The organism is Sporomusa intestinalis (genome assembly GCF_055383785.1).
The window spans coordinates 688507-777500 of record NZ_AP042390.1; the positions used below are offsets into that span (position 1 = coordinate 688507).

General features: G+C 51.5%; 73 protein-coding genes, 3 tRNA genes and 1 riboswitch (2 of these 77 only partly in view). Of the genes, 60 read left to right on the forward strand and 16 right to left on the reverse strand.

All coding sequences use genetic code 11. The features are described from left to right. Positions 1–564, reverse strand: partial view of a TonB-dependent receptor plug domain-containing protein gene (locus ACZ481_RS03300; RefSeq protein ID WP_464768758.1) — the 5' end (the start) only. It extends 1365 nt beyond the left edge of the window; 564 of the gene's 1929 nt are visible here — the first part of the coding sequence; it begins with the start codon at positions 562–564; its stop codon lies off the left edge, out of view. Between the two features lie 885 nt (positions 565–1449). On the opposite strand from ACZ481_RS03300, the gene ACZ481_RS03305 reads away from it, so the two are divergent. From ACZ481_RS03305 to ACZ481_RS03315, 3 genes are all read left to right on the forward strand, one after another. Then, positions 1450–2961, forward strand: a complete 1512-nt coding sequence (locus ACZ481_RS03305; RefSeq protein ID WP_464768759.1) for a methylenetetrahydrofolate reductase C-terminal domain-containing protein — start codon at positions 1450–1452, stop codon at positions 2959–2961. Between the two features lie 146 nt (positions 2962–3107). Further along, the gene (locus ACZ481_RS03310; protein ID WP_464768760.1) at positions 3108–5336 is read left to right on the forward strand and encodes a vitamin B12-dependent ribonucleotide reductase; all 2229 of its coding nucleotides are present in this window, start codon (positions 3108–3110) and stop codon (positions 5334–5336) included. Positions 5337–5506: 170 nt separating this feature from the next. After that, positions 5507–7510: a molybdopterin-dependent oxidoreductase gene (locus tag ACZ481_RS03315; protein WP_464768761.1), complete on the forward strand. Its 2004-nt coding sequence runs from the start codon at positions 5507–5509 to the stop codon at positions 7508–7510. A 37-nt stretch (positions 7511–7547) separates the two neighbouring features. Here the strand turns inward: ACZ481_RS03315 and ACZ481_RS03320 are convergent, their stop codons facing one another. Continuing rightward, positions 7548–8510 (reverse strand): ABC transporter substrate-binding protein, encoded by a 963-nt coding sequence (locus ACZ481_RS03320; RefSeq protein ID WP_464768762.1) that lies wholly within the window; start codon positions 8508–8510, stop codon positions 7548–7550. Positions 8511–8882: 372 nt separating this feature from the next. On the opposite strand from ACZ481_RS03320, the gene ACZ481_RS03325 reads away from it, so the two are divergent. The 11 genes from ACZ481_RS03325 (at position 8883) to ACZ481_RS03375 (ending at position 19128) form a co-directional block, all read left to right on the forward strand. Continuing rightward, a complete protein-coding gene (locus ACZ481_RS03325) occupies positions 8883–9071 on the forward strand; it encodes a Com family DNA-binding transcriptional regulator (RefSeq protein WP_464768763.1) in 189 nt (62 codons plus the stop codon). 148 nt (positions 9072–9219) lie between these two features. Further along, positions 9220–9900 carry an energy transducer TonB family protein gene (locus ACZ481_RS03330; protein ID WP_464768764.1) on the forward strand — a complete coding sequence of 227 codons (681 nt, stop codon included), beginning with the start codon at positions 9220–9222 and terminating at the stop codon, positions 9898–9900. 37 nt (positions 9901–9937) lie between these two features. Next, positions 9938–10915, forward strand: coding sequence for an ABC transporter substrate-binding protein (locus ACZ481_RS03335; protein WP_464768765.1), 978 nt, complete (start codon positions 9938–9940; stop codon positions 10913–10915). Then, positions 10912–11916 carry a FecCD family ABC transporter permease gene (locus ACZ481_RS03340; RefSeq protein WP_464768766.1) on the forward strand — a complete coding sequence of 335 codons (1005 nt, stop codon included), beginning with the start codon at positions 10912–10914 and terminating at the stop codon, positions 11914–11916. The genes ACZ481_RS03335 and ACZ481_RS03340 overlap by 4 nt, the downstream gene beginning before the upstream one ends. Next, a complete protein-coding gene (locus ACZ481_RS03345; RefSeq protein ID WP_464768767.1) occupies positions 11913–12719 on the forward strand; it encodes an ABC transporter ATP-binding protein in 807 nt (268 codons plus the stop codon). Before ACZ481_RS03340 ends, ACZ481_RS03345 begins: the two co-directional genes overlap by 4 nt. After that, positions 12691–13452, forward strand: a complete 762-nt coding sequence (locus ACZ481_RS03350) for an ABC transporter ATP-binding protein (RefSeq protein WP_464768768.1) — start codon at positions 12691–12693, stop codon at positions 13450–13452. Before ACZ481_RS03345 ends, ACZ481_RS03350 begins: the two co-directional genes overlap by 29 nt. Continuing rightward, on the forward strand, positions 13449–14186 hold the full coding sequence (locus ACZ481_RS03355; protein WP_464768769.1) for an ABC transporter permease: 738 nt from the start codon (positions 13449–13451) through the stop codon (positions 14184–14186). The genes ACZ481_RS03350 and ACZ481_RS03355 overlap by 4 nt, the downstream gene beginning before the upstream one ends. Before the next feature lie 23 nt (positions 14187–14209). After that, positions 14210–14755, forward strand: coding sequence for a flavodoxin family protein (locus ACZ481_RS03360; protein WP_464768770.1), 546 nt, complete (start codon positions 14210–14212; stop codon positions 14753–14755). Next, positions 14737–16143: a heme anaerobic degradation radical SAM methyltransferase ChuW/HutW gene (gene hutW / locus ACZ481_RS03365; protein ID WP_464768771.1), complete on the forward strand. Its 1407-nt coding sequence runs from the start codon at positions 14737–14739 to the stop codon at positions 16141–16143. The genes ACZ481_RS03360 and hutW overlap by 19 nt, the downstream gene beginning before the upstream one ends. A gap of 101 nt (positions 16144–16244) precedes the next feature. Next, a complete protein-coding gene (locus ACZ481_RS03370; RefSeq protein ID WP_464768772.1) occupies positions 16245–18227 on the forward strand; it encodes a TonB-dependent receptor plug domain-containing protein in 1983 nt (660 codons plus the stop codon). A gap of 1 nt (position 18228) precedes the next feature. Beyond that, positions 18229–19128 carry a ChaN family lipoprotein gene (locus tag ACZ481_RS03375; protein ID WP_464768773.1) on the forward strand — a complete coding sequence of 300 codons (900 nt, stop codon included), beginning with the start codon at positions 18229–18231 and terminating at the stop codon, positions 19126–19128. Positions 19129–19620: 492 nt separating this feature from the next. Here ACZ481_RS03375 and ACZ481_RS03380 read toward each other — a convergent pair whose 3' ends face one another. Further along, positions 19621–20760 carry an acyl-CoA dehydrogenase family protein gene (locus tag ACZ481_RS03380; RefSeq protein WP_464768774.1) on the reverse strand — a complete coding sequence of 380 codons (1140 nt, stop codon included), beginning with the start codon at positions 20758–20760 and terminating at the stop codon, positions 19621–19623. Positions 20761–21178: 418 nt separating this feature from the next. Here ACZ481_RS03380 and ACZ481_RS03385 point away from each other — a divergent pair, with 418 nt between their 5' ends. The 21 genes from ACZ481_RS03385 (at position 21179) to ACZ481_RS03485 (ending at position 50066) form a co-directional block, all read left to right on the forward strand. After that, positions 21179–22546, forward strand: a complete 1368-nt coding sequence (locus tag ACZ481_RS03385) for a sigma-54 interaction domain-containing protein (RefSeq protein ID WP_464768775.1) — start codon at positions 21179–21181, stop codon at positions 22544–22546. Positions 22547–22910: 364 nt separating this feature from the next. Beyond that, the gene (locus ACZ481_RS03390) at positions 22911–24497 is read left to right on the forward strand and encodes an L-lactate permease (RefSeq protein WP_464768776.1); all 1587 of its coding nucleotides are present in this window, start codon (positions 22911–22913) and stop codon (positions 24495–24497) included. Positions 24498–24830: 333 nt separating this feature from the next. Beyond that, positions 24831–26162, forward strand: a complete 1332-nt coding sequence (locus ACZ481_RS03395; RefSeq protein ID WP_464768777.1) for an MFS transporter — start codon at positions 24831–24833, stop codon at positions 26160–26162. A gap of 106 nt (positions 26163–26268) precedes the next feature. Beyond that, positions 26269–26715 carry a MaoC family dehydratase gene (locus ACZ481_RS03400; RefSeq protein ID WP_464768778.1) on the forward strand — a complete coding sequence of 149 codons (447 nt, stop codon included), beginning with the start codon at positions 26269–26271 and terminating at the stop codon, positions 26713–26715. Between the two features lie 7 nt (positions 26716–26722). Beyond that, a complete protein-coding gene (locus tag ACZ481_RS03405; protein ID WP_464768779.1) occupies positions 26723–27508 on the forward strand; it encodes an enoyl-CoA hydratase/isomerase family protein in 786 nt (261 codons plus the stop codon). A gap of 31 nt (positions 27509–27539) precedes the next feature. After that, the gene (locus ACZ481_RS03410; protein WP_464768780.1) at positions 27540–28823 is read left to right on the forward strand and encodes a CaiB/BaiF CoA transferase family protein; all 1284 of its coding nucleotides are present in this window, start codon (positions 27540–27542) and stop codon (positions 28821–28823) included. Positions 28824–28873: 50 nt separating this feature from the next. Then, positions 28874–30007: an acyl-CoA dehydrogenase family protein gene (locus tag ACZ481_RS03415; RefSeq protein ID WP_464768781.1), complete on the forward strand. Its 1134-nt coding sequence runs from the start codon at positions 28874–28876 to the stop codon at positions 30005–30007. A 24-nt stretch (positions 30008–30031) separates the two neighbouring features. Next, positions 30032–30817, forward strand: coding sequence for an electron transfer flavoprotein subunit beta/FixA family protein (locus tag ACZ481_RS03420; protein ID WP_464768782.1), 786 nt, complete (start codon positions 30032–30034; stop codon positions 30815–30817). 17 nt (positions 30818–30834) lie between these two features. Then, positions 30835–32028, forward strand: a complete 1194-nt coding sequence (locus ACZ481_RS03425) for an FAD-binding protein (protein ID WP_464768783.1) — start codon at positions 30835–30837, stop codon at positions 32026–32028. 43 nt (positions 32029–32071) lie between these two features. Beyond that, positions 32072–33244 carry a methyl-accepting chemotaxis protein gene (locus tag ACZ481_RS03430; RefSeq protein ID WP_464768784.1) on the forward strand — a complete coding sequence of 391 codons (1173 nt, stop codon included), beginning with the start codon at positions 32072–32074 and terminating at the stop codon, positions 33242–33244. 98 nt (positions 33245–33342) lie between these two features. Continuing rightward, the gene (locus ACZ481_RS03435) at positions 33343–34479 is read left to right on the forward strand and encodes a uroporphyrinogen decarboxylase family protein (RefSeq protein ID WP_464768785.1); all 1137 of its coding nucleotides are present in this window, start codon (positions 33343–33345) and stop codon (positions 34477–34479) included. Between the two features lie 20 nt (positions 34480–34499). After that, a complete protein-coding gene (locus ACZ481_RS03440; protein ID WP_464768786.1) occupies positions 34500–35975 on the forward strand; it encodes an S-layer homology domain-containing protein in 1476 nt (491 codons plus the stop codon). 391 nt (positions 35976–36366) lie between these two features. Then, complete coding sequence (locus tag ACZ481_RS03445; protein ID WP_464768787.1) at positions 36367–37944, forward strand: PAS domain-containing protein; 1578 nt, start codon at positions 36367–36369, stop codon at positions 37942–37944. 275 nt (positions 37945–38219) lie between these two features. Continuing rightward, positions 38220–39275 (forward strand): HD-GYP domain-containing protein, encoded by a 1056-nt coding sequence (locus ACZ481_RS03450; protein WP_464768788.1) that lies wholly within the window; start codon positions 38220–38222, stop codon positions 39273–39275. Between the two features lie 15 nt (positions 39276–39290). Next, positions 39291–39380, forward strand: a riboswitch (cyclic di-GMP riboswitch). 118 nt (positions 39381–39498) lie between these two features. Further along, positions 39499–41532 (forward strand): methyl-accepting chemotaxis protein, encoded by a 2034-nt coding sequence (locus ACZ481_RS03455; RefSeq protein ID WP_464768789.1) that lies wholly within the window; start codon positions 39499–39501, stop codon positions 41530–41532. A 75-nt stretch (positions 41533–41607) separates the two neighbouring features. After that, positions 41608–43032, forward strand: a complete 1425-nt coding sequence (locus ACZ481_RS03460; RefSeq protein WP_464768790.1) for an SGNH/GDSL hydrolase family protein — start codon at positions 41608–41610, stop codon at positions 43030–43032. Between the two features lie 405 nt (positions 43033–43437). Beyond that, positions 43438–43797 carry a CidA/LrgA family protein gene (locus ACZ481_RS03465; protein WP_464768791.1) on the forward strand — a complete coding sequence of 120 codons (360 nt, stop codon included), beginning with the start codon at positions 43438–43440 and terminating at the stop codon, positions 43795–43797. 2 nt (positions 43798–43799) lie between these two features. After that, positions 43800–44492: an LrgB family protein gene (locus ACZ481_RS03470; protein WP_464768792.1), complete on the forward strand. Its 693-nt coding sequence runs from the start codon at positions 43800–43802 to the stop codon at positions 44490–44492. Between the two features lie 468 nt (positions 44493–44960). After that, positions 44961–46730 (forward strand): PocR ligand-binding domain-containing protein, encoded by a 1770-nt coding sequence (locus ACZ481_RS03475; RefSeq protein WP_464768793.1) that lies wholly within the window; start codon positions 44961–44963, stop codon positions 46728–46730. Between the two features lie 217 nt (positions 46731–46947). Beyond that, the gene (locus ACZ481_RS03480; RefSeq protein WP_464768794.1) at positions 46948–49281 is read left to right on the forward strand and encodes a hypothetical protein; all 2334 of its coding nucleotides are present in this window, start codon (positions 46948–46950) and stop codon (positions 49279–49281) included. 14 nt (positions 49282–49295) lie between these two features. After that, positions 49296–50066 carry an amino acid ABC transporter ATP-binding protein gene (locus ACZ481_RS03485; RefSeq protein ID WP_464768795.1) on the forward strand — a complete coding sequence of 257 codons (771 nt, stop codon included), beginning with the start codon at positions 49296–49298 and terminating at the stop codon, positions 50064–50066. Positions 50067–50116: 50 nt separating this feature from the next. Here the strand turns inward: ACZ481_RS03485 and ACZ481_RS03490 are convergent, their stop codons facing one another. The 3 genes from ACZ481_RS03490 to ACZ481_RS03500 all read right to left on the reverse strand — a co-directional run bounded on the left by ACZ481_RS03490 (position 50117) and on the right by ACZ481_RS03500 (position 53534). Then, positions 50117–50755, reverse strand: a complete 639-nt coding sequence (locus ACZ481_RS03490; protein ID WP_464768796.1) for a TetR/AcrR family transcriptional regulator — start codon at positions 50753–50755, stop codon at positions 50117–50119. Positions 50756–50847: 92 nt separating this feature from the next. Beyond that, positions 50848–51624: an ABC transporter ATP-binding protein gene (locus tag ACZ481_RS03495; protein WP_464768797.1), complete on the reverse strand. Its 777-nt coding sequence runs from the start codon at positions 51622–51624 to the stop codon at positions 50848–50850. A gap of 182 nt (positions 51625–51806) precedes the next feature. Then, entirely contained in the window at positions 51807–53534 is a 1728-nt protein-coding gene (locus ACZ481_RS03500; RefSeq protein WP_464768798.1) for an ABC transporter ATP-binding protein, read from the reverse strand. Positions 53535–53788: 254 nt separating this feature from the next. On the opposite strand from ACZ481_RS03500, the gene ACZ481_RS03505 reads away from it, so the two are divergent. From ACZ481_RS03505 to ACZ481_RS03575, 15 genes are all read left to right on the forward strand, one after another. Continuing rightward, entirely contained in the window at positions 53789–54724 is a 936-nt protein-coding gene (locus tag ACZ481_RS03505; protein ID WP_464768799.1) for a hypothetical protein, read from the forward strand. 135 nt (positions 54725–54859) lie between these two features. Continuing rightward, positions 54860–56275: a sigma-54 interaction domain-containing protein gene (locus ACZ481_RS03510; RefSeq protein WP_464768800.1), complete on the forward strand. Its 1416-nt coding sequence runs from the start codon at positions 54860–54862 to the stop codon at positions 56273–56275. A 295-nt stretch (positions 56276–56570) separates the two neighbouring features. Beyond that, positions 56571–57983 (forward strand): hypothetical protein, encoded by a 1413-nt coding sequence (locus ACZ481_RS03515; RefSeq protein WP_464768801.1) that lies wholly within the window; start codon positions 56571–56573, stop codon positions 57981–57983. Positions 57984–58032: 49 nt separating this feature from the next. Next, entirely contained in the window at positions 58033–59487 is a 1455-nt protein-coding gene (locus ACZ481_RS03520) for a 4-hydroxyphenylacetate 3-hydroxylase family protein (protein ID WP_464768802.1), read from the forward strand. Then, positions 59487–59774: a NifU family protein gene (locus ACZ481_RS03525; RefSeq protein WP_464768803.1), complete on the forward strand. Its 288-nt coding sequence runs from the start codon at positions 59487–59489 to the stop codon at positions 59772–59774. Before ACZ481_RS03520 ends, ACZ481_RS03525 begins: the two co-directional genes overlap by 1 nt. Next, positions 59771–60094: a hypothetical protein gene (locus ACZ481_RS03530; RefSeq protein WP_464768804.1), complete on the forward strand. Its 324-nt coding sequence runs from the start codon at positions 59771–59773 to the stop codon at positions 60092–60094. Before ACZ481_RS03525 ends, ACZ481_RS03530 begins: the two co-directional genes overlap by 4 nt. Next, a complete protein-coding gene (locus ACZ481_RS03535) occupies positions 60063–61358 on the forward strand; it encodes an acetyl-CoA hydrolase/transferase family protein (RefSeq protein WP_464768805.1) in 1296 nt (431 codons plus the stop codon). Before ACZ481_RS03530 ends, ACZ481_RS03535 begins: the two co-directional genes overlap by 32 nt. Before the next feature lie 35 nt (positions 61359–61393). Beyond that, entirely contained in the window at positions 61394–62002 is a 609-nt protein-coding gene (locus ACZ481_RS03540; protein ID WP_464768806.1) for a hypothetical protein, read from the forward strand. 128 nt (positions 62003–62130) lie between these two features. After that, the gene (locus tag ACZ481_RS03545) at positions 62131–62334 is read left to right on the forward strand and encodes a hypothetical protein (RefSeq protein WP_464768807.1); all 204 of its coding nucleotides are present in this window, start codon (positions 62131–62133) and stop codon (positions 62332–62334) included. 10 nt (positions 62335–62344) lie between these two features. Continuing rightward, on the forward strand, positions 62345–63526 hold the full coding sequence (locus tag ACZ481_RS03550) for an acetyl-CoA C-acetyltransferase (protein ID WP_464768808.1): 1182 nt from the start codon (positions 62345–62347) through the stop codon (positions 63524–63526). A 49-nt stretch (positions 63527–63575) separates the two neighbouring features. Continuing rightward, the gene (locus tag ACZ481_RS03555; protein WP_464768809.1) at positions 63576–64715 is read left to right on the forward strand and encodes an acyl-CoA dehydrogenase; all 1140 of its coding nucleotides are present in this window, start codon (positions 63576–63578) and stop codon (positions 64713–64715) included. A 42-nt stretch (positions 64716–64757) separates the two neighbouring features. After that, complete coding sequence (locus ACZ481_RS03560; RefSeq protein ID WP_464768810.1) at positions 64758–65543, forward strand: electron transfer flavoprotein subunit beta/FixA family protein; 786 nt, start codon at positions 64758–64760, stop codon at positions 65541–65543. Between the two features lie 15 nt (positions 65544–65558). After that, positions 65559–66758: an FAD-binding protein gene (locus tag ACZ481_RS03565; protein ID WP_464768811.1), complete on the forward strand. Its 1200-nt coding sequence runs from the start codon at positions 65559–65561 to the stop codon at positions 66756–66758. A 25-nt stretch (positions 66759–66783) separates the two neighbouring features. Beyond that, positions 66784–67638, forward strand: coding sequence for a 3-hydroxybutyryl-CoA dehydrogenase (locus ACZ481_RS03570; RefSeq protein ID WP_464768812.1), 855 nt, complete (start codon positions 66784–66786; stop codon positions 67636–67638). 24 nt (positions 67639–67662) lie between these two features. Then, positions 67663–68448 carry a short-chain-enoyl-CoA hydratase gene (locus ACZ481_RS03575; RefSeq protein WP_464768813.1) on the forward strand — a complete coding sequence of 262 codons (786 nt, stop codon included), beginning with the start codon at positions 67663–67665 and terminating at the stop codon, positions 68446–68448. Positions 68449–68564: 116 nt separating this feature from the next. On the opposite strand, the gene pruA is transcribed toward ACZ481_RS03575, so the two are convergent. Next, positions 68565–70196 carry an L-glutamate gamma-semialdehyde dehydrogenase gene (gene pruA, locus ACZ481_RS03580; RefSeq protein WP_464768814.1) on the reverse strand — a complete coding sequence of 544 codons (1632 nt, stop codon included), beginning with the start codon at positions 70194–70196 and terminating at the stop codon, positions 68565–68567. A gap of 270 nt (positions 70197–70466) precedes the next feature. Continuing rightward, a complete protein-coding gene (locus ACZ481_RS03585) occupies positions 70467–71387 on the reverse strand; it encodes a LysR family transcriptional regulator (RefSeq protein WP_464768815.1) in 921 nt (306 codons plus the stop codon). A gap of 223 nt (positions 71388–71610) precedes the next feature. Here ACZ481_RS03585 and ACZ481_RS03590 point away from each other — a divergent pair, with 223 nt between their 5' ends. From ACZ481_RS03590 to hpsH, 5 genes are all read left to right on the forward strand, one after another. Further along, positions 71611–72072 carry a MarR family winged helix-turn-helix transcriptional regulator gene (locus ACZ481_RS03590; RefSeq protein WP_464768816.1) on the forward strand — a complete coding sequence of 154 codons (462 nt, stop codon included), beginning with the start codon at positions 71611–71613 and terminating at the stop codon, positions 72070–72072. A gap of 26 nt (positions 72073–72098) precedes the next feature. After that, positions 72099–72503, forward strand: a complete 405-nt coding sequence (locus ACZ481_RS03595) for a hypothetical protein (protein WP_464768817.1) — start codon at positions 72099–72101, stop codon at positions 72501–72503. A gap of 252 nt (positions 72504–72755) precedes the next feature. Then, positions 72756–73619 carry a 4Fe-4S binding protein gene (locus ACZ481_RS03600; protein ID WP_464768818.1) on the forward strand — a complete coding sequence of 288 codons (864 nt, stop codon included), beginning with the start codon at positions 72756–72758 and terminating at the stop codon, positions 73617–73619. A gap of 152 nt (positions 73620–73771) precedes the next feature. Continuing rightward, the gene (gene hpsG, locus ACZ481_RS03605; protein ID WP_464768819.1) at positions 73772–76249 is read left to right on the forward strand and encodes a (2S)-3-sulfopropanediol dehydratase; all 2478 of its coding nucleotides are present in this window, start codon (positions 73772–73774) and stop codon (positions 76247–76249) included. A gap of 32 nt (positions 76250–76281) precedes the next feature. Continuing rightward, a complete protein-coding gene (hpsH, locus tag ACZ481_RS03610) occupies positions 76282–77214 on the forward strand; it encodes a (2S)-3-sulfopropanediol dehydratase activating enzyme (RefSeq protein ID WP_464768820.1) in 933 nt (310 codons plus the stop codon). A 105-nt stretch (positions 77215–77319) separates the two neighbouring features. Here the strand turns inward: hpsH and ACZ481_RS03615 are convergent, their stop codons facing one another. Beyond that, positions 77320–77484, reverse strand: a complete 165-nt coding sequence (locus tag ACZ481_RS03615) for a DUF1540 domain-containing protein (protein WP_464768821.1) — start codon at positions 77482–77484, stop codon at positions 77320–77322. A 372-nt stretch (positions 77485–77856) separates the two neighbouring features. Here ACZ481_RS03615 and ACZ481_RS03620 point away from each other — a divergent pair, with 372 nt between their 5' ends. From ACZ481_RS03620 to ACZ481_RS03640, 5 genes are all read left to right on the forward strand, one after another. Next, complete coding sequence (locus tag ACZ481_RS03620) at positions 77857–78789, forward strand: Bug family tripartite tricarboxylate transporter substrate binding protein (protein WP_464770568.1); 933 nt, start codon at positions 77857–77859, stop codon at positions 78787–78789. Between the two features lie 285 nt (positions 78790–79074). Then, positions 79075–79965, forward strand: a complete 891-nt coding sequence (locus tag ACZ481_RS03625) for a Bug family tripartite tricarboxylate transporter substrate binding protein (RefSeq protein ID WP_464770569.1) — start codon at positions 79075–79077, stop codon at positions 79963–79965. Positions 79966–80198: 233 nt separating this feature from the next. Next, positions 80199–80285 (forward strand) — tRNA-Leu (locus ACZ481_RS03630). Positions 80286–80402: 117 nt separating this feature from the next. After that, positions 80403–80479: transfer RNA gene (locus ACZ481_RS03635), tRNA-Pro, on the forward strand. A gap of 22 nt (positions 80480–80501) precedes the next feature. Further along, positions 80502–80578, forward strand: a tRNA-Val gene (locus ACZ481_RS03640). A gap of 864 nt (positions 80579–81442) precedes the next feature. Here the strand turns inward: ACZ481_RS03640 and tkt are convergent. The 7 genes from tkt to ACZ481_RS03675 all read right to left on the reverse strand — a co-directional run. Next, positions 81443–83428, reverse strand: coding sequence for a transketolase (gene tkt, locus ACZ481_RS03645; RefSeq protein ID WP_464768822.1), 1986 nt, complete (start codon positions 83426–83428; stop codon positions 81443–81445). 66 nt (positions 83429–83494) lie between these two features. Then, positions 83495–83956: a ribose 5-phosphate isomerase B gene (gene rpiB / locus ACZ481_RS03650; RefSeq protein ID WP_464768823.1), complete on the reverse strand. Its 462-nt coding sequence runs from the start codon at positions 83954–83956 to the stop codon at positions 83495–83497. 53 nt (positions 83957–84009) lie between these two features. Next, positions 84010–84663 carry a fructose-6-phosphate aldolase gene (gene fsa, locus ACZ481_RS03655; RefSeq protein WP_464768824.1) on the reverse strand — a complete coding sequence of 218 codons (654 nt, stop codon included), beginning with the start codon at positions 84661–84663 and terminating at the stop codon, positions 84010–84012. Between the two features lie 15 nt (positions 84664–84678). Further along, a complete protein-coding gene (gene tpiA, locus ACZ481_RS03660; protein WP_464768825.1) occupies positions 84679–85485 on the reverse strand; it encodes a triose-phosphate isomerase in 807 nt (268 codons plus the stop codon). Beyond that, positions 85482–86489 carry a 4-hydroxythreonine-4-phosphate dehydrogenase PdxA gene (gene pdxA / locus ACZ481_RS03665; RefSeq protein ID WP_464768826.1) on the reverse strand — a complete coding sequence of 336 codons (1008 nt, stop codon included), beginning with the start codon at positions 86487–86489 and terminating at the stop codon, positions 85482–85484. Before pdxA ends, tpiA begins: the two co-directional genes overlap by 4 nt. Before the next feature lie 134 nt (positions 86490–86623). After that, complete coding sequence (locus tag ACZ481_RS03670) at positions 86624–87925, reverse strand: four-carbon acid sugar kinase family protein (RefSeq protein WP_464768827.1); 1302 nt, start codon at positions 87923–87925, stop codon at positions 86624–86626. A 6-nt stretch (positions 87926–87931) separates the two neighbouring features. Beyond that, positions 87932–88994 carry the 3' portion of an MFS transporter gene (locus tag ACZ481_RS03675; RefSeq protein WP_464768828.1) on the reverse strand. It continues 242 nt past the right edge of the window, so the window shows 1063 of its 1305 coding nt (coding positions 243–1305); the start codon falls outside the window, past its right edge — the gene reads right to left on this strand; its stop codon occupies positions 87932–87934.

Genomic DNA, 88994 nt, shown 5'->3' on the forward strand with positions numbered 1-88994 from the left:
GGTAGTGAGGTTATAACGCTTAAAGCCCCAGTTGCCAAATTCCGCGCCGATGGCAGTACGGTTGCCTGCGGCCTGTCTGGTGATAATGTTAACCACCCCGCCGACCGCATCGCTGCCGTACAAGGAGGAACCCGGTCCGCGCAGGATTTCAATGCGTTCTATGTTTTTGACCGATATGCCGTCAATATTAATGACATGGTCGTTGCCGCTAAACATCAGATGGGGCCAGTTCATTTTACGCCCGTCAACGAGCACTAAAACACGGTCGTCGCCGTTCAGTACCGGGAACGAGCCAAAGCTGGTTGAACCGGTGTTAATATTGTTAGCCCGTAGAACATCCGATATCCGTGTAAAGCCGCCTTTCTCAATGGTTTCGCCGGTTATGACGGTAACGTTGGCCGCCACCTCTGTTGTTTTCACCGGCATGCGGTTGGCAGTGACCACATATTCGGCAAAATTAAACTCCTGCTCGGCCTCCTCGGCCGCAGCCAGTCCGGTCATGCTGAACAGTAAAGCACTGCTGACCAGTGAGCATACTATTTTTTTTTGTTTGCTGTTAATCATAATCCTCCCCTTCCTGCATAGTGGCGTTCTCTGTTATGCGCGGTTCCTGCGCCTTGCTGGCCGCAAATCTCGCGCAATTCATCCTATAGCTTTTTGCCAGGGCATGTATTTAGTTGGCTAGATATTGACTGATATTAGTCAGTGGATTATAAAAAAAAGAACTGTTCCTTTTTAATTGCTGGCATCGCTCCTGTCTTTTATGTATTTAACCGCTCCCTGACGGTTTATCCTCATATTGCCATCAAACTCAAATTTTGCGGATTCACAAAAAAATAAGCATAATTTCTTTAGCTGCAACCATCAATTGACTGACAACAGTCAATTGATGGTTGCAATCTTATTGAGTTTGATAATCATAATCAATAAGATTATAATCCCTGTCAATGTGCAAGTCAATACATTAATAAAAAATAAATTTCGTAATAACTGCAAAGCTGAGGTTACTTTTGACAATCGCCTGTGGCCAAATTATTTGGCTGATCATACTATATACTATCTTCCCGGTAACATACTATAAAGGAGGCCTCCTTATGGGATTTGGTGGATTTGGTGGTCGTGGAGGTTCAAGCTGGATTATCATTATATTAATTATTATCCTGCTGTTCTTCTCATTTGACAATGATCGCAGCTCAAGCTGTTTGTAAGGGGTAGAAACAGCAGTAAACACAACTATCTATAAGTGCCGCCCGCCGATAGCTCGTTGTGTCAGGCCGGCCCCGGTGGAGCCGGCTTTTTCTTTGCCTGCCGCAATTTTTTTGTTATCTGCCGGCTGCCGCGCAGACAGGGGTTGTATTTTTTCGTTTTTGTAGTTAAAATGACTACTAATGAGAATACTTTTAGAAGTGATATAATTGCATGCAAAATGCGGCAAGGAGTGACAATATCATGACGACAAAACTCTCTTTCAGCGAAGCGCTGGCTGACCCGGCGCAGCTGTCTGTAACCTGGGAACTGGTGCCGGGGCGGGGGGCACGGGAAAAAAACCAGGAGCATCTGGTGAAAATGGCTGAACTGGCAGCGCAGGATCCCCGAATCAATGCGATTACGATAACGGACAATCCTGGCGGCAAATCGGCTATTGCCGCTTATGCAATGGCGGTTGAGGCTAAACAGCGGGGGATTGACCCCCTTGTCCATTTTACCAGCAAAGATAAAAACAGGAACGCCCTGGAGAGCGAATTATACGCTCTGGGCAGGGCTGACATACAAAACCTGCTGGTCATGACCGGTGATTACCCGGGCGCAGGCTATGCCGGCAGCGCCAAGCCTGTTTTCGATTTTGATGCCGTACACGCGCTCCGGATGATTACAAAAATGAATGCCGGTGATTACTCTAAGCTCCCGGCCACAAATTTCTTTGCCGGCGCGGTTGTATCGCCTTTCAAATTAACGGAAGCGGAAACCATGGCTCAGTATTATAAGCTGCATAAGAAGGTTGACAATGGCGCCAAATTTATTATTACTCAGTTGGGCTACGATGCCAGAAAGTTTGATGAGTTAAGAAAATATGTCGACAGTTACAGGCTGGCGGTGGCGCTGGTAGGTAATATCTTTGTGCTGTCTTTGCCTGTTGCCAGGCTCATGAATCAGAATCTGATTCCCGGGTGTGTGGTTACCGATTCCCTGGTGGACAAGCTGGCGGCCGAAGCGGATAAGAGCAATAAAAAGGAGCTGCAATTGCTGCGGGCAGCCAAGCTGTACGCCGTGCTGAAAGGCCTTAAATACGATGGCATCAACATTGGCGGCCATGGGCTGGGGTATGCCGACGTTCAGTATATCATCGAAAAGGGCGAGGAGCTGAGCGCTGACTGGCAGGAGATTGCTGCGGCCGAATTTGATCATCCCCAGGCCGGGGGCTTCTATTACTTTGAAAAAGACCAGGCCACAGGCCTTAATACCTGCCAGCCTGTCGACCGCAGCCAGACCGGCTCCGCCCGTTCGTCCCTGAAACAGTCGCTGATGGACGTGGTCCATGAGGTGGCGTTTGATGCCAAAGCACCCCTGTACCCTGTGAACAAGGCCATAGCCAGGTATGTTGACAGGTCCTGGCTCAAGCAGCCGTTTACCCTGGCCGAGTATACGACCAAAACGATGACGAATGAATGCCGGTTTTGCGGCGATTGCGCCATGCATGAACTGGGCTTTATCTGCCCGATGTCCCAGTGCCCCAAGCAGCAGCGGAATGGAGCCTGCGGCGGCAGCCGTGACGGCTGGTGCGAGGTGTATCCCGGCAAGCAAAAGTGCATCTACGTTACGATGTACGAAGGTTTTAAAGGCCGGGGCAAAGAAGAACGGATGAAGTCCAAATACATGCCGCCCTGCAACTGGGATTTGCACCGGACCTCGTCCTGGTTAAACTATTTTAATGACCGGGATTACAACAGCAACAAGGACTGACCCCATGCTCCTGCCGCCCGGCGGGAGCATTTTTGCTGGGGCGAGCCAATTTTTTCTTGACGCTTTTATTGATAATCGATACAATATATTGTATCAGTGAGAATAATATATACTAAATATTGTGTTTGCGCAGGGGGTTGTTAGGAATGGTTTTGTCAGATAATGCACTTAAGGTATTGGAAAAACGCTATTTCGCCAAAGATGAAAATGGTCAGCTGCTGGAAGACGGTGCCGGGATGTTCCGCCGGGTTGCCAAAGCGGTTGCGGCCGCCGATGCCCCCCATGTTTCCGCCCCGGCTTTGCAAACGATTGAGGATGCATTTTATGAAATGATGTCAAAGCTGGAGTTTTTGCCCAATTCACCGACCCTGATGAATGCCGGCCGGCCTTTGGGGCAGTTAAGCGCTTGTTTTGTGCTGCCGATAGAAGACTCGATGGAAAACATTTTTGAAACCCTGAAAAATGCCGCTATGATTCACAAAAGCGGCGGGGGAACGGGGTTTAGCTTTTCCCGTTTGCGGCCGCAAGGTTCGGCGGTAAATTCAACCGGCGGGGTTGCCAGCGGTCCGGTTAGTTTTATGAAGGTTTTTAATGCCGCAACCGAAGCGGTAAAACAGGGCGGCACCCGCCGGGGGGCCAATATGGGCATTCTCCGGGTCGATCATCCTGATATTATGGATTTTATTACGGCCAAGCAGGATAACGCCGATATCACCAATTTTAACCTCAGTGTCGGTATTACCGAAGTGTTTATGCAAGCGGTGGCAGCGGGCGAGGAGTACGATTTGATCGATCCCCATAGCCGGACCGTAACCGGGCGTTTAAGCGCCAGGGCGGTATTTGCCGCCATTGTCGATATGGCCTGGAGCAATGGCGAGCCGGGAATCATTTTTTTAGACAGGCTGAATCAGGACAATGCGACGCCGGAGCTGGGCGACTTTGAAAGTACCAATCCCTGTGGTGAACAGCCGCTGCTGCCTTATGAATCCTGTAACCTCGGCTCGATAAATGTAAGTCTGATGGTAACCGACAAGGGCAGCGGGCCGGTTCTTGATTTTGCGCGGCTGGCTGCTGTTGTGAAAACAGCGGTTCATTTTCTGGATAATGTGATTGATATTAATAAGTATCCCTTGCCGGAAATCGAGCAGGTAACAAAAAGCACCAGAAAAATTGGGTTAGGGGTTATGGGCTGGGCTGATTTGCTATTTCGCCTCAATATCCCCTATAATTCACAGCCGGCGCTGGATCTCGCCGAGCAGCTTATGGGTTTTATCCGGGAGCAGGCCAGAAAAGCGTCGGCAGGGCTGGCTGAAAGCAAGGGCGTGTTTCCCGCGTTTGCCAAGAGCACCTATTGCCGCCAGGGGCTCAAGGTTCGCAATGCCACCACCACCACGATCGCACCAACCGGTACGTTAAGCATTCTGGCCGGCGTTTCCAGTGGGATTGAACCGTTATTTGCGCTGGCATATATCCGGAATGTTATGGATAATGACGAATTGCCGGAGACCAATCCGCATTTTAAACAAGCGGCTCTGGCCGGGGGTTTTTATACGGAAGCTCTGATGCGGGCTGTTGCGGCCCAGGGATCGATACAAGGACTGGCCGCCATTCCCGCTTCCGTGCAGGCCGTATTTGTCACTGCCCATGATATTTCCCCCGCCTGGCACGTAAAAATGCAGGCCGCCTTCCAGAAATACACCGATAACGCTGTCTCCAAAACGGTTAATCTCAGCAGCAAAGCTACCCGGGAGGATGTGGGCGCTGTATTTACCCTGGCCTACGAAACAGGCTGCAAGGGGGTAACGATTTACCGGGATGGCAGCAGGGATTTGCAGGTGCTGAATATCGGCAAGGTTAAGGGGAAGGTGCCGCCCGCGCCGGCAGAAACCGCGCCTGAACCAAAACGGGGGTTCTTTGCTCCCAGAGCCAGGCCGGATATAACCACAGGCTTTACGGAAAAGGTTAAAATCGGCTGCGGCACGATATTTATAACTGTCAATTATGATCAGCACGGCATCTGCGAGGTATTCACCAACACCGGCCGGGCCGGCGGCTGCCCGTCCCAGTCCGAGGCTACGGCGCGCCTGGTTTCTATTGCTTTGCGGTCCGGTATGGATGCTGATTCAATTATTGACCAGCTAAAAGGGATCAGATGCCATTCGACAATCAGGCAGAACGATCTGAAGGTCTTATCCTGCCCTGATGCAATCGGTAAGGTGATTGAAAAGGTAATGAAACTCCAAAACGGGGAGCGGGCGGAAGGGAATGTCCCTCTGCAGGCCGGCGAAAACCTGTGCCCCGAGTGCGGCAAGCCGGTAGAGCATGAAGGCGGCTGTGTAATTTGCCGGCACTGTGGCTTCAGCAAATGCGGCTAACTTATGCAATAAGACCTGCCAGTACCGGCAGGTCTTATTGTTTTGGTTACAGGGGGATAATTGACAGGGAAGGAGAATACGGCCGCTGTAGAGAACTTCAATTAAATTTCAAAAAGCCGGGGCTGATAGGAACCGATAGTATCCCGGCCGGAACCAGGGAGGAAATCGTTATGGAAGTGGTACGCTCGGTTTGCCCTTATGATTGTCCTGATGCCTGTGGTCTCCTTGTATCAATAGCGGCGGGGAGAGCGGTCAAGGTTCAGGGCGATCCTGATCACCCCTTCACCAGAGGCACGCTGTGCCCGAAAATGGCCCATTATGAGCGGACCGTCCACTCGCCGCAGCGGCTCACAACCCCCTTGCGGCGGCGGGGCGCCAAGGGGCGCGGCAGTTTTGCGCCGGTTTCCTGGGATGAGGCGATTGAAGAGATAACGACAAAATGGCAGGCGATTATTGAGCAGCACGGGTCGGAAGCTATTCTGCCGTATTCTTATGCCGGGACGATGGGGCTTGTTCAGCGTAATGCCGGTCATCCGTTTTTTTACAGCCTGGGGGCTTCGCAGCTGGAACGCACCATTTGTTCGCCGGCCAAGGGCTGCGGCTGGAACGCGGTTATGGGGCAGACCCTGGCGCTGCATACCCGGGAAATCCAGGCCAGCGATCTTATCATTCTCTGGGGCCTTCATGCACTGGCCACCAATATTCATATTATGCATGATATACATATCGCCCGCAGGCAGGGGGCCCGGGTTTGGCTGATTGATACCTATGAAAACCCCACTGCCAGGGCCGCCGACAGGCTGATTGCTGTCCGGCCGGGGACAGACGGCGCCCTGGCGCTGGGAATGATGCATGTTATCGCCAGGGAAAACCTGGCAGACCAGGCTTTTATCAGCCGCTATGTACAAGGCTATGAGGAATTGCAGGCAACTGTCCTGCCCGAGTATACACCTGCTGCCGTCAGCCAGATCACCGGCCTTGCCGCCGCAGACATTGAGGAACTGGCCAGACGGTATGCCGTGGCCCGTGCCCCCTATATCCAGTTAGGCAGCGGTCTGTCCCGTTATGGCAACGGGGCCATGACCGTGCGGGCTATTACCTGCCTGCCGGCGGTTGTCGGCGCCTGGGCCAAACCGGGGGGCGGCTTATTTGCCAGCACCTCCACCGGCGCTGCTTTTGACACCCGGTGCGTGACCCGTGAGGATTTTATAAAAAAACCGGCCCGGACCATTAATATGAATCAACTGGGCCAGGCGTTGCAGGCCGCAGGCAAGCCCCCGGTCATGAGCCTCTATGTGTATCACTCCAATCCTGCGGCCGTAGCGCCGGACCAGAATAAAGTGCTGCAGGGGCTGGCCCGGGAGGAGTTATTTACTGTTGTGCATGAGCGGTTTTTGACAGATACGGCTAATTATGCCGATATTGTTTTGCCGGCGACGTCGTCGCTGGAGCATAGTGACATCTACCGGTCCTACGGACATTATTGTGTACAGCGGGCCCGGGCGGTGATACCGGCGGTGGGGCAGGCCAAATCCAACTGGGAAGTATTTGGCCTGCTGGCGGCCGCCATGGGGGTTAAGCAGCCTTTCTTTGCCCAGTCGGCCGATGAGCTGATTGACGGTATGCTGGCCCGGCCGACGGCGTGGCTGGCCGGTACGCCGCTGACGGCGCTGGCGGCGGGATATCCGGTTGAATTGTCGCTGCCGGCCGGATATAAGACCGAATTCAGAACCCCATCAGGCAAAATCGAGATTTTAAATCCCTGCCAGGCTGAGCCGCTGCCTCGGTATACAAAACCTCATGGCGATAAGGCCGACTTCTGGCTGGTCAACGCACCTGATCCGCGCCTGTTGAATTCTTCCTTTAATGAGCGGGAGGACCTCACCCGGACTGACAAAATGCGGCTGAAGATGAATCCGGCCGATGCCGGCAGCCAGGGGCTGCGGGACGGGCAGCCGGTTGTTGCTTATAACGAACGGGGTGAGGTAACCTTTACCCTGGAGGTCGCACCGGGTGTACCGGCCGGGATTGTCGTCGGCGAAGGGGTTTGGTGGCTGAAGCATGTTCCCGGCAGCCGTTCTGTCAATGCCCTGACCTCACAGCGCCTCACTGACCAGGGGCAGGGCAGTACTTTTTATGATGTTAAAGTGAATGTCCGGGCCGCGGCGCTTTAGCACCGCCGGCCACCGCGGCTTTAATCCGGTCAGGGTATTAACGGCCGGACTCGGGATAAAACAGATTGGACAGGTAATCGATGGCTTCATCCACCCGGCTGGCCGGATTGACGGCGAACAATTGGTAAGGCAGCTGGTGTACCTGCTTTTGCTGCACCGCACGGAGTGTTTGCCAGGAGGGGTGCACCAGCAGTTCATTGCGGATTTTATCGCTGACTTTGGTTTCATAGCTGTGACTGATCAGGAGGATCAGATCCGGCTTGGTCTGGGCCACGAATTCCAGGTTCAGCGGCACATACTGCAGGCCCTGGCTGTTCATGGCTTCGGCTACGTTGACGGCATTCAGCCGGCGGATGAGATCACCGATAAAGCTGTTGGGCAACGCCATATAAAATTTTTCCGGTGAGCCCCAGATAATCAGCACCCGGGGTGAAGGCTTGTTTTTGCTTTTATCCTGGGCTTGCTGCAATTTACTGTCTAACCGTTCAATGACCTGGCTGGCCTGGCTGGGCTGATCTGTCAATTCGCCGTAAAAGCGCAGGGTCTGGCTGATATGCTGAAAATTGTCCAGCCGCTGCAGATAGACCGGAATACCGGCTTTTTTCAGAGTCAAGAGAATCGGCTGGCGTAAATGAATGTCTGTTGCCAGTACCAGGTCGGGTTTTAAAGCAATAATCTGCTCAATGTCCGGGCAGGGGGTCTCGCCGACCACCGGGACATCCTTGATTTTTTCCATTAAGTCCGGTGGCAGGGCTGTTGTATTGGGGCGGCCGACCAATTGTCCGCCGGCGGCGTAATATAAATCAACATTAGAGGGGTTGAGCGCAATCAGCCGCAATGACCTCCCTTTTTTGATTGTCTGCACCAAATTGCATTTGGGACATTGGATTTCCACATATTTTACCTGGCCTTTGAAGAGCAGCCTGTTGCACTTGGGACAACGGCACTCGTGCGCGTATGCCGCATTTACTCTGCTGCTGCCGTTAACTGGGGGATACATAGGATACCTCCTTTGCTTCACAGTAAACAAAAAACTCCGTGTGAAATAAGCTTTCACCCGGAGCTCAAGGCTCTCTTAATAATGATTCTCAATGTTATTATAAAAAAGCCGGAACAATCTTGTCAAGCGGGCTGGCAAAGTTGCGTCCGCCCTATGTGGCCGGCCGCCGGCAAAGCAGGCAGAACAGCCTTGGCGATAGCAGCTAAAAAAACATTTGACATTGATAATGGTTATCAATATACTATAACTATAAGAGAGCCGCTGAGAGCTCCGTGACGAGTAATACAGGCACGGGGCTTTATTGTTAGGCGCTATTTCTTTGGGACTCCACCCAACCCTGAGTTTCCCTGACTAATTATTGGAGTGATGCACATGGAGGTCAAACCCAAAAATCTGCGGCAGACAAAATCAAAATTGCCGGAAGTGCGTTGTTTTCAGTGCAATAAGCTATTGTTCCTTGGCATTGCTGAAGATGTCGAGATCAAGTGCTCCCGCTGCGGTGCTGTCCAGTGGATCGGCAGTTGCAGGCAAGAGGCGAAAGTACATATCAGCAGCTGGTAAGTTATTAACTGCCGGTGGTCATTTACATAACCTCAGAGAGCCTAGAGCTCCGCGGCCATACAGTGCCCGGAGCTTTATTTTATTTTTCTTTTTTCTTGGGCTGCGGCCGGCAGTCAGTCGCTGAGATTCGTTAAAGTGAGGTGATCGTGTGACATATCAGCCATGCTGGTACAAAGCAGTCAGCCTTTCCTGTGCTGTCCATCTGGTTTTCATTTTGCTGCTGGTAATGGTTATGGGGCATTTAGACCGGCCGTTGGCATTGCCTGACCGCTACTTTACTGTTGAACTTACTGAAATGACCGGCAGTAATTATCCGGACAGTGTACCGGCGCCGGCGGCGGCTTCGCCGGTGAGTCCTCAGGCTGATCAGCCGCGGCCCGTTGCGGCCCGCCCGGCGGCTGCGGCGGCACCGGCAGCTGTGACGGCACCGGCGGCTGCGGCGGCACCGGCGGCTGCGACGGCAGCACCGGCCGGCAGTAGTGGTGTAGGGCCGGCACCTTTGGCTGCTGCTGCGGGACCGGCCGCCCCGGCGGCCAGGCCGGCAGGCGGCAGGGAGCTTGACAGCATTATTAATGCCTTCCTGGCGCAAATTGAAAAGCAGAAGGAGTATCCCTATATTGCCCGGCGGCGGGGCCAGGAAGGGACTGTTACCGTGGCCGTGCGCCTGAATGAGGCCGGTGAACTAACCGGGGCGCAGGTATTGCGCTCCTCCGGGATAGCGGCTTTGGACGAGGCGGCTTTGCAGCTGGTACGGAAGGTTTGTCCTTTTGCGCATAACGCCGGGCGGGGTATTGCCATGAATATCCCGATCGCTTATCAGCTTGAGTAACTAGAATTTGCGGCCAACGCAGGAATGAGGTAGTGATATGAGTAAACACAGCAATAAAATAACATTCGGCCTGATTGGTTTATTACTGATGGCCAGCATCCTCTTTTTAGTAAAAGGCCAGTCCCAGCCTGCCGGCAGCCAGGCACCGGCCCGGTACCAGGTGACCGACAGTGCCGGCAGGCAAGTGGAAATACCCCGCCGGCCCCAGCGGGTGATTGTTTTAAATGCATCAAACCTCGAGCTGTTTTATGCTGCCGGCGGGACTGTGGTGGGGCGTCCCACGACAGAGGCGCTGCCCCAGGCTGTTAAGGACGCTGTGCAGCAGGTGCCTGCAGTCGGCATTACTCCCAATCCCAATATTGAACAGATTGTGGCTCTCAGTCCGGATTTAATTTTGGGAGTAAATATGCCTTTTCATCACAATCTGATCCCGGTGCTGGATAAGGCCGGCATTCCCATCCTGCTGCAGGCCCTGGAGAATTATCAGCAGATTATAGATACCCTGCGTTTTTATGGTGAATTGACAGGGCGGCCGGAACAGGCTGACGCCGTCATTGCCGGGATTGAAGCCCGCTATGAGACGATTGTCCAGAACAACAAAAATCGTCCGGCTCCTAAAGTAGTGGTCGTCTGGGGTTCGCCGGAAAGTTTTCATATGGCGACCGCCCGCAGTTTTACCGGCGATCTGGTTAAACGGCTGGGAGCGGTCAATGTGGCCGATGCGGGTGATAACAGGGGCGGGCAGATGGGCTATGTGCCGTTAAGTATGGAGTATGTGGCCAAGCAAAACCCGGATAAGATTTTCTTGATTACCCATAGCCCGGACGAAAAAACCAGCAGTAAAATCAGGAATGATCTGGTGAGCCATCCGGCCTGGCGGGGGTTAAAGGCAGTGGAAACTAACCAGGTCCACTTGCTGCCCTATAACCTGTTTGCTGTAAATCCCGGCACGCAGGTGGGGGAAGCGCTGACCGTGATGGCCGGTTTCTTGTATCCGGAGGTGAATCAACCGTGAGGGAATTAGCCACAGATCCCCGGGCCGGCTGGAGGACGGTTGTCAGTATCACCGGTGTGGCAGCGTTGGCGGCGGCGCTCTTAATCGGGATCAGGGTGGGGGCAGTGCCTGTCAGTATGGGCGATATCTGGACTGTGTTCAGCAACCCGGCCGGCAGTGAGGCTTACCAGATTATTTATAACATCCGGGTGCCGCGGGTGATTGTCGGCGCCTTGACCGGGATCAACCTGGCGCTGGCCGGCTGCATCCTGCAGGGGGTGTTGCGCAATCCGCTGGCTGATCCCGGCATTATCGGTGTATCGGCCGGTGCCGGCCTGGCTGCCATGGCGGTAATGATTTTATGGCCCGGATTAACGGCCTTGGTGCCGGTTGTTGCTTTTGCCGGCGCGCTGGTGGCTGCGGGTATCGTGTTTATGCTGTCCTGGGACCGGGGGGTGCAGCCCTTGCGGCTGATCCTGGCCGGGGTGGCTCTGGCAGCGTTTTTTGGCGGCGCCATGAGCGGGCTTATGGTTTTTCATTCCGACAAGGTACAGGGGGTCGTCAACTGGCTGGCCGGGGGCTTCCAGGGGCGCAGCTGGGATCATGTCAGTATGATCCTGCCTTACAGCTGTATCGGCATCGGGGGCGCGCTGCTGTCTTACCGGCAGCTGAATGCCCTGCAGCTAGGGGAGGAGGTGGCGAAAGGCCTGGGTATCAAGGTGGAAACCGCGCGGTTCTCCCTGGTTGCGCTGGCGGCCCTGCTCGCGGCTTCGGCTGTCAGTGTGGCTGGTCTGCTGGGCTTCGTCGGGCTGATTGTTCCTCATATAACCCGGATGCTGGTCGGCTCGGATTTTGAATACCTGCTGCCCTGTGCGGCGGTACTGGGGGCCACACTGGTGGTAGTTGCCGATACGGTGGCCCGCACGGTATTCAGCCCGGTGGAAGTACCGGTGGGAATCTTTATGGCGTTCCTGGGGGCTCCGTTTTTTATTTATTTACTGCAAAGGGGGATGCGGCGATGAAACACACGCTGGAAGCGCAGGCTGTTACACTCGGTTATGGCGGCAAGGTCATTGCCCCGTCTATCGATCTGGTGCTTGATAAACCGGAAATTATAACAATTATTGGCCCGAACGGCTCCGGCAAATCGACGCTGTTAAAAGCATTGAGCCGGTTATTGACGCCCTTGGCCGGTACTGTGCTGCTGGACGGCAAGGATATTCACCGGCTGCCGCCCCGGGAGGTGGCCCGGATTATGGCCATCCTTCCCCAGTCGGTGCAGGCGCCGGGGGATATGACTGTCGGCGATCTGGTCGCCTATGGGCGCATGCCTTATAAAAACATGTTTGAACAGCTGGCAGATACGGATGAGGCTTACATGGCGGCGGCGCTGGCTGCCACCAGCATGCAGGCCCTGCGGCAGTGCCGGCTTGACAGCCTCTCAGGCGGCGAACGGCAGCGGGCCTGGCTGGCCATGGCCCTGGCCCAGCAGCCGCGCCTGCTGCTGCTGGACGAGCCTACAACCTACCTGGATATCCATCACCAGCTGGCGTTAATGAAACTGATCCATAACCTGCACCGGGACAGGGGGATTACGATTGTTATGGTACTGCATGATTTAAATCATGCCGCCCGGTTCAGCCAGCGCATTATCGCTGTCAAGGAAGGGATGATTTTTGCCGACGGGCCGGTGCAGGAGGTCTTTACCGCTGACAACCTGCAGGCTCTGTATGGGGTTGAAACCACGGTTATGGCGGTTGAGCAAGGAGGTAGCACGCATCTTGTCTGTTTGCCCCATGACACCTGCCTGGCCCCGGGAGCCTGATGCGGCCCTGTCCCTGCATTGTCTGTGCAAAAGCTATGGCCGCCAGCAGGTTTTGCAGGATATTTCCCTGACGGTGGCGCCGGGCGAGGTTTTCGGCCTGCTGGGCCCCAACGGTGCCGGCAAGACCACGCTGATGAAGCTGATTGCCGGCCTGAGCCGCCCCGATTCCGGCCGGCTCACCATCTTTGGCCGCGATGGCGGTGGCGACCGGCAGCAAATAAAGCATACTTTGGGGCTGGTAGCCCAGGACAATAATCTGGAGCGGGAATTCACGGTGCAGGAGGCCTTGCTTACTTATGCCCGCCTGTATGGCGTTGCCAGGCCGCGGCAGCGGGTGGCCGAGGTTGTGCAGGAGTTTGACCTGGCGGCGCTGCTGGCCAAGCAGGTGTCGGTGTTATCGGGCGGCATGGCCCGGCGGGTGTTGATTGCCAGAGCCCTGCTGCCTGCCCCCCGGCTGGTGCTGCTGGATGAGCCGACAGTGGGCCTTGATCCGGATGTGCGGCAGGATATCTGGGCTGTGGTCAGACGGCTGGCGGCGGCCGGGACCACTGTATTCATGACAACCCATTATATGGAGGAGGCGGAGCAGCTTTGCCGGCGGGTGGCCCTGGTAAAAGCAGGCCGGATTGTGGCCGCCGGCACGCCGGCCGCACTAGCGTCATTGGCTGATGCCGGCGAAAATCCGACCCTGGAAGCCGCCTTTCTCCGTTTGGTGCGGGAGGCGGGGGCATGAGCGGCTGGCTGGCTGTGTACGGGCGGGAAATGCTGCTGATGCAGAAAAAAATCGGCAAGCTCGGTTATGTTTTTTCCTCAGTGATGTTTCCGGTCATTTATTTATTTGCTTTTGGTCTGGGGCTGGGCTCCCGGCTGGAGGTCAGCGGCGGCTATGTCCCCTTTCTTGCTACCGGCATTGCCAGCCTGACTGTAATGCTTAATGCCTTTCAGCAGACTTCCCTGTCCGTAAGTGCCGGGCGCCTGTATTTTCATACCTTTCAAACCGTGTTTTTAAGCCCGGTCCCGCCGCTCCAGATTGTTGCCGGTATTGCCCTGGCCGGTATCACCCGCGGGTTAATCATGGGCGGGCTGGTGTATGCGGTTGCCTGGCTGGCATTTGGTGTGCCGCCGCTGTCCGGCATCGCCGTAACCGCCCTGCTGTTGTCGGCCTTCTGTTTTTCCGCGCTGGGTATTGTTCTCGGCCTGGCTATTGCCGATCCTGATGAAATATCGCTTGTTAATAATTTTCTGATTACGCCGATGATTTTTTTCTGCGGTTCCTTTTTCCCTGCCCAGAATTTACCGGCTTCCCTGCAGGCGGTTGTGGCGATATTGCCGTTAAGTATGGCGAACAGCCTGGTGCGCCTGAACGCCTGGAACAGCCACGCTGCCGGCCAGGCCGCCGCTTTGGCGCTGCTGGGGCTGGGCCTGCTGCTGTGGGGGGCCGGCAGCCTGAAAAAATATAGTGAATAATAATTTGGCGGAGGGGTTAACAAATGAAGACATTAATTGCGTATTCCAGTTTGACTGGCAATACCCGGAAGGTGGCGGAAGCCATCCAGGCGGTATTCGGGCCGGCGGCGGATTTGTACCCGGTTGAATCGGCACCGTCACCGGCAGCCTATGATTTTGTGGTTGTTGGTTTTTGGGTTGACAAAGGCACGGCCGACAAAAAAGCCCAGGATTTTTTAAAAACAATTGAGAACAAGCCTGTCGCCTTATTTGCCACGCTGGGGGCTTATCCTGATTCAGAGCATGCCGCTGACAGCCTGAAGAACGCGGCGGCATTTCTGGGGAGCAGCAACCGGCTTGCCGGCACGTTTATCTGCCAGGGAAAAATTGATCCCCGGTTAATCGAGCAGTTCAAAAATCTGCCGGCCAACCATCCCCATGCCCTAACCCCGGAGCGGCTGTCGCGTTATCAGGCAGCTGCCAAGCATCCTGACCGCGGGGACCTGCAGGCCGCGCAGGCTGTGTTTACCGATATAAAAAAACAGTTGCGGCAAAGCGAGGTGATGGCTGCTTGCGGGAAGCTAAATTAAAGCAGATACTGGCGGCAATGGATGCGCAGCAGTATACCCTGACAGTCGGGACGACAAAGGGGGAGGCCCTGGCAGCCGCCTTTGCCAAACGCCGGGTGGTCCATGCCGGGGTCAGGGGTAAACCGCTGGGGCCGGGGGAGTGGCAGTCTGTCTGGCAGTCTTTGCTGCGGCAGCCAACACCGGCTGAACAGCGGGCGGCCTACATCCATATTCCGTTTTGCCGGCACCGCTGCCTGTATTGCGGTTTTTTTCAAAACTACTCGGATGAGGAACGGGAAACCCTGTATATTGACAGCCTGATCAAAGAACTGCAGCTGAGCCGGGACAGCCGCTATCTGGCAGGCGGGCCGGTCAACGCCGTATTCATCGGCGGCGGCACCCCCAGTACGCTGGCGCCCCATAATATTGCCAGACTGCTGGACGCTGTCCGCGATTGCCTGCCGTTAGCCAATGATTATGAGCTAACCCTGGAGGGGCGGATCAATGATCTGGAGCCGGCCCGGATGGAAGCCTGGCTGGGCCATGGGGTGAACCGCGTTTCCATCGGGGTGCAGTCCTTTGATACGGGGGTGCGGCGGTCGGTCGGCCGCCTGGATGATACGGCCACTGTCCTGGAGCGGCTGGAACTGTTGTCCGGCTATAATCAGGCCACGGTAATCATTGACTTGATTTATGGCCTGCCCAAGCAAACAACGGAAATCTGGGCCAATGACATTAAGCTGCTGCAAACCGCGGCTATTGACGGTTTGGATCTGTATCAGCTGAATATTTACCAGGGCAGTGCTTTGCAGCAGGCCATTCAGGCCGGCAAACTGCCGCCGGCGGCAACCACGGCCGAACAGGCCGGCATGTTTGCCACGGCCGGGGCCACCTTGGCGGCCCATGCCTTTTCCCGGCTCAGTATCTGCCACTGGGGGAAAACAAACCGGGAGCGCAGTATGTATAATACCCTGACCAAAGCCGGGCGCAATGTAATCCCCTTTGGCGCCGGCGCCGGCGGCAATGTTGGCGGCGTAACCATGCTGCTGAACCGTGACGTGGCGGCCTATATTAAGAGTATTGAACAAGGCCACAAACCCATTGCCGCCATGTTGCTGCAGCCTGCCGACAGTGAACTGCACAACTCTGTGGTCGGGCAGTTGGAGCGGGGATATTTACATCTTAAGGGCTTGGCAACCCTCTACGGTCCCGAAGTCCTGGAATTAGAACCGCTGCTCGCTATCTGGGAGGCCCGCGGCCTTATCGAAACCGGCCCGGCTGTTTCCAAGCTGACTGTAGCCGGTCAGTTCTGGTATATGAATATCGCGCAATCGGTATTAGAATGTCTCCACGCCCTGACCTCAGGCCGCCATTCGGTGGCCGTACAGCCAATAGCAGCCCAGGGATAACGCCCTGGCAGGCAGAGAGCCTACGAGCTCCATGACGATGTAGATCGCATGGGGTTTTATTATTTTTACACTAAATATAAATTAAGTGAGGTGTAGTGGTTATGAACAGAATACGTAAGACTCATGGCAAGCTGACCCTGCTGAGCCTGTCGGTGCTGACCGCCCTGGCGATGCCGGTCTGCGCCACTGAGGAGGTGGTCGCTACCCGGGATGTGGTAGTCACCGCCAGCAGAACAGAACAGGATATTAAAGAAACTCCGTCGGCGGTTGAGGTGATTACCCGGGAAGAGCTGGATACACTGGGGGCCAACAATCTGGCCGATGCTTTAAAACTGGCCACCAGCATCAATGTCAGCAGTCCGGCCATGGCCGGCAGCAATGTAACTGTCCGGGGCATGTCAACAAGGCATACACTGATTATGATTAATGGCCGGCGCCTGGTGTCGGAGGGCAGCTATTCCACCGCCAATTCCTATGAATTGGAGCGGATCAATATGCAAAATGTCGAGCGGATTGAGATTGTCCGGGGGCCGGTCAGCTCACTCTATGGGTCGGACGCACTGGGGGGCGTCATCAATATCATAACCCGCAAGCCCGAGCAGGAACAGTTTACATTTTCTTTAAGCCCCCAGCGCTATACCGATAAAACCAGTGTCGGCAGCGATAACTACTCGTTTCGCTATGATACGGGCCAAAGCGGTAAATGGGGCTGGGTTATCAGTGCGGACCGGACGGAGACAGATGCGTATGCCAATGCCGACAATACGACCAAAAATCAATTTGGCCGCAAAGAAAATCTGAATCTCGACGGCACCTATGATTTGGCTGACGACCGGTTTCTTGATGTTTCCGTCAATTTGCTGCGCGAGGACTTGAATGGCCGCACCACCGAAACCTCGGGGGCTCTGAGAAATGACAGATATGACAATGCCCGGGATCAGTACAGCCTGGGACTGCGGGGCAAAACGAAAAACGGTGACTACCAGATACGCACTTATTACGGGGAGCACGATAAGGTCAATAAAGCGTTCCTGGCCGCCAACAGCCAGTTAGTTGACTTTGATGTTTCCAATCGCAAAACCTGGGCTGTGGAAGGGCATGTGTCAAATCAGCTTGGCACCAATCACCTGCTGACGACAGGCGGCGAGTTCCGGACGGAAACATACCGGGGCACACGGATTGGCAGCGGCGACAAGGTTTTTGACATTACTCACGGCGGCATTACCAAGCAAGGGTCGGAAGCCGATATCGATTATTCGGCCTTTTATGTCCAGGATGAGTGGCTGGCCAATGAGCGTTTACTGGTAATTCCCTCTTTGCGCTATGATAACAGCAACCGGTTTGCCAGCAATATCAGCCCTAAGCTGGGCATGACCTATAAAATGAATGAGAACTACCGCCTGAAGGTGAATGTGGGTAAAGGGTTTAAAGCGCCCACCCTTGATGATATGTACATGGAAATGACGAAAATCATGGGCGGAATGACCGTGCATGTAACCGGCAACCCGGATCTGAAGCCGGAGAAGTCGACAAGCTATGAACTGGGTATCGAAGGGGAGCAGGGCGCTACCTTTGGCAAGTTAACCTATTTTGTTAATGATGTGACTGATTTAATATCGACTAAAACCAATGTCTCGTTTGTGCCCGGCGTGGGTATGCGGGCCGACTCCACCTATCTAAATGAGGACAAGGCTGATATTGACGGCATTGAGTTTGAAATTGGCCGGCATTTAAGTGATAAGCTCACTCTTAAGCTGAACTATACCTACCTGGACGCCACCGGCAAAACCGGACAGCGACTGGAAGGGCGGGCCAAACAGCAGGGGACGGTTCAACTGCATTATGACAACAGCCGCGAGAACGGCATCAGCGCGGTATTATGGAACGAATGGAAACGGGATTATCTCTATGCAGCCAGCAGTAATACGAATAAAACCTATGCGTTATGGAATTTGTCGGTCAATAAGCAATGGAATGATCATTTCAGCAGTTATGTTGGGGTTGAGAATATTTTCAACAAAAAAGACATGGAGCTCAACCTGCTGGGAGCCATGGTCCAGGCCGGCATGACCTTCAAATTATAAGATGAAAACAGGTATAATAATTATGGCGGTTCTAGTGCTGCTGCTGGCCGGGCCAACCGGGACCCAGGCCGGCCCGGCTGCCTGGCGGATTTATACTGCCGGCGGGCAGCCGGTAACCGGCGAGGCGCTGGCGGCATTAATTAATGACTATGATGTACTGGTGTTTGGCGAGTATCACGATGATGCGGCGCTCCACGCGCTGGAATTGGAGCTGTTAAAAAACGCCTTTGCCCAACAGCCGCAGCTGGCCGTATCGCTGGAGATGTTTGAGCGCGATGTGCAGGGCTATCTGGATGAGTATTTGTCAGGCCGGCTTAGCGAACAGGAATTTCTCGCCAGCTCCCGCCCCTGGAAGAACTATCAGGAAGCTTACCGGCCGCTGGTGGAGTTCGCCGGCGCCAACTCGCTCCCGGTTATTGCGGCCAATATTCCCCGGACGCTGGCGGCGCAGTATGCCCAAACCGGTTCACTGGCCGGCATACCGGCAGCTGCAGGCCGGTATCTGCCCCAGGTCCATCTGGCACCGGCGGGCGAATACCGGCAGCGATTTATGGCTTACATGACAGAGGCCGCCACCAGGGCCAGGATGCCGGTTGCTCCCGACAAGCTGGAAAAATACTATAAGGCCCAGTGCCTGAAAGATGACACCATGGCGGAAAGTATTGTCAACTTTCTTCAGTTGCACCCTGATTTTAAAATTATTCACTATCAGGGCGATTTTCACAGCCGGGAACGGCTGGGGGTTGTAGAAAAGCTGCAGTTATTAAAACCCGCCTTGAAGGTGGCGGTTATCACACCTGTCTATCTGGAAAATTTGGCTGAGCTGCCGGCTTTGCTTACACAGTATCAAAATAGTGGCGATATAATTGTATTTTTAAGACCGGCGATTGACAAGAAATAAGCGTAACAGGGCTGAATTCCTGTAATTTATTCTGAAGAAAGTATAGCTGTTGCCGATTTTGCCACATATACACAAGAACGGCAGGTTGTTGTCAAGAAAGTTGTCGTTGAGGAAAACGGTAAATTGACGGTAGCGGGGTTGTGGCTGAATTCACCTAAACTTCATTAATGATAGTATTACCGCAATGGCAGGGACGGGGGCGGCATCTATGCTGAAAACCACCTTGAAGCATGCGTGGGATTGGCATAGACGCAACCACCGTCCCCGCGTTCTAGAGTCAAAAAAAACAGCTTTAAACTCATGGCGGATTACTCCGGTAACGAGGTTAAGGCTGTTTTTTATTTGTAAAATGTAGTGGTAGTCATGAGTTATTGAAAGTAATCATCTTCTATCACCAAACTGAATTATATCATACCGGAAAATACTCCTGTCAAGTCAGGCAAACTTGACAGGAGTATTTTCCGGTTGTCCAAACGTTGGGAGGGTCAGTCATTAACAGCCTAGTTGTTTAGCAATAGTGATTCGCAAAATTTCTGAGGTTCCTTCCGCAATTTCCATGAGTTTGGCGTCACGCAGGTACCGCTCCTGGGGAAAGTCCGTGGTATAGGCTGCCCCGCCATGAATCTGGATAGCCTGATTAGCCGCCTGGGAGGCGATTTCGGAAGCAAATAGCTTGGCCATAGCCGATTCACGGCGATGGGGTTTATTATTATCGACAAGCCAGGCGGCTTTATAGGTCATTAAACGGGCGAGCTCAAGCTGGGTCGCCATATCAGCCAGTTTAAACCTGATGGCCTGGAATTTTGCCAATGGCTGTCCGAATTGTACACGCCGCTTAGCATAGGCCAGCGATGATTCCAAACAAACCTGCGCAATGCCAACCGACACCGCCGCCCCGAAGATGCGGTGCCGGCTCATCAGTTCGAGAAGTTGAGAATAGCCGGCGCCTCTTGTGCCAATAAGATTCTTCAGCGGCACCTGACAATCATCAAAAAATATTTCATGGTTGCTGACACCACGCATTCCCAGCTTGTTATACTTGCTCCCAATAGTAAATCCCGGTAAATCTGAAGGGACAATAAGCAGGCTCAAACGTTCCTTTGGCCGTCGTGAATCTTCTGTAATAGCCGTGATTACCGCCATTCCTGCCTGATGGGCATTGGTAACAAAGATTTTTCTGCCATTGATAATCCAGTTATCGCCTGCTTGGGTGGCATAGGTCGCACCAGCAGCTACATCGGAGCCGGCGCCGGTTTCTGTTGCTGCAAAAGCGCCGAGATATTCTCCATGTGCCATTGGAACCAGATAATCCTCTTTTTGCTGGGATGAACCAAACAAAGAAATTGCTTCCGCCGGTCCTTGGTGGCTGGCGATGACAAAGGCTGTGGAGGCGCAGACACGGGCAATCTCTTCGATGGCAATGACAAGGCCAATGTAGCCCAGCCCGCTACCACCATAAGCTTTGGGGATGGCAAGGCCAAGCAGGTTCATAGCAACGGCTTTTTCAATAACTTCCGAGGGTATTTGCCCGGTTGTATCAACGATGTGAGCAAGCGGCGCTACAACCTGATTGGCAAAATCAGTAACTCTTTCCCGCAGCCTTTCCTGCTCTTCCGTGAGGTAAAAATTCATAAGATCACTCCATTTTTTGTCTAACCGGTGTTATTATTTCTAATGTTGGGGGTTATATTTATTCTCGCAGCTTTGTCAAGGTTAGTGTTGAACATTCTCTGTTACTTTTCGACGTATCTTTGTTTGTTCCTCTTCTTCTGCGGCACAAGGAGGAAATGGATTAAGGAGTGTTGAAACTTTGAAAAGAAATCTATATTATAAGCGCAGCCGGATGCATGATATAATTTTGAAAAAAATATTCAAATTATTCGCAGTTTTCCATATACGAATGATGACAGGGGTTCAATTGCATTGAAAGATCAATCAGCACATGATGTATACGCCGTGGAATGAACATTTCATTTCAGAGACACCTTTGGCGCAATCATCATTTGTCCTTTGGTTGTCCGTCATACTGAACCTGGTCAGGGGGGTTATAATGACGTTTGGTGAAAGAAAACACCGGGAATACATCAGGACTAGCGCGCTAGACCGCTTATTGGACGCTTCGTATGATGGCATTGTAATATTTGATAGCGCCGGGGAAGTGTTTCAGCGCGGCGGCGTGTTACTTAATAAGCTTGATGAGGCATACTGGCAGGAAATGCGAAGCGTATGCCAGGAGGTGGCTCGGTCTGGCCAGAGAATTACCCATCTTCTGCAGAACCCGGATGTAAAGCAATCGTTCCTGGTGACGGTCAGTCCGGTGTTTGCCGATAAAAAACAGATTACTTATGTTGTGTGTAATATACGGGATCTTGAAGATCTGAATGAGCTTGGGCGCGAAGCAGCCATTGCGGCCCTTCAGAAAAGGAATGATTTTCTAGTGACTGAAGGGCTTGAGTATAAAAAAGAATTGAAGCAATTTATCACGCGCAGTGTTGCCATGCAAAGTGTCCTGACCACAGCAATCAGGGTGGCTCAGGTGGATTCTACCATCTTAATCATGGGGGAATCCGGTGTAGGCAAAGGCATGATCGCCCGCCTTATTCAAGGCGTCAGCAAACGAAGGCAACAACCTTTTGTAAAAATATCCTGTGGAGCGATACCTGAGCAGCTGTTAGAGTCAGAGTTGTTTGGATATGAGGCCGGTGCCTTTACCGGTGCTCATAAAAATGGCAAGCCCGGGTTATTTGAGATTGCCGGCAATGGAACTGTGTTTTTAGATGAAATTGCTGAGCTTCCCTTAAGCCTCCAGGTAAAACTTTTAAATGTTCTTCAGGATAAAACCTTTATGCGTGTAGGCTGCGTGAAAGAACTCAAGACAAATGCCCGGATCATTGCGGCAACAAATAAGAATTTAGAGCTACAGGTGAAGAATGGTGCATTCCGGGCGGATCTTTTCTATCGGCTGCATGTTATTCCTATTGTTATCCCCCCCTTGCGCGAGAGAAAGGGCGATATTTTACCGCTGGGTTTGTATTTTCTTCAAGTCTTTAATGAACGTTATGACTTTAAACATACTATAAGCCCGGCTGTACTTGATTGTTTTGTGAGGTATGATTGGCCGGGCAATGTACGTGAACTGCAGAATTTGATTGAATATCTTGTGGTGATGACACCAGATCATGTGATTGAAGTGCATAATCTGCCAATGAATGTTTTGGAAGCTTTGCAAAGAAAAGGCGTTGTACCGAATACTACCGGTAAGGTGACCTTAAAAGGGGCGCTTGAGGAGTATGAGCGTGATCTGATCGTTAACGTTCTAACCCAGCATGAGACCCTTAAGGATGCTGCTGATAGTCTTGGTATTGATATCTCGACGTTGACCAGGAAAAAACAAAAATATTGTTTATCAAGAGGATAGCCTCAAAAAGAAAACCGCGGATAGCGGTTTTTTTTTTGAGGCTATCCTTTGTTGTTCAAGCAATCTATTATGCAATAGTGCATAACTGGATTTGAAAAAAATTGATGTTTTGCACATTCTTGTGGGCGAGGGTTTCCTTATCCCGGCATTTGTCTATTGGCAATGTATTACTAAGCGGCGGATAAGACCGGGTTTGCGGGGGGGACTGATGATCATTAGCGGAAATTTACCGGCTGGCACAGTTTATGCGTTATATAAAGGCGAAATATTTAGATGATTCAAAAAGAAGGGACAGTGAAAAAAATATGAAAAGTGCAAAGCAGAAATCATTACTTACCGCTAGGGCAGGGGAGGTCCGGGGAATTTGCTGTTAGCTATTATGTTGGCGCTGTTGCCTATTATTGTGGTTTTCATTTTAATGACCGTGAAGAAGACGGCGGTGGATCATAGCGGACTTATCGGGTGGGTGCTGGCCTCCCTGATTGCCATTGTTTTTTTTAACACCGCTCCGGAAATGACGCTCCGGGCCAGTCTGGCCGGTGTTGTTGCTTCACTGGGGATATCGCTGATGATTGTTGCGTCTATCTTGCAGATTACCTTCATGGAAGCTACCGGTGCCCTGAAGCGAATCTGCGTATGCATAAAGACCCTTGCGTCTACCGACAAGGCTGTACAAATCCTGTTTATCAGTATGGGAACAGGGACATTGCTGGTTTCAGTGGGCGCTACGCCGGTATCCATTCTTCCTCCCATTATGATTGCTTTGGGCTATTCGCCCTTTGTGGCAGTCGCCTTGCCGGCAATTGGTTATGATTCACTGTGCACCTATGCGCTGTTAGGTATCTCTTTGGTGGTGTTTTCGGATATGACAGGCACCACTATTGTCCGGACAGCGCAGGCCTTCGCCGCATTTATGCCGGTAATTTCCACCGCTATCGGCTTTGGCATGCTGTGGATTGTGGGCAAAAGCAAGCTGATGAAAGCCGGCTTTATCCCCTGTATGTTAGCCGGGGCTACCAACGGCGGAGTGGCGATCGCGATCGCCTACATCCCCTTTTTAAATGGCGCTGTTTTATTGACCGGGGTTATTGCCGGTTTTTGTACAATGCTGATGCTGCTGCTGTACCTGAAAATGCAGGGAAAACCAATTATAGACAGGTCGGTGTTAAGTCAGGCAGACCTGAAAGTTGAGCAGGAAATGTCGCTGACAACGGCGCTCCTGCCCTGGATTATCCTCGTTACGACGCTGCTGGTAATCAATTTCTATAAGCCCTTATATAACCTGGTGTTTAATCAATGGGACATGGCCGTCTCGGTGCTGCCGGGCCAGGTAATTAAGACAAGACTGCTTTGGAACGGCAGCACCTGGGTGCTGATCAGCACCATTGTAGCAGCGATTTTTATGAAGACAGGTGGAGCGGTATGGAAACATACCCTGATTAAATGGGGGCAGCGTGCCCCCAGGCCGTTCATCTCCTCCACAGTGTTTTTTGCCATCAGCTTTGTGATGATGAATTCCGGACCGCATATCTTTGGCGGGGCTATCGAGGACGCCAGGCCAGTCCTTAATATGATCGGGGTATTAGCACAGGGGTCGATTTTTGCCTTTGGCGGTTTTTATCCGTTTATCAGCGCGTTCCTGGGCCTGTTTGGCGGGTTTGTCACCAGCAGTGAAACCTCGACAATCGGAATGCTCGCAAAATATCACCTGTTAACGGCGAAAGCGCTACATATTGATCCCCTGATGGTTAATGCGGCTTCTGCTGTTGGCGCCGGTTTGGCCAGCCTGATCGCCCCGACCAAGCTGCAGAACGCAGCTGCTACCATTGATGCTATGGGCATTGAGAGCCAGGTCATAAAAACCGGCTTGATTATCTCAATTTTGCTGACGGCAATGACGGGGATCATTGCCATGCTATTTTATGCGTTCTTTTATACTCCGGCTATGTAAGATTGCACAACCGTACTGGAATAAATTGATATTTTGCACAGGCACTGGCGGAAAGCCTGTTAACCAGCCTAGCGGCTTTGACGCATATTTTCCAGGCAGATCCAGGCTAAACAAGCGGTATCAGAAGCAACAGGCAGGTGTTATTTAAGCGATTTCGCGATTGGCACATTTCTTGCTTTATTCCTAAGTGGCACAATCGATCTTGATTTTTACTGTAAGGGGGGTGGTTGGCCAAAGACGCGGGTCAATTTAAAAAGAGAGGAGAGATAGTTGTTTAATAGCTGCGTACAGCGTTCCTTTGTCTTTATAACTAATTTAGGAGGCGCATTCAGTATGGACATGAATAAGGATGCCTTGATTCGTAAATTAAAACAAAACCAGATTCCTCTCTATATCATTGTTGTTGTGGCGTACATGCTTATCGCGTTTTCCCGGGGGGCCCCCGCAATTATGGGGCCTGAACTGATCAAGGATTTGCAGCTTACAGCATCCCAGTGGGGGCTGGTCGGGCTGGCATTTTTCTGGGCGTATGCGATCGGGAATGCTCCTTCCGGGGCAGTAGTGGATATTGTCGGGCCCCGGAAAACGTTGCTTGCCTGTCTCCTGTTGCTTGTTATCGGCTGCTACGTTTTTAGTGCCGCCCATTCTCTCACTATGGTCATTGTGGGGCGGATGATTGTTGCTGTCGGTACGGCAGGGCTGATGATTGCCGGCATTAAGTTGATCTCCTCCTGGTTTACTGTTAAACAATTTCCCCTGTATTACGGCGGGTATTTAGGATTTGGCGGCTTGGGAAGCTTTTTTGCCACCGCACCGCTGCAGCTTTTGATGAATGACTTCGGCTGGCGGACATCCTTCGTGATTATTGCCGCCGGTACTTTGGCGATGACGGTTGTGGCTTATTTCTTTGTCAAGGATCGTCCGGCTGATATCGGTTTGCCGACACCGGATGAACTGGCCGGGGAAGAAGTTGCTAAAGAGAAGGAAGCGGACGCACCCACTATGGGCTGGATGGAGGCGACCAAAAAGCTGCTGGCGATGCCACGCTTATGGATTATTGGTTTATTCTTTCTCGGCACTAATTCAACCGGCCAGGTAATCGCCTCCATGTGGGGTGGTATTCTTTTGGCCAATGTCTATGGTTTTGACAAGGGGACCATCTCCGGTATACTGACCGTTTCTGCTTTTGGCCTGGTGGCAGGCAGCTTAGTGGCCGGTGGAATTTGCAAAAGAATCAGCAGTACCGGTGTTATGGTCGCGACGGGGGTGCTGTTCCTTGTTACCTGGCTGTACATGCTGCTCAATCTTCGTAATCTAAGTGTACTGGAATTGCAAGTCATATATTCAATTATCGGTTTTGTCCAGATGTTTGCGGTTGTCGGCGGGATGTCTTGTGTCCGGGAGCTGGTGTCAGGGGAGATGGTTGGTACAGCAATAGGGGGAGTGAACACTTTCTCCTGGATTTTTGGCGCCGGGGTTTTCAACCAGATCTGGGGTTTGATTATTGATTCTGTTGCTAAAGGCCGGACGCCTTATCCGGTCGAGGCCTTCACCACCGCTATGTGGGTTCAAACAGGAATTTTGGTGATTACCCTGGTCTGTGCCGCCACTATGTGGAAACTTATGCGTAAGCCAAAGGTTGATAGGCTTAATGCCAATGCCTGATAATTACTAACCAAATAGAGCAATCTGCCGAATTATGTGAGCCATGGGCAGACCTGTCGCAGACGGCTTTGCGCATGAAAAAATACAAAAGGGAGCGTGAAATGTTATGCCATTGCACACCACCACTGTACTAACCCGGCCATATGATCAAATTGAAATCGGCGAGAGTGCGTCAATTACCAAAACCATTACTGAGGCCGATATTGTTAACTTTGCCGGGATTATTGGCGACTTTAATCCCATACATGTTGATGAAGAATTTGCTAAAGCAACCGTGTTCGGCAAGCGCCTTGCGCACGGCATGCTGACAGCCTCGTTCATCTCTACTCTGATGGGGCGTTGCATGCCGGGAACGAATGGTTTGTATCTTTCACAGGAAATAAAGTTTCTTAAGCCGGTATTAGTCGGCGATACCATCACTGCTTATGCCGAGGTAATCGAAAAAATCGACGCCAAAAGAAGGCTGATTATCAAAACGACAGTTGCCAACCAACGGGGAGAAATGGTAATAGACGGCAAGGCTGTTACGATGGTTAGAAAGGATGCTGAATAGTAAAAAAATGAAACAATATAACTCGATTCTGTTGGGAAAAGAGGCGGCTGTTGCCTTAATCTGTTTTAACAGGCCGGAGCAATTTAATGCGTTAAGTTATCAAATGCTGGATGAGCTGGAAGCAGTTATCCGGGACATAGCCAATGACAAGGGAATCAGGGCTGTTGTATTCACCGGCCAAGGTAAAGCCTTTTGCGCCGGGGTGGATCTCAAGGATGCGGGAGATATTGCGAAACCAATCGACTCTTATTGGTTTCTTGCCAGACTGCAAAGCCTGTTTAACAAGATGGCAAACCTGGAAATCCCTACAATCGGCGCGATTAACGGTGTGGCTCTTGGTGGTGGGTTTGAAATGTCGCTGGCCTTTGATTTTTTGATCGCCGCTGAACATGCTAAATTTGGTGTTCCTGAAATCAATGTGGGAGTTTTGCCAGGGGGCGGCGGCATGAGCAGGTTGCCCAAAAAGCTGGGGCTGTCGCTGGCTAAGCGCCTCGTTTTACTGGGGGAGAATCTAACAGCGGCAGAAGCCCACCATTTTGGCCTGGTCTATAAGGTTGTGAAGAGTGAAGACGTCGTAAATGAAGCTAAAAAAGTAGCGCTGGTTTTAGCCGGTAAGCCGCAAATCAACGTCAAACTGGCCAAAAAGGTGCTTGAAAAATCTGAACGTATGGTAACTTATGATGCGATGGATTATGAAGCCCATGCAGCAGCCCTGCTCTATGACACGGAAGACCGGAAAGAGGGTATGCAGGCTTTTTTGGAAAAACGGCAACCGGTCTTTCAAGGTAAATAAGTTATCTTATAGGAAATGGGAGGAGAAGATTATGAAGAAGTGGGAAGATGTTAAGAAAGTACCGGCACCGGCGATAGCCCCGGCCTTTGGCCCCTTGTCGGGCATGAGGGTACTTACAACCGGCGGCCATCTCGCAATGCCCTATGCAGCTACGATGATGGCTGACTTTGGCGCTGAAGTATTCTATATCGAACGTCCCGGCGGCGGCGACCCTTACCGTTTATTCAGTCCGTTTCTTACTGGTGAAAATGGACAAAAGGTGGGAGCATCCTGGATACAGGACGCCAGAAACAGGCTTAGCATAACATTAGAGACAAATTTAAAAGTAGCAGAAGCACGGGAAGTGTTTTTTGCCCTGATTAAAAACAGCGACGTTTGGATGGAAAATGTAGTTTGGACCGATAAACTCGGCATTAAGGACGAGGATTTACTGCAGGTCAATCCGGCGCTGGTTATCATTCACATCAGCGGTTACGGGAAAGCCCGGTTTGGCGGCAGCCCCGAACTCTGCGACCGGGGTTCCTTTGATGTCATTGGGCAGGCGGCCAGCGGCTGGTTAACCCTTAATGGCGATCCCGACGGTCCGCCCTCAAGAGGCAACCCAGGATTAAACGATTATGTTTCGTCAATGTTTGCCGTCTTCGGTGCGCTTTCCGGCTACATCCATGCTCAGAAAACCGGGCAAGGACAAGTCATTGATGTAGCACAGTTTGAAGCCCAGTCGAAATTCATTGCCGATTATGTCGTGTTGTGGGCCAACGAGGGAATTATGCGGAAAAGATCGGGAAACAAGCAATTCAATGTGCAGCCCTATAACATCTTTAAGGCCAAAGATAAAGAGGTTGTGGTCGGGGTAGTTGGCCCTGCGGTATACGCCCGGTTTATCAAAGCAATGGATTTAGACCCTAACGTCTATAGCTTTGAGGCCTGCAGCTCCAGTCCGGAGGCCGTCGAATCGGAAGCGGGCCGTGAGCTTGATCGTATTCTCCGGCAGTGGATATCCGAGCGCACCGCCCAGGAAGTGGAAGAGCATATGTCCAAATTCAAAGTGCCGGCACAGGTAGTGGTTGATGCTGAGGATATTGTCAACAGCAAACACTGGCTTGATCGCCAGGATATCATTGAGTATGAAGATCAGACGACCAAGAGAACAGTCAAAGCCGTCGGCATTGTTCCCAAGATGGATAAGACCCCAGGCCGGGTATGGCGTGGTGCACCGGCGCTTGGTCAGGATACAGAAGCCGTTCTTACCAGGGTCTGCGGTTATAGTGCGGCAGAGATTGCCGCTCTCCGGGAAAAAGGCATCATCTTATAGATGATAGTTACAGAATAATCTAAATAAACGATTAGAGTGGAGGTTGTGTCTTGGGATTTATTTTAGAAGAAGATCATGAATTAATGCGGAAAATGGTACGGGGGTTTGCGGAAAAAGAATTGGCTCCCCATGCCCAGGAAATGGACATTACGGGTGAATTTCCCCCGGACATCCTGAAAAAGTGCGCCGAATTGAACCTTATGGGACTTTCAGTAGCCGAAAAATACGGCGGCGCAGGTAGTGATTTGCTGACCCGGGTGATTGCCCTGGAGGAGGTAGCCAAAGCAAACGCGGCCGTAGCATTCGTTATCGGGTTACAGGGACCGGCTGAATGCTTGGAATATGCCGGTACTGAGGAACAAAAGCAAAAATATCTGGTTCCCCTGGCTACCGGTGAAAAATTAAGCGGCTTCGGGCTGACCGAGCCGGGGTCGGGCTCAGATGCCGGTGCCATGCTGACTGCCGCCGTGCGGGAGGGAGACTCCTGGGTGCTTAACGGCTCGAAATGCTTTATCAGCAACGGCGGGATTGCCGATATCTATGTTATATTTGCCAAGACCCCTCAGGAAGAGGGGGTGAGAGGTCCCAGTGCATTTATTCTGGAGAAAGGAACTCCTGGCTTTATTTTTGGCAAAAAAGAAGAAAAAATGGGCTTTAGCGCCTCTACTACCCGCGAACTGATCTTCCAGGATTGTCGGATACCTGCTGAAAATCTGTTGGGCAAAGTGGGGAAGGGAATGCATCTGGCCATGTACTCGTTTGATCAGGGGCGCATTTGTTGTGCTGCTATGGCCATTGGTCTCGCCCAGGCCAGTCTGGAGGCTGCCGTAGCCTATGCGAAACAGCGCCAGACTTTTGGTAAACCAATTGCCGAACATCAGCAGATTGCCTTTTATATCGCTGAAATGGCCACCAAGCTGGAAGCAGCCCGTTCCCTGACTTACCGCGCGGCATCCCTGTATGATGCCGGTCAGCCAGTCGGCAAAGAATCGGCTATGGCCAAGTATTATGCCACTGAAGTTGCCGTATGGTGCACTGACAGGTGCATGCGGATTCATGGCGGTTACGGTTATATGAAAGAGTATCCGATTGAGCGGTACCTGCGGGAAGCCCGTCTGCTGGTTATTGCCGATGGAACCACGGAGATTCAGAAGATCGTCGTTAGTAGGATGGTACTGGGATAGAAATAGTTTGACGGAGGCGAATAGATGGAAATCATAGTATGTGTCAAGCAGGTCCCTGACACCACCGAAGTAAAAATTGATCCGGCCACCAACACTCTCATCCGGCAGGGTGTACCAAGTATCGTCAACCCGTTTGACAAGAATGCCGTCGAAGCGGCTTTGCAGCTAAAGGAAAAGCATAGCGGCAAAGTCACCGTGCTGTCAATGGGACCGCCGCAAGCCAAGGATGCCCTGAAAGAATGCCTGGCGATGGGCGCCGATACGGCAATTCTCATTAGTGACCGGGCTTTTGGCGGCGCCGATACGCTGGCAACCAGCTACACCCTGGCAGCGGCCATTCGCCGGCTCGGTATCTATGATGTAATCATCTGTGGCAAGCAAGCTGTTGACGGCGACACTGCCCAGGTGGGGCCGGAAATTGCGGAACATCTGGGTGTAGCCCAGGTTACCTATGCCGCCAAAATCGAGATTGACGGCAACACTGCCCGGGTCGAACGCGAGCAGGAAGATGGCTATGAGGTTATCGAAGTCAAGGTGCCTGTTTTAATCTCTGTGGTCAAGTCGATCAATGAACCGCGGTATCCTTCAATGAAAGGGACGATAAAGGCCAATCGCACCGAAATTCCTGTGTGGACGGCGGCAGACCTTGACGTGAAAGCAGAGCGGCTTGGCCTTACCGGCTCGCCTACACAAGTACAGAAAATATTTACTCCGCCCCGGCGCGTTCAAGGTGTGCTCATCCAACGGGACACGGCGCGGGAAGCTGTGTCCGCGTTGCTCCAAAGTCTGTCTGACGCAAAAATTGTTTAAACCGGGGGGAACGAAAAGTGGCTGTAAAAGTAATAGCTGAGTGCATAGGCTGCGGCGCCTGTGAAGCCGGGTGCCTGTTCGGAGCCATTATTATCCAGGACGGAAAAGCCGATATCACGGAAACCTGCACCCAGTGCGGTGCCTGTATTGACAGCTGTCCAGTGGGAGCCATTGTCCGCGATGCAGAGGCTAAAGTAGTGGCTATGGGCAAAAACGAATATAAACATGTCTGGGTGTATGTTGAAGCCGGGGCAGGAAAACCGCGCAGCGTTGGCCTTGAATTGCTGGGCGAAGGCCGTAATCTGGCTGATGTCATGGGCCAAAGCCTGGCAGGAGTACTCATCGGTGGGCAGGTCGAACATTTAGCTAAAGAGGTGTTTGCCGCAGGTGCAGACCAGGTTTATGTAGTGGAAGCGCCTGAACTGGCCCATTATAACACTGACGGCTACACCGCTGTACTTACTGACCTGATCGGAACGTACAAGCCGTCGGTTATCCTGCTTGGGGCGACTAATGACGGGCGTGACCTCGGGCCGCGGGTCGCCTGCCGCGTAGGTACCGGTCTCACCGCCGACTGCACCGGCCTGGGCATTGATGCGGCAACAGGGCTGGTGGCCTGGACCCGGCCGGCTTTCGGCGGCAATATCATGGCCACCATACTGTGTCCGGAACACCGGCCGCAGATGGGTACGGTCCGGCCGTCGGTGTTCAAACGCCCGGTTCCGGATTACCGAAAAACCGGTGACATCATCCGCGTAGCCAGCAAAGTCCAGGCCGCCAGTATCCGGACTAAAATCATCGACATAGTGCGTGTTTGTACCACCGCCTGTAATCTGGAAGAAGCTGAGATCATCGTAGCCGGGGGACGTGGCCTGGGGAAAATAGAAAACTTCTGCCTGGTAGAAGACCTGGCTAACGTCCTGGGCGCCGCAGTGGGCGCATCGCGGGCGGTAGTGGATGCCGGCTGGAAACCGGCGTTGCATCAGGTTGGCCAGACTGGTAAAACGGTTGGACCGAAGATCTACTTTGCCTGCGGCATCTCTGGTGCTATTCAGCATCTGGCCGGGATGTCCTCTGCGGACATCATCATCGCCATTAACAAGGACCCTGATGCGCCGATCTTTACTATGGCCGACTTCGGCATCGTTGGTGATGTGGTGGAAGTGCTGCCGATACTGACGGAGGAATTTAAGAAAATAAAGGCTGGGTGAAGAACAGTCAGGGTGCAATAGATTAATGAGAGGATAAAAGAATATGGAATTGAATAATTTGCGGATGCATGCCGGAGATTTGGAGTGTTTGCGGGCAGTTTTTCAAATCATCAGCCATTCTTTTGCCGAGGGAGCCTGTTTCCTTACCTCAGACCTTGAGAAAGTAACCTTTAAGTTAGCGGACAGATTTGATATCCCTGGTACAGAGCCGGGAACGCCGAACAGGAAAGGCACCATCACCGACGAGACGATCCAAACCGGGAAAAACGTCATTCGCAACCTGGATGGCGGTGTATATGGCCTGGGTATCAGAATCCGGGTCCTGGGTATACCGGTCTGGGATGACAGTAATACCAAGGTAATCGGCACCTGGGGGTTGGCTGTACCCCAGCAGCATAAGATTGTTCAGGCGTTCGACTTTTTCGCGCCGGTACTGGCTGAGCAATTGTCAGAGGGCGGATTTTTGTGTGTGACCAATAAGGACTCTTGTGTCAAAAGGCAGGGGTCGAAGAAATTTGACATGGAGCAAATCCAGATAGGCACGCCAAACCGCGACGGCAGCGTTTCTGCGCAAGCTATCAAACAAAAGCAACTGGTCATTCAAGAGGTTGATTCGTCGCTCTATGGTTTCCCGGTCCTTTCTGCCGCTACTCCGCTGCTTGATGAGGCAACCGGTGAGGTGATGGGAACCTTCGTTCTGGTATTGCCACGCAAATTGGCAAATGATCTGAAAGAGTTTTCCCGGTCGCTGGAACAGGGGTTAACCGGTGTAGCTGCCTCCATGCAACAGATTGCTGCCGCAACGAATGATGTATGCAGTAATCAGAACCATCTTCATCAGGAAATTGATCTGGTAAAAGGGCAGCTGGAACAAATCAACCAGGTTATGGCGTTTATCAAAACGATTGCCGATGAAACGAAAATGCTGGGTCTGAATGCGGCAATTGAGGCGGCCCGGGTTGGGGATGCGGGCAGAGGGTTTGGCGTTGTGGCAGAAGAAATTCGCAAGCTGTCGGAAGAGTCAAAACAAACGGTTCAGCAAATCAAAGATCTGACTTTGAAAATTGAAAAATCAATGAATGAGACCGCCCATGATTCCCAGGCTACGCTCGCGGTGGTCGAAGAAACCTCGGCGGCCATCCAGGAGGTAAATGCCACTATTGAAGAGATTACCAGTCTGTCAACCCAACTGTCAAATACAGCCTCAAGTCTGTAGGGATAGGGCATTTACTACAGGCAATCCAGAATAAAGCTTGATCAGGTTTGTTGAGGCGATCTGGTAAAACTAGCTAAGAGTATTGGAGGAGAGATAAAATGGCTAAAGACACTATGACTGCGGAAGAACGAATTGTTGCATCGATCAATCTTCAGCCAGTGGACCGGGTATGTTGTGCGCCGCTGATCGAACAATACGCCGGACAATTTGTCGGTATTACTAACCGGGAATTTCTCTGGGACTGGGATAAGTGCATGGCAGCTATCGATAAAGTCAAGGAAGCCTATCCTATTTGGGACAGCAACGCCTATATGCAGCAACTGCGCTACGGTCCGGTGGCAAAGGTGGTCGGCTCCATGCGGTGCAAATACCCGGGCGTGGACCTGCCTGACAATGCCCAGTACCAGATGATTGAAATTGAGGCCTTAACCCGTGACGACTATGCATTATTGGCAGAAAAAGGATTTATGGAATATCGGCTGACTTTCCTGGAGCGGGCCCATAACAAAACCCGGGAAGAGGTTCTGGCCGGATTACAAGAACTGGCAAGACTGCGCCAGGCTGAACTGGAAGCCACCCATCGCCGTGGTCAAAGCGCAACCTGGGCCTCGTGGGCGGGTCTTACCCCCTTTGATGCTTTTTCAATGATGCGATCGATCGAAAAATTTTTTAAAGATATGTACCAAATAGGCAGTCAACTGGAGAAATTAATGTGGATCTGCAATGATGCAGCCGTTGACGCAGCGGTAAAGGGGGTGGAGGCAACCGGAATTAACCGGGTATTCTACGGCGGCGTCAGATGCAGCGGGCAGTTTATCGCCAAGAAAAATTTTGAAAGGTTTGCCTGGCCCTATCTGAAAGATATTATCAACCGGCTGGCCGAGAAAAATATTGTCCCCATACTGCATTTTGACTCCGACTGGACCGAGAATCTGGAATATTTTCTGGAATTGCCACAAGGGAAATTTGTGCTGGAGCTTGATAGTACGACCAACATATTTAAAGCGTATGAAATCCTGAGAGGTCACTGCTCGATTAAAGGGGACGTAGCCCCGGCACTGTTTACAGTAGCCTCGCCCAGTGAGATGGATGAGTATTGTAAGAAGTTGCTTACTACATTCCGCAATGGCGAAGGGCTGATTTATTCCTCTGGTTGCACGCTGCCAATGAACGCCAAACATGAGAATGTGAAAGTGTTCTTTGATGCGGTGGAAAAATATGGTCGCTATAATTAACGCTGGAAAGAGGTAATGATATGAAACAGACAAAAAAGTGGCTGCCAGTTGTTCCTTTAGCTTTAATGTCTGTCGTAATGACAGGCACACCGGTGTTGCCCGCTACCGTTTATGCGGCTGCGAGCCAATCTTTCAGTGATGTTGACGCCAGTCACTGGGCCTATGATGCTGTGGCCAAACTAGCTAAAGCCGGACTGGTCGACGGCTATACCGACAACTCTTTCCAGGGTGCCAGGACGTTAAGCCGATATGAGCTTGCCATTATTGTCGCCAAAGCAATGGATAAGTTTGATAAAGCCGATGACGCCAACAAGGAACTGATTGACAAACTGTCGATTGAATTTGCTGCCGAACTTAACCGGTTGGGTGCACGGATGGCCAAAGTGGAAAGTAAGACCAACACCTGGGTCAGTGGCGAAACAAGGCTCCGCTATTTGGGAAATGACCCCAAAGCAGGCGGAACCAAGCTGCATGGCTCAGACAGCTTTGATTTCCGGCAACGCGTCAAATTACAGGGAATTATTAATAATGAGGTTTCCTGGATGGCCCGGTTATCGGCCACCGGCAAAGCCGGCAATTACAATAATGGCAATGATGGCAGCAATGCTTCTTTTGACATCTTAGCTGTTAATGCTAATAACGTTCTCGGCCTGGATAAAGTCCGGATCGGGCGTTTTCCGTATGATAGTTTTAGTCATGGCCTGTTTAGTAAGGCCATCGGTGTGGACGGTGTTCGTGTCGATAAGAACTTGGGCGATATTTTATTTACCGGTTCAGTGAATAATGTCAGGGGGAATACCAATCAAGGCACTGGTACAGGGGACAGCGGCGATGCAAACACTGTCACCACCGCTCAGTTCTCGGGAAAAGCAGGCGATTCAGTGAGTTGGAAGGCCGGTTATTACTGGTCTGATGACCCCGGTACCGGTAATCTCAGCGGTACCGGCAACACCAACACCGGCATTTTTGGAACTGCCACTACTGCCGCGACGATATTTACGCAAGCCACCGGCTGGAATCTCGGCTTTGACGCTAAATTGGGCAAGGTCATGTTAATCGGCGATTATCTGTCTACAAGCCTTAAGCATGCGGCCGCCGGTCTTCCTGACAATCCGAAAGGCTGGGCAGTGGAGCTTACCAACGCTACTAAAATGCCGCCCGTTTTTTACGGGGGCAAGCTCCTGGTAGATGCTAAAAAAACAGGGGACTTTGGCTGGTCGGTGTCCTATCGCAGCATTGATGCCGGTGCCATTCCAGCCGGTGCCGGCGGCTTTGATGCTCAGGCAGTCAGTTATGGCGGGGATCCCTACTCAACCGTTGCCAAAGGCAGTGATAATATTAAAGGCCTGTTCGTAGCGCTGCAAAGCACAATAAGTAAGAATATCATCTGGACCATTGAGGGGCAGGACCTCAATATTAAGAATAGAAAGCTGACAAACCTGGCTTCCGGTAATCTGGGCAAAACCTACATGACGAAATTTGAATTTTTTTATTAATTTCAACGTATAAACCGGAACGGTTGCAAGGACGACCACTCAATATCTATAAATCAAAATGACTCTCCGATCAATCGGGGAGTCATTTGACTGTGAAATTGTTATTATTTTTACTTCATTCATAGCTTGAATTTTACCGGGCCATAACCCTGTAAGCGGCAGTTTGGCTTACAATAAAGTGTTTCCCGTGGTCGGCAGGGCTTTGTCTTGTTTTACAGAATAATAAATGATGGATTGATTGCCGATGAAGTTCGTTCTATTATTACAATTATCCAAGAGGCAAGGAGGGGACTTTACTATGCAGCAGCTTTGGCATAGCTGGCCGGCAGCAGTGACTTAGTTACTGTAAATGGTATTACATTGTCAAATTTGTTTTTGGGAGAACAAGAGGATGCCTGATAATCGTGCAGAATACAATGGAGACGACATGCCTGTTTTGGTGACACGCTGGGATTGTAATGGTTATATTTTGAATATTCTGTATAATGATTTGTATCTGGGCAGGCCACCAAATCAGTTCCTTGGCAAAAACCTCCGGGAATTGGGGTTAGAGAAAAGAATATATGAAAAATGTGACCATTATTTTAAGCGGGCTGTGGCAACGGCGGCTAAAGCGGTTTTTCAACTACGCAGCAGTACACGGTCTTATCATATTTCCTATCTGCCGGAAAACAACTCCCAGGGAGATGTGGCGACAATACTGGGAATTGTCCGCGACATGACGCAGGAGCGGCGGGCAAGAGATGAGCTGACCCGGGCCTGCCGGAAGTTTAGCTTGGCTCAGAATATTGCCAAACTGGGGTACTTTGAATGGGATTTTGTTACGAATGAGCTAAACTGGTCTGATCAGCAGTATAAAAATTTCGGCTTTCTGCCTCAGTCCTTTATCCCTACGATGGAGTTTTACCTGAGCCGGATTTATCCGGAGGATTTAGAAATCGTAAATATGACGAATGAGGTGGCCCGGAAGGGCTTTGTGGAATCAGAGTTCAGAATCGTTAGACCCGACCGGACGGTTGGCTGGCTGTGGGCCCGGGTCAAATCACTTGCCAATGAGCAAGGCGTCTTTACCAGCCTGTTCGGGACGACCCAGGACATTACCGAACAGAAGCAGACGGAAAACCGGATTTTACGGGTAGAGAAGGATTTGGTGTTTTCCAACCAATTGAACAGTCGCAGTGCCTATTTAAATAAGCTGCTGGTTAATGCCTACTCACCGGAATATATAACCAAGGCCCTTAACGAATTTGGCATTGAAACAAAAGCCGAACATTGCTGCTTTGTGATTCAGCTGACGCATAAGCCGGCAGGTCCTGCCGCTGATGCCAATGCTAAAACGGCAGGCAAGCAGGCCGTATTAGTCTGGCTGGCGGAAAAGGAGATGGGCTGCACCTGGAAATTTAATGATGATATCATTCTGCTGGTAACGCTGGCAGAGGCAGGCATAACCTGTAAGCAAAGGCAAATTGAGTTTGCCAGTCAGCTGATTTGCGAAATGAAGGTGCTTTTCCCTCATATCAGTGCCAAAGTCGGCATTTCCGGGGCGTCAGGGAATCCAATCCGGTTCCGGGACAGCTATGAGAAGGCGAACCGGGCCGTTGTTGTTGCCGCTTCCAATTGCGCGCAAGTGGTGCATTGTGATGATATTGGGATTTATGAAGTCGCTTTTCAGCTGCTCCATGATGAAAATACCTGCACCCTTGTGCAAAATACGATCGGACGCCTGGCCGAATATGACCAGGCGCGGGGCAGCAACCTGTTATACACGCTGGAATTGATACTGGAGGAGATAAATCTAAAGGCCGTATCGCAGAAGCTTTTCATCCATCATAATACGGTCATTTGGCGAAAAAGGCGGATTGAGGATTTTTTGGGGATGTCGCTGGATAAAATGGAGACCAAGGTATTGCTGGTTTTGTATTTGAAGATATGGAAATTACAGCGAGCGGAGACAGGTGAGCATAATTGAATTTGCCGGCACCAGGGTCATTGTTATGCGGCAACAATAGACACCGGTTTTTTTTGTACTCTACTCCAATAGTATTAACAAGGAAAGTATTGTAGAATTATGTATGAATTTGAAATAATATGCAGGATTTTAATTGCCCCCAAGAATACCATTCCACCACATAGCGGTCATAGCAGAAGAGAATCTACAATAGGCGGGTTGAAACTCACTCGGAATAATTAAGTACCTGGCTGTTGTGACTAGTTAGGTACTATTTTATTTGAACGGAGGATAAGATGTTCCCGAACCAACACTTATTACGGGTAGAAGAACTTAAGCCAGGTATGATCATAGCCCAGCCGGTTCTGGCTGATACAGGACAAGTTCTGCTGGAGCAAGGGGTATTTTTGACAGAGGACTTTATTGATAATCTCGGCAACTGGAAAATATCGTACGTCAGTATTGTGTTGCCTGATAACAGCTTATCCTCCAATTACCGGTTTTTTAGTATGTATGGGGATACGCTGAAATCAGTAGAGGAAACCTTTAAAAAAGTCCGGGCTTTTAAAGAGGTGCCGATGGCAGAGTGCGAGGAATTAGTCGAAAACTATATCGAACTGATTGTCAACATTGTCGGGGTCATAGATGATTTGCATAATGTTAAAGCCCACAATGAATATACTTTCCGGCACTCGCTTAATGTGGCAATCATCGCCGGTATTATTGGCAAATGGATGGGATTTACCGGGAAAAATCTGAAAGACATCATATTGGCAGGGCTGCTGCACGATATCGGCAAGGTGCTAATCCCTGAAGGCATACTGGACAAGCCGGGAAAGCTTACCCCGGAAGAGATGGCAGTTGTCCGGGCCCATCCTACCCACGGGTATCATTTATTGGATGACTGTCTGGAAATAAGGGAAGAGGTAAAACTGGGGATATTGCAGCATCATGAGCGGGAAGACGGCAGTGGTTATCCTTTGGGCTTATCCCGGGAGAAAATACATATCTACGCCAAGATTGTTGCCATTGCCGATATCTATGACGCAATGAGCACCGAGCGGGTGTACAGGAAGAAGGTGCCGCCTTTTACCGTGGTTGAGGTTATTCTGGATCAGATGTATGACAAGCTTAATCCTCAGATCTGCCTGATTTTTCTGGCTCATATCCGGGGTTTTCTCATCGGCAGTTCGGTGCTGCTGAATGATGGCAGCAAAGCCAAGGTAGTACTGTTAAACGGACTGTTAAAATTAAGACCGGTGGTTCAACTGGAAAGCGGGGATTTAATTGATCTTGACAGGGAAAAAAATCTTGAGGTTGTTACGATGCTGGATGAGGTAAACGCCGTATAGGCACAGCAGCTCCCAATAAAATATTGGCAAACTTACTGAAAGGTAAGGACGCAAAGCCATGGGTCTAACGAAAGTCACACATTCTATGACTGCCAGGTTGCTATTGTTCTAACGGAGTATTCGTCAGCCTTGGCAACAGGCATATGACGATTTTTTTATTTTTAGCATGTTGATCATATGTGCTGATGACAATATTACAATTCATAAGAGGGGAGCTTAAAAAATGAAAATTAAAAAGATCCAATCACGCTTGTTGCTGGTATTGCTGCCATTGGTGTTAGCCGCTTTAAGTGTATTAGCCGGAGTCAGTTATTCTCTCTCCACCAAGTCGCTGTCGACAAGTATTGATGAAACAGCTATGGCGGTGGGAACTGACTATGCCCGGCGGGTGCAGGCCGACATCAGCCTCCTGATTTCCCAGCTGGAGGGTCTGGCCAGTGTTCAGCAGGTGAGTGCCGGGGCTGATAAAATTCAGATTGCCCAGGCCCTGGCGGAATTTCAAGCCCGGATTAAAAATTTTGATGTCGTTATCTTTATTTTACCGGACGGCGCAGGTATTTCCGGTACCGGCGCTGCGGCTGACTATGGAGAACGTGAATATTTCAAAAAGGTACTGGCAACAAAGGCCACTGTTGTCTCTGATCCTCTGATATCCAAGGCCACTGGGAAGCTGGCGGTCGTTCTGGCGGTCCCGGTTACCCATGAGGGCCGGCTGACCGGGGTGCTTGTCGGCACATTTTCCATGGAAAGGCTGACAGACATGATTAAAGACCTGCATTTCCTGGACACCGGTTACGGCCAGCTTAGTGACGATTCGGGCCTTATTATCGCCCATCCCAAGCGGCCGGACCTTGCCGGTAAACTGAATATCTCCGAAAAGAAGATAAATCCGGAACTTAAGCTGCAGGATTCCGAACTGGATGACCGCCTGGTCAGCTTGTTTAAGGAGGCGGCACAGACGGGGAAGCAGGCCCGGGGGGTATATCGCTTTAATGATAATGTGGAGAGAGTCAGTGTATCCACACCGGTCGAGCTGCCGGGCGGGCAACGGTGGGTCATGATGGTGGCGGCCCCGCAGGCCGAGGCGACCAGGCCAACAGATACCCTGGCAAGGGCGATGCTGTTTATTGCCATTTTGTGTTTAGCTGTTGCCACTGCCGGCATTATTATGATCGCCAGATATATTGCCAAACCGATTTCTCTGATTCGCGATGAATGCCTGTTGCTGGCCCAGGGTGACTTGCGGGAGCGGGAGGCTAATATATCCTCCGCAGATGAAATTGGTCAACTGGCCAAAGGCTTCAGGGAAATGCGGGAAAATTTGCGTACCCTTGTCGCTAGGGTACACGCTCAGGCCGAACAGCTGGCAGCTTCCAGTGAGGAGCTGACCGCCAGTGCCGACCAATCGGCACAAGCGGCCAATCAGGTCGCGATCTCCATTACTGCTGTGGCGGCCGGAGCCGGCGACCAGCTGGCGGCGGCAAATCAAACGGCAGCGGTGGTTGAAGCCATGTCAGCCAGTATTCAGCAGGTTGCGGCAACCGCCAGTGAGGTAGCCGGGCAATCCTCTCAGGCAGCCGGTAAAGCCAACGAAGGCAGTGCTGCCGTCAATAAAGCGGTATATCAAATGACGCAAATCGAAGAAACTGTTAATAATTCGGCCAAGGTAGTAAGTGAGCTGGGGGAGCGGTCGCGCGAGATCGGCCAGATCGTAGCCACGATCTCCGGTATTGCGGGCCAGACGAATCTATTGGCTCTTAATGCGGCGATTGAGGCTGCCCGGGCTGGTGAGCAGGGACGCGGCTTTGCCGTTGTAGCCGAAGAGGTACGTAAGCTGGCCGAACAGTCCCAAGCAGCTACGGAGCAAATCGCCGCCTTGATTGGCGGCATTCAGGGGGATACGGACAAAGCGGTACAGGCGATGGATGCGGGCACCCGCGAAGTTAATCTGGGAGCCGAGGTGGTCAATGCTGCCGGCCAGGCTTTTCAGGAAATTGTCCTGCTGGTAACCCAGGTATCGGAGCGGGTGACGGAGATATCGGCTGCGATTGAGCAGATGAAACTTGGCAGTCAGCAGATTGTCGGTTCGGTAAACCGGATTGACAACCTGAGCAAAACCGCAGCCGGGGAAGCTCAGGTCGTCTCGGCGGCCACGGAGGAGCAGTCGGCAACGATGGAGGAAATCGCTGCTTCCAGCCAAAGCCTTGCTCACCTGGCAACAGACCTGCAGGAAGCTGTGAGAAAGTTCCTGGTGTAACAAAAGCCTGAGCCGCCGGCCGCAGCCTGCAAAATTTGACAGGGTACAACCGGTCTGCTAAAATGTACCTGAATTATGATAATGCTTATCGTGATTCAGGTGCTGTACAAAAGCATACCGAAATACAATGCAAGGCAGGTAATGCCAATGATGCGTTCCAAACGTAACCGGCTGTTGCGTCATACTATATGGCGTGGGCACAAAGGTGCTTTGCTGCTGAAAACTGTTGGGATCATAATTTGTCTGGTGCTATTGACCCCCTACCTGCAGTCGGCGATTTCCGAGCCCAGCACTTCCGAGGCCCATCCCGGCGAGCTTACAGGTAAAAAAATCCGTCTGGTGTGGGAGCCGATCCCGGATGCGGTTGCTTACCAAATTGTGTTTAGCAAGGAACAGGGCGAGATGAATGGAGAGAACAACCTCATTGCGGGTATCCTGGGTAAGGAAATATATACCCCCGGTGTTGAGCTGGATATAGCTCTTTTGCCTAAAGAAGAAACAATTTGGTGGCAGGTCCGGGCTTTGAATCTGGACAGAGAGCCCATTTCCGGCTTTACTGCCGCGCAGGAGTTGACGGCCGGAGAGATTGACCCGTCCGCCCCCTATATTACCGCGCATTTGGCGGCTCTGCCCAGAGTGCCTTTATATCCCGTGTATGCCTGGATTCCGGTATTGGCGGCAGAGGCCTATGAGGTACAGGTTTTTTCCGGGCCAGTCCAGTCCGGTACGCTCAAAAAGAGTTATGTGGTAAAAGGGGCGTCGGCTTTTGACTATTATGATACTGACGCATTTACCGCTGCGGGAGACTACTGGTGGCGGGTCAGAGCTCTGGACGCGAAAGGACAGCAGCTGGGGGTCTGGTCAGAGGCCCGGACCTTTACCGTACAATGGGAGGGCAATCGTGTGGCCGCACTGGGCGACAGTGTTACCCATGGCGGCGGGGCGGTCTCTAATCCGCCCAGTGATCCGGTGTATGACTGGACAAGCTATGTAGGCCTGCCGGTAAAAAATTTAGGCCGCAGCGGGGATACAACCAGTACTATTTTGGCCCGCTTTGATGAGGATGTATTGCCCTTCCGGCCGGATATACTCGTTATTATGGGCGGGATTAATGATATTCGCGCCGGCACACCGGCGGCGGAAGTGATCGGCAACTTACGCCAAATGGGGGAAAAATGCCGGGAGAATAACATCACGCCCGTGTTTCTGACACTCACGCCGGTGAATCCGGTCCTGATAAAACGGGCTTTTAACGAGGATACCAGTGACAACTGGCAGGAAGAGTGGCATAAAGTAAACGACTGGGTCAGGGAGCAAGCCTACTATGTGGATATTGCGCCTATATTCACAACCGCGACAGGGGATATGCCTGCCCACTACGCAACTGACGGCTTACATCCGGACAGCAGGGGGAAGGCGCTTATCGGCCAAGCTGTCGGCCAATGGCTGGGAGCGACATTCAGCGAAGAGCTTAACAAATCAGAAAAACAGCCCCTTTAAAGGGGCTGTTTCGCATTTATTAAGCTTCTCTCTACGGCAGGCGAGGTGCATAATGGGGCAGCCGCTGTCAGGCCATAAGCACAATATCTATTTTAGTTATACTGAATATCTAAACTATATATTTTACTTATATTTTGCCTGTTGGTAAAATAATACTCAACTACTTTCTTTGTCATTAGAAAAACTTGGCTTAGGCCAAGTCTTCAAGACGCCGGCAGCAGCCGCCTGTGCCCTTTCGGGTAGAGATTTTTCTTATCCCTTAGATCATAGCTTTGAATTTTTATACATTCTGATGGGGTAAAGAAAGCACGGCTTGCGCCGGGCCTGAGCGAAAGCGGCGGCCGATGCTGCCCCTTGCCGGGCGGAAAGCTATATTGCTTACAGGGCAAGAAAGGCGGGAATAACATGGCAGTGAAATTAAAAGCGATAGCGTGGCAATTATGCGTGCTGTCGCTGATTTCCTTTACGGGGGATAGCATCGTTCAGTGGTTTCACCTGCCGCTGCCGGGCAGTGTTCTGGGAATAGCCATTTTGTTTGCCTTATTAAGCCTGGGGATTGTCAAAGTATCGCAATTGCAAATGGTCACCGGTTTTTTACTTAAGCATATGGCATTTTTTTTCATACCCATTACGGTAGGCTTAATGAACTACTGGGATTTCTTTTATGTAAATGGTATTGGGCTGTTTGGATCAATGGCAGTCAGTCTGCTGCTGGCCTTCCTGGTTTTTAGGATAACCGGGTCCAAGGATAAAAGGGGAGATTAAGGATGGATTATCTAACTACTTTGTTACTGATTATACTGACTTTAACGGCCTATCTGTTCAGCCGGTTCCTGTTTATGCGCTACCATAATCCTTTGCTGAATGTGGTTATTGTAAGCTCGGCCTGTATTGTGGCCGTTTTGCTCACCCTGCATTTGCCTTATGCCGCTTATCGGCCGGGGAAGGAGCTTATGACTCTGCTGCTGGGGCCGGCCACTGTTGCTTTGGCAGTTCCTTTATACAACAACCGGGCTGTTGTGAAGAAAAATCTGGTGACAGTGTTTGTGGGAGTTTGTCTTGCTTCCCTGTTGACTTCGCTGACGGCAATGGGTATTACCCGGATGCTGGGGATGCCTAAAGATATCGTTGTGGCGATTGGTTCCAAATCAGTCACTGCGCCCATTGCTGCCCAGGTGGCAGCGGTTAATGGCGGTGATCCGGATATGGCGATCGCTTTTGTGGTAGTGACAGGCGCGTTAGGCGCAATTGCCGGGCCAACGCTGTTGACCTTATTGAAAATTACCAACCCCCTGATACGGGGCCTGGCCATGGGCACGACTGCCCATGGCCAGGGGACGGCAACGGCGCTAATGGAGGGGGAACAGCAGGGGATGATGGCCGGGATCGGTATGACCTTGTCGGCAATTATCACTTCCGCTTTGTTTCCTGTATTAATTTCCATATTGTGGAACGGATGACAAAAAACATCAAAATATTTGTCCCTAATGGTATATACTAATTGCCAGAAGCGAAAACAAAACGGGGTGATGGACGCTTATGATGTGGGTTTTATGTTTGCTTAACTTATTTGTAATTATTTATGTGTTTAGTATTATTGCGAAACTGAAAGCCCGGGAGGAAGGCTGAGACGGCAAATCCGTTTTCCTGTGTTGATGTGCAGCGCATTAGGCAGGGAAGCGGATTTTTGATTAGGGATATAAGGCGGCTTTATTCCCGATATTGGCAAAAGCTAGCGGTTCTGCGTGTGTAAGCAGACGGGTAATATCCCCGGCGGCTTGGGGTAGACTAAACCAGAAGCTTGCTCTGTTTTGGAATTTGTTGCGCGAAAAGTTTACAGCCATGAATATAGTTTGCAAGAAAAGGATTGCATAATCTATAATAATGTTAAGATGAAGAAAGTCGCTAGGTGAGGGAGAGTAAGCACTATGGAGTTCCCCGAGTTAGTTGATATAGCGAAATTGCAGCAACTGCTTGATTCTATGCATGCTGCAACCGGAATACCCTCGGCGATTCTGGACAATCATTCTGTGGTTTTAATTGCCAGTGGCTGGCAGGATATATGCCAGAAGTTTCATCGTGTTTGTCCTGAGACCGCAGCCAGATGCCATGACAGTGACCAGCGTATACATCAGCAGCTGCTGGCCGGGCAGTTTGCCGGTTACCGGTGTGAAAACGGCCTGATTGACTACGCCTGTCCGATTATCATTGAAGGCCGGCATTTAGCCTCGCTTTTTGTCGGTCAGTTTTTAACAGCAAAGCCGGATGAGGAGTTTTTCCGGCGGCAGGCCCGGCGTTTCGGTTTTAACGAGGACGAATATCTGGCCGCTTTATACAAGGTGCCGGTCATATCTGAGGAAAAAGTAGTCCGCATTGTCGAATTTTTTTCCCAACTCGCGTCTACCATTGCTCATCTTGGCTACCAGGTACTGCGGTCGAAAGCGGCGATGGACTTTAAGGATACCCTGATGGAGGCCATCCCCAACCCGGTTTTTTACAAAGATCACAATGGCCGCTGCCTTGGGTGTAATAAAGCTTTTTCTGACTTGACCGGGTTGCCTAAAACAGCAATTGTCGGCAAAACTGCAAAGGAAATATTACCCCTATGTCAAGGGGCGGAGTGTCAGGCCCCGGCATCTGACGGCCAGCCTCAAACCTGTGAATGTGTCATCGTGGATGCGGCCGGTGCGCCGCGGAATGTCATTTTTAATCATGCTGTGTTTACCACTGTGGACGGGTCGCAAGGTTTAGTTGGCAGTATTCTTGATATAACAGCCCGTAAACAAATGGAGGCCAAGCTTAAAGACAGTGAAGAAAACTATCATTTATTGTTCAAACATATGATCAACGGCTTTTTGTTTCTTCAGGCCATCCCCGGCGTGGACGGCGCCTGGCAGGATTTTGTTATTCTTGACGTAAACGATGGTTATGCCGAGATTACAGGCCAACCGAAAGCAGAAATCATGGATAAAAAAATAACTGATGTTGTACCCTTTACTGCCGCCGAGAATCCGGAATGGCTGCTTGTTTTAAGCCGGGCTCTGCAGCACGGTGAGGCGACTTTGCTGGAGCATTATTCCCAACCATGTTCAAAATGGCTGCGCCTCTCGATTTATAGTCCGAAACAGGGCTATCTGGCCATTGTAGTTTCTGATATAACCGGCGAAAAGCGGAGCGAGGAGCAGGTCCAGCAGTATGCTTATCATGATCATCTGACCGGGCTGCCGAACCGGCGCCTGCTGGACGACAGACTGTCGATGGCTATTGCCCAGGCGAAAAGGTTGACAGGAAAGATTGCGGTGATTTTTTTAGATCTGGATAATTTTAAGCCTGTAAACGATACCTACGGCCATGATGCCGGGGATGAGCTGCTGCAGCAGCTGGCTAAGCGGATTGTGAATCATGTCCGGGAAGGAGATACCGTTGCCCGGGTCGGCGGGGATGAGTTTGTTATTATTCTGCCGCAGGTTAACACGAAAGCGCAAGCCCGGCAGCTGGCGCTAAGACTGCTGATTGCCTGCAGGCAGCCGTTTATGATCAGAAATCATGAAGTATTCGTTTCCGCGAGTATTGGCGTCAGCATGTACCCTGATGACGGCCTGGATATTTCTGACCTGATAAGAAGTGCTGACATGGCTATGTATCATTCGAAACGGAATGGCCGGAATCAGGTCTGCTTCGTTCAGGGCTGTCCGTAACATGTTAGCAGGTACTCCAAGCTAAGGCTGCAACAGCTCACCTCTGCCCAAAACACGATGGAATAGCACTGGCGTTCCAGCGTGTTTTTATTTTTCCAGTATTTGCCAATTTGTGCATTGAACCCGGAAAGACGTATGAATGGCCGGATACCATGGAATTATATGAGGAGGAACATTTGGGCGAAAGGAGGTATATACCCTGGCACATATTCGCAAAATGTTTGTACGTACCATCTTTGTCAATTCCTTTAACCGGGATCTGATACTGCTTATTTTTATCAGTGTGGCCATCGGGGCTTTCGTGGCCAGCTTGGTATCCATGGCTGCCAATTCTTACTTTTCCGAAACCATTTCGACTCTTGTCGGTGATTATGGCGAATTTGACGTAATTATCAACGTGCGCGAAGAAATGAAAGCAGAGGGGCGGGAACAAATTGAAAAGGTGCTGGGACAGGTCTACCCTGGTTCCCAGTTAAAAGAGGGGCCGACGATAACCGGCTTAACCAGTTTTTTTGTGGGGCTGCCGGCTGAATATAAGACAAAGCAAACTTATGAGGCGCTGAATAGCACCTTTGGCAGCGTTCCCGGCCGTTCCGGCATTAGTATTATGACCGAACCGCGTGTTACTGTTAAAGGCGTGCCGGAGGGGGCCAGAAATCTTGTCATTGAACAGATCATGCGCATCGATGGGGTCTTATTTGCCTTTCGCGACGGCGGTTCAGTGACGGTCATTATTTCCACCCTTGACAAATCAGCTTATGTTAATGACGAGGTCGAGAAGTTGCTGAAGCAATATCAGCTGATTGAGATTGCCTTTCCTGTCGGCAGTGAACCGGATAACCCGATCAGGCTGGGCGAGCAAATTGCCGAGGCCGTCCGCAGCGACAAAGCGATCGGTTTTGCCGAGAGCGTATCGGCCGACGTCAAAAACAATGAAATGGTTTATTTGGTGAGCACCATGCTGGAACTGAAGCGTTTTCTCACCGCTTATACCACCCAGGTTACCCTTACACCGGCTGCGGGCCTTACATTCACTCCCGGCGATATGATCGCTTTTCAGGGGGCGGCTCCGGGCGAGCCGGCCGCCGGCGGCGCACCGGAGTCGGCCAATGTGCTGGTTCAGGTAACAGAGGTTGGCGGCGACGGTCTGGCTAAAGGGATGATTACGCAGGGTGATGGCAGCCAGATGGACAATAAACAGGGGTATGTGGTTGTCAACAATACAGTGGGGGCCCCGGCCGGTACGGCAACGATCCATAATCCCCGCCAACAGCTGGGGAATGCTCTTACCGAAACGTCCAAGCTTGTCGGGCAGATTCCCGGCTTTGCCCAGGATGCCCAGCAAATGACCACTGTCGCCGGCAGTGCCCTTGACAACTATGGCAGCAGCCTTGGCGCCATTGAGCAGACCCTGTCAGGTCTGGAGGGGGCCGGTGCCACCATCCAGGCCGCTACCAGCGGTTTGGCCAATATTAATACCAGCGGCATTCAGGCCCAGCTGGATAATTCCTCGCGGGCCCTGGGCGGGCTTGTCGGCACCTTTCAGGTAATTAAGGTGATCAGCCCGGATATCGGCACTTCCATTAATGAATTAACAAATACTCAGCAAAACCTGAATAATTTGCGGGCCGGCTTAGCCGAACTGGATAATGTAGCCGCCAATGCCCGTCAGGCGCGCACGGCGATTGACACTATTGTTGCCAATGGCCGGAATACGGTAGCCACGCTGCGGGCCTTTGATGTGGATAGCGCCCGCCAGACCCTTAGTAACGCCAGTACCCATCTGGCTCAGGTACAGCAGTTTGACACCCCCCTGATTGCCGCCCAGTTACAGGTCTTGGGAACGGCTGTGCCTAATTTGCGGGACGACGAGATCAGCCGTTCCATAAACCTCCTCGATCAGGTTATTTCCGGGCAGGTGAGTCCCAGTCAGCGCATTCAGATCCTGACGAACGGCAATGTCAGCTCCGATTTTGTTGCCCCGATTATCTACAGTGAAGTGGGGCATAATAATATTTCCTTATATAAATCTGAGCTGGGGATTGTCGAGCCTGATCCCCGGGCTGAGGTGATGACAATCTTGATGCAGGTCAAAGCCATCCTTGCCGGCATGATTGCGCTGATAGCCGCAATCTTATTCCTGGTGCTTGACCATACCGCTGTCATGTCTGTCATCCGCCGCCAGCGATCCGTGAATGCAGTACAGGCCAAAGGCTGGCGCCGGTTTTTTCACAGCTTGAAAAACTCGCTCTCAGCTCCTGAGTGCCTGTATGGCATGGCGGTCGGCGCCATCCTGCTTACCAGCATGTTTATTTTGGCTGGCGGCGGCATTCCCTACCTGCCCTGGCTGGGAGTGCCGCTGCTGGGGGCCCTGTTGGGACTGCTTGTTGCCAATAACGCAGAGAAGATCAGTCCGGTAGCGGTGGATGAGGTAACCGCAGGCGAAGCGCTGGGGCTGTCCTTTGATGAAGTGATGCGGGAGATAGTTATCCCCAATGGCCGCCCCGGCCTGCTGCAAAAACTTAACCGGCGGAAGATGAAATTTAAATAAGCGGAGCGATGGGCATGCTTGCTATTCATAATCTCTATAAACAGTTTGGCAACCTGATAGCGATTAATGATCTCAGCCTTACGGTAAACAAAGGTAAGACAGTGGTGCTTATGGGGCCTTCGGGCTGTGGAAAATCCACGACGATCCGGGCGATCAACCGTCTGGTGGAGCCTGACCGGGGTTCCATTCTTCTGAATGGCGCCGATATCCTGTTAATGGAGCCGGACGAGCTGCGCGATATTCGTAAGCGTATCGGCTTTGTATTTCAGCACTTTAATCTTATCGGCCGCTTAACAACAGCTGAGAATGTCATGCTTGGGCTGGTTATGGGCGGTATGGATAAAGAATTAGCCAGGGCCAAAGCAGTTGAGGCCCTGGGCAAGGTTGGGCTTGAGCAGCATTTGGAGCATAAGCCGAATCAGCTGTCCGGCGGGCAGCAGCAGCGGGTTGGCATTGCCAGAGCCCTGGCTTATGAGCCTGAGCTTATGCTCTGGGACGAGCCGACCGCATCCCTGGACCCTATTTTGGTGCGCGAGGTATTAATTGTTATGGAGGAGCTGGCCCGCTATCGCGCCAGTACAATGCTGGTTGTGACGCACGAGCTGCCGTTTGCCCTGCGGGTTGCCGATGAAATCGTCCTGATGGACGAAGGGGCCATTGTTGAGGTTGGCGCGCCTGCGCAGGTGTTTGTCAACCCTGTGTCGGATATTGGCAAAAAATACAAAGAACTTATCGAATATCAGATGAACACCAGTGCGCAGAGTCTGGCCGGTAAAATGGATTAACCACAATAAAAAGCACCATAGAACTGTGCATCGACAGTTCTATGGTGCTTTTATTCCCGCAAAAAACGAATGCTGCCTGGCGGTGTCCCAAAGAGCGTGGCTATTAGCCTCTCGGCAATTACCAGTTTGTTTTTAATGATGGACGGGTCCGACTCATGCCCGAATTCCAGGGGCGAGCTGGCTTCCAGCAAGGCGGCAGTAATGCCGGCAAAAAAAGCAAGGGTTTCATCCACATGGGTCACCTGAGTCACGCCCTCCTGATTGCCCTGCTCCAGGATCGCTCTAAACAGCGGCGAGGCAATCAGATGCAGCTGCCGCCAGACCTTGTTGATTAGTTCACCTTGTTTTTCCCGGTACAAAATGGCGGCAAGCAAACCCGGTTCACCAGAGTAGCACAGTTTATAAAAATGGTTGATAAGTAATTGTAATTTTTCCAGAACAGTTACGTCGGACTGAATGTGTATGACCATATTTTGGGCATAGCGGGCATAAATGGCTTCAAGGAGGGCCTCTTTGGAGGCAAAATAGTAATAAAAAGTGCCCTGGGCCACCCCAACTTTTTTGACGATATCCTGGACGGTCGTTTTTTCATAGCCGGCAGACAGGAATAACTCCAGGCCTGCATCCATTAACTCTGCCTGCCGTACCTGGGGGTCCTTGGAAATCCTGGCAATCGGAAACCACCTCACTTATACTGACTGATGTCAGTATAAATTGTAAATTAAAACAATTATGTTGTCAATGCGGCCGGCCGCAAAACTTGCTCAAATACCAGTACTGCTTACGCGGAACAATGGCCGGGGTGGTAGGCAATGCTCAAATACCCGGTGGCCGCATTTTCCTGTACTGTGCATTCGATTTCGTACACGTCGCGGATCAGCTGCGGGGTAATAATTTTGTTGGGCGGTCCGGCAGCAACAAGCCGTCCCGCTTTCATGACATACAATTTGTCACAGTACATGGCGGCCAGGCTAAGATCGTGCAAAGCGGCAAGTACGCCGATACCCAGTGACTTTACTATTGACAGCAGCTGCAGCTGATATTTGATGTCCAGATGATTTGTCGGTTCATCCAGCACCAGCAGCTGCGGCTGCTGGGCCAGAGCCCTGGCTAAGATGATGCGCTGCTTTTCCCCGCCGGAAAGGGTGGCAAAACGGCGGCCGCCATAGTTTTCCATACCGACCTTACGCATGGCCGCCAACGCAATCTCATAGTCTTCGGCTTTATCTGCCCCCAGGAAGCCTTTATGAGGTGTGCGGCCGATAATAACCATTTCCCAAACGCTGAGGTCGAAGTTCAGGGGGTTAAACTGGCTGACTACCGCCGTATTTTTGGCTGAATCGGCCAGCTTGATTTTCTTCAGGTCCCGGCCGTTAAGGAGAATGGCCCCGCAGTCAGGTTTAATAACCCGGTAGATGGTGCGCAGCAGTGTCGATTTGCCGCTGCCGTTGGGGCCGATAATGCCAATAAATTCTCCCTTTTTGGCATCAATGGAAACCTCGCTGATAATTCTTTTATTGTCTAAGGTCACACCGATGTTTTTTAGTGACAAATCCATGCTATCCCTCCTGGTTTATGTTAGTACCTCAACTTTCTTAAAATCGAGGGAATAGTTTGCGCAGATTTTTTCGCAATGCAAGGCGGAGGATCCGCGCATATCGGACATATGTAAGGCGACGACAACGAAGCAGTGCGGGAAAAGATGCGCAAACTATCCTTGGTTTTAAGGGAGATGAGGTACTAGGCTATCTGGGAGGCGCACAAGCGGGCATAGAGGCCGTTGGCTGCCAGTAATTCGTCATGACGGCCCTGCTCCACAATCCGGGCATTCTCGAGGACGATAATTTTATCGGCCCGGCGGACTGTGGACAGGCGATGAGCGATAACCACCAAGGTCCGGTTTCCGGCCAACTGCTGAATGGCCTGCTGGATTCTTGTTTCCGCTTCCAGGTCGACGGAAGCGGTTGCTTCATCGAAGATGAGGATCGGTGTGTCGCGGAGCAGGGCCCTGGCAATAGCCAGGCGTTGTTTCTGCCCGCCTGATAACAGCACGCCCCGCTCACCAATCAGTGTATCGTAGCCTTGGGGAAGTGAGCTGATAAAATCGTGAATGTAGGCCTGTTTAGCGGCCCAGATAATCTCATCCCGGGTTGCCGTCTCTTTGCCATAGGCAATATTGGCGGCGACTGAATCATTAAACAGGAAAACATCCTGAGGCACAACGCTGATCTGATCGCGCAGCGAGGCCAGCGAAATATTGCGTAAATCGGTGCCGTCCAGCGTAATCCTGCCTGCTTTCGGGTCATAGAAGCGGGTAATCAGCGCCGCCATGGTAGTCTTACCCACCCCTGTCGGGCCGACAAGCGCCACCATGGCGCCTGCCGGTATATCAAAGGTAACATTATCCAATACCGGTGTATGCTGGTCGTAACAAAAGGTTACATTATGAAAAGCCAAATGGCCTGCGGTTGTTGCCAGAGTGATGGCATTCGTCTTATCCTGAATCTCAGGCTCTGCGTCCAGCAGGGAAAAAACACGTTTGGCGCCGACCGCAGCCTGCAGGAGGTTGTCGACGGAGGCAACCAGGGTGGCGATCGGCGCATAAAAGAGGCTGAGGTACAGTAAGAATCGGACAATATCGCCTATGCTCAGCAGACCATCCAAGGCCATAATGCCGCCAAAGCCAACCACAATAACTGTGCCTATGGATAAAATGCTTTCCACTGTCGGATGATAGAGTCCTCCCAGCCAGACGACTCTCATCACCGCGTCCCGCCATTGATAGGTTTGATTGCTGAATAAGCGGGAAGCACAGTCCTGCCGGCCGAACAGCTGAATTTCCTTCAAACCGGAGAGGTTATCCTGCAATACCGCATTCATATCCCCTAACCGGGCCTGGTGGTCGCTATAGGCAGGATAAATTCTTTTAGTATAATAGAGGCTGAAGACGACCATGAGCGGAACAGGCACGAAGGTTAATAGGGCCAGCCAGGGATTAATCAGCAGCAGGAGGATGGCGACCCCGAGAATAATGAGAACGCTGCTCAGGATGTTGGGAATGGCATGGGCAATCAGCAGTTCGAACTGGGCTGTGTCATTCAGCACCTGGCTCATAATCTGGCCTGTTTGTTTATCGCTGTAAAAACGCAGCGATAAGGTTTGCAGGTGATTATATACTTTAACCCTCATTTCGGCAACAATATTCCAGGCCGCGTAATGAGCCCAGTAATCACTGGCCAGGCGGAAAACGGCCCGGATGAGATAGGTTGCCGACAGCAGGAGGGCCAGCTGCCGGACGGTAGCAATATCGCCTTGACTGAACTGGCCTGTCAGCAGATCAATAAGCTGGCTGATCAGGCCGGGGCCGATCAGGTTGATGGCTGTATAGCCGATAATGCCGATTACTGCGCCGGCCAGCTGCCAGTAATACTTTTTGGCTTCATAAAGTAAACGCACAATACATTTCATAAACATGTCTCTCCCTTTTGCGCTTGCGGGGGTGGTCTCTGTGCAGAGCAGAGAATTAAGCTCAGGTGCTTTATTATTTGACTGATGACAGTCAGTCGAATAATAAAGTTATAAATGATGAAAACAATTATCAATAAGATTATAACCGTACTGCCAATTTTGGTCAATAGCAATACGAAAATAAATGGCTGACGTTACCTTTTTGCCGGCCGGGCGTTTACTCTATATAGAATGAAGCTGAAAAGGGGATAACTATGACTATATGCAAACGCAAGACCATTACAGCAGTCGCCTTGCTGGTGCTGCTGAGTTTTCTGGCCGGCTGCGCCGGCGGTCCCGGGCCATTGCCGGAGCAGGCCCGGCAAGCTCCGGCCGAGAATGGAGACAGCCGGGAGAAGGCGGTTATGGCCGAGTTTGATAAGCTAACCCGCAAAAATAATGTCAAGGCCGAGGAAATCATTACTTTTATCAATACCAATCTACACGAGGTTTCTCCGCCCAGCCTGTCAGTGATGCTGATCGCTCTGGAAAAAAATCAGCAGCACCATCTGCTCCGACTGCAGGATCGGTTTGCCGATGAGGAAATTGTCCAGAAAACGCTGGCCAAGGATTACTCCGGTGAATTAACCGACAATTATCTGAATGCGATTGGGGAAAAACCGGTAAGAGACCTGTTAAGCGCTACTAAAAACAACGGCTATAAGATTGAAACGGCAGAAGGCTTCTTTTTTCCGGTGATCGACTATTCCCTGTATAAAAAGTACCGGCAAAAGGTAACGCCGGACATGACTGCCTATATTGATCTTATGGCTGTGGAATCAGCCCAAACTCCGATTAAGGATGCCGCTCTTGTCATCGGCTGGCAGGAAATTTTACGGCGGTCTCTCAAGCAGGAGCAGTTTATCAAGCAATATGGCAACTCTGCCAAAAGCGAGGAGGTCAGACAACTGCTGAAACGGTATCTTGTCTTTACGCTCTATGGGGCTAACAATACGCCGCTGTTTGGTTATGAAGACCGGAAAATGATGCCGGCAGCCAAAAAGGCCTATCTTGAAGCCGGGTTTGCTGCTGAAAATGGGGCGTTCTCGCAATTGATGGCCGAATATCTGGCCGTTTTAGAGAAAAATGAATATACTTTAACCCCAGAAGTAGAGGAATACAGAAAAAAGGCGGAAGCCGAGTTTCAGTAGCGTGGTCAGTAACTGCAGCTGGATCCGAATACCCGGATTCAGCTGCTTTTTATAAGGAATTGATGAACCCATGCAGGTAAATGTCGGATCATATCGAAAATTGAAAACAATGATTACAAGACTGGAGGAATGCGAATGGGACCGGGCAGCAAAGATGCCAAGCAAGCACCCAGCGAATTAGATTCCAGCAAAGAGCTGTTAAAAGAATTAGAAGCAATTATCAGATCTTCCTACGATGGTATGTTTATTACCGACGGCGAGGGGGTAGTGCTGCGCGTAAATGACGCCTATGAACGGATTACAGGCATTAAGACCAGTGAAATTATGGGCAAGAATATGAGAAGCCTGGTGGAAGCGGGATATTATGACGAATCGGTGACCCTGCATGTTATGGAAAAACGGACAACAATCACGATTAATCAGACAGTAAAGAAAGACCGTAAGATTCTAGTCACAGGCACGCCGCTGTTTGACGAGCAGGGAAAATTGTTCCGGGTTGTGACCAATGTACGTGACATTACCGAACTAGTCAAACTGCAAAACCAGCTGCTTAAAACCAAAGAGCAAACCCTGAAATACAAAACTGAATTATCCCATTTGCGGGCCATGCATATTCAGAATCATGACATGATTAGCCGGAGCCCTAAGATGGCCAGGGTTATCGAACTGTCCATGAAAATTGCCGATGTGGATTCCAATGTGCTGATTACCGGGGAGTCCGGCACCGGTAAAGAGCTGATTGCCAAGTTGATTCACAAACACGGCAAAACCACAGCCCGCCCGTTTATAAAAATAAATTGCGCCGCCATACCGGAACAACTGCTGGAGTCGGAATTGTTCGGCTATGAGGGCGGGGCGTTCACGGGGGCCAAAAAAGAAGGGAAGCCCGGTTTGTTTGAACTGGCTCACAACGGGACCCTATTTCTGGATGAGGTGGGGGATTTGCCGCTGTTATTACAGGTAAAACTGTTGCGGGCGATTCAGGAAAAAGAGATTATGCGCGTGGGCGGTACCCGGTCCATTACGGTTAATGCCCGCATTATCGCCGCCACCCACCGGGATATCGCCAAAATGGTCCAGCATGGAACCTTCCGGGAGGATTTGTATTATCGTCTGATGGTTGTACCGATCAACCTGCCGCCGCTGCGGGAACGCAAAGAGGATGTACCGTTGCTGATCATGCACTTTATCGAAAAATTCAATAAGCATTTTGGCTACAATAAGCGGATTTTGCCGGAAGTGATCGACAAGCTGGTGGAATACAGCTGGCCCGGCAATGTGCGCGAACTGGAAAACGTAATTGAGCGGATGATGGTAACAGCCGCCGGCGAGGCGCTTACCGCCGATCTTGTGCCGGAAACCATCTGGCGTAAGAACTTTCTGCCGAAAAAGGGGACAAAACTTAAGGAGGCTGTCGCCCAGACCGAGGCCTACTTGCTTACGGAATGCTACAAAGAATACCGGTCCTGGCAAAAGGTGGCCGAGGTTCTGGGGATTGACAGAACGACCGTTTTTCGCAAGGCGGTCCGATATGGTTTGGCAACAAAATAGTGTTGCAGAAATGCAATAGATGCAATGCTGCACAAAGCAGCCTGTTAAAGAAATGAATGCGATTAACAGGCTTTTTTTGTTGCGTTTTTGCAATATTGCCCGAAGATGTCGCAACAATCAAATATATAGGAAAAATGGGAATAATACTGCTTTTCGCTCTTTTGGCACGAATCCTGCAATATAAATGGGTGCTGGCATTCAAGATTCAAGGCAAAGGAGGGCGAGGCTAGGAGTACAACGTGGTGCTGACGCAGGTATATTTTTTTCTTTGTAAAATAGGTTGAGGAGGTAAGCTATGAGCTGGTTAGGTCCAAGGTATGAACGCAAATTTGGTGAGGTTCAGCCTTATATCCCGCTTGGTCCGTTTCAGTTGCGATTTCCCTTTATTCATTACCGGTTTGAAATACCGGATTTTATCCAGGGGCTGCTCATGTGCGCCGTGTGCCTGGGAATCATCCCGGTATTGCAGGAATATCTGGGGATGCCCTTTGAAATTGCCATTACTGTTGTTATTTTAAACGGATTTTTCTATTTATGGCATGCTCACCTGGGCGATCCGGTTATCCCGGGCTGGATTACCCCGGCCGTGCCCCTGCTGCTGCTGTGGCTCAAGACCTTCCCGGAGGGGGTTGCCAGGATGCATGCCCTGATTGCTTTTGAAATGGAGCTGGGTATTTTTGCCCTGTTGTTAGGCGCAACCGGGCTGGCGAAGAAGTTTGTTGATATTGTTCCTGACGCCCTGAAGGCGGGGATTTTAATCGGGGCCGGGGTGGCGGCAGTCAGGCTGGTTTTTGAAACAGGAGGACGGTTTGACGCTTATCCCTGGACAATTACCATCGCCATTGGTTTTGCTTTTTACATTTTGTTTTCCAATCATTTCAAAACCTTACGCAATAAACACATTTTCTTTAAATATCTTTCCGATTTAGGCTTAATGCCCTCACTGGTGCTGGCCATTATTATTGCGCCGCTGCTGGGAGAACTGCCCTGGCCGACGATTACCTGGGGCATTACCGTGCCGCAGTTTTATACCCTGTTCACAGAGTGGACACCGTTTGCCGCCAATATCGGCTGGCCGCCGCTCAGCCTGTACCTGAATGCGTTTCCGCTGGTGGCAGCGACCTATGTTGTCCTGTTTGGCGAGCTGATCCAGGCCGAGGCCCTGATTGACGAAGCCCGGGAGTTCCGCCACGGCGATGAAAATGTCCATTATGATGCCAATCGCAATAACATCATCTGCGGTATCCGCAATATCAGCATGTCGATGCTGGGGCCGGATTTATCGATGTGCGGCCCGCTCTGGGCGGCCATGCAGGTGGTCACCTGCGAGCGGTATAAACATGGCCGGGAAGCAATGGACAGTTTGTTCGGCGGGGTAGCGTCCTTCCGGCTGGGCACTTTCGCCAGCTACTTCCTGATGCCGATCGTTACTCTTGTTAAACCGATTCTGCCGATTTCCCTGTCGCTTACCATGCTGGTCCAGGGGTATGTGGCGATCCGGGTAGGGGTATTAAAGGCCCGCACCTTCAATGACCTGGGGGTTGCCGGGATTGTCGGCTCGGTGCTCATTTCCCGCGGTGCCGCTTACGCCTTTGGTGTTGGCGTTGTGCTGTGCCTGCTGATTTACGGCAAGGATTTCATCCGCGACTGGTCCACGTATGATACAAGCAAAGACCCGGTATTCAACAACCGGTCTGAAGCTGAATAAGGGAGTTTGGGTCACACCTATAAATAATAAATTTGGGAGGAATTTGACAATGGCTTTAAAAACAGCTGCGCAATATGAGGAAAGTTTACGGAACCTTAAGCTTAAGGTTTACCTGCAGGGTGAACTGGTCAAGAACCCCGTCGATCATCCAATTATCAGGCCATCGATGAATTCAGTGAAAATGACCTACGAACTGGCTCAGGACCCGCAGTACGAGGAACTGATGACCGCTACTTCCCACCTGACCGGCAAGAAGATTAACCGCTTCTGCCATCTGCATCAAAGCAGTGATGATCTGGTGAGAAAAGTAAAAATGCAGCGTTTGCTCGGCCAGAAAACAGCCGCCTGTTTCCAGCGCTGTGTCGGTATGGATGCGATCAACGCCGTTGACAGTGTTACGTTTGAGATGGATCAAAAATTAGGCACCAATTACCATGACCGCTTCAATCAGTTTCTGCTGAAGATGCAGGAGCAAGACTGGACTGTGGACGGCGCCATGACCGACCCGAAAGGGGACCGGAGCTTATCGCCGAGCAAACAGGTTGACCCCGACCTGTTTGTGCATATTGTGGAAAAAAGGGAAGACGGCATTGTTGTCGCCGGGGCCAAGGCCCATCAGACCGGCGCGATCAACTCGCACTGGATCCTGGTTATGCCGACAATCGCCATGGGCAAGGATGATGCCGATTATGCGGTTTCCTTCTGCGCTCCCGCCGATGCCGAAGGTATATTCTATATTTACGGGCGCCAGTCCTGCGATACCCGCAAGCTGGAAGAGGGCGATATTGATGTCGGCAATAAGCAATTCGGCGGCCATGAAGCCCTGATGGTTTTCGACCATGTCTTCATCCCCTGGGAAAATGTCTTTATGTGCGGCGAATTCGAATTCAGCGGCGCCCTGGTGGAGCGGTTCGCGGGCTATCATCGCCAGAGCTACGGCGGCTGCAAGGTCGGGGTTGGCGATGTTCTTATCGGCGCTGCCGCCCTGGCCGCCGAGTATAACGGGGCCAACAAGGCCTCCCATGTCAAGGATAAGCTGATTGAGATGATGCATCTGAATGAAACCCTGTATGCCTGCGGCATCGCCTGTTCGGCCGAAGGCCATAAAACAGCTTCCGGCAACTATATCATCGACCTGCTGCTGGCCAATGTCTGCAAGCAGAACGTAACCCGCTTCCCCTACGAGATTGCCCGCCTGGCCGAGGATATTGCCGGCGGCCTGATGGTTACCATGCCTTCGGAAAAAGACCTGCGCAGCCCGGAAATCGGCCAGGTGGTTGAGAAGTATTTCCGCGGCATTGCCGGCGTAGCTACGGAGGACCGCATGCGCATCCTGCGCCTGATTGAAAATATCACCCTTGGTACTGCCGCCGTCGGCTACCGGACAGAGTCCATGCATGGCGCCGGTTCGCCTCAGGCACAGCGGATTATGATTTCCCGCCAGGGCAATCTGGAACAGAAAAAAGAGCTGGCAAAAGCCATTGCCGGTATTAAGAAACAATAATGCACAGGCTGCAACAGGTAATCGCAGCCAAGGTCCAGCCGGTGCTTGCCGCCCATAATGGCGGTATTGAGGTGCTGGAGGTGACCGCAGACGGGTTTGTTAAGGTCAAGCTGACCGGGGCATGTGCAACCTGCCCCGGGGCGCAGCAGACCCTCGCGGCGGTTGCCGAAACCGCCCTGAAAGAGGCCTGCCCGGAAATAAAAGGGGTTATACCGGTCCGGCAGGTGAGCGATGAGCTGATCGGGCAGGCGCTCCGGCTGCTGCGGAAAGAGCAATCCCGGGCATGAAGCGCTGTGTAGGTATTGTCTTCTGCGGCGGCTGCAACCCCCGGATTGACCGGGGCAGGATTGCGGCCGGGGTCCGGGCTGCGCTGCAGGCAAAAGGGTATCAGGTGGCGATTAACTCCACCGCTGTTGATTATGTAGTTTATCTGAGCGGGTGTACTGCCAGCTGTGCTTTAAAGTACACCCGCGGCCAGGGGCCGGCTACTGTCGTTGCGGCCGCGACTATCGACGCAGCCGGGGTAGCGGAAGGAGATTTGGTCACTGAGATTGTGACGAAGGTGAGGAATTTTTATGAACAACTGGAGAAGTCTGGTCCAGAGTAAGCTTGTTGCGGCCGGACAGGCGGTACAAAATATTCAGTCAGGCGACAGGGTGGTCACCGGCCACGCCTGCGGCGAGCCGGCGGCTCTGATCGAGGCGCTGGTTGCCCGGGCACCTGAACTGACAGATGTTGAAATTGTCCATATGGTCGCTATGGGGCCGGCTAAATATGCCCAGCCCGGGCTGGCGCAGAGTTTCCGGCATAATGCCTTATTTGTCGGCGGCAGCACCAGAAAAGCAGTGGAAGAAAAGCGCGCCGATTTCACCCCCTGCTTTTTTTCCGAGATTCCCCGGCTTTTTAAAGACGGGATCCTACCGGTGGATGTTGCCCTGATCCAGGTAACACCGCCTGATGCCGACGGGTTCTGCAGCTACGGTGTATCTGCCGATTACACTAAACCGGCGGCCGAAAGCGCCCGCCTTGTTATTGCCCAGGTAAACAAGCATGTGCCGCGCACCGGCGGGGCCAGAATTCATTTGGACGCCATTAACCTGCTGGTAGAACACGATGAGCCGCTGATTGAGTTAACGCCCCCAAAAATCGGGGCGGTGGAAAAAGCGATCGGCGAGAATGTGGCCCGGCTTATCCCGGACGGCGCGACTCTGCAGCTGGGGATTGGCGCTATTCCCGATGCGGTGCTGCTGTTCCTCACAGATAAAAAAGACCTGGGCATTCATTCCGAGATGTTTTCAGACGGGGTAGTGGTTTTAGCTGAAGCCGGGGTCATCACCAACCGGAAAAAAACGATTAATACCGGTAAGTTTATGGCTACCTTTCTGATGGGAACCAGGAAATTATACGACTTTGTCGATAATAACCCGGCAGTCGAGCTGCATGCGGTGGACTATATCAACGACCCTTATATTATCGGTCAGCATGACAACATGATTTCCATTAACTCCGCCATCCAGGTGGATTTAATGGGACAGGTCAATGCCGAGATGATTGGCTCGCGCCAGTTTAGCGGTGTAGGCGGACAGGTGGATTTTATCCGGGGGGCCAGCTGTTCGCTCCATGGCAGGTCTATTATTGCCTTGCCCTCGACTGCCGCCGGCGGCAAGATTTCCCGGATTGCCTGTGAGCTTGACCGGGGAGCGGCGGTGACGACCTCACGCAATGACGTGCATTATGTCGTCACCGAATACGGTGTGGCTGAGCTGCGGGGCCGGACACTGCGGGAGCGGGCTGAGGCCCTGATTGGCATCAGCCATCCCGACTTCCGCAGCAGCCTCACGCAAGGTGCCCAGGAAAAAGGACTTATCTAAGTACCGGTAGTTAAGCAGAGGGAGGCGGCAGGCTGATGCCAGTCATTACTTTTATTAAGGATATCTTTGCAGCAGCTAAAGGCCCTTATCACCGGAATATAGGCCGGCATACCCAGCGGTTTTGCGCCAGGGCTGTCAGGGTTGCCGGCAATCAGGCCCAAAAGAAACTGTTTTTTGTTGCGGCCATCTGCGCCGATGAATTTATGGCGGCGGTGACCGGTATGGACAGCAAGGGGCAGCTTATTTTCCCCAACCGTACGGTAAATAAGAAAATAAACAAACAGCAGATGACAGCCGCGTTACGGGCCTATGTATCGGCCGTGCTGGTGCTGATCAGCGCCCATAAAGACGGGCTGCTGCTGCAGGCCGGCCTGGCGGAGCATGAACTGCTGCAGGCCTGGTGTACGGTATTTGAATACGGGCCGGCTGATATGCAGTTGTTTGACGACATACTGCTGACCGCGTACCGTCAAGGCGGCCTCAGTTCCTTGGCTGACAGCCTGGCGCAGGCTGTTTTTGCTCAGGTGATGACCGGCCGGGAGGCTGTGAGCCCGGCCGAAGCCGAGGCCCTGCAGGCCAGCTTGCTGGACGATGCGGCGGCCGTAATCAGAAGCCTGCAGCCGGGAACGGAGGCGGCATCATGAGGATCATAATCGACCGCGAGGCGGCGGAATTCATCAGCAAACAGGCGACCGCCATTATTATTGAACTCACGCTTGAGCCGGCTACCGGCGGCTGAGCCTGTACGGGAAAAAGCGTAACAGGTAGTTACGTGCCGTCAGTCGTCGTCGGTGAACCGGCGGCAGCGGTGAAAGGCCGGTACTGCCGCAGCGAGGCCGGGGCGATCAGTGTGTATTATCCGGCGGCGCTGGCGGCCAAAGCCGGTTTCTCCCGGGTGAGGATAACACTGAAAAAGTTTTTGTTTTTTAAATGGCTGGAGGTCGAAGGAGCCAAAGCCATTGCTATCTATAATTAGGGGTGTTGAAATGAAAGAAGTTGTTATTGCCAGCGCGGTCAGAACGCCAATTGGGGCCTTTAATGGCTCCCTGGCCTCATACTCTGCCGCCGATCTGGGCCGGATTGTCATTCAGGAAGCCATCAACCGGGCCGGTATCCGGCCGGATTTGATCGATGAGGTGATTATGGGCAATGTCCTGCAAGGCGGGCAGGGGCAGAATCCGGCCCGCCAGGCAGCCGTTCATGCCGGGTTGCCGGTGGCGGTTCCGGCCTATACCATTAATAAAGTATGCGGCTCAGGCATCAAGGCCGTCAATCTGGCCGCCCAGTCCATCCTTACCGGCGATGCGGAGATTGTGGTGGCCGGCGGTATGGAAAGCATGACCAATGCCGCCTACACGCTTGACAGCAAAGCCCGCTGGGGCTTCCGCATGGGCGATGCCAAGATTACCGACACCATGGTGAAGGATGGACTGTGGTGCGCCTTTAACGACTACCATATGGGGATTACCGCCGAGAATGTGGCCGCCCAGTACGGCATTACCCGGGAAGCCCAGGACGAGCTGGCCCTGGCCTCGCAGCAGAAGGCTGTCAGGGCTGTGGAAACAGGGGCCTTTGCCCAAGAGATCCTTCCTGTTGTCATCAAAAGCAAAAAAGGCGACAGTGTGTTTGCAACCGACGAATATCCCAAGGCCGGTACTACCCTGGAAAAGCTGAATGCCTTGAAACCGGCCTTCAAAAAAGACGGCACCGTCACGGCCGGCAATGCCTCCGGCATTAACGACGGGGCGGCGGCGCTTGTTGTTATGTCAGGGGCTAAAGCGCAGGCACTGGGCATCAGGCCGCTGGCCCGCATCCGTGCCTACGCCGCCGGCGGGGTTGATCCCCGGCTTATGGGGATGGGGCCTGTACCGGCCACCCGCAAGGCGTTGGCCAAAGCCGGCTTGACAATGGCCGATATCGATCTGATCGAAGCCAATGAGGCGTTTGCCGCCCAGTTCCTGGCTGTCGGCCAGGAGCTGGCCTTTGCGCAGGATAAGGTGAATATTCACGGCGGGGCGATTGCCCTCGGGCATCCCATTGGCGCCAGCGGCGCCCGGATACTGGTTACGCTGCTTCATGCCCTGGAGCAGAAGGAAGCCCGCCTGGGCCTTGCGACCTTGTGCATCGGCGGCGGGCAGGGAATCGCCATTATTGTTGAGCGCGGGTGAGAGAAACAAGGGAAAAGAAGCACGATACAGGGGATGAGGAGGCGGGATTATGCAATGTAAGCTTACGGAAGACCAGTTAATGATGCAGAAACTGGTGCGTGATTTTGCTGAGAAAGAGGTTGCGCCAGGGGCCGGCGAACGGGATGAAAAAGAAGAATTCTCCCGGCCCATTGCCGACGCCATGGGGGAAATGGGCTTTAGCGGCATCTGCTTTCCCGAAGCCTACGGCGGCGCCGGCGCCGATGTTTTGAGCTATATTCTGGCGGTGGAGGAATTGTCGCGGGTTGACGCCGGGGTCGGTATTACCCTGTCGGCGACGGTGTCTTTATGTGCCTGGCCTATTTACGCCTACGGCACAGAGGCGCAAAAGCAAAAATACCTTGTGCCTCTGGCCGAGGGAGAAAAACTGGGCGCTTTCGGCCTGACAGAGCCTAATGCCGGCACTGATGCCGCCGCCCAGCAAACAGTGGCAGTCGGTAAGGATGGCGGCTATGTGCTTAATGGCAGCAAAATCTTTATCACCAATGCCGGCGAGGCCGAAATCTATATTGTCTTTGCCATAACCGACAGAAGCAAAGGGGTTAAGGGGATTACCGCCTTTATTCTCGAAAAAGGCATGCCTGGTTTTACCTTCGGCAAGAAGGAACATAAGCTGGGCATCCATTCCTCCATAACCAACGAGCTCATCTTCCAGGATGTCAAAGTGCCCAAAGAAAATGTGCTGGGCAAAGAGGGCGAGGGCTTTAAAATTGCCATGAGCACCCTTGACGGCGGCCGGATCGGCGTAGCGGCACAGGCGCTGGGTATTGCCCAGTCGGCCCTCGAACATGCGGTTGCCTATTCCAAACAACGGGTGCAGTTTGGCAAACCGATTGCGGCCAATCAGGCCATTGCCTTTATGCTGGCCGATATGGCGACAAAAGTGGAGGCTGCCCGGCTGCTGGTTTACCGCGCCGCCTATCTGAAAGACCAGGGCCTGCCGTATGCGAAGGAAGCGGCGATGGCCAAAATGTATGCCTCCGATGTGGCGATGGCGGTTGCCACCGATGCGGTGCAAATTTTTGGCGGCTATGGGTACAGCCGCGAGTATCCGGTGGAGCGGCTGCTGCGCGATGCGAAGATTACCCAGATTTATGAAGGCACAAATCAGGTCCAGCGTATGGTTATCGCAGCCAGTGTGCTGCGGTAACGCCGCTGCCGGCTGGGCGCCAGATGACAGGGGGAGAGAGTAATGGAAATCGTTGTTTGTGTCAAGCAAGTGCCTGACACGGCCGAAGTAAAAATTGATCCGGTGACGAACACCCTTATCCGCCAGGGGGTGCCGAGTATTGTCAATCCCTTTGACAAAAACGCGGTGGAGGCGGCTATCCAGCTTAAGGAAAAATACGGCGGCCGGGTTACTGTTATTTCCATGGGGCCGCCCCAGGCGCAGGACGCGCTGAAAGAATGTATCGCCATGGGCGCCGATGAGGCCCTGCTGATCAGTGACCGGGCTTTTGGCGGCGCCGATACCCTGGCTACCAGCTATACGCTGGCTGCCGCCATCAAAAAAATCGGCAACGTCGCGATGATTCTCTGCGGCAAGCAGGCCATTGACGGGGATACCGCCCAGGTAGGGCCGGAGATGGCCGAGCATCTGGGCTGGGCGCAGGTTACCTGCGTTTCCCGGATTGAGCTTGACGGGCAGACGGTGCGGCTGGAGCGGGAGCAGGAAGAAGGCTACGAGGTGATTGAAACCAGCCTGCCGGTGCTGCTTACCGTGACGAAGTCCATCAATGAGCCGCGTTATCCCACCGTCAAGGGGACAATGAAGGCCAACCGCAGGCAGATTCCGGTCTGGACAGCAGCCGAGCTGGCGGTTGACCCGCAGCGGCTGGGGCTGAAGGGCTCGCCAACCCAGGTCAGGCGGATTTTTACTCCCCCCCGGCGGGTGCAGGGAGAACTGATCCAGGCCGATACCGCCCGGGAGGCGGCAGGTATGCTTGTTAACAAACTGGTAGAAGCCAAGCTTGTATAGGGGAAGGGGAAAAACATGGCAGTAAAAGTTAATGCGGAAGAATGTGTCGGCTGTGGGGCCTGTGTTGCTTCCTGTCCATTCGGCGCCCTGGTTATGGACGCTGACAGGGCCACCATTACCGAGGCCTGTACGGCTTGTGGCGCCTGTGTGGAAATATGCCCGGTGGGGGCTATAGCCCGGGAAGCGGAAGAAAAAACAGCACAAATGGATGTGGCTGCTTATAAAAATGTCTGGGTATTTGTGGAACAGACCGAGGGCCAGGCCAAAAACGTGGCTTATGAATTATTGGGCGAAGGCCGCAAACTGGCCGATGCCATGGGGCAGAAGCTGGCCGGTGTTCTGATCGGCGACAGCGTGCAGCCCCTGGCCCGGGAGGTATTTGCCAGTGGCGCCGATATTGTCTATGCAGTGGAAGGGCCGGAATTAAAGAACTATTCGACCGACGGTTATACCGCTGTGTTTACGGATTTGATTCAAGCCTACAAACCGGCTGTTGTGCTCATTGGTGCCACCAATGACGGGCGGGACCTGGGACCCCGGGTGGCCTGCCGGGTGGGGACAGGGTTAACCGCCGATTGCACCAATCTGGGGATTGATGAGCAAACCGGGCTTGTTGCCTGGACGCGCCCCGCCTTTGGCGGCAATATCATGGCCACGATTCTCTGTCCTGATCACCGGCCGCAGATGGGTACTGTCCGTCCTAAAGTATTCAAACGGCCGGAGCAGGATTTTTCCCGGACTGGGCAGCTTATACAGGTAGAAAACAAAGTACAGGCGCAGGATATTCGCACCCGGCTCATAGAGGTTGTCCGGGTCTGTACAGTGGCCTGCAATCTGGAAGAGGCGGAAATCATCGTTTCCGGCGGTCGCGGCCTGGGCAAGCCGGAGAACTTCAGCCTGATTGAAGAGCTGGCCAAGACACTAGGCGGGGCTGTAGGCGCGTCACGGGCCGTGGTCGACGCCGGCTGGAAGCCGCCGCCCCACCAGGTAGGACAGACCGGCAAAACGGTTGGCCCGAAAATTTATTTTGCCTGTGGTATCTCCGGTGCCATTCAGCATATGGCCGGCATGTCCTCCTCCGATATCGTGATCGCCATCAACAAAGACGCCGATGCTCCGATATTCAAGGCGGCCGATTATGGAATTGTCGGTGATGTCCTGGAGGTGCTGCCGGCGCTGATTGAGGAATTTAAAAAAATTAAGCAGGCCTGTTAACAGGCCTGTCAGGCGGGGGATGATTATGGAATTTAACAAAGTGCTGATTATTGGCGCAGGCCAGATGGGCAGCGGGATTGCCCAGGTTATGGCCCAGGGCGGCTTGACTGTGATCCTGCGTGACATTAAGGCCGAATATGTGCAAAAAGGCTTAACCGGGATTGACCGGAACCTGAGCAAGGCGGTAGAAAAAGGGAAACTGGCCGCCGGGGATAAAGAGCGCATTATGGGCCGTATCGCCGGTACGGTTGAGCTGGATGCCGCCGCCTGCAATGTGGATCTGGTCGTGGAAGCGGCTGTTGAGAATGCCGATATTAAACGCAGCATTTTTCAAACCCTGGATCAACAGTGCCCACCGCACACCATTCTCGCAACCAATACCTCGTCTTTGCCAATCACCTCGATTGGCGCATTCACCAGGCGCCCGGACAAAGTAATCGGCATGCACTTTTTTAATCCGGCGCCGGTTATGAAGCTGGTGGAGATTATTAGCGGCCTGGCTACCGGGGCCGATACCCTGGCAGCGGTAGCCGCACTGGCGGAGAAACTGGGGAAATCGCCTGTCAGAGTGGCTGATTATCCCGGCTTTGTGGGCAACCGCATTATGATGCTGATGATTAATGAAGCCGTGTTTACGCTGATGGAAGGGGTGGCGAGCGCCGCGGACATTGATCAGGTGGCTAAACTTGGCTTTAACCATCCGCTGGGGCCGCTGGCTTTGTCTGATCTCATTGGCAACGATACGGTGCTGTATATCCTGGAAGTGCTTTATAACGGGTATGGAGATCCCAAATACCGGCCATGCCCGCTGTTAAAGAAGATGGTGCAGGCCGGCTATCTGGGCCGCAAGTCAGGTAAAGGGTTCTACGATTACAAGTAAGCAAAAATTAGCAAGGGGGATAACATGACACAATATGCTAACCTTCTGTTTGCAACTGACGGTGGGATCGGGGTTATTACTTTAAACCGTCCGCAGGCATTGAATGCCCTTAATTATGCCCTGCTGCAGGAATTGGACAGCCTGCTGGACCGGATTGCCGGGGATGACACAGTCAAAACAGTGATTATTACCGGCGCTGGTGAAAAAGCCTTTGTTGCCGGCGCCGATATCACGGAAATGCTGCCCTTATCAGCGATAGAAGGGCGTAATTGGGCCAAATCCGGCCAAAAGGTTTTTAATAAACTTGAGAATCTGCCCCAACCGGTGATTGCTGCTGTCAACGGTTTTGCCCTGGGCGGGGGCTGCGAGCTGGCTATGGCCTGCGACCTGCGTATTGCCGCCGACAATGCCAGGTTCGGCCAGCCGGAGGTAACCTTAGGCATCGTGCCCGGTTTTGCCGGCACCCAGCGTTTGCCCCGCCTGGTTGGTAAAGGACGGGCTAAAGAACTGATATTCACCGGCGATATGATTGATGCCGCTGAGGCCTACCGTATCGGCCTGGTTAATAAAGTGACGGCAAGCAGTGAACTTATGGCCGCCGCCAGGGCGCTGGCCGAAAAAATCATGTCCCGGGCCGGGATTGCCGTAAGATTAAGTAAAGCCGCGGTCAATGAGGGAATGGATATGGATTTGGAGTCTGGCATTGCCTATGAGGCCGAGGTCTTTGGCTTATGTTTCGCTACCCAAGATCAAAAAGAAGGTATGACGGCTTTTGTTGAAAAGCGCAAGGCCCGCTTCACTGCTCAGTAAAGCCCAGATATCAGGCTGTTACAAACATAACCGGCAATTAACCATACTCACAAACAAGGGGCTGCCTCAGTATACTGAGGCAGCCCCTGTGCCGGTTAGGGATGATTCTTCCGGTTTTATTTCTCGGTCATGTACGGGTAGCTTACAACGGTGCGCGGTACCAGTGTTTCCTTAATTGCCCGCTGATTCATCCAGCGGTACAGGTTGATCGCGCTCCCCGCTTTGTCATTGGTGCCGGAACCGCGGCTGCCGCCGAAGGGCTGCTGGCCAACCACCGCACCGGTCGGCTTGTCGTTAATATAGAAGTTGCCGGCGGCATGATCGAGGGCTTGGGCCAGCTTGATGATGGCGGCTCTGTCCTGGGCGAAAACTGCGCCGGTCAAGGCATAGCCGGTGGCAGTATCGCAGGATTTTACGGTTGATTCCAATTGGTCATCAGGATATACATAAATGGTGATTACCGGGCCAAAAATCTCTTCCACCATGGTTTTAAAGGTCGGTGTTTGGGCGAGGATCACAGTGGGCTCGACAAAATAGCCCACGCTGTCGTCGCAGCCGCCGCCAATAAGGATTTCCGCATCGGCAGACTGCCGGGCATAGTCGAGATACCCTTTGATGTTATCGAAGGATTTCTTATCAATTACGGCGTTCATAAGATTGGTAAAGTCGCGGACATCGCCCTGCTTTATTTTGCCGATTTCCTCTGCCAGGCGTTCTTTCACCCGGCCCCACAGGCTTTCCGGGATATAGGCGCGGGAAGCGGCCGAGCATTTTTGGCCCTGGTATTCAAACGCTCCCAGGACGATGGCGCAGGTCAGCGCGTCCACGTCGGCCGACTTATGGGCAAAGATAAAGTCTTTGCCGCCTGTCTCGCCAACAAGCCGCGGATAGGTGACATAATTATTAATGTTTTGTCCGACCTGACGCCAGATCTCGTTGAATACGGCGGTGGAGCCGGTAAAATGAAAACCGGCCATACGGGGATGGGGGACTACCACTCTGCCAAAATCGCTTCCCCGGCAGGGTACAAAGTTGATAACCCCGGCCGGCAGGCCGGCCTCGATAAGGATTTGCATGAAATAATAGTTGGACAGGACAGCGGTTGAGGATGGTTTCCATAAAACAGTATTACCGCACAGCGCCGGGGCGGTGGAAAGGTTGCCGCCGATAGAGGTAAAATTAAACGGGGTGATGGCAGCGACAAAGCCGTCAAGGGCCCGGTACTCGACCCGGTTCCAGACGCCGTCGGTGCTAAGGGGCTGCTGTTTATAGATCTCCTGCACAAAATACGCATTAAACCGGAGGAAATCGGCCATTTCGCAGATCACGTCAATCTCCGACTGGAAAGGGTTCTTGCTTTGCCCCAGCATGCAAGCGGCCGACAATTTTGCCCGGTATTTGCCTGTTAATAAATCGGCGGCTTTTAAGAAAATAGTCGCCCGGTGCTCCCAGGGCATATGCTCCCATTCTTCCCGTGCCGCTTCTGCCGCCTCAATGGCCATAAGCAGTTCCTGCTCACCGGCTATATAATACTGGCCCAGTACTTTTTGATGATCATGGGGGCAGATCATATTGGCTTTGTTGGCTGTGCGAATCTCTTTGCCGGCAATAATCAGCGGTACTTCAACAGGGTTCGCTAATTGCCGCTCAAGCTCGGCTTTTAAAGCAACACTTTCCGGTGATCCCGGCAGGTAACCCTTAATAGGCTCATTAACCGGCGGTTTGACTTGGAAGTAAGCATTGTTCATTTTCCATTCCTCCTTGGTATTATTTGCTACAAGGTCCGCAATACCCCGGAGCTGTTGGTTTTGCTCCTGCTATTCGCTGACCTGCTGATGATTGAATCCTTATGCAGCATAAGCTTATTTAATATCAGCTTACATTAAAAATAAGGCTAAGTAAATTCAGATTATCTTATGGATTACTTCACTTTTTTTGAACTATAGGCCACAGGTGCCATGTTTAGAGAAAAAGCCTGGCTCTGCAGTAGGCAGAACCAGGCTGGAAATATTTTCATGTTAACACGATGCCTGTTTAGCGGCAGGACTATTATCAAAATCAAGCATATTATTTTCACGCAGCCAGGACCGGATACAATGCAGGAATTTCTTGGCGGCGGGAGATATATTTTTTAAAGACAGGGCGGCTATGCCAATAATCCGATAGTCCTGCTCCGCCAAATCCACGACATGGACGTTGTCAGGCACATTCACTAAAATCAGTTCCGGCAGGATGCTGATACCCAGGCCCTTTTGCACCATGGCCAGGATTGTCCGTTCCTCCATTAGCTCATATCTGATCTGCAGGTTTATTTTATGTTCATTCAATAGGCGTTTAATATTATCGTCACTGCCCCATTGCGGCATAATAAAAGATTCGTCTGTAAGCTGGGCATAAGCAATAGCCTGCTGATGGCGCAACGGGTGATCGGGGGGCAAAATAACAACCAGTTTATCCTTTTTCAGGGGAATTGTTTCAAACGGTTTGGAAATCGGCAGGGATACGAAGCCAAAATCGACAGTGCCGCCGGCTATCCAGTCATTCATTTCATCATAGCAGCCCAGATAGGTTTTCACCTCAATCTGGGGATGGCTTTTACTGAATTGGGCTAAAATCTCAGGCAGCCACTGCATGGAGACACTTGACAGCGTTCCCAAACGGACGGTGCCGGTGTCAAACCCTTTAATCGCCGCTGTTTCCTGCCGCAACAGCATTTCTTCATGCAGGATTCGCTGGACATGCTTCAGAATGCGTTCGCCGTTGCTTGTCAGGCTAATGCCCGAGCGATCGCGCTTAAGCAAGGCAAACCCCAGCTCGGCTTCCAGGGTGGAGACGGCGTAGCTGACTCCCGACTGAGTCAGGTTAAGCTTCTCTGCAGCCTTGGTTAAACTGCCTGCTTCCACAATTGTGCTGAATATCTCATATTTTGAAAGTGACAAGAGTATCAACCTCCCAGGCTGCAATTTTTGTATTCAGACAAGCAATGCCGGTTTACACCTTAATTTAAATATACTATATACAGGCCATACATGCTACTTAATTTTACAATTTTACTGCTCTTTTGTTCAGGAAAAATGTGAGAAGCGGCAAAAAAATCGGCTTGCATTATATTGTTAATACGTTTACAATATTGTTAATAGATTAACAATAAATTTGTGAGGTATGATAAACATTACGAAGCATAACAAGGATACGGGCCGCTATCTCTCAAACCGGGCGTTGATTGAGATGACAGCGCTGTACGACGAACTGGACGATGACCTGGCCATGCATTTTGCCCGGTATGGTTTGTCCAGGGCCAAGTTTAATGTATTAATGCAGCTGTTTATGGCCGATGATCAGGGTCTGACCCAGTCTGAACTGAGCAAAAAGATGCTGGTGTCCAGGGCCAATATTACCGGGCTTATTGGCCGGCTGGAAAAGGAAGAACTGGTAATCCGCACAGCCGATGCCGCCGACAGGCGGGCCTTCAGGCTGTGCATCACCGCCAAGGCCGCGCGGCTGATGCATTCTTTTTTACCGATTCACAATGAACATGTGCACCAGCTCATGTCCGCGCTGGAGCGGGAAGAAAAGGAGCTTTTGATTCATCTGCTGGCAAAGCTTAGGCACAGCCTGGGATAAAAACTATCTGTTAAGGAGGAAGCAGGATGAAGTGCAATAAGTGTAACAGTGAAATTCCGGCGGGAGAACAGGTCAAGCACAGGGGGCAGATTATTTGCGAAGACTGCTACGTGGAAATGATTGACCCGCCCCGTACCTGTGACGTTTCTGCCGTCCACAGCGCCAAAGTGAGCCGCAGGCTGGCCGGGCAGGAGGGGACGGACGGCCTGACGGAAATGCAAAAAAATATCTACAATTTTCTCCAGGCGGAGGGTCCGGCAACAGGCGAGGAGATTATGGCCAAATTTGGTTTATCCAAACTGCAGCTGGACAGAAACTTTGCTGTGCTGAGGCATTGCGAACTGGCCCACGGCTTTAGGGATAGCGGCCGGATACTTTTTAAAATCTGGGATCAGGATACAAAGGGTAGAATGAATATCAACGGTGAATAAGCGCGCTTATTCATGCCAGGCGCATTTATCGCCTACGCCGCTTAAGTTTGAATAAAGGGTAGCTGAGTTATCGACCGTTTGGTGTTCAGCGCTTTTTTTCCTTCCTGTCAGCAGGGTCAGCTTTTTGCCGGCTCGGTCCACTGCGGCTGGTTGCAAGCCGTATTTTCTTTATTTTCCAGCATGCAGAAGTTGACAAAAACAGGAATAGCCCCCTATAGTAGATAATAAGAGGGACAGGGAGGAGAAAATGTAATGAGCAAAAAACCGGATTTTAAAAAATATGGATTTATTCCGCAGCGCCAGCCGGGCCTGCTGCTTATGCGCCTGCGCAACCGGGCCGGCAATATTACCGCTGCCGACTTGTGTAAAGTGGCTGAACTGGCCGAACGGTTCGGGACCGGCAAGGTACATGTAACCATCCGTCAGGGGATGGAAATTCCCGGGGTAAAGGAAGAACAATTTGAAGAAGCCCGTCAGGCTATCCTGGATGCCGGCCTGCTGCCGGCGGTCTGCGGCTTGCGGATACGGCCGGTGGTTGCCTGTCCCGGCACGAACACCTGCCCGTATGGCTTAGTGAATACCGAGGCGCTGGCAGCACGGCTGGATGCAGAATTTGTCGGCCGCGATTTGCCGGCGAAAACCAAGTTTGCCGTCAGCGGCTGTGCCAATGCCTGTACAAAACCCCAGGGCCATGATATTGGCTTCAGGGGGGCTGCGGAACCGGTCGTTGACCATGAGCTTTGCGTACGATGCGGTGCCTGTGTAAAACGCTGTCCGGCGCAAGCAATGGCTATTGACAATGAAACATTAGCCATTGATTATAACCAATGTCTGGCCTGCGGCGTATGCGTGCGGCTATGCCCGAAGCAGGCGCTGAAAACAGGCCGGGTGGGCTATCACATTTTTGCCGGCGGCAAAGGGGGCCGTTATCCCATCGAGGCTCAGCTTATTGCCACTTTTGTGCCCGAGGACGAAGTTATCCCTTACCTGGAAGCAATCCTGGCGGTGTATCAGGAACTGGCCGATAAGGGACAGCGGCTAAGCATGGTTATGGCCAGACACGGAGCTGCAGCCATTGCCGCCCAGGTGGAAAAAGTGGCGGCCACAGCCGATTAAGGATTGACAGAGCCGCCATCTGTTGCTATACTTTCACTAATTAAATGATGACTGGTTGATCAGAAAGCTGAAGACCTAGTACGCCATGTTTGTGGCGTCTTAGGCTTGAGCTTTTTCTATTTTTACAAAAGCTACAGAAAGGATGAAGAACTATGCCGGATATTGTCTTGTCACCCCAGGAACAGCGGCTTCAGGCCGAGATCGCAGGCCGTCCCGTGCTGCACACGCGGCAGCGTACCTACGACATCCTCGATTCATTTGCCGCCACCAAGCCGCGTGTTGACGTGGAGCGGGCTAAGTATTTTACCGAGTCTTTTCGGCAAACAGAGGGAGAACCGCTTATTCTCCGCTGGTCGAAAGCACTGAAGCATATCGCCGAACATATCACGGTCTATATCGATGACCATCAGCAACTGGTGGGCAGAGCGGGCTCGCCCGGGCGGTATGGCATCTTATACCCTGAACTGGATGGGGATTTCCTTGGCCAGGCCATTGAGCAAATGCCCACCCGGGTGGAGTCTCCCTTTAACATCTCGGCAGCTGATGCCCGGATTGTTATTGAGGAAATTGCCCCGTACTGGCAGGGAAAAACTTTCCATGAAAACCTGGCCAAAGCCTTGCCGCAAGCAACGCTGAAATATACCTATGACCCTGCAGATCCGCTGAAATCAAGATTTATTGTCAATGAAACAGCGTCTTTCCGTTCCTCGATCCAATGGGTGCATGACTATGAAAAAGTACTGAAACGCGGTTTTAAAGGCATAAAAGAAGAGGCTCTGGCCAAGCTTGCAAGTTTAGACCCCTTAAGTCCGGTTGATACCATGGAAAAAGCCCCTTTCCTGCAGGCGGTGGTTATTGTTTGTGATGCAATCATTCTCTGGGCCAACCGGCATGCCGATCTTGCCGAAAAACTGGCTGCCAAGGAAGCCGACCGGTCACGCCAGGCTGAATTACGGCAGATTGCTGACATCTGCCGGTGGGTGCCGGAAAACCCGGCCCGTAATTTCCGGGAGGCGATGCAGGCCCAGTGGTTTACCCAAATGTTTTCCCGGATGGAACAAAAGACCGGAACTATTATATCCAACGGCCGAATGGACCAGTATCTGTATCCCTTTTATCAGCAGGATATCGAAGCCGGGGTGCTGACAGAAGCAGCTGCCTTGCAGCTGCTGGAATGCATGTGGCTGGCGATGGCGCAGTTTATTGACCTGTATATCTCGCCGACCGGCGGTGCTTTTAATGAAGGCTATGCCCATTGGGAAGCCGTGACCATCGGTGGGCAGACGCCTGAAGGCCGGGATGCCACCAACGAACTGACTTATCTGTTTTTGCAGTCTAAACGGGAATTTCCCCTGCATTATCCCGATCTTGCCGCCCGGATTCACGGGCGGGTGCCGGCACGGTATCTATACGAGGTGGCGGAAACAATCAAGGAAGGCTCAGGCTTTCCCAAACTGATTAATGATGAAGAAGTGGTCCCGTTGCTGCTGGCCAAGGGCGCAAGCTTTGAAGAGGCTTTTGATTATGCCGTGTCCGGCTGCGCCGAATGCCGTATGCCGAACCGGGATACCTATACAAGCCCCTGTGCCTATATTAATTTTCCGGCGGCGGTGGAAATGACCATCTACAACGGCAAAATGAAACTGTACGGGGACGAGCAGATTGGGCCGGAAACCGGCGACCCCCGGAATTTCGCAACCTGGGAAGAGTTCTGGCAGGCCTATTTAACCCAGCATATTAATTTCCTGAAGCATGCCTTTATTCAACAACAGGTCATAATTAACCTGCGGGCCCGGCACTTTGCCTGGCCGCTGGGATCGGCCCTGCATGATCTGTGCATGCAGCACTACAAGGATATTCATAGCCCGGTTATTGAGGGCGGCATTGATTTAGGCTATTTTGAATTTATGGGCTATGGCACCGTTGTTGATTCGCTGGCCGCCATCAAAAGGCTGGTTTACGAAGAAAAAATCATAACGATGGCCGAACTGGTTGCCGCCATGGAATGCAATTTTGCGGGGCAGGAAGTAATCCGGCAATTACTCCTTAACGCGCCCAAGTACGGCAATGATGACCCTTATGCTGATGCGATTGCCAAAGAACTGGACCGCCAGTGCCTGCAATTTACCAGAAAGTATTCGCGCGAATTAGGCGTGCATCTGGATTTGCGTCTGGTGCCGTTTACTTCCCATGTGCCTTTTGGCAAAGTGGTAAGTGCAACCCCTAACGGCAGAAAGGCGTATACGCCGCTGTCTGACGGGTCTTCTGCCTCGCAGGGGGCGGATGTGAATGGTCCCACTGCCGTACTGTTGTCAAACTACATGTCCAAAAATACCGGCTTTAGAGAACGGGCGGCCCGGCTGTTAAATGTAAAGCTGAGCCCGGCGTGTGTGGCCGGCGATGCGGGCACCGATAAGCTGGTTGCTTTTATCCGGACCTGGTGTGACTTGAAATTATGGCATCTTCAGTTTAATGTAATTAACCGGGGGACGCTGCTGGCAGCGAAAAAAGAACCGGAGAAATACCGCAATCTGATTGTCCGCATAGCCGGCTACAGTGCCTATTTTACCGATTTGTCCCCCGATTTGCAGGATGATCTGATTGCCCGCACCGAGCATACTGCTATCTGATAATAGCTGCAATAATCACGGGGAGAGACAAGATGCTAACTAATGATGCAAATGGCAGCAGCGGCTATGTCTTTAATATTCAACGTTATTCGCTGCATGACGGCTTAGGCATCCGGACCGTTGTTTTTCTTAAGGGCTGTCCGCTGCAGTGCCGCTGGTGCAGCAACCCTGAATCGCAGCGCTATACGCCGGAGCTTGCCTACAACAGCAGTAAATGTATCGGCAGTGAGGCCTGCTCCCGGTGTCAAACAGTATGCGCCTATGCGGCGGTGGCTAAGAGCCGGGATGGCACGATGGCCCTTAACCGGGATAAATGCCGGCAATGCCGCCGCTGTGCCGACACGTGCCCTTCCAAGGCCCTGCATACCTTTGGCCGGCAAATGTCTGTGGCTGACATCCTAAAAGTGGTGGAGGCAGACAGTGCTTTTTACATGCGCTCCGGCGGCGGGCTGACAATCAGCGGCGGTGAACCGCTGGTGCAGGCTGACTTTGTAATCAGTATCTTACAGGAGACAAAAAGAAGGCGCATTGACACCACTATCGAAACCTGCGGCTATGCCCCGTGGGCTGACCTCAGCCGGGTGGGGGCTTATTTAAAAACCATTATTTTTGACATAAAATCGCTGGACCCTAATAAACATCAAGAATTCACCGGACTCAATAATGACTTGATTCTCACTAACCTGGCGGCACTGCGGAATACGTATCCCCATATGCGGATTTTGGTCCGCACCCCGCTGATTCCCGGCTTTAACGATTCCGAGCGGGACATCGGTGCCATCCTGGATTTTATTAAGGGCTGGCCTAACACCAGCTATGAGCTGCTGCCATACCATCGGCTGGGCCAGCAAAAATATAACTATTTAGGCCGGGATTACCCGATGGGGGATAGCCAATTAGACAACGGCAAGCTGCAGGCGATCAATGCTTATGTAAAATCCCGGACCGGAACAGGCCTGGCCTGACCGTATGCGGGCCAAACCGCGCTTTGTACGCGGGTTTGCTAATAGCGGAGAGGGAGCTGCCCTTTAGTGGGCAGCTCCCTCTCCGCTATTATTCCGGCAGATGTTCTAAGAATGTTTGGGTTCGAAAGTGTGGCAGTTGGTTTGATCGCTTTGCCGGGCATGGGCGGCGCCGCCATCAATGTTTACCTGAATCCCGGAGGCATCACATTGCTCGCCTTGTTTCCAATACTTACAGCAAGATACAGTACATTTTACGCCTGATAATGACATCTGTATTCACCTCCTTATTTTTGACCAATGATAGTATCTCACCACCAAAAGAAATCATGTATCTTGCGATCAGAGCAATATGTGTCAATACTTTAGAAAATGCCACTTAATTATCGGGCTTCCCCAATTCAAAATGGTAGCAGGCTGTCTCAGTTGCGCTGGGAGTTTTTGCTTCAAGGCCTTAAATGACAATTTATGACATGGGAATTATCATATAATTTAGGTATTAGCTTGTCTAATTGTGGAAAGCAGTAATATTTTGCAGAACAGGGGGGGCGTATAGTGCGGAGAAGAGTTCTGGTTTTACTGTCAGTAGCATTATTGGTTATTTCTGTTGTGATAGGAGGCTGTAGCGGGGACGGAAAGGTAGCAATCCCTGTGAAAACTGAAAAATATCCCGAGCGGCCTATCACGATCATCGTTCCATTCAGTGTTGGCGGTGGTTCTGACTTAATAGCGCGTTCACTGGAAAAATATGCTTTCAAACATTTAGAGCAGCCATTAGTGGTTATTAATAAGCCAGGCGGGGCTGGAACGATTGGCTGGAATGAACTGGCTGGAGCAAATCCTGACGGTTATACCATGGGTATAACTGCCAGTGACTTGTTGCTATCGTCACTATATGGAGCAGGTAAGTACCAGTACATAACCGCACTAGATCCGCTGGCGCAGGTTACAGCGCTGCCAATGGTACTGGCGGTTCGAGGCGATCAACCCTGGCATACGCTAAATGATTTGCTTGAATATGCTAAAAATCATCCAGGTGAACTTAAATTTGGCAACGCCGGTATAGGCGGGTTTACCCATGTTCTCAGCGAGACTTTTGGCCAAACGACAGGTATTGTGATTAAGCATGTACCTTTTTCGGGAGCGAACGAGACGACTGCGGCATTACTAGGTGGCCATATCGAAGCTGCTTTTGCTAATCCTATGATAGTCAAGGAACATGTAAAAAGCGGTGCAGTCCGAATCCTGGCAGTAAACAGTGAGCAGCGTATTTTTGATCCGGTATTTAATCCGATACCAATATTTAAAGAAATGGGGATTGATATTGCTTTAAGCAATTGGTATGGAATTGCAGTTCCCAAAGAAATGCCGGCTGCGATTAGAAACAAGCTGGCAGAGGGGTTAAAGGCTATCATAAATGACCCTGAATTTAAGGAGAATATGGAGAAGATGGGCAATCAGGTCGAATATCTAGGGCCGCAAGAGTCAGCGGCTAAATGGATGGCTGACAGTCAACGGCTCAAAAAAACGTTAGAAGAGTCCGGGATTATAGAACAGATGAAGGCCCAGAAGAAATAAGCTTTAGCAGTATAAGTGATAGCCCATTAAAATTTAGTTGTTGTGGTGCCTCTATCCTCTGGGGTGGGCAGTATGACACGAAAATTATCATATAATTTGGGTAATAGCCTGTTTAATTGTTGAAAGTAGTAATATCATGTAAAACTGGAGGGGCGCGTAGTGCGGAGAAGAGTACTGGTCTTACTAGCAGTAGCGTTTTTGATTATTTCTATCACCGCAGGAGGTTGTAACGACGTGGAAAAGGTAGCAATACCTGCTCAAAAATATCCCGAGCGGCCTATTAGTATGATTATTCCTTTCAGCCCTGGCGGCGGTCTAGATCTGACAATACGTACATTGGAAAAATTCGCTTACAAACATATAGGTCAGCCTTTGGCTACTATTAATAAGCCGGGCGGCGCCGGGGCTCTTGGTTGGAATGAACTGGCCGGAGCGACTGCAGATGGCTACACCATCGGTGCGACTTCGGGTGAAATGCTGTTATTATCCCTCTACGGTTCAGGTAAATATAATTACATAACAGCATTAAGCCCGCTAGCACAAAAAGCATCAGTGCCGATGCTGCTGGCAGTCCAGGCAGACCAGCCATATCAAACACTAAACGACTTAGTTGAATATGCTAAAAAATACCCGGAGCAATTAAAGTTTGGAAATGGCGGCATGGGATCATTATCTCATGTATTGTTAGAAATGCTTAATCATGATGCGGGCATTACTATTGAGCAGGTTCCTTTTTCCGGCGGCGGTGAGACAGTACCCGCACTACTTGGCGGACATGTTCAGCTTATATTTATTAACCCTGTGCCAATCAAAGAACATGTGAAAAGTGGCAAAGTGAAAATTTTGGCCGTGACGGGCGAGCAGCGTATAGCAGATCCCGTGTTCGCCGATGTTCCCACCTTTAAGGAACAAGGCTTCGACATCACTATAAACAACTGGCAAGGGATTGCTGTCCCGAAAGAAACGCCAGCCGCAATTAAAAAGAAGCTGGCAGAAGGGTTAAAGGCGACTATAAATGATCTTGAATTTAAGGAGCATATGGAAAGGAGCGGGAACCAGGTCGAATATTTGGACCCCCAAGAGGCTGAAGCCAAATGGATTGCTGACAGCCAGAAGCTGCAAAAAACATTGCAAGAGAGCGGTATTTTAGAGCAGATTAAAGCCCAGAAAAAATAATATTGTCAATAAGAATAGGCGAACGCGCCGCTCATCCTTCAGGCAGGACAGGTTTTAGCATTTCTTCTATTTTATAGAACGTTTTATTATGTGACTAACAAAACATAATGGTCTAATAGAGCGGATTTGGAATAGAAAGCACTGTCGGGTAGCGTGATATTTTATCAAGCTAGTTTACAGAAAATTATTTTGTTGACAAATTATCCAACAGCGAGTATAATTAAAATTCCAGTGCCGGAGTGACGTAATTGGCAGACGTAGCAGACTCAAAATCTGCCGGGGGTAACTCCGTGTCGGTTCGAGTCCGACCTCCGGCACCATATAAGCAATAAGCAGAGAACCAAGTTTTTAAGAGCGGAAGCGATGCGGAAACTTGTGTGAATCGCTTAGTTCTGAGCGATAGCGAAGAACTTCCTATAACTAATCCTTTATTTCTTCGGGGCGTGGCTCAGTTTGGTAGAGTACCTGGCTTGGGACCAGGGGGTCGCAGGTTCAAATCCTGCCGCTCCGACCAGTTTGTTCACTAATTATTCAATGGGACTATAGCTCAGTTGGTTAGAGTACTACGTTGACATCGTAGGGGTCACTGGTTCGAGTCCAGTTAGTCCCACCATTTATAAGTATAGAAACCACAAGGGTTAAATGCCTTTGTGGTTTTTTGTTATTGACAAAAAGGGACGTTCCTGTGCGCCAAGAAGCGCAAAGAGTATAGCGGGTGGGAATCCCGCCTGAGAAGGCCTAGCCAGCCACTTAGTATCTAGCCTTGGGACTAAAGCGGTAACGCGAGGTCTAAGCGTAGGCAAGAAAGGTAGTAGGCCGAAAGCGAAAGTTGAAGATGTAGAGCCCCGAAATCCCCAAATGGGTAGGTCGATGCCTTAGGAACAGCAGAAGACAACACTGGATTTAGCGATAAAGGCGAGCTAAATTGAGCACCCGGGGTCAAAGGTCTTGGCATGCTACACAACATTACTCTGTGTGAACTTGGGAGACCCTGTCGCCCTCAAGAGAGAGTATGGCGGACAAGTCGAAGACGAGGAAGCCAAATAGACGGCAGGGAGTCGGAATGCGCCATACTACTGATGAATCAGGGTAACGTTCATTTTGTTTCGCACAAAACTTGGTATAAACAACGAAGCAAAATGAACGTCCCCGCGCTTCCCCAGGTTGCGAGAGCGCAAAGTCTCATAAATCCGTCTGATCGGGGCGCTGCCCCGAACCCCGGAGTATACCGCTTTGGTTTTCCAGGGCGGCAAGATAAGGAGCGGATTCTACCGAATCCGCCGCCCCGCCAAACCTCTTCCGACGCTCGGCTCGGTCTCCACCGTTGACCTATCCTCCGGATGAGTAAAAGCATTTCTAAGTATTCCCTTTTCTTGGAAGATCATTCCGTTTACACACTCTCGGGGTCACTCCCGACTAAATAAAAAAAACCTGTTAACACCTAAGCCTTTATTACCGGTGTTAACAGGGTATCTAGTCACAAAACTTCTTTTACAGCCTTAACCACATTGGCAACGGTAAAGCCATATTTTTCAAACAATATCCCGGCTGGCGCCGACGCACCAAAACTGTTCATCGTTACTGTTTTTCCGTCTAAGCCTACATATCTTTCCCAACCAAAGCCACTCAACGCTTCCACAGCCACTCTTGCCCTGACGATTTTTGGTAAAATGCTTTCTTTATAGGCTTCTCCCTGCTGTTCGTAGACATCCATACATGGCATGCTTACAACTCTAACATCGATATTTTCCTGCATAAGCCCGGCCTTGGCCCGTAATGCCAGTTCCACTTCCGAGCCGCTGGCAATAATAATGGCATCTGGAATTTCCTTGCTTGCGTCTTCGATGATATAAGCACCTTTAAGCGCGTCTCTGCTGCTACCTTGCAGCTGCGGCAGGTTTTGCCGGGTGAGGACCAGCGCTGTCGGCGTGGTTTTGCTGGTGACAGCCGCATACCATGCCGCTGCTGTTTCAGTTGCATCGGCTGGCCGGAACACATTAAAGTTCGGCATGGCTCTCCACATCGCCAGTTGCTCAATAGGTTCATGGGTCGGACCATCTTCTCCCACGCCAATACTGTCATGGGTCAGTACATATATCACCGGCAGGCCCATGAGCGAGGCCAGCCTTGCCATTGGCTTCATGTAGTCACTGAATACAAAGAAGGTGGCGACATATGGCTTAAGCCCGCCATGCAGCGCCATGCCGTTGCCAATGGCTGCCATGGCAAGCTCTCTTACACCAAAATGAACATTCCTGCCGGCATAGTTTTCCTTGCTATAATCGCCCACACCTTGCATTTCCGTTTTGGTGGAGGGTGCCAAATCAGCACTGCCGCCAATGAGATTGGGTATGATAGCTTTGATCTTGTTGAGTATAACACCGGCAAGGCTTCTGGTGGCGCTAGGCTTGTCCTCATAAGCCCAAAACGCTTTGTCCTCCCATTGGGTCACCGTTAAAGCCCCGGTATAGTATTGATCCCACAGCGTTTTCATTTCCGGAAACTTGGCTTTATAACCAGCAAAGAGTTCCTGCCATGCCGCTTCTAAATCGCCCTTCTTCTGAGCAATTTGCTTATAGTTTGCATACACTTCCTCCGGCACAAAAAACGCTTCCTGACTTGGCCAGTGTAAAGTTTCCTTAAGCGCCTTCACATTGTCAGGCCCCAGCGGCTCGCCATGAGCACTTGCCTTACCTTGTTTAGCCGGGCAGCCATAACCAATTTGAGTTTTTACAATAAGGAAGCTTGGTTTTGTTGTTTCCGCTTTTGCGGCAGCAAGCGCTTGACCAATTTCCGCTAAATTATTGCCATCTTCTACCGTGAGTACTTGAAAGTGGAAGGCTTCCATACGTTTGGCGACATTTTCGGTAAATACGCTGTCCGTACTGCCCTCGATGCAAATTTTATTGCTGTCGTAAAGCACGATGAGCTTGGAAAGTCCCAGCGTCCCCGCCAGGGAAAAGGCTTCGGACGAAATACCTTCCATCATGCAGCCATCGCCGCCTAATACATAGGTATAGTGATCGACAACCGGATAGTCTGGTTTGTTAAATACTGCCGCCAAATGGGCTTCGGCCATTGCTATGCCAACAGCCATCCCCATCCCGGCACCAAGCGGACCGGTTGTTGCTTCAACTCCTACCGTATGACCATATTCAGGATGTCCGGGAGTTAACGAGCCATCTTGCCTAAAATTCATCAAATCTTCCTTAGTAAGGCCATAACCGAACAGATGCAGCAAAGAATATAACAGCATCGAACCGTGACCGCCCGAAAGTATAAACCGGTCACGATTTTCCCAGTTAGGATTTGCAGGACTGTGGTTCATGTGTCTGGCCCAAAGTTCATAAGCCATGGCGGCGCTGCCCAACGGCAGCCCCGGGTGGCCCGAGTTGGCTTGCTGCACTGCATCAGCCGTTAAAATTCTGATGGCGTTTACAGATGCTGTTGCTATATCGCTCATTACAATCCTCCTGCCTGCTGCCCCTGCACGCGTTAAACCGTATGTATTGGTTAAACGCCAGAGCCGCTATTTTCCACATTGCTCAATATGTTCTTTCTCCAGTTCCATCATCCGTGCTACCTTCGGCGCTGAGCCGCCGCCGGAAAAATCACAGCCTAACCAAATATCCACCAGACATTTGGCTAATTCAACACCAACAACTCTTTCCCCCAGACACATAATCTGAGCATCATTGCTCTTCCTCGACCGTTCAGCTGAAAACGGGTCATGGCAGACAGCCGCCCTGACACCCGGAACCTTATTGGCGCAAATTGCCATGCCAATACCTGTTCCACAAAACAAAATGGCCCGTTCATACTTGCCTGCGGCAACTTCATCCGCAACTTTGTAGGCAACATCCGGATAAAGGATGACAGTGCCGGCATCGGCGCCAAAATCATCAATTTCAATACCTTTTTTCTGCAAATGTTGAATAATTTCCATTTTCAAGGCATATGCAGCCTCGTCACAGCCAACTGCGATTTTCATTCCATTCCCCTCCATTCATCGAAAGTAGAAGCCGAGTCAAATGTGTTTTTTGCTCATTCACCAAAAGCAGCTCTATAGTCAGCCTGAAATTTTTCGATACCTTGCTGTGTCAAAGGATGTTTCGTCATGGCAACTATTACGTTGTAAGGTACTGTTGCAATATCCGCCCCGGCCAAAGCGCATTCAATCACATGGATGGCATGGCGGACACTGGCCGATATAATTTGTGTCTTAATCTGATGAATTCTAAAAATATCGGCAATGGTCTTGACCAATTCGATGCCGGGATTTCCGATATCGTCCAGTCTGCCTAAAAACGGCGAAACATACGTCGCACCCGCTCTTGCGGCCAGCAAAGCCTGAGTTGCATTGAAAATCAGTGTTACATTTGTCTTAATGCCTTCAGCTGCAAGCACTTTTACGGCTTTCAGCCCTTCTTCCGTCATGGGAATTTTAACAACCATATTTTTGTGGATGCGGGCAATCTCCCGTCCTTCGGCAATCATTCCCGCAGCATCCATTGTAGTTGCTTTCACCTCGCCGCTGATTGGTCCGTCTACAATGGCGGCAATTTCGGCGATAACCTGCTCAAAGACGCGTCCTTCCTTGGCAATCAGCGACGGATTTGTCGTAACGCCGCAAATAACGCCCATGGCATTGGCTTTTTTGATTTCTTCCACATTGGCAGTATCAATGAAAAATCTCATATATATCCTCCTCTATTAAACCGGTCCCCCGAATCTACGCCGCACATAAGCCTCACCGGAAATTTCCACCAGCCGGGCAAAGCTATCAGCATCAAGGGCAGCACGTCCCACAAACAGGCCATCCACCTCTGGCAAAACCATCAATTCCGACGCATTTTGCAGATTAACACTGCCGCCGTAAAGAATTGGGACAGCCTTGGCCACCGCCGCATTGTATTTTTCGGCTAATAGCTGCCGCAGCATGGCATGAACAAGCGCTACATGAGAGGGAGGGGCGGCTTCTGCGACGCCAATGGCCCATCTGGGTTCATAGGCCAGAATTACACCTGTGGCTGCTGCTCCGTCAACATCCTGCAACAGGCGCGCAAGCTGCTTGCGCAGAAAAGACTCTACCTCCGGCCAGGCTTCCCGGTTTTCCTCACCCAGACAGATAATTGGCGCTAAACCATGGCGCAGGGCGGCCCGGATTTTCCAATTGGCCGTTTCATCTGTCTCACCAAACCAATGCCGCCGCTCCTGATGGTTAATTTCCACAAACTCACAGCCAATTTCCTTAAGCATCGGCACCGATACTTCGCCGGTGAATGCCCCGGCATCATCCCAATGAGCATTTTGCGAACCAAGCATAATATTGCTCTGGCTATCCCGTAAAAAGCCCTGCACCTCAGCCAAAGCCGTAAATGGAGGCAAAACAAATACCGAAACCCTACTCTGACCTGTAAGCCTTTGCTGCAGGCGCTCCAAATAGACAAGCGCTTCGCTGTTGGTTTTATTCATTTTCCAGCTCGTTCCAACCAACGGTAATCGGTATGTTTTTATCATCTTCGGTTAGCTCCTTGGGACATAATCCTTGCATACATACCGGCTACCAGAATGGATTCCTCTGTGCTTTTAGAGCTGGCAATTCCTTTACCGGCAATGTCAAAGGCAGTGCCGTGATCCACCGAGGTGCGTATAAAGGGCAGACCGACAGTAACACTGACAGTATTGGCAAGGTCATGAACCTTGGCCGCAACATGGCCTTGATCGTGATATAGCGATAGCACGGCATCACATTTATCAATATCGAACAGCCGGAAGATAGAGTCTGCAGGAATGGGGCCAAAAACATTGATATTCTTGTCTTGGGCGGCAGCCACTGCCGGCGATAACGCCGTCATCTCCTCATCGCCGCACAGTCCCTGTTCGCCGCCATGAGGGTTTAAAGCCGCCAACGCCAGCCGGGCATTAGGCATTCCCAGCTGCGTCATGGCTGCCGCACAATTTTCAATGAAGGGCAGCACATTTTCAAACGTAACATGCTGGCAAGCTTTGATGAGCGATAAGTGCCGGCTCAAGAAAAAGATCCGCATTTTATTGACATGAAACATAGTAACTGCGTTAGGGCAATTAGTCAGTCCGGTATACATCTCAGTATGGCCAATATAGGGGATACCGGCCTGGTGGACGGCCTCCTTTTGAATCGGTGCAGTGACTACCCCGTCAATTTTACCTGCCATCGCCAAATCAATGGAAGCTTTGATATAATCAAAGGCGGCCTGCCCGGCTGCGGCACAGATAACACCAAAGGGTATTTCTTCCTTTACATTGTCAATCTCCAATAAGTCAATGGTGCCATATTCATAGCAACCATCCTCGGGGGCTTTGATTGAGGAAAGCTTCAACGGGCTGTCAGTAAGTTGCCGCACCCTTTCCAATACCAGCCGGCTGCCAATAACCATTGGCCGGGTTTGTTCATATATTTGGCGATTCTTTAAAGCGCGGACCACTGTTTCCGGACCGATTCCCGCTGGATCGCCGATAGTAATTCCAATAAGCGGACGCATGTAAGCCAACTCCCTTCTAACGAAATTTATGAATAAATTTCCAGGCGGCAGACAGGCCAACCACCACAGGTCAAATGAAAGACCGCGGTACCAGCCGGTTACTAAACGCCTGTAAAGTAATTCTCTGGCAAGGGCTAATGGCTTAACATATATTTGGCACAAACCATGGCAGTCTCCGGTGTACCAATCAAACCGCCCTTGGTGACAACGGCCACTCCATGCAGCGGCCCGCCGACTAACAACCCAAAGGTGGCGTGAGGCTGCACTTCATCAATTACCTCAATGGCATCCACCTTGGCTTCCTCACAGAACGCTACTGTCATATCGCCGCCTGTAAGGTAAATCCCTTTTAATTCAGGTACCTGCAATTCCAGCGCCTTGCGGGCAATCCGAGCCAAAGCGTAGGTTATGCGCCGGGTAACATCATCGGTGGTTATGCCTCTTTGCTTAGCCTCAGTTTTAATATCCAGCACCATGTTGATATGCTCGGCAGCCCTCAGCCCGAAAATATCAGATTTTTGACTGATATTCCAGATCTCCTGAGCGATTTGACGTTCACTCGGATGCTCACCGGCCGAATCCAGAAACTCCCGGATATCCACATTGACAATCTGGGTCTTAGCTTCTCCCTGCAGGTGAGACAATTGCGACCTGGTAATATCAGATGCACTGCCAGCCACGATAAAGATCTTGCCTTTTTTCTTTTGAACACAACGCAGCTTTTCGGTATAAGCCAATTCACAGGCACTTTGGGTAAAGGGCCCCGGATCTACGGAAATCCATTCAACCTTCAAACTATGCATTGCTTCAGCAATTGTGCGGATGTCCTTAAAGGATATGGCATCAAACACCAGTATCCGGGCACCGGCCTGTATCTGCCGCCAAGCTGACTCAGCTACAGCCTGACAGCCATGCAAAACTGCGGCCAACTCAACATACCCTTGCGGCAGAGAAGTTTGCACCGCAATTTCTTCTGCTAAGCAACTGCTGCGCACCGGTTTAATGGGGTCAGAACCGGCCGCAGTTTTATGAACAGGCACGCAATTAACAAGCTGATGCCCGCCGACCACCATCCGGCCGGAGGCCGGATATACCGCCACTACACAGGCCACGGTTTCCGGCGGCAAAGCGGCCAGCATACCCTCCATCTCTGCCCCCAGATTACCTCTGATCGTGCTGTCGATCCGCTTGGAAAAATTTTTAAAGCCGCGGCTGAGCAGTTCTTCGGTACACCGCTTCACCCGTTCATGCGCATTCTGCGCATCCAATGTCCGGCTGGCAGCATTTACAACAACAGCATCATATTCCTCCATTTTAAATTTTTCAAGGTCACGATGCTGGATAGTTGTCAAGGCTCTAAAGCCATGGGTTGTCAATAAAACTCCTGCGGTATTTGCCCCTGTCAGATCATCCGCAATTACTGCCCACTCTGCCATTACTTTCTATCTCCCTTCCATTTCCACCGGTTCATCCAAAGTTAAAATCAATATAAAACCGATGAGAGCAGCAATACCAAAATAAGTGAACACCATTTCATAGCTTTTAAAAGTATCCAGGATATAGCCTGCAATCATGGGAGAAAAGAAGCCGCCTAAATTGCCGCCACTATTGACTAATGCAATAGCGATAGGATAAGTATTGCCATTGGTCAGACCCATAGGATAGGCGGTAAAGGCCGGCCAGCCAACATTCAACAGAAATCCGGTCATAAATAACGCCATAGAAACAGCGGTGGGACTTTCCGGCAAATTAATCATAATGACCATCATGACTACGGTAGATATCGCCGTCAGCAACATGGTAGGCTTACGGCGTTTATGCAGCAGCTTGTCAGAAATCCAGCCGCCTGCAAGGGCGCCGACTAATCCGCCAATCCACGGCGCCGCGGCAACAAAACCCATTTTAAAGAAGGAATAATGTTTTGCGTTGACCAGATAAGACGGAATCCAGGTCATCAAACCATATAAAACACTTACCATCATAAAGTAAGCCAGACAATCGCCCCAAATGTTCCAGGAAGTAAAGACACCCTTTCTTTCATTAATTCTGGTGACTTGTTTAACTCTGATTAAAGTATCCAGCCAGCCCATCGACACAAACGGTTCGCTGGCCTGCTGAGTTCCAGCCAGTTTCCCTTCCTGAATATAAGCAGCTTCAGCCTCATTTACGTGAGCGCATTCCTCCGGTCTAGTACGGACAAGCCAATACCATACGGCCGCCATGATAAAGCCCGGAATAGCAAAAGCGAAGAAAATGTAGCGCCAACCGAATTCTGTAGCAATCCACACACATAAAGGCGGAACAAGAATAGGCGCAAACATGGTGGAAGCAATATATACACCGACACCGGTAGCCTTCTCCTTGGGAGGAAACCAGTTATTAATCGTCGAGGTAAGCCCTACCGGCGTAGGTCCTTCAAAAACGCCCAGACCTAGACGAAACCATTTCAAACCCAAAGCCGATTGCGCCGTGCCAATCAAATAGGTAAATACCGAAAAGCCGATA

Bases quoted from the DNA above. Each gene is read 5' to 3' on its own strand.
- ACZ481_RS03530 (WP_464768804.1), top strand. From the start codon at position 59,771: ATGAAGCGCTGTGTAGGTATTGTCTTCTGCGGCGGCTGCAACCCCCGG.
- ACZ481_RS03335 (WP_464768765.1), top strand. From the start codon at position 9,938: ATGAGTAAACACAGCAATAAAATAACATTCGGCCTGATTGGTTTATTA.
- ACZ481_RS03405 (WP_464768779.1), top strand. From the start codon at position 26,723: ATGAAACAATATAACTCGATTCTGTTGGGAAAAGAGGCGGCTGTTGCC.
- ACZ481_RS03370 (WP_464768772.1), top strand. From the start codon at position 16,245: ATGAACAGAATACGTAAGACTCATGGCAAGCTGACCCTGCTGAGCCTG.
- ACZ481_RS03615 (WP_464768821.1), bottom strand. From the start codon at position 77,484: ATGTCATTATCAGGCGTAAAATGTACTGTATCTTGCTGTAAGTATTGG.
- ACZ481_RS03310 (WP_464768760.1), top strand. From the start codon at position 3,108: ATGGTTTTGTCAGATAATGCACTTAAGGTATTGGAAAAACGCTATTTC.
- ACZ481_RS03670 (WP_464768827.1), bottom strand. From the start codon at position 87,925: ATGGCAGAGTGGGCAGTAATTGCGGATGATCTGACAGGGGCAAATACC.
- ACZ481_RS03625 (WP_464770569.1), top strand. From the start codon at position 79,075: ATGATTATTCCTTTCAGCCCTGGCGGCGGTCTAGATCTGACAATACGT.
- ACZ481_RS03420 (WP_464768782.1), top strand. From the start codon at position 30,032: ATGGAAATCATAGTATGTGTCAAGCAGGTCCCTGACACCACCGAAGTA.
- ACZ481_RS03455 (WP_464768789.1), top strand. From the start codon at position 39,499: ATGAAAATTAAAAAGATCCAATCACGCTTGTTGCTGGTATTGCTGCCA.
- ACZ481_RS03465 (WP_464768791.1), top strand. From the start codon at position 43,438: ATGGCAGTGAAATTAAAAGCGATAGCGTGGCAATTATGCGTGCTGTCG.
- ACZ481_RS03500 (WP_464768798.1), bottom strand. From the start codon at position 53,534: ATGAAATGTATTGTGCGTTTACTTTATGAAGCCAAAAAGTATTACTGG.
- ACZ481_RS03325 (WP_464768763.1), top strand. From the start codon at position 8,883: ATGGAGGTCAAACCCAAAAATCTGCGGCAGACAAAATCAAAATTGCCG.
- ACZ481_RS03440 (WP_464768786.1), top strand. From the start codon at position 34,500: ATGAAACAGACAAAAAAGTGGCTGCCAGTTGTTCCTTTAGCTTTAATG.
- ACZ481_RS03485 (WP_464768795.1), top strand. From the start codon at position 49,296: ATGCTTGCTATTCATAATCTCTATAAACAGTTTGGCAACCTGATAGCG.
- hpsG (WP_464768819.1), top strand. From the start codon at position 73,772: ATGCCGGATATTGTCTTGTCACCCCAGGAACAGCGGCTTCAGGCCGAG.
- ACZ481_RS03410 (WP_464768780.1), top strand. From the start codon at position 27,540: ATGAAGAAGTGGGAAGATGTTAAGAAAGTACCGGCACCGGCGATAGCC.
- ACZ481_RS03480 (WP_464768794.1), top strand. From the start codon at position 46,948: ATGTTTGTACGTACCATCTTTGTCAATTCCTTTAACCGGGATCTGATA.
- ACZ481_RS03520 (WP_464768802.1), top strand. From the start codon at position 58,033: ATGGCTTTAAAAACAGCTGCGCAATATGAGGAAAGTTTACGGAACCTT.
- ACZ481_RS03470 (WP_464768792.1), top strand. From the start codon at position 43,800: ATGGATTATCTAACTACTTTGTTACTGATTATACTGACTTTAACGGCC.
- ACZ481_RS03345 (WP_464768767.1), top strand. From the start codon at position 11,913: ATGAAACACACGCTGGAAGCGCAGGCTGTTACACTCGGTTATGGCGGC.
- ACZ481_RS03320 (WP_464768762.1), bottom strand. From the start codon at position 8,510: ATGTATCCCCCAGTTAACGGCAGCAGCAGAGTAAATGCGGCATACGCG.
- ACZ481_RS03350 (WP_464768768.1), top strand. From the start codon at position 12,691: ATGACACCTGCCTGGCCCCGGGAGCCTGATGCGGCCCTGTCCCTGCAT.
- ACZ481_RS03590 (WP_464768816.1), top strand. From the start codon at position 71,611: ATGATAAACATTACGAAGCATAACAAGGATACGGGCCGCTATCTCTCA.
- ACZ481_RS03430 (WP_464768784.1), top strand. From the start codon at position 32,072: ATGGAATTGAATAATTTGCGGATGCATGCCGGAGATTTGGAGTGTTTG.
- tpiA (WP_464768825.1), bottom strand. From the start codon at position 85,485: ATGATAAAAACATACCGATTACCGTTGGTTGGAACGAGCTGGAAAATG.
- pdxA (WP_464768826.1), bottom strand. From the start codon at position 86,489: ATGCGTCCGCTTATTGGAATTACTATCGGCGATCCAGCGGGAATCGGT.
- ACZ481_RS03360 (WP_464768770.1), top strand. From the start codon at position 14,210: ATGAAGACATTAATTGCGTATTCCAGTTTGACTGGCAATACCCGGAAG.
- ACZ481_RS03510 (WP_464768800.1), top strand. From the start codon at position 54,860: ATGGGACCGGGCAGCAAAGATGCCAAGCAAGCACCCAGCGAATTAGAT.
- ACZ481_RS03375 (WP_464768773.1), top strand. From the start codon at position 18,229: ATGAAAACAGGTATAATAATTATGGCGGTTCTAGTGCTGCTGCTGGCC.
- ACZ481_RS03555 (WP_464768809.1), top strand. From the start codon at position 63,576: ATGCAATGTAAGCTTACGGAAGACCAGTTAATGATGCAGAAACTGGTG.
- ACZ481_RS03435 (WP_464768785.1), top strand. From the start codon at position 33,343: ATGGCTAAAGACACTATGACTGCGGAAGAACGAATTGTTGCATCGATC.
- ACZ481_RS03385 (WP_464768775.1), top strand. From the start codon at position 21,179: ATGACGTTTGGTGAAAGAAAACACCGGGAATACATCAGGACTAGCGCG.
- ACZ481_RS03315 (WP_464768761.1), top strand. From the start codon at position 5,507: ATGGAAGTGGTACGCTCGGTTTGCCCTTATGATTGTCCTGATGCCTGT.
- ACZ481_RS03525 (WP_464768803.1), top strand. From the start codon at position 59,487: ATGCACAGGCTGCAACAGGTAATCGCAGCCAAGGTCCAGCCGGTGCTT.
- hpsH (WP_464768820.1), top strand. From the start codon at position 76,282: ATGCTAACTAATGATGCAAATGGCAGCAGCGGCTATGTCTTTAATATT.
- ACZ481_RS03355 (WP_464768769.1), top strand. From the start codon at position 13,449: ATGAGCGGCTGGCTGGCTGTGTACGGGCGGGAAATGCTGCTGATGCAG.
- ACZ481_RS03475 (WP_464768793.1), top strand. From the start codon at position 44,961: ATGGAGTTCCCCGAGTTAGTTGATATAGCGAAATTGCAGCAACTGCTT.
- ACZ481_RS03445 (WP_464768787.1), top strand. From the start codon at position 36,367: ATGCCTGATAATCGTGCAGAATACAATGGAGACGACATGCCTGTTTTG.
- ACZ481_RS03600 (WP_464768818.1), top strand. From the start codon at position 72,756: ATGAGCAAAAAACCGGATTTTAAAAAATATGGATTTATTCCGCAGCGC.
- ACZ481_RS03495 (WP_464768797.1), bottom strand. From the start codon at position 51,624: ATGGATTTGTCACTAAAAAACATCGGTGTGACCTTAGACAATAAAAGA.
- tkt (WP_464768822.1), bottom strand. From the start codon at position 83,428: ATGAGCGATATAGCAACAGCATCTGTAAACGCCATCAGAATTTTAACG.
- ACZ481_RS03460 (WP_464768790.1), top strand. From the start codon at position 41,608: ATGATAATGCTTATCGTGATTCAGGTGCTGTACAAAAGCATACCGAAA.
- ACZ481_RS03505 (WP_464768799.1), top strand. From the start codon at position 53,789: ATGACTATATGCAAACGCAAGACCATTACAGCAGTCGCCTTGCTGGTG.
- ACZ481_RS03565 (WP_464768811.1), top strand. From the start codon at position 65,559: ATGGCAGTAAAAGTTAATGCGGAAGAATGTGTCGGCTGTGGGGCCTGT.
- ACZ481_RS03540 (WP_464768806.1), top strand. From the start codon at position 61,394: ATGCCAGTCATTACTTTTATTAAGGATATCTTTGCAGCAGCTAAAGGC.
- ACZ481_RS03575 (WP_464768813.1), top strand. From the start codon at position 67,663: ATGACACAATATGCTAACCTTCTGTTTGCAACTGACGGTGGGATCGGG.
- ACZ481_RS03550 (WP_464768808.1), top strand. From the start codon at position 62,345: ATGAAAGAAGTTGTTATTGCCAGCGCGGTCAGAACGCCAATTGGGGCC.
- ACZ481_RS03395 (WP_464768777.1), top strand. From the start codon at position 24,831: ATGGACATGAATAAGGATGCCTTGATTCGTAAATTAAAACAAAACCAG.
- ACZ481_RS03535 (WP_464768805.1), top strand. From the start codon at position 60,063: ATGAACAACTGGAGAAGTCTGGTCCAGAGTAAGCTTGTTGCGGCCGGA.
- ACZ481_RS03560 (WP_464768810.1), top strand. From the start codon at position 64,758: ATGGAAATCGTTGTTTGTGTCAAGCAAGTGCCTGACACGGCCGAAGTA.
- ACZ481_RS03400 (WP_464768778.1), top strand. From the start codon at position 26,269: ATGCCATTGCACACCACCACTGTACTAACCCGGCCATATGATCAAATT.
- fsa (WP_464768824.1), bottom strand. From the start codon at position 84,663: ATGAGATTTTTCATTGATACTGCCAATGTGGAAGAAATCAAAAAAGCC.
- ACZ481_RS03595 (WP_464768817.1), top strand. From the start codon at position 72,099: ATGAAGTGCAATAAGTGTAACAGTGAAATTCCGGCGGGAGAACAGGTC.
- rpiB (WP_464768823.1), bottom strand. From the start codon at position 83,956: ATGAAAATCGCAGTTGGCTGTGACGAGGCTGCATATGCCTTGAAAATG.
- ACZ481_RS03305 (WP_464768759.1), top strand. From the start codon at position 1,450: ATGACGACAAAACTCTCTTTCAGCGAAGCGCTGGCTGACCCGGCGCAG.
- pruA (WP_464768814.1), bottom strand. From the start codon at position 70,196: ATGAACAATGCTTACTTCCAAGTCAAACCGCCGGTTAATGAGCCTATT.
- ACZ481_RS03450 (WP_464768788.1), top strand. From the start codon at position 38,220: ATGTTCCCGAACCAACACTTATTACGGGTAGAAGAACTTAAGCCAGGT.
- ACZ481_RS03570 (WP_464768812.1), top strand. From the start codon at position 66,784: ATGGAATTTAACAAAGTGCTGATTATTGGCGCAGGCCAGATGGGCAGC.
- ACZ481_RS03515 (WP_464768801.1), top strand. From the start codon at position 56,571: ATGAGCTGGTTAGGTCCAAGGTATGAACGCAAATTTGGTGAGGTTCAG.
- ACZ481_RS03380 (WP_464768774.1), bottom strand. From the start codon at position 20,760: ATGAATTTTTACCTCACGGAAGAGCAGGAAAGGCTGCGGGAAAGAGTT.